The 115343-nt window shown below is 70.4% G+C and carries 86 protein-coding genes and 2 pseudogenes (2 of these 88 only partly in view); 35 read left to right on the top strand and 53 right to left on the bottom strand.

Translation table 11 applies throughout. The features are described from left to right. The 5 genes from WMF27_RS01085 to WMF27_RS01065 all read left to right on the top strand — a co-directional run. On the top strand, nucleotides 1-839 hold the 3' portion of the coding sequence (locus WMF27_RS01085; RefSeq protein ID WP_437762119.1) for a type VI secretion system baseplate subunit TssF. It extends 775 nt beyond the left edge of the window; 839 of the gene's 1614 nt are visible here — the last part of the coding sequence; its start codon lies off the left edge, out of view; it ends in the stop codon at nucleotides 837-839. Then, on the top strand, nucleotides 836-1489 hold the full coding sequence (locus WMF27_RS01080; protein ID WP_437762120.1) for a hypothetical protein: 654 nt from the start codon (nucleotides 836-838) through the stop codon (nucleotides 1487-1489). Before WMF27_RS01085 ends, WMF27_RS01080 begins: the two co-directional genes overlap by 4 nt. Nucleotides 1490-1572: 83 nt before the next feature. Continuing rightward, complete coding sequence (locus tag WMF27_RS01075; protein ID WP_437762121.1) at nucleotides 1573-1833, top strand: hypothetical protein; 261 nt, start codon at nucleotides 1573-1575, stop codon at nucleotides 1831-1833. Nucleotides 1834-1839: 6 nt separating this feature from the next. After that, nucleotides 1840-5502: a hypothetical protein gene (locus tag WMF27_RS01070; protein ID WP_437762122.1), complete on the top strand. Its 3663-nt coding sequence runs from the start codon at nucleotides 1840-1842 to the stop codon at nucleotides 5500-5502. A gap of 107 nt (nucleotides 5503-5609) precedes the next feature. Further along, a complete protein-coding gene (locus WMF27_RS01065; protein ID WP_437762123.1) occupies nucleotides 5610-6020 on the top strand; it encodes a hypothetical protein in 411 nt (136 codons plus the stop codon). Nucleotides 6021-6074: 54 nt separating this feature from the next. Here the strand turns inward: WMF27_RS01065 and WMF27_RS01060 are convergent, their stop codons facing one another. Together WMF27_RS01060 and WMF27_RS01055 are read right to left on the bottom strand one after the other, a co-directional pair. Further along, the gene (locus WMF27_RS01060; RefSeq protein WP_437762124.1) at nucleotides 6075-7040 is read right to left on the bottom strand and encodes a hypothetical protein; all 966 of its coding nucleotides are present in this window, start codon (nucleotides 7038-7040) and stop codon (nucleotides 6075-6077) included. Nucleotides 7041-7115: 75 nt separating this feature from the next. Then, nucleotides 7116-7973: a hypothetical protein gene (locus WMF27_RS01055; protein ID WP_437762125.1), complete on the bottom strand. Its 858-nt coding sequence runs from the start codon at nucleotides 7971-7973 to the stop codon at nucleotides 7116-7118. Between the two features lie 189 nt (nucleotides 7974-8162). Between WMF27_RS01055 and WMF27_RS01050 the strand changes: the two genes are divergently transcribed. From WMF27_RS01050 to WMF27_RS01025, 6 genes are all read left to right on the top strand, one after another. Further along, the gene (locus tag WMF27_RS01050) at nucleotides 8163-8801 is read left to right on the top strand and encodes a regulatory protein RecX (RefSeq protein WP_437762126.1); all 639 of its coding nucleotides are present in this window, start codon (nucleotides 8163-8165) and stop codon (nucleotides 8799-8801) included. Nucleotides 8802-8910: 109 nt separating this feature from the next. Then, a complete protein-coding gene (locus WMF27_RS01045; RefSeq protein WP_437762127.1) occupies nucleotides 8911-12366 on the top strand; it encodes an ATP-binding protein in 3456 nt (1151 codons plus the stop codon). Between the two features lie 69 nt (nucleotides 12367-12435). After that, the gene (locus tag WMF27_RS01040; RefSeq protein WP_437762128.1) at nucleotides 12436-12852 is read left to right on the top strand and encodes a GAF domain-containing protein; all 417 of its coding nucleotides are present in this window, start codon (nucleotides 12436-12438) and stop codon (nucleotides 12850-12852) included. Between the two features lie 152 nt (nucleotides 12853-13004). Beyond that, nucleotides 13005-14234, top strand: a complete 1230-nt coding sequence (locus WMF27_RS01035) for a radical SAM protein (RefSeq protein ID WP_437762129.1) — start codon at nucleotides 13005-13007, stop codon at nucleotides 14232-14234. A gap of 263 nt (nucleotides 14235-14497) precedes the next feature. Next, complete coding sequence (locus tag WMF27_RS01030) at nucleotides 14498-15124, top strand: L-2-amino-thiazoline-4-carboxylic acid hydrolase (protein ID WP_437762130.1); 627 nt, start codon at nucleotides 14498-14500, stop codon at nucleotides 15122-15124. A 287-nt stretch (nucleotides 15125-15411) separates the two neighbouring features. Continuing rightward, complete coding sequence (locus tag WMF27_RS01025; protein WP_437762131.1) at nucleotides 15412-18249, top strand: hypothetical protein; 2838 nt, start codon at nucleotides 15412-15414, stop codon at nucleotides 18247-18249. A 55-nt stretch (nucleotides 18250-18304) separates the two neighbouring features. On the opposite strand, the gene WMF27_RS01020 is transcribed toward WMF27_RS01025, so the two are convergent. Beyond that, nucleotides 18305-19258: a S1 family peptidase gene (locus tag WMF27_RS01020; RefSeq protein ID WP_437762132.1), complete on the bottom strand. Its 954-nt coding sequence runs from the start codon at nucleotides 19256-19258 to the stop codon at nucleotides 18305-18307. Between the two features lie 314 nt (nucleotides 19259-19572). Further along, nucleotides 19573-20049, bottom strand: coding sequence for a bifunctional diaminohydroxyphosphoribosylaminopyrimidine deaminase/5-amino-6-(5-phosphoribosylamino)uracil reductase RibD (gene ribD / locus WMF27_RS01015; RefSeq protein ID WP_437762133.1), 477 nt, complete (start codon nucleotides 20047-20049; stop codon nucleotides 19573-19575). Between the two features lie 326 nt (nucleotides 20050-20375). On the opposite strand from ribD, the gene WMF27_RS01010 reads away from it, so the two are divergent. The 4 genes from WMF27_RS01010 (at nucleotide 20376) to WMF27_RS00995 (ending at nucleotide 27393) form a co-directional block, all read left to right on the top strand. Continuing rightward, a complete protein-coding gene (locus WMF27_RS01010) occupies nucleotides 20376-21824 on the top strand; it encodes a cytochrome P450 (protein WP_437762134.1) in 1449 nt (482 codons plus the stop codon). Between the two features lie 242 nt (nucleotides 21825-22066). Next, the gene (locus tag WMF27_RS01005) at nucleotides 22067-22324 is read left to right on the top strand and encodes a hypothetical protein (protein WP_437762135.1); all 258 of its coding nucleotides are present in this window, start codon (nucleotides 22067-22069) and stop codon (nucleotides 22322-22324) included. 285 nt (nucleotides 22325-22609) lie between these two features. Then, entirely contained in the window at nucleotides 22610-26104 is a 3495-nt protein-coding gene (locus tag WMF27_RS01000) for a PD-(D/E)XK nuclease family protein (protein WP_437762136.1), read from the top strand. A gap of 83 nt (nucleotides 26105-26187) precedes the next feature. Further along, entirely contained in the window at nucleotides 26188-27393 is a 1206-nt protein-coding gene (locus tag WMF27_RS00995) for an ABC transporter permease (RefSeq protein ID WP_437762137.1), read from the top strand. A 63-nt stretch (nucleotides 27394-27456) separates the two neighbouring features. Here WMF27_RS00995 and WMF27_RS00990 read toward each other — a convergent pair whose 3' ends face one another. Together WMF27_RS00990 and WMF27_RS00985 are read right to left on the bottom strand one after the other, a co-directional pair. Then, nucleotides 27457-29814, bottom strand: coding sequence for an ATP-binding protein (locus WMF27_RS00990; RefSeq protein ID WP_437943729.1), 2358 nt, complete (start codon nucleotides 29812-29814; stop codon nucleotides 27457-27459). Between the two features lie 447 nt (nucleotides 29815-30261). Then, nucleotides 30262-30714, bottom strand: a complete 453-nt coding sequence (locus WMF27_RS00985; RefSeq protein ID WP_437762139.1) for a hypothetical protein — start codon at nucleotides 30712-30714, stop codon at nucleotides 30262-30264. Between WMF27_RS00985 and WMF27_RS00980 the strand changes: the two genes are divergently transcribed. Continuing rightward, nucleotides 30694-31539, top strand: coding sequence for a DUF4142 domain-containing protein (locus WMF27_RS00980; RefSeq protein WP_437762140.1), 846 nt, complete (start codon nucleotides 30694-30696; stop codon nucleotides 31537-31539). The two genes, WMF27_RS00985 and WMF27_RS00980, sit on opposite strands and share 21 nt — an antisense overlap. Before the next feature lie 176 nt (nucleotides 31540-31715). Here the strand turns inward: WMF27_RS00980 and WMF27_RS00975 are convergent, their stop codons facing one another. Then, entirely contained in the window at nucleotides 31716-32141 is a 426-nt protein-coding gene (locus WMF27_RS00975) for a hypothetical protein (protein WP_437762141.1), read from the bottom strand. A gap of 162 nt (nucleotides 32142-32303) precedes the next feature. Here WMF27_RS00975 and WMF27_RS00970 point away from each other — a divergent pair, with 162 nt between their 5' ends. Further along, the gene (locus tag WMF27_RS00970) at nucleotides 32304-32924 is read left to right on the top strand and encodes a hypothetical protein (RefSeq protein ID WP_437943728.1); all 621 of its coding nucleotides are present in this window, start codon (nucleotides 32304-32306) and stop codon (nucleotides 32922-32924) included. 145 nt (nucleotides 32925-33069) lie between these two features. Here WMF27_RS00970 and WMF27_RS00965 read toward each other — a convergent pair whose 3' ends face one another. Beyond that, the gene (locus WMF27_RS00965; protein WP_437762143.1) at nucleotides 33070-33429 is read right to left on the bottom strand and encodes an arsenate reductase family protein; all 360 of its coding nucleotides are present in this window, start codon (nucleotides 33427-33429) and stop codon (nucleotides 33070-33072) included. Between the two features lie 649 nt (nucleotides 33430-34078). Here WMF27_RS00965 and WMF27_RS00960 point away from each other — a divergent pair. Then, entirely contained in the window at nucleotides 34079-35419 is a 1341-nt protein-coding gene (locus tag WMF27_RS00960; RefSeq protein ID WP_437762144.1) for a sigma-70 family RNA polymerase sigma factor, read from the top strand. Between the two features lie 24 nt (nucleotides 35420-35443). Here the strand turns inward: WMF27_RS00960 and WMF27_RS00955 are convergent, their stop codons facing one another. The 5 genes and pseudogenes from WMF27_RS00955 to WMF27_RS00935 all read right to left on the bottom strand — a co-directional run bounded on the left by WMF27_RS00955 (nucleotide 35444) and on the right by WMF27_RS00935 (nucleotide 38398). Beyond that, nucleotides 35444-35599, bottom strand: a complete 156-nt coding sequence (locus WMF27_RS00955; RefSeq protein WP_437762145.1) for a hypothetical protein — start codon at nucleotides 35597-35599, stop codon at nucleotides 35444-35446. Nucleotides 35600-35722: 123 nt separating this feature from the next. After that, on the bottom strand, nucleotides 35723-36502 hold the full coding sequence (locus WMF27_RS00950) for a hypothetical protein (protein ID WP_437943727.1): 780 nt from the start codon (nucleotides 36500-36502) through the stop codon (nucleotides 35723-35725). After that, nucleotides 36499-36843 carry a hypothetical protein gene (locus WMF27_RS00945; RefSeq protein WP_437769991.1) on the bottom strand — a complete coding sequence of 115 codons (345 nt, stop codon included), beginning with the start codon at nucleotides 36841-36843 and terminating at the stop codon, nucleotides 36499-36501. Before WMF27_RS00945 ends, WMF27_RS00950 begins: the two co-directional genes overlap by 4 nt. 137 nt (nucleotides 36844-36980) lie before the next feature. Continuing rightward, nucleotides 36981-37076, bottom strand: a pseudogene (locus tag WMF27_RS00940) (hypothetical protein); the annotation flags it as partial. Between the two features lie 401 nt (nucleotides 37077-37477). Next, nucleotides 37478-38398, bottom strand: coding sequence for a transposase (locus WMF27_RS00935; RefSeq protein WP_437769914.1), 921 nt, complete (start codon nucleotides 38396-38398; stop codon nucleotides 37478-37480). A 574-nt stretch (nucleotides 38399-38972) separates the two neighbouring features. On the opposite strand from WMF27_RS00935, the gene WMF27_RS00930 reads away from it, so the two are divergent. Beyond that, complete coding sequence (locus WMF27_RS00930; protein ID WP_437762147.1) at nucleotides 38973-41411, top strand: PAS domain-containing protein; 2439 nt, start codon at nucleotides 38973-38975, stop codon at nucleotides 41409-41411. Between the two features lie 30 nt (nucleotides 41412-41441). Here the strand turns inward: WMF27_RS00930 and WMF27_RS00925 are convergent, their stop codons facing one another. Next, on the bottom strand, nucleotides 41442-42350 hold the full coding sequence (locus WMF27_RS00925) for an MBL fold metallo-hydrolase (protein ID WP_437762148.1): 909 nt from the start codon (nucleotides 42348-42350) through the stop codon (nucleotides 41442-41444). Between the two features lie 463 nt (nucleotides 42351-42813). Here WMF27_RS00925 and WMF27_RS00920 point away from each other — a divergent pair, with 463 nt between their 5' ends. The 3 genes from WMF27_RS00920 to WMF27_RS00910 all read left to right on the top strand — a co-directional run bounded on the left by WMF27_RS00920 (nucleotide 42814) and on the right by WMF27_RS00910 (nucleotide 45148). Then, the gene (locus tag WMF27_RS00920; RefSeq protein WP_437762149.1) at nucleotides 42814-43569 is read left to right on the top strand and encodes a glutathione S-transferase; all 756 of its coding nucleotides are present in this window, start codon (nucleotides 42814-42816) and stop codon (nucleotides 43567-43569) included. A 279-nt stretch (nucleotides 43570-43848) separates the two neighbouring features. Continuing rightward, the gene (locus tag WMF27_RS00915) at nucleotides 43849-44430 is read left to right on the top strand and encodes a PAS domain-containing protein (RefSeq protein WP_437762150.1); all 582 of its coding nucleotides are present in this window, start codon (nucleotides 43849-43851) and stop codon (nucleotides 44428-44430) included. A gap of 292 nt (nucleotides 44431-44722) precedes the next feature. Continuing rightward, nucleotides 44723-45148 (top strand): organic hydroperoxide resistance protein, encoded by a 426-nt coding sequence (locus tag WMF27_RS00910; RefSeq protein ID WP_437762151.1) that lies wholly within the window; start codon nucleotides 44723-44725, stop codon nucleotides 45146-45148. Here WMF27_RS00910 and WMF27_RS00905 read toward each other — a convergent pair. The 3 genes from WMF27_RS00905 to WMF27_RS00895 all read right to left on the bottom strand — a co-directional run bounded on the left by WMF27_RS00905 (nucleotide 45134) and on the right by WMF27_RS00895 (nucleotide 50686). Beyond that, nucleotides 45134-47056 carry an ABC transporter ATP-binding protein gene (locus WMF27_RS00905; RefSeq protein ID WP_437762152.1) on the bottom strand — a complete coding sequence of 641 codons (1923 nt, stop codon included), beginning with the start codon at nucleotides 47054-47056 and terminating at the stop codon, nucleotides 45134-45136. The genes WMF27_RS00910 and WMF27_RS00905 overlap by 15 nt on opposite strands. After that, the gene (locus WMF27_RS00900; RefSeq protein WP_437762153.1) at nucleotides 47053-48987 is read right to left on the bottom strand and encodes an ABC transporter ATP-binding protein; all 1935 of its coding nucleotides are present in this window, start codon (nucleotides 48985-48987) and stop codon (nucleotides 47053-47055) included. The genes WMF27_RS00905 and WMF27_RS00900 overlap by 4 nt, the downstream gene beginning before the upstream one ends. 154 nt (nucleotides 48988-49141) lie before the next feature. Continuing rightward, complete coding sequence (locus tag WMF27_RS00895; protein ID WP_437762154.1) at nucleotides 49142-50686, bottom strand: hypothetical protein; 1545 nt, start codon at nucleotides 50684-50686, stop codon at nucleotides 49142-49144. Between the two features lie 681 nt (nucleotides 50687-51367). Here WMF27_RS00895 and WMF27_RS00890 point away from each other — a divergent pair. Then, nucleotides 51368-52279 carry a LysR family transcriptional regulator gene (locus WMF27_RS00890; RefSeq protein ID WP_437762155.1) on the top strand — a complete coding sequence of 304 codons (912 nt, stop codon included), beginning with the start codon at nucleotides 51368-51370 and terminating at the stop codon, nucleotides 52277-52279. A gap of 77 nt (nucleotides 52280-52356) precedes the next feature. Here the strand turns inward: WMF27_RS00890 and ilvE are convergent, their stop codons facing one another. Continuing rightward, nucleotides 52357-53247, bottom strand: coding sequence for a branched-chain-amino-acid transaminase (gene ilvE, locus WMF27_RS00885; RefSeq protein WP_437762156.1), 891 nt, complete (start codon nucleotides 53245-53247; stop codon nucleotides 52357-52359). 5 nt (nucleotides 53248-53252) lie between these two features. Next, entirely contained in the window at nucleotides 53253-53966 is a 714-nt protein-coding gene (locus WMF27_RS00880; protein ID WP_437762157.1) for an IclR family transcriptional regulator, read from the bottom strand. A 269-nt stretch (nucleotides 53967-54235) separates the two neighbouring features. Between WMF27_RS00880 and WMF27_RS00875 the strand changes: the two genes are divergently transcribed. Next, nucleotides 54236-54928: an alpha/beta fold hydrolase gene (locus WMF27_RS00875; protein ID WP_437762158.1), complete on the top strand. Its 693-nt coding sequence runs from the start codon at nucleotides 54236-54238 to the stop codon at nucleotides 54926-54928. A gap of 289 nt (nucleotides 54929-55217) precedes the next feature. Next, nucleotides 55218-55766 (top strand): hypothetical protein, encoded by a 549-nt coding sequence (locus WMF27_RS00870; protein WP_437762159.1) that lies wholly within the window; start codon nucleotides 55218-55220, stop codon nucleotides 55764-55766. Between the two features lie 90 nt (nucleotides 55767-55856). On the opposite strand, the gene WMF27_RS00865 is transcribed toward WMF27_RS00870, so the two are convergent. The 8 genes from WMF27_RS00865 to WMF27_RS00830 all read right to left on the bottom strand — a co-directional run bounded on the left by WMF27_RS00865 (nucleotide 55857) and on the right by WMF27_RS00830 (nucleotide 64995). Further along, on the bottom strand, nucleotides 55857-57158 hold the full coding sequence (locus WMF27_RS00865; protein WP_437762160.1) for a hypothetical protein: 1302 nt from the start codon (nucleotides 57156-57158) through the stop codon (nucleotides 55857-55859). Nucleotides 57159-57164: 6 nt separating this feature from the next. Next, a complete protein-coding gene (locus tag WMF27_RS00860; RefSeq protein ID WP_012232805.1) occupies nucleotides 57165-57803 on the bottom strand; it encodes a peroxiredoxin in 639 nt (212 codons plus the stop codon). 152 nt (nucleotides 57804-57955) lie between these two features. Next, a complete protein-coding gene (locus WMF27_RS00855; RefSeq protein WP_437762161.1) occupies nucleotides 57956-59278 on the bottom strand; it encodes a S41 family peptidase in 1323 nt (440 codons plus the stop codon). A gap of 318 nt (nucleotides 59279-59596) precedes the next feature. Continuing rightward, nucleotides 59597-60949 (bottom strand): LLM class flavin-dependent oxidoreductase, encoded by a 1353-nt coding sequence (locus tag WMF27_RS00850; RefSeq protein WP_437762162.1) that lies wholly within the window; start codon nucleotides 60947-60949, stop codon nucleotides 59597-59599. Then, nucleotides 60946-61734: an ABC transporter ATP-binding protein gene (locus WMF27_RS00845; RefSeq protein WP_012232802.1), complete on the bottom strand. Its 789-nt coding sequence runs from the start codon at nucleotides 61732-61734 to the stop codon at nucleotides 60946-60948. Before WMF27_RS00845 ends, WMF27_RS00850 begins: the two co-directional genes overlap by 4 nt. Then, nucleotides 61710-62618, bottom strand: a complete 909-nt coding sequence (locus WMF27_RS00840) for an ABC transporter permease (protein WP_437762163.1) — start codon at nucleotides 62616-62618, stop codon at nucleotides 61710-61712. Before WMF27_RS00840 ends, WMF27_RS00845 begins: the two co-directional genes overlap by 25 nt. Beyond that, the gene (locus WMF27_RS00835) at nucleotides 62615-63526 is read right to left on the bottom strand and encodes an ABC transporter substrate-binding protein (RefSeq protein WP_437762164.1); all 912 of its coding nucleotides are present in this window, start codon (nucleotides 63524-63526) and stop codon (nucleotides 62615-62617) included. The genes WMF27_RS00840 and WMF27_RS00835 overlap by 4 nt, the downstream gene beginning before the upstream one ends. 548 nt (nucleotides 63527-64074) lie before the next feature. After that, a complete protein-coding gene (locus tag WMF27_RS00830; protein WP_437762165.1) occupies nucleotides 64075-64995 on the bottom strand; it encodes a LysR family transcriptional regulator in 921 nt (306 codons plus the stop codon). 234 nt (nucleotides 64996-65229) lie between these two features. Here WMF27_RS00830 and WMF27_RS00825 point away from each other — a divergent pair, with 234 nt between their 5' ends. Both WMF27_RS00825 and WMF27_RS00820 read left to right on the top strand, forming a co-directional pair. After that, the gene (locus WMF27_RS00825) at nucleotides 65230-66030 is read left to right on the top strand and encodes a dioxygenase family protein (protein ID WP_437762166.1); all 801 of its coding nucleotides are present in this window, start codon (nucleotides 65230-65232) and stop codon (nucleotides 66028-66030) included. Between the two features lie 21 nt (nucleotides 66031-66051). Beyond that, on the top strand, nucleotides 66052-66711 hold the full coding sequence (locus tag WMF27_RS00820; RefSeq protein WP_437762167.1) for a YceI family protein: 660 nt from the start codon (nucleotides 66052-66054) through the stop codon (nucleotides 66709-66711). Between the two features lie 368 nt (nucleotides 66712-67079). On the opposite strand, the gene WMF27_RS00815 is transcribed toward WMF27_RS00820, so the two are convergent. The 19 genes from WMF27_RS00815 to WMF27_RS00725 all read right to left on the bottom strand — a co-directional run bounded on the left by WMF27_RS00815 (nucleotide 67080) and on the right by WMF27_RS00725 (nucleotide 99541). After that, a complete protein-coding gene (locus WMF27_RS00815; protein ID WP_437762168.1) occupies nucleotides 67080-67475 on the bottom strand; it encodes a hypothetical protein in 396 nt (131 codons plus the stop codon). Nucleotides 67476-67901: 426 nt separating this feature from the next. Then, entirely contained in the window at nucleotides 67902-69131 is a 1230-nt protein-coding gene (locus tag WMF27_RS00810; RefSeq protein WP_437762169.1) for an efflux RND transporter periplasmic adaptor subunit, read from the bottom strand. Nucleotides 69132-69164: 33 nt separating this feature from the next. Next, on the bottom strand, nucleotides 69165-69620 hold the full coding sequence (locus tag WMF27_RS00805) for a hypothetical protein (RefSeq protein ID WP_437762170.1): 456 nt from the start codon (nucleotides 69618-69620) through the stop codon (nucleotides 69165-69167). A 171-nt stretch (nucleotides 69621-69791) separates the two neighbouring features. Further along, the gene (locus tag WMF27_RS00800; RefSeq protein ID WP_437762171.1) at nucleotides 69792-70430 is read right to left on the bottom strand and encodes a class I SAM-dependent methyltransferase; all 639 of its coding nucleotides are present in this window, start codon (nucleotides 70428-70430) and stop codon (nucleotides 69792-69794) included. A 6-nt stretch (nucleotides 70431-70436) separates the two neighbouring features. Continuing rightward, a complete protein-coding gene (locus WMF27_RS00795) occupies nucleotides 70437-71975 on the bottom strand; it encodes an MFS transporter (protein ID WP_437762172.1) in 1539 nt (512 codons plus the stop codon). Between the two features lie 352 nt (nucleotides 71976-72327). Continuing rightward, the gene (locus WMF27_RS00790) at nucleotides 72328-73605 is read right to left on the bottom strand and encodes a hypothetical protein (protein ID WP_437762173.1); all 1278 of its coding nucleotides are present in this window, start codon (nucleotides 73603-73605) and stop codon (nucleotides 72328-72330) included. Between the two features lie 221 nt (nucleotides 73606-73826). After that, entirely contained in the window at nucleotides 73827-74969 is a 1143-nt protein-coding gene (locus WMF27_RS00785) for a hypothetical protein (protein ID WP_437762174.1), read from the bottom strand. A 34-nt stretch (nucleotides 74970-75003) separates the two neighbouring features. After that, nucleotides 75004-76245: an ABC transporter permease gene (locus WMF27_RS00780; RefSeq protein ID WP_437762175.1), complete on the bottom strand. Its 1242-nt coding sequence runs from the start codon at nucleotides 76243-76245 to the stop codon at nucleotides 75004-75006. A 12-nt stretch (nucleotides 76246-76257) separates the two neighbouring features. Beyond that, nucleotides 76258-77439 carry an ABC transporter permease gene (locus WMF27_RS00775; RefSeq protein ID WP_437762176.1) on the bottom strand — a complete coding sequence of 394 codons (1182 nt, stop codon included), beginning with the start codon at nucleotides 77437-77439 and terminating at the stop codon, nucleotides 76258-76260. 3 nt (nucleotides 77440-77442) lie between these two features. Continuing rightward, nucleotides 77443-78132, bottom strand: coding sequence for an ABC transporter ATP-binding protein (locus WMF27_RS00770; RefSeq protein ID WP_437762177.1), 690 nt, complete (start codon nucleotides 78130-78132; stop codon nucleotides 77443-77445). A gap of 537 nt (nucleotides 78133-78669) precedes the next feature. Next, nucleotides 78670-79836: an acyl-CoA dehydrogenase family protein gene (locus WMF27_RS00765; protein WP_437762178.1), complete on the bottom strand. Its 1167-nt coding sequence runs from the start codon at nucleotides 79834-79836 to the stop codon at nucleotides 78670-78672. Between the two features lie 13 nt (nucleotides 79837-79849). Then, nucleotides 79850-80653, bottom strand: coding sequence for a thioesterase II family protein (locus WMF27_RS00760; RefSeq protein ID WP_437762179.1), 804 nt, complete (start codon nucleotides 80651-80653; stop codon nucleotides 79850-79852). A 24-nt stretch (nucleotides 80654-80677) separates the two neighbouring features. Further along, nucleotides 80678-81772: a thioester reductase domain-containing protein gene (locus WMF27_RS00755; RefSeq protein ID WP_437762180.1), complete on the bottom strand. Its 1095-nt coding sequence runs from the start codon at nucleotides 81770-81772 to the stop codon at nucleotides 80678-80680. Between the two features lie 48 nt (nucleotides 81773-81820). Next, nucleotides 81821-85192, bottom strand: coding sequence for a non-ribosomal peptide synthetase (locus WMF27_RS00750; protein WP_437762181.1), 3372 nt, complete (start codon nucleotides 85190-85192; stop codon nucleotides 81821-81823). 50 nt (nucleotides 85193-85242) lie between these two features. After that, nucleotides 85243-86697, bottom strand: coding sequence for a condensation domain-containing protein (locus WMF27_RS00745; RefSeq protein ID WP_437762182.1), 1455 nt, complete (start codon nucleotides 86695-86697; stop codon nucleotides 85243-85245). A 4-nt stretch (nucleotides 86698-86701) separates the two neighbouring features. After that, on the bottom strand, nucleotides 86702-90061 hold the full coding sequence (locus WMF27_RS00740; RefSeq protein ID WP_437762183.1) for a non-ribosomal peptide synthetase: 3360 nt from the start codon (nucleotides 90059-90061) through the stop codon (nucleotides 86702-86704). A 42-nt stretch (nucleotides 90062-90103) separates the two neighbouring features. After that, nucleotides 90104-93208 (bottom strand): type I polyketide synthase, encoded by a 3105-nt coding sequence (locus tag WMF27_RS00735; protein ID WP_437762184.1) that lies wholly within the window; start codon nucleotides 93206-93208, stop codon nucleotides 90104-90106. Then, nucleotides 93195-97469: an amino acid adenylation domain-containing protein gene (locus WMF27_RS00730; RefSeq protein ID WP_437762185.1), complete on the bottom strand. Its 4275-nt coding sequence runs from the start codon at nucleotides 97467-97469 to the stop codon at nucleotides 93195-93197. The genes WMF27_RS00735 and WMF27_RS00730 overlap by 14 nt, the downstream gene beginning before the upstream one ends. Further along, nucleotides 97466-99541 (bottom strand): AMP-binding protein, encoded by a 2076-nt coding sequence (locus WMF27_RS00725; protein WP_437762186.1) that lies wholly within the window; start codon nucleotides 99539-99541, stop codon nucleotides 97466-97468. The genes WMF27_RS00730 and WMF27_RS00725 overlap by 4 nt, the downstream gene beginning before the upstream one ends. A 534-nt stretch (nucleotides 99542-100075) precedes the next feature. Between WMF27_RS00725 and WMF27_RS00720 the strand changes: the two are divergent. The 7 genes and pseudogenes from WMF27_RS00720 to WMF27_RS00690 all read left to right on the top strand — a co-directional run. Then, nucleotides 100076-100372, top strand: a pseudogene (locus WMF27_RS00720) (transposase); the annotation flags it as partial. A 258-nt stretch (nucleotides 100373-100630) separates the two neighbouring features. Beyond that, nucleotides 100631-101827 (top strand): IS110 family transposase, encoded by a 1197-nt coding sequence (locus WMF27_RS00715; RefSeq protein WP_437762187.1) that lies wholly within the window; start codon nucleotides 100631-100633, stop codon nucleotides 101825-101827. A gap of 270 nt (nucleotides 101828-102097) precedes the next feature. Continuing rightward, nucleotides 102098-103360, top strand: a complete 1263-nt coding sequence (locus tag WMF27_RS00710) for an alpha/beta hydrolase family protein (protein ID WP_437762188.1) — start codon at nucleotides 102098-102100, stop codon at nucleotides 103358-103360. A gap of 185 nt (nucleotides 103361-103545) precedes the next feature. Further along, nucleotides 103546-104970 (top strand): M20 family metallopeptidase, encoded by a 1425-nt coding sequence (locus tag WMF27_RS00705; protein WP_437762189.1) that lies wholly within the window; start codon nucleotides 103546-103548, stop codon nucleotides 104968-104970. Nucleotides 104971-105112: 142 nt separating this feature from the next. Beyond that, a complete protein-coding gene (locus tag WMF27_RS00700) occupies nucleotides 105113-105763 on the top strand; it encodes a lamin tail domain-containing protein (protein WP_437762190.1) in 651 nt (216 codons plus the stop codon). Between the two features lie 153 nt (nucleotides 105764-105916). Then, entirely contained in the window at nucleotides 105917-106921 is a 1005-nt protein-coding gene (locus WMF27_RS00695) for a hypothetical protein (protein WP_437762191.1), read from the top strand. A 127-nt stretch (nucleotides 106922-107048) separates the two neighbouring features. Then, nucleotides 107049-107831 carry a thaumatin family protein gene (locus WMF27_RS00690; RefSeq protein WP_437762192.1) on the top strand — a complete coding sequence of 261 codons (783 nt, stop codon included), beginning with the start codon at nucleotides 107049-107051 and terminating at the stop codon, nucleotides 107829-107831. Between the two features lie 27 nt (nucleotides 107832-107858). Here the strand turns inward: WMF27_RS00690 and WMF27_RS00685 are convergent, their stop codons facing one another. The 3 genes from WMF27_RS00685 to WMF27_RS00675 form a co-directional block, all read right to left on the bottom strand. Next, nucleotides 107859-110744 (bottom strand): poly(A) polymerase, encoded by a 2886-nt coding sequence (locus WMF27_RS00685; RefSeq protein ID WP_437943726.1) that lies wholly within the window; start codon nucleotides 110742-110744, stop codon nucleotides 107859-107861. A 20-nt stretch (nucleotides 110745-110764) separates the two neighbouring features. Beyond that, a complete protein-coding gene (locus WMF27_RS00680; RefSeq protein ID WP_437943725.1) occupies nucleotides 110765-111070 on the bottom strand; it encodes a hypothetical protein in 306 nt (101 codons plus the stop codon). A gap of 487 nt (nucleotides 111071-111557) precedes the next feature. Then, on the bottom strand, nucleotides 111558-111719 hold the full coding sequence (locus WMF27_RS00675; RefSeq protein ID WP_437943724.1) for a hypothetical protein: 162 nt from the start codon (nucleotides 111717-111719) through the stop codon (nucleotides 111558-111560). 454 nt (nucleotides 111720-112173) lie between these two features. Between WMF27_RS00675 and WMF27_RS00670 the strand changes: the two genes are divergently transcribed. Further along, on the top strand, nucleotides 112174-112869 hold the full coding sequence (locus WMF27_RS00670) for a Uma2 family endonuclease (protein ID WP_437943723.1): 696 nt from the start codon (nucleotides 112174-112176) through the stop codon (nucleotides 112867-112869). 106 nt (nucleotides 112870-112975) lie between these two features. Here the strand turns inward: WMF27_RS00670 and WMF27_RS00665 are convergent, their stop codons facing one another. The 4 genes in view from WMF27_RS00665 to WMF27_RS00650 are tightly spaced (at most 2 nt apart) and all read right to left on the bottom strand, a layout consistent with a single transcriptional unit that may run on beyond the window. Further along, nucleotides 112976-113488 (bottom strand): hypothetical protein, encoded by a 513-nt coding sequence (locus WMF27_RS00665; RefSeq protein ID WP_437943722.1) that lies wholly within the window; start codon nucleotides 113486-113488, stop codon nucleotides 112976-112978. Beyond that, nucleotides 113485-114387 (bottom strand): DUF692 domain-containing protein, encoded by a 903-nt coding sequence (locus WMF27_RS00660; RefSeq protein WP_437943721.1) that lies wholly within the window; start codon nucleotides 114385-114387, stop codon nucleotides 113485-113487. The genes WMF27_RS00665 and WMF27_RS00660 overlap by 4 nt, the downstream gene beginning before the upstream one ends. After that, the gene (locus WMF27_RS00655) at nucleotides 114384-115160 is read right to left on the bottom strand and encodes a hypothetical protein (protein WP_437943720.1); all 777 of its coding nucleotides are present in this window, start codon (nucleotides 115158-115160) and stop codon (nucleotides 114384-114386) included. The genes WMF27_RS00660 and WMF27_RS00655 overlap by 4 nt, the downstream gene beginning before the upstream one ends. A 2-nt stretch (nucleotides 115161-115162) precedes the next feature. Beyond that, a protein-coding gene (locus WMF27_RS00650) for a hypothetical protein (RefSeq protein ID WP_437943719.1) crosses the window boundary here: on the bottom strand, nucleotides 115163-115343 show its 3' end. 728 nt of this gene lie beyond the right edge of the window; only the last 181 of its 909 coding nucleotides appear in the window; its start codon lies off the right edge, out of view; it ends in the stop codon at nucleotides 115163-115165.

The raw sequence follows: 115343 nt of genomic DNA, 5'->3' as shown, positions 1-115343 counted from the left end.
TCGGCGCGAGCTTCCCCGAGCAGCTCTCGGTCACGGCCGACACGTTCGCGCTCTTCGTGGTGCCGATGCAGAACGCATGGAGCGATCTGGCCGAGCCGATCTCCGTGGACGGCACGAGCGACGCCCGGCAGGTCCGGCTGCTCCACTCGGCGCTCGAGGGGGTCGAGCCGGTGACGGTGCGCGGCATCTACAGGCCTGTCCAGAAGGTGCTGACGCCTGTCCCGCCGCGCTCGCTCTCGGGCGAGGAAGGGGACTCGTACGAGGCGCTCTTCCCCGAGGACGGCAGCGTGATGGTGCGCGTCTCCTCGCCCGACGCGGTGACCGCGCCGTGGATCGCGCAGGTGGACGCCGTCTGGTCGCAGCCCTCGCTCTGGCAGAACGCGCGCGGCCCGCTGACCGTGCGGCCGCAGCGCAAGAAGGCCCTCGACGGCCTCGCGCTCCGCGTGCTCGGCAACGTGCGGCCGCCCCTGCCGAGCCCCCTCGCCCTCTCGCCCGAGAAGGGGCTGGACGTGCTCGCGCTCAAGCAGAAACCCACGCTCGAAGCGCGCGACCTCCGGGCGCTCCTCACGCTCTTCGGCGCCTCCGGCGCGAGCCCGTTCGCCCGGTTTCCGGGCCGGATCGCCGGCCTCACCGCGTCCTTCGCGCCGGATCCGATCGGCGCGCGCGGCCCGCGAAAGAGGGTGTATCGTGTGGAGATGCAGCGGCCCGCGGCGGGGGAGGAGGCGCTCGCGCCCTGGTTCCACCGGCAGGTCTCGGCGCTGCTCGACGCGTGGAGCCCCGAGCCCGCGGACGTCGAGACGACCTCCCCGCGCGCGGGAGATCAGGAGCTCTCGCCGTGACGCAGGTGGGCAGTCCATCCAGCCCGGCCGCGGCGCCTCGGGAGGACGGGTTGCTCCACCTCTTGCGCGAGGTGACGGCCGCGCACGCGAAGCTCGAGAAGATCATCGAGGACGCGTTCGACGCTGTGCCGGGCCTGCCCGATCTCGTCGTGCTCTCGACCGACATCTCCGACGAGCTGGACCACCTGCGAGGGCGGGTGTCCCGGAAGACGCGCGCGGCGCCCGAGAACGTGCTGCTGCCGCTCGTGTGCCTGTACGACGAGCGCGTGATGCTCCGCGCCGCCCCGCTCGGCGGGAGCGAGGAGTGGCTGCGCGTGCAGCGGCGCGACTACGCGCCTCGCGAGGACGGAGGAGACCTGTTCTTCGAGGAGCTCGCGCCCCTCGTCCCGCGCGCCGAGCAGCTCGCGAATCAGCCCCCCTCGGACGAGCGCGATCGGGTCCTGTTGCTCCTGACCCTGTATCGATTCTGCCTCTCGGAGGGCTTCACCGGCGGCTACGCCGGCGCCCCCGATCTGCTCCGCGAGCGCACGGAGGAGGTGCAGAACGCGCTGCGGCTCCTCGTGCCCCCGGCGCCCCGCGCCTCGCCCCTGGCGATTCCCCGGCCCCCGGAATCCTGGCTTGCGAGGCTGCGAAAGGCGCTCTCGCTCTGAGCGCCGATCGCCGCGGGTGAGGGCAGAGACAGCGCAGACGCCTTTTTTTTGTGGCCGCGCGCCGCCCGTGGTCAGATCCCCCCATGGAGCGCCTTGGCCCGGGGTCCGACGATGCCGCACCGGCGCCGCGCCCGTCCGCGCCGCCGGCGAAGGGCGGAGTCTCGCCCGAGCAGGCGCTCCTCGCCAGCGTCGAGGCCCGCCTCTCCGCCTCGCTCTCGAAGACGGCGGTCGCCGCCGTGCTCGCGCCGCTCCACGAAGCCGTCGGCCCGGGGGCAAAGGTCGACCCAGCGAAGCTCGTGGCCACCTTCGAGACCATCGAGGACCTGCTGGAAGCAGTGGGCTGAGCTGGGATGGATGTCGCGGGCGGCTCCGGCGTGGACGGGTGGTTCATCCTTGGGATCCTCGCGCTCGTCGTCGGGATCCTTTGCTTCGTCGTGCTCGCCGTGGGGTGGATCCGGAAGCGCCGCGCCGCCCAGGGGAAGAAGGCCGAGGACCTGGACCTCGCGGGCGCGTGGCGCAAGGCCGTCGCCGCGATGCCCCGGCGCGAGCGCGACGGCCCCGTGGTCGTCGTGCTCGGAGAGCGGCTGTCGGGGAAGACGACCCTCATCCGCGGAGCCCTGAAGCAAGGCGATCGGTACACGCCGGACGGCCGCGATCTGGACGTGTATTCAGGCAATGGACAGCGCGTCCAGGAGATCGCCGCAGACCTCCTGTTCGACCCGCGGCCCGAGGCCGAGGACGCGCTCCGCAAGCTCTGGAGGGGCGTGGCGCTCGAGGCGCTCCGCGTGATCGTGGTGGTCAATGCGAGCTCGCTCTCGTGGAATGAGGCCGGGCTGCGCGATCTCGGCCGCGTGGTGCGGCGCAAGCTCGAACTCCTCACCGATCTGCGCGGCTCTCCGGTGAACGTGCGCGTCGCGGTCACGCACTGCGACGCTCGCTCCGCCGGGTTCTTACCGCTCTGCGACATCCTCGAAGAGACCAACGCCCGCGGCCCGATCGCGCCGAGGGAGTCCGACGAGCTCCCCCCCGAGTGGCGCCGCGTGACGCCGCTCGGCGCCCGGACCACGAGGTTCCCCGAGCTCGTGGGCTTCGTCTCGTCGGAGGGCCCGGAGACGGTGCGGGCCCTCGGGCCGTTCTTCGAGTCGCTCCTCGCCTCGACGAAGGACGCGCCGATCGTCAACGGCGTGTTCCTCTCGGCCGCGGCCGAGCTGGAGCGCTTCCGCTCCACCGGCGACGCGCTGGCCGAGGATCCCGAGCTCGCGAGCAGCGACCGTCGAGCCCGGGAGCGCCGCTTCATCACGCGCGTGGGGCTCGCGCTGGCCGCGGCGCTGGCGCTCGGGGCGATCGTGTTCACGGTGCAGCGCAGCTCGGTCGAGCGCACCGCGAGCGCCGTCACGATCATGGCGGACGCGGTGAGCCACGGCGACAGGGTGTCGAGGACCGTCGAGGAGAGGGCCGCGGCCGAGGTGCTCCGGATGGACCGCTCTGCCTGGCTGTTCGAGTCGCGGCGCGCCGAGATCGAGGAGCGGTATCGGACCGCCGTCGAGGCGGGAATGCTGAATCCCAAGCTCCAGAGCACCGACCGCGCCGCGCGGATCCGCGCGCTCTCGGTGCTCGACGCGGGCAAGGAGGGCGACCCGCTGCGCGCGATCATCCAGAAAGACGAGGCCGCGTGGGCCGCCGCGCTCGGCATGTCGCCCCGGACCCTGAAGAGCTACCTGACCGTGAGCGACGGCGCGGGTCCGACCGAGAGGGAGCTCTCGAACCTGCCCGAGATCACCGCGTTGCCGCAGGGCTCTTCCCGCGCGGACTGGGCCTCTTTCTTCCGCCGCCTGTCGGACGTGCTGCACGGACAGCGCCTGCGGACCGAGCCCTTGAAGGAGCTCCAGGACAGCGCGGGGGAGCTCGATCAGGCGGTCCACGACGCCGCGGAGCAGTCGGAGCTCGACGAGGCGGCGCGGATACTCCAGGCCCGTCATCCGCACCAGAAGAACCTGTTCGGAAAGGGCACCACCAGCGACGCGGGCCCGTGGATGCAGGAGAACGCGGGCACGCTCCAGCACCTGCTCGCGGCCGTCCGGGGAGCCTCGCTCGACGGGCCGCCGGGCGCGGGCAAAGGCTTGCGGCAGGCCGTCCTGGACCTCCAGGTGATCGCCGTGCCGCCCGAGATCGTGGAGCCGAAAGCGAGAGAGGCCACGGCGGAGATGCCGTCGGACAATCTGCTCGATCGATTGAAGCAGCTCGTCGGGACGGCCGCCGCTCCGGCGGCCGGCGTCGCCTCCGCCGCCGCTCCGGCGGCCGGCGTCGCCTCCGCCGCACCGAGGTCGAGCGCCGCGCCGGCGGCCCCCAACGCGCCGGCGTCGGCCTCGGCGAGCGCGTCCTCGACCGCGGCGGCCAGCGCCGAGCCGGAGGCGAAGAAGCCGCCTGTCTACACCGTGGTCCTCGATGCCCAGTCGTGGAGCTTCGACATGGGCCAGTGGGCCCAGGCCATCGTCGCCGGCCGCGCGCTCGTCTACCTCGACGCCCTGTTCGCGGATTCGTCCAGGCGATCGGTGCTGTTCCCCAGGGACGCGGCGTATCCCCCCGTGCTCCCGCAGCCCGGGCGCGGCGCGTCCACGTACATCGATGGCCTGTACTCGCACGAGGCGTTCACGGCGGAGGTGGAGCCCGGCCTCGCGGGCTTCGAGGCCGCGCTCGCGAGCACGGGACTCGACGTCTCCGAGCGCGAGATCTACCTGCGCCCCACGCGCTCGGCGGCGTCGAGCTACGGCGCGGGGCTGCGCGACGCGACGGACGCGTATTACAAGAGCTTCCAGCTCTCGCGAGGCGGCGCCTCCGCGCTCGCGGCGGACGTGGCCGACATGGTGTCTCCGTCCTCGTTCTTCACCACCTTCCAGAAGCGCGTCGCGGATCAGGCGAGCATCCCGGGCTCGCCGGGGACGCTGCTCCGGCTCGTGGGAGACCCGGTCGCGGACTTCGGCCCGATCGCGCGGCTCCTGACCGGAGAGAACGGCAAGTATCCCGCGCTGGAGCCTTATTACAAGCTCCTCATCACGCTCGTCCCCTCGCTCTCGGACAGGGCCCCTCCGGCGCCGAAGAGGGACGCGCCGCTCGACGATCGCCTGGCCCCGATCGGCGCGCTCGCGCTCTCGGCCCTGCGCACCCCGGCGAAATCCCCCGACGCCGAGGTCGAGGCGTGGCTGAACGACGCGTCCGTGACCGAGTCCCTCCGCCGGCCGTTCCGCCTCGCGGTGCAGCGGGCGCTCGCGCTCGGGAAGGCCGATCTCGACCGCGCGGCGGCCGACGCGTACACAGCGGAGCTCCGCCCGTCCGTGACCCCGATCCTGGGGCGCTTCCCCTTCGACACGCGATCGACGGTGGACGCGCAGGCGGCCGACGTGGAGGCGACGTTCGGGCCCAAGGGCACCTTCTTCGCGTCGTTTGCGTCGCTGATCGGGCCGGTGTGCCGCGAGGGCCCGGCGGGCAGCTACACGCCCCTGGCGGTCCCCTCGGCGGGCGCGGTCGAGGTCCCGGCGGGGGCGCTCCGGCTCGCGTCGTGGGCGCAGGGCCTCCAGAAGATGCTCTTCGGGCCCGACGGCAAGCCGCAGCCCATCGCGTTCCGCATCAAGGCCCCTCCCCTCTCGCCGGTCGAGCCGGAGCGCACGATCACCCTGGCTCTCCTGCAGTCGGGGACAGCCACCTTCTATGCGTTCAATCAGGCCCCTTCATGGCAGCCTTTCCCGGTCGCGTGGTCGCCGGCAGGGGGCCAGGCCAACACATCGAGCGTGGGAATCCAGACCACGCCGACCGGCGGCGGCGAGCCCCGGATCCAGACCATCGACGTCGCGGCCGCGGACTTCTCGTTCTTCCACCTGATCCAGCGCGCCGAGGTCGCGGGCTCGAAGGTCACCTGGAAGGCCCCGCCCGAGTCCCCCGGGGACCCGCGGAGGTACGCTGCGTTCCTGTTCGAGCCGAGCCCCGCGGGGCTGCTCCGGGCGCCGTCCCTCGATTGAGCGCGGATCGCCGGGGAACCGGGGAGGACGAGGAGGACGAGGGAGGGGCGTCGCGGGCGCTCGCCGGCAAAGTGGATCCCTTTGCGCCTTCACGCGATAATCGCCGCGTGCGACTGCCCTGCCTGCCCCTCCCCTTGCTCGCGGCCGCCCTCGCGGCGCCGGCGGTGCTCGGGTGCAAGTCGCAGGTGCAGTTCCACGTGCGCCCGGACGACGCGCTGAACGAGAACCGGCCCTGCTACCTCGTGGTCCGCAACGTCGATTCGAAGACGTACCTCGAAGAGACGTACCAGGCGGCCTCTCTCCAGGTGACGGCGCCGGACGACTCGGTGCTGGAGACAGCCGTGGTGTTCCCCGGCACGAAGAAGGAGATCTCGGTGTCGCCGCCCGCGAAGGGGATGGTGGCGCTCTACGTCTTCTTCTACCACCCGACGGGCGACTGGAAGGCGATCTTCCCCTCCTCCGAGGCGACGTACGACGTCGTGCTGGAGGGGAGCCGGCTGCGCGTCGAGAAGAGGTGAGCCCGGGGCGGAGGCCAGCGGAGAGCGCGCTCGTGAACGGCGAGCACGTGCGGCTTAGAACATGTCTTTCCTGTCTTCGTTGCTCTTGCGGTGCGAGCCGTGGAACACCTTGAGGACGCCGAGCTCCGGCACCGTGTCATTGTTTTCGCCCCACTTCCACCAGCACTCCTTGGGGATGGCGTTGGAGCAGAACCCCTTGGCATCGTGCACGAGCGCCGTGTACACCGCGTTCACGACCGCGGATCGGAACGCTTGACGATACGCTTCATCCCCGAGCTTCTTGCTCCTCAAATATTTCCACGCTCGGTAGTACCACGAGAGGGCCGCGAATGCGCGGTGGTCGTGGCGCGGGCTGTAGAGAGCCCACACGTCGAAGCGCGGGGCGTGGATCGCGTTGCTACGATTCTCGCTCCCGAAGAAGTAGGCCCCTTCACCGACGATGCCGCCGCAGGTGAACGTGAATTGTTTGCCCTGAATCTTGTGGTGAGCCACGGACACCTGTTCGTCCTGTGGTGAGCGCGGCGCCTTGAACGTGTCGTACTTGACGAGAGACGGGGACTTCTTGTCGTCCGCCTTGATCCCGGTGTCGAAGTGGTACCCTCCCCAGGTGTAGAGGAGGAAGAACGACCACACGTTCTTGGCGTTCACGACATCCCTCGTGTTGACGTTGCCCTTGTCCCAGAGGACCGTGTCCTTCACAGGCAAGATCTCGATCATGTCGCGCACATGGGCGACCGCGTCGTCCTCCTTGGTCCCGTACCAGTAGTACCAGCGGTAGCTGGTCCAGCCGCACCTGTTCAAGAACCCTTCGATGCTGCGCACGGTGATGCTCAGCTTGAGCATCGCGAGCTTCTTCGTGAAGCTCTTGACGTAGCGATCGAGGCACCAGAAGTAGCAGTGGTATGTGGTTTTGCTGGTGTTCTTCAGCTTGGCGAGGAGCGACCTGGGCCCCTCGACGTCATGGTCCTGGTCGTGAGGCGGCCCCACCCAGGTGTAATGGACATCGATGATGGTCTTCATCCCGCGTCGCCTTCCGACGTCGGGTCGTATCACAGCGCGAGAGAAAGGAGCAATTGACGTCGGGCGCCGCGGCCCTCAATCGAACGTCTTGCTGCCGCCCGTACTCGTGATGCCCGTCTTCCTCGACCCCGTGCTGGAACCCGTCGTGAAGGGCTCGTAGAGCGTGTCGATCTTGGTGGGGTCCGTCAGCCACTCGAGCTTCGTGTTCGGGTACTCGTTGGCGAGGACCTGTGTCATCAGCGGAGAGATGTCCGTCCGCCTCTTCAAGACCGCCTCCTTGTAGTTGTCCATTCCCCAGATGAACGAGTCGAGCACGCCGAAGTTGGGCTGTGTCTTCGGCTTCGAGGAAGAGAGCTTCAGAGTGAGGCTGCTCAGCGGGGCGACCTCGGTCCTCAGCTTGGCGACCAGGACGCAGTCGAAGATCAGCGCGGAGTGGCTGCCCGCCGCGCTCGCATAGTCCTTGTGCCGGAACGTCCTCGTGGCCGACTGGCGCTTCAGCGGCTTGTAGTACGCCGCGTTGTAGGCGAAGAAAGGATACGTGCTGTGCGGCGCTTCCGCCCCGGTGCGCAGGCGCGCCGGGGCCCCCACCTTGCCGCCGTCGATCGTGGCCAGCCCATCCCCGAACGTGGTGAGGCGGTCCATGTCGAAAGAGTTCTTCTCCAGGACCGCGCGATCGGTGTCGGGCACCCACAGGACCTGGATCATCATCAGGTATCCGAGCTTCTTGGGATAGGAGGCGATGTACTCGATCGACATGGTTGGCTTGTCGACTCCGAGAGGCCGCCTGCCCCCCGCGTCCCACCACCACGGGTCGAGCTTCTCGGGCTCGGTCTGGTCCACCGCCAGCGCCCTCGCCGTCGGCATGTAGCCCACCACGACCCTGACATCGATGGTGTCGTTCAGCAGCTTGTAGACGAGCCGTTGCCCGGGCATGGCGTCCTGTCTCCTCGCGAGCAGGAAACGCCGGCACGCCCCCGCGTGTCAAATTCCGTGTCGACGGCTCCACCAGGCGGGCGCGGTCGTTCAGGTGAGGCGAGCCAGCAGGCGCCCTGCCGCGGCCGGGAACAGGCGGGGTGAACAGGAGCTTGCGGCCCGCGCGGGGTGCGCCATCGTCCCTCGGGCATGCCGATCATCACGGGAATCGCCCCCTCGCCCGACAAACCCGGCCACGTCGTCATCCTGGTGGATGGGGTCCCCTTCGCCACGGTGCCCGAGCAGGCCGCCGCCGGCCTGGCCCCCGGCCAGGACAGCCCCGGGGCCGCGGCCGAGTCGCCGCGGAAGACCGCCGCGGGCGAGGAGAAGACCTACGAGCGGGCGCTGCGGCTCCTGTCGTTCCGGGCGCGATCGGCCAGGGAGCTGGAGAAGCGCCTGATCGAGAAGGGCGAGCCCAGGGAGCACGTGACGACCGCCATCGAGCGCCTCACCGCGAACGGGCTGCTCGACGACGCGCGCTTCGCGGAGGCCAAGGCGCGCTCCGGCATCGTGGGCAAGCCCCGGTCGCGCCGCAGGATCGAGCAGGACCTCGCCCGCAAAGGCGTCTCGCGCGACGTGGCGGACGCGGCCATACGGCAGGTGATGGCCGAGGAGGGAACGGACGAGTCCGCCGTGGCCGAGCGGGCGGCGCGCAAGAAGCTCCGCTCGCTCTCGGGGCTCGCTCCGGCGGAGCAGCGGCAGAAGCTCTACGCTTTCCTCGCCCGCCAGGGCTATTCGCCCGACGTGGCGCGCCGGGCGCTGCGCGCGGTGCTCGACGCGCCGCCGTGAGCGGCGCCGCCGCGCCGGCCCCTCCGCGGTGCGGCGGATCACCCGGGCAACCCAAACACATTGTTTTTCTGCCCTTCTCCCGCCACCTACAGCACGCTACAAAGGGCCCATGTCGCTCGATCTGGAGGGCCCGCCGCTGGATCGCGCGGACGCTCGCGCGGTCCTCGCCGGCGGAGGCGAGATGGGCGCGCGCATGCGCGCGATCGACTGGTCGAAGACGCCGCTCGGGCCGGTCTCGTCGTGGCCGCAGAGCCTCAAGACGTGCGTGCGCATCGTCCTGACGTCGCGCCAGCCGATGTTCGTCTGGTGGGGCGACTCGCTCATCAATCTGTACAACGACGCTTACAAGTCGATCGTCGGCGGCAAGCACCCCGAGGCGCTCGGGCAGCCCGCGTCCGTCGTGTGGCGCGAGATCTGGGGCCAGGTCGGGCCGCGCGCCGCGTCCGCGATGCGCCGCGACGAGGGCACCTACGACGAGGCGCTCCTCCTCATCATGGAGCGGAACGGCTACCAGGAGGAGACGTATTACACGTTCTCGTACAGCCCTGTACCGAACGATCAGGGCGGCACGGGCGGAATCCTCTGCGCCAATACCGAGGACACGCGGCGGATCATCGGAGAGCGGCAGCTCTCGCTCCTCCGCGACCTCACGGCGCGGACCGCACACGGGCGCTCGTGGGAAGACGTGTGCGCGCGCAGCGCGAGCTCGCTCGCGACCAACCCGAAGGATCTCCCGTTCGCGCTCCTCTACGTCGTCGACCCGGACCGGCGGCGCGTGCAGCTCGCGGCCAGCACGGGGTTCGAGCGGGGGCACGCCGCGGCCCCCGCGACCATCGCGCTCACGGACGAGTCGCCGTGGCCGCTCGCCGCGGTGCTGCGAGAGCACGAGTCCTGCCGCGTCGTCGAGATACCGGCTCACCTCCGCGATCTCCCGACCGGCGCATGGCAAAGGCCGCCGACGCGGGCGGCCGCGCTCGCGCTCTCCCCTCCGGGCGAGACGGGGCGCGCCGGGGTCCTGATCGTCGGGCTGAATCCATTCCGCCTCTTCGACGACGATTACCGCGGCTTCCTCCACCTCGTCGCCGGCCAGATCTCCGCCAGCATCGCCAACGCGCAGGCGTACGAGGAGGAGAAGCGGCGGGCGGAGGCCCTCGCCGAGCTCGATCGCGCGAAGACCACGTTCTTCGGCAACGTGAGCCACGAGTTCCGCACGCCCCTCACGCTGATGCTCGGGCCGATCGAGGACGCCCTCGCGTCGGCGGAGCGGAGCCTGTCGGGCGCGGATCTCGAGACCGCGCACCGCAACGCGGTCCGGCTCCTCAAGCTCGTCAACGCGCTGCTCGACTTCTCGCGCATCGAGGCGGGCCGGCTCCAGGCGTCGTATGAGCCGACCGATCTCTCCGCGCTCACCGCGGATCTCGCGAGCGCCTTCCGCTCGGGGATGGAGCGCGCGGGGCTCGCCTTCGAGGTCGATTGCCCGCCGCTGCCCGAGCCCATCTACGTCGATCGCGAGATGTGGGAGAAGATCGTCCTCAATCTCCTCTCGAACGCGCTCAAGTTCACGTTCGAGGGGACGGTCTCGATCGCGCTCCGCGCGCACGGCGACCGCGCCGACCTCACCGTGCGGGACACCGGGACGGGCATCCCGGATCGGGAGCTCTCGCACCTGTTCAAGCGCTTCCATCGGGTCCAGGGCGCGCGATCCCGCACGCACGAGGGGTCCGGGATCGGGCTCGCGCTCGTCCACGAGCTCGTCCGCCTCCACGGCGGGACCATCCAGGTCACGAGCGAGCTCTCCGTGGGGACGTCGTTCACGGTCTCGCTGCCTCGCGGGGCCGGGCACCTGCCGAAGGACCGCGTGAACGCCGCGCGGACGCTGGCGTCGACGACGACGGGCGCAGCGCCTTATGTGCAGGAGGCGCTCCGCTGGCTGCCCCGCGCAGCGGGCGACTCGCCCCCCGGCGCAGAGGGCGACTCGCCCCCCGGCGCAGAGGGCAATCACGCGGTCGAGCACCTCGCCCCCGCGGCGTGGACGTCGTCCGGCGGCGCCGCGATCGAGGCCGGGCCGGCGGCGCGCGTCCTGCTCGCGGACGACAACGCTGATATGCGCGAGTACGTCGGGCGGGTGCTGCGCGAGCGCTGGACGGTCGAGGCCGTCGCCGACGGCGCCGAGGCGCTCGCGTCGGCGCGCCGCAGCCCGCCGGATCTCGTGCTCACCGACGTGATGATGCCGAACCTCGACGGCTTCGGCCTGCTCCGCGCGCTGCGCGCGGACGAGCGCACGCGGGGTGTCCCGGTCGTCATGCTCTCCGCGCGCGCCGGGGAGGAGTCGCGCGTCGAGGGGCTCGAGGCGGGCGCGGACGACTACCTCCCCAAGCCGTTCTCCGCGCGCGAGCTCGTCGCCCGCGTCGCCACGCACCTCCAGCTCGCCCGATTGCGGGCAGCGGCCGAGCGCGAGCGCGAGCGGCTGTACGATCTCTTCATGCAGGCGCCGGTCCCCATCGCTGTGTTCGCCGGCCCCGAGCACCGCTACGAGGTCGCGAACCCGCCGTACTGCGAGATGGTCGGCCGGCGGGACCTCGTCGGGAGGAGCGTGCGCGGGGTGTTCCCGGAGCTCGGCGAGCACGAGGCGATCGCGATGCTGGACCGCGCGATCGAGGCCGGCCAGCCGCTGCGCATGACCGAGCTGACCCTCCCCGTCCGGCGCGGCGGCGCGGTGAGCGAGGCCGTCTTCAACTACGTCGCTCAGCCCGTCCACGACCCCTCCGGCGCCGTCTCGGGCGTCATGGTGGTCGCCTTCGAGATCACCGATCAGGTGCTCGCGCGGCGCCGCGTCGAGCAGCTGAGCCAGCACCGGGAGGAGCTCATCGCAGCGCTCGCGAAGACGAACCAGGAGCTCGACCAGTTCGCTTACGTCGCCTCGCACGACCTCAAGGCGCCCCTCCGGGGGATCGCGAACCTGTCCGAGTGGATCGAGGAGTCGCTGGCGGGGAAGCTGGACGGCGAGACGCAGGAGCATATCCACCTCCTGCGCGGGCGCGTGCGCCGCCTCGAGGCGCTGATCGACGGGATCCTCCATTACTCGCGGGCAGGGCGCCTGCGCGGCGACGTGGTCAGCGTCGACACCGGCCAGCTGCTCGCGGAGGTCGTCGAGCTGCTCTCGCCGCCCGAGGGCGCCCGGGTCGACATCGCGCCCGGGATGCCGACGATCGCCGCGGAGCGCGTCCCGATGCAGCAGGTGTTCCAGAACCTCATCAGCAACGCCCTGAAGCACGCGCGCCGCAGCGACGCGCGCGTCGAGGTGACGTGTGAGGACGCCGGCGCCTACCTCGAGTTCGCCGTGCGGGACAACGGGCCCGGCATCGCGCCCGAGTACCACGAGCGCATCTGGGATCTCTTTCATACGCTCGAGTCGCGCGACAAGGTGGAAGGCACCGGGATAGGGCTCTCCGTCGTGAAGAAGATCGTGCAGAGCCGCGGAGGGAGCGTGTCCGTCTCGTCGCGCCCCGGCGCAGGAGCCACCTTCATCGTGCGCTGGCCCAGGCGGGTGAAGGACGAGGCCTGACTCAGCGCCGGCGCGTCCCGCGAGCTGCCCTGGGTTGACGCAGGCCCCGCGGCGGTCGAAGGTGCGGGCATGCATGCGCGCCGAGAGTCGTTGGAGCCGTGGCTTCGGAGCTTCGTCGCCGATAGCGGGGGTATCGCTGGCACGGTGCACCTCGTCGAGGGCGATGCGCTCGCGCTGGCCGCCGCCGTGAACATCCCCGAGAAGGTGCAGGAGATCACGCGCCGCGTCCCGCGGGGCAAGGGGATGGCCGGGCTCGCCTGGGAGCGCGACCAGCCCGTGCAGACGTGCAACCTGCAGACGGACACGTCCGGCGACGTGCGGCCCGGGGCCAAGGCGGTCGCGGCGCAGGCGGCGGTGGCGCTGCCCGTGCGCGACGCCTCCGCGAGCGTGCGCGCCGTCGTGGGGATCGCGTTCGCCGGCGAGCGCGAGCTCGGCCAAGACGAGCTCGATCGCCTCGCGCAGGGCGCTGGCGCGCTGCCGGCCTGACAAGAGCGCTCCCGCGCCGGCCCACCCCGCTGCCCGCCGCAGCGCCGCTGTCCTGCCGCGCCGCTCCGCTGCGGCGCTGGCGCACCGCCGTGCCACCGCGCCACAAGGCCCTTGTTTTTCGCGGCTGCGATGCTAGCGATGCCCGCTCTCCCATGGAGACGAACGGACGCAGCGCCCCGAAAGCCGCGATCGACGCTCCGCTCGACGCGCGCGATCCGGGCGCCCGCCCGCACGTCCGCGTGGAGGACCTCGTTCGCGGCGCCGCGAACGAGCCCGCGGGCGAGCGCGCTGCAACCGGGCCTGGCGAGGGCGGCGCCGCGGGCGAGCCCCTCACGGCGAAGCTCGCCCGCCGCACCGTGCCCGGCGCGCTCGTCGAGCCCGGTCCCGAGGAGGGGTATCTCCGGTGCACCGCGTGCGCGCACCGCTGCGTCCTCGCGCCGGGGCGGGCGGGCGCGTGCGGGATCCGCTTCGAGAAGGACGGCGAGCTGCGCGTCCCGTTCGGCTACGTCGCGCGCCATTACGTGCGCTCGGTCGAGACGAACACGATCTTCCATGTGCGCCCCGGCGCGAGGTCCCTCACCTTCGGGATGTTCGGGTGCGACCTGCGCTGTCCTTATTGCCAGAACTGGAAGGTCTCCCAGGCCCTCCGCGAGCCGGAGGGCGACGGCGAGCCCATCGACATCAGCGCCGCGGATCTCGTCGAGGTGGCCGTCGCGGCGGGCTGCGGGGTGCTCGCGAGCGCCTACAACGAGCCGATGATCACCGCCGAGTGGGCGCGCGCCGTCTTCGCCGAGGCGCAGGGGCGGGGGCTCGTCACGGCGCTCATCTCGGATGGCAACACGACGCCCGAGGCGCTCGCGTACATGCGCCCGGTCGCCGACGTGTTCCGCGTCGACCTGAAGGGGTGGAGCGCGGATCAGTACCGGACGCTCGGCGGCCGCGTCGAGCCGGTGCTCGCGGCGATCGGCGAGGCCCGGCGCCTCGGCTACTGGGTCGAGGTCGTGACGCTCGTCGTCCCCGGCTTCAACGACAAGGCGGCCGGCCTCCGCGCCCTCGGCGCCGAGATCGCCGGGGTCGACCCGGACATCCCCTGGCACCTCAACGCCTTCTACCCGCGTTACAAGATGCGCGATCGCATGACGACCGACCCGGCGTTCCTCGTGGACGTGGCGGGCGTCGCCTATGCGCGGGGGATGAAGTACGTTTACGTCAGCAACGTGGCCGACCGCGTCCGTGAGCTCTCGCATACACGCTGCCCCGCCTGCCACGAGGTCGTGGTGCGTCGGTTCAACTACGAGACGCAGGAGGTCCTCCTCTCCGGCGGCGCGTGCCCTTGCTGCGGGACGCGCGTGCCCGGGCTGTGGGGACCGGCGGCGCCGTAGCGCCGCACAGGCGGACGCCCGGCTCCTGCCGAGCCGGCGCGCGCATTGACGCCCGGAGCCGACTGGGCCTGTTGCTGAGAGATTTCTGTCTCATTTCACCAGACGCCCTGTCCGGTGCTCCGCGCATCCCGGCAGAGCCATATTGCGTCCCTACCGAACTCCCCGATCGCAGGAGCATCGCGGGCCACTTCGGCCGACCTCTCCGATCACAGAAGCTCCCACAAGGAGGCTTGCTGCGGCGCCGCATGTGGTAATTTTCCAGCATGTCGTCGCCGTCCGAACGTCTCGCGCAAATCCTCGCGGAAGGCCGAGTCATCGCGACGCGCGAGCTCGGCGAAGAGTGTGCGGCGGAGCTCCACACGCGCGCCAAGGAGCGGTATCTCGCGCTGGAGGCGACGATGCCGCGGTTCCGGAGCAGCACGAATCGCAAGCTCTTCGAGCTCGGCCCGCCGGTGCTCGCGATCTACCAGGCGCTCCTGCACGACCTCGGCGTGGACCGGGAGCCGGCCCTGCGCCTCGCCGAGGGCATGCTGCTGGCCTTCTACCGCAAGCAGCTGAACCGGAGCCCGCTCCTCGGCGCCGCGATGGACGTGGTGTTCCGGCTGAAACCAGCGCGGAGCCTGCTCATGATGAGCCTGCGCGCGGACGAGCCGGAGGGCATCCGCTTCGACGAGGCCAGCGGCACCGGCGCGCTCCTGGCCTTCGACGTGCGCGCGTGCCCGATCGTGGCGTTCGCGCGGCGGCACGGCGCGCCGGAGATCGTCCCCATGATCTGCCGCCTCGACGACCTCAAGGTGAAGGAGCTCCACGGCGTCGAGCTCCGCCGCACGGGCACCCTCGGCACGGGCGCCGAGCGGTGCGACTTCCGGTACGTGACGGCGAAGAAGTAGCGTCGCGCTCCGCGGCCGGCGCAGAACGCACATGGGCTCACCACCCGTCGCTCGGGTGCGCCGGTGGGCTGCGCGCGTCGCCATTCAATGCTTGCCTCATGACGCGCTGCACCCCTGAAAAGGGGCATGATCGTGGGGCGGTGTGCGCTGTGCACTGTGCGTCGTGCGCATTTCAACATTGAAACATAAATGCTCTTTCCTGGATCTCCAAAGAGCGTGTCCGTGTTAGTTTTCAATGATCATCTGATCCCCGATCGCTCCTGAAGTCGCTTTCTCGAGGAGGTCCCATGAAGTCACCGTTCGCCCTGCGAAGGGTCGCCGGCGGCCTTTTGTCCGCCGCGGCGTCGTCTCTCGTCCTCGCGGCCAGCGCCCCCGCCCTGGCCGAGCCGTCAACCACGCTCTTCGAGAGCGGGCAGGTGCGCCCGCTCGCGCTCTCTCCCAGCGGAAACCTGCTCTTCGCGCTCAACACGCCGGATGGCCGCCTCGAGGTCTTCCGCGTCCATCACGGCGCGCTGGTCCACCGGAGCTCGATACCGGTCGGGCTGGATCCCGTCGCCGTGGCGGCGCGGAGCGACACCGAGGTGTGGGTCGTGAACCACCTGTCCGACAGCGTCAGCGTCGTCGGGCTGTCCCCTGGCGGATACGGCGGCCGCGTCGAGCGCACGCTGCTCGTGGGCGATGAGCCGAGAGACATCGTATTTGCGGGCCCCGGGCGGCGCCGCGCGTTCATCACGGCGGCGCACCGCGGCCAGAACAACCCGAACGACCCGCAGCTCACCACGCCCGGCGTGGGCCGGGCCGACGTCTGGGTGTTCGACGCGAACCACCTGGGCTCGTCGCTCGGCGGCGAGCCGCTCGCGATCCTCACGCTCTTCACCGACACGCCGCGCGCGCTCGCCGCCACGCCCGACGGCGCGCGCGTCTACGCGGCCGGCTTCCACTCGGGCAACCGGAGCACCGTCGTCACCGAGCTGCTCGTGCCCGACGGCGGCGCGGCGAACGGCGGCTCGCCGGGCCCGATGACCAACGCGTTCGGCGACCCGGCGCCCGAGGTCAGCCTCATCGTGAAGTTCGACGGCGCGCACTGGGTCGACGAGCTCGGCCGCACCTGGGACGACACGGTGCGGCTCTCGCTGCCCGACAAGGACGTGTTCGCCATCAACGCCATGGCGAACCCTCCGAGGCCGATCGCCGGGCCCTCGGGCCATTTCACCGGCGTCGGGACGATCCTCTTCAACATGGTCGTCAACCCGGTGAACGGGAAGGTCTACGTCTCCAACACCGACGCGCGGAACGAGCAGCGGTTCGAGGGCCCCGGCGTCTTCGCGGGGCAGAGCCTGCGGGGCCACCTCCACGAGAGCCGGATCACGGTGCTCCGCCCCGGCAACACCCCTCCGCGCGTCGCGCCGCGGCACCTCAACAAACACATCGATTACGCGGTCTGCTGCGCCCCGACGCCGAACGCCGAGAGCGAGGCGAGCCTGGCCCAGCCGGTCGACATGGCGGTCACGAGCGACGGCGCGACGCTCTACGTGGCCGCGCTCGGGTCGAGCAAGGTCGGCGTGCTCGGCACGGCCGCGCTCGAGAGCGACACGTTCGTGCCCGACGCTTCCGACCACATCGAGGTGAGCGGCGGCGGCCCGTCGGGGCTCGCGCTCGACGAGGCGCGAGGCCAGCTGTTCGTGCTGACCCGCTTCGACAACTCCATCTCGATCGTCGACACCGCGACCCGGACCGAGACAGCGCACGTCGCGATGTACAGCCCCGAGCCGCCGAGCGTCGCGCTCGGGCGGCGCTTCCTCTACGACGCGCGCATGAGCTCGGCGCACGGCGACTCCTCCTGCGCGAGCTGCCATATCTTCGGCGACTTCGACAGCCTCGGGTGGGATCTCGGCAATCCGGACGAGCCGGTCACGACCAACCCGGGCCCCTTCGTCGGCCCGCTGCTCAACCTCTTCACGCAGCAGCCGATGCCCCAGGAGTTCCACCCGATGAAGGGCCCGACAACGACCCAGAGCCTGCGCGGCATGGCCAACCACGGCCCCATGCACTGGCGCGGCGATCGCACGGGCGGCAACGACGCGCCCACCACGCAGCCGGACAGCGGCTCGTTCGACGAGCGCGCCGCGTTCATGAAGTTCCAGGCCGGCTTCACCGACCTCCTCGGCCGGAGCGGCCCGATCCCGGCCGCCTCCATGGAGGCGTTCGCGGACTTCATCCTGCAGGTGACCTATCCGCCCAACCCGATCCGCCGCCTGGACAACTCGCTCACGCCGGATCAGCAGGCCGGGCGCGACACCTTCATGAGCGGCAACCTGGACGGCACCGCCATCTGCAATGGCTGTCACGTCCTCGATCCGGAAGGCAATCCCGGCGTCGACAAGCCGGGATTCTTCGGAGCGAACGGCAACATGACGTTCGACTTCCAGCCGCAGCTCATCAAGACGCCGCACCTGCGCAACCTGTACCAGAAGGTCGGGATGTTCGGGATGGCCGCCCCGCTGTTCGGCATCCTGCCCGGCGACAACGATCCCATGGGAGACCAGGTGCGGGGGTTCGGCTTCCTTCACGACGGGAGCTTCGACACGCTGTTCCGGTTCTTCCGCGGGATGGGCTTCTCGCCGTTCACCGGCTTCACCAACCAGTTCGGCACCTTCCCGGACAACCCGAACGGCCTGCCGGACTCGCCGGCGGGCGACGCGGTCCGCCGGCAGCTCGAGTCGTTCCTGCTCGCCTTCGACTCGAACGTCGCGCCGATCGTCGGCCAGCAGGTCACGCTCGCGTACGGCAACCAGGCCGCCGCCGAGCCGCGCGTCGATCTCCTGATCGCCAGGGCGGACGCCGGCGAGTGTGATCTCGTGGCGAAGAGCCACCTGACCTTGCAGGAGATCGGCTTCCTTCACACCGGAGCAGGGCAGTTCGTCGCCGACCGGATGGCGCTGCCGCCGATCCCGGACGCGGTGCTCCGCCAGATCGCCCTCGCGACGGGGCGACCCCTGACTTACACGTGCACGCCGCCCGGCTCCGGCTACCGCGTCGGCCTCGATCGCGACGAGGACGGCTTCCTCGACGGCGACGAGCGGAGCGCCGGCAGCGACCCGGCGGACCCGGCCGACACGCCCTGATCTCCGTCTCGCACCGCGGCGCGCGCCCGGCGCCCGCTGGCCTTCACCTGTCCCGTCATCGCACCTGCACGCCGGCGCGGAGCGCGCAGTCCGGGTCGGCCGGGAACGCGCAGGCGAGGGCGCACACCCCATCTTGGGCGCAGTGGAGATCGGCGCAATCGGGGTCGACGATCTCGGGCCCGACGTCACACGCCGCCTCGCAGAGGCCATCCGCGCGGCACGGGTTGTCCGCCTCGAACTCGTCGATCGTCGGCTGGATGAACTGAGATATCTGGTCGAGATCGGTGCGCGCCTGCACCCCGTCCAGCGTGCAGGGGTCGTCGCCGAACGAGGTCACGCCGGCGTGGCGCTCGACGCCCCCGCGCACGAGGAACGCCGGACCTCCGGAGTCGCCGGCGCACGTGTTCATGTCGGGGACCTGGTAATAGAACTGGGTCGCGTCGATCGTCCCCGGCGTCCCGCCGACCTGGGCGGGGCCGACCGCCACGATGGGGAACGTCACGGCGCGGCGCATGCCGAACCCCGTCCCCGCGACGCCGTCGGAGACACCGTAACCGACGAAGGTGTAGTCCGGCCCGACGTACCAGGTGGTATTCTCCATCGATTCGCGCAGGAGGGGCGCGGGCTGCACGGGCGCGTCGCTCTCCAGCCGGATGAGGGTAAGGTCGTTCTGGAGGCTCCCGGGATCGAAGGCGGGGTGCCTCCTCGACGTCTCGATCCCCACGCTCTCCGACCGCCGCCCGAGGGTCGGGCCGAAGAAGACGCGCGTGAGCGCGCCGTGGCAGTGTCCCGCCGTGATCACGGTGCGCCGCGAGATGACGGTCCCGCTGCAGTACGCCCTGTTGCGATTGCCCACGCCCACGACATAGGCGTGCGCCGTGTCCACAGCACCTCCAATGATGCGCTGCCGGGACGTGAGCAATGGCTGCTCGCCGTCGCCCCCGGGAGGTGCGTCCGCGCAGCCGAGCCCGCCGAGGCACAGGATCGCGATCGGGATGGCATTCTTCATACTGCAACCTTTCCGTCCAGAAATGGTGTCTAGAGCGGCGGATTGCGGAGGCGCCCACGGTTCGGCGCCGCTCGGACCCGCGGGCGCGCGGGGGGCATAACAAGCGCAGTGCCAGCGCCACGCTCGGCGAGCGCGCGTGTCGGCCGCGCGGCGCGGCGGGGAGTCCTGGAATGGCGCGCGAGCGGGGCGATCTCGTCGGGGCGATCGCCGCTGGAGGGACGGCGCGGACGTTCGCCCCGCTCCGGAGCGGGCATGGCGCCGCGGTCGCGGCCCTCGCGCGCTCTCCCATGGAGACCCGCCGGCCCAGCGGCGGGTCAGGACGCCGGCGTCGCCCGGGCCGGCAGGGCGAAGCCCTCGGCGGTGCTCGCGATGTAAGCGCGGTTGAGCTCGCGGCACGCGGGCTCGTGGACCCCGACCACCACCTCGATACCGGCGCTCTCCAGGAGGGCGGCGCCCTTTCCGGAGACCCGGGGGTCCGGATCGATCATGCCGATCACGACGCGCCGGATACCGGCGCGGAGGACGGCGTCCGTGCACGGGGGCGTCCGGCCGTGGTGGCAGCACGGCTCGAGGTTGACGTAGAGCGTGGCGCCCTCGGCGCGGCCGGCGAGCTTGCGGAGCGCGTCGACCTCGGCGTGGGCCATGCCGGCGCGCTCGTGGAACCCCTCGGCGAGGAGCTCCTCCCCGCGCACGACGACCGCGCCGACCATCGGGTTCGGCGCGGTGCGCCCCGCGGCGAGCGCCGCGAGCTCGAGGCAGCGCTCCATCCAGCGAACGTCGGACGCGTTCATGCCGGCCCCGTGGCACGGCGGTCCAGCAACGGGCGGAGAGGCTGCCCGGCGGCAACATCGCACAGCATCACGCCGCCACTATAGCGGAGGACCGCGGGCGGGGCAGCGGCCGTCGGCGAGCTCGTCCGCTCGTCGATCCGCGGCCGGCGCGCCGCCTTCGCCACGCGCCGGCGCGCCCAGGGGCGCCTCGCCGCCGCGCTCGCGACGCCGGCGCGTGACGAAGGCGGCGCGCCGGCGAGCGCCCACGCGCACGCCAGGACAAGCTACGTTGCACCTTGAGCGCGGCGGCGCCGGCGCTGACCGCTCTCGCTCTCTGAGAGGAAACCATGGAGACCGCCAGAGCAGAAGTCGCCCCCGCAGCGGGCGTGAACGATCTATCGACGCTCCCGGGACCGCGGAGGCTGCCGCTGCTCGGCAACCTTCTCGAGATCCGGCCGACCCAGCTTCACCTCACGCTCGAGGGCTGGAACCGCAAGTATGGCGATCTCTACACCTTCTGGCTCGGCCGCACGCCGGTCGTCGTCGTCGGCAGGGTCGAGCTCGTCCAGCGCATCCTGCGCGAGCGGCCGAAGGAGTTCCGCCGCTGGAGCCCGCTGCAGGAGCTCATCGACGAGATGGGCTTCGGCGGCGTCTTCTCGGCCGAGGGCGACCAGTGGACGCGGCAGCGGCGGCTCGTGATGAGCGCGTTCACCGCCGGGCAGCTGCGCGAGAGCCACGGCACGCTCTCCACGATCACCCGCCGGCTCCGGGAGCGATGGCGCGCGTCGGCCGCGCGGGGAGCGTCCGTCGACGCGCGGCGAGACCTCGCCCGTTACACGGTGGATGTCACCACCGCGGTGGCGTTCGGCCTCGACATGAACCTCATCGAGCGCGGCACCGACCCCCTGTCGCACCAGCTCGAGACGGTCTTCGCGGCGCTCAACCGCCGCCTCTTCGCGCCGTTTCCGTACTGGCGGCACGTCAAGCTGCCCGCCGATCGGGCCCTCGATCAGGCGCTCTCGGAGCTGCGCACGCGGATGCTGGGCATCCTCCGGACGACGCGCGCGGAGATCGACGGGGATCCGGCGCGGGCCGCGGCGCCGCGCTCACTGCTGGAGGCATTGCTCGTGGCGCGCGACGCCGACGACCCGAAGGCGCGGCTGTCGGAGCAGGAGGTGCTCGGCAACGTGCTCACGCTGCTGCTCGCCGGGGAGGACACGACGGCCGACACGATGGCCTGGATGCTCCACTTCATGGCCCTGCGCCCCGACGTCCAGGCGCGGATGCGGGCCGAGGTCGACGCCGAGCTCGGCGACGCGGACCTGCCCGAGAGCCCGGAGCACGCGCAGCGGCTGCGCTATCTCGGCGCGGTCGCGCAGGAGACGCTCCGCCTGAAGTCCGCCGCGCCGATCATCTTCATGGAAGCCTGCTCGGACACGGTGGTCGGCCCGCTGCGGCTCGCGGCGGGGGCGCGGATGATCCTGCTGACGCGGCAGCTCGGCCTGAAGGAGGAGCACTTCCACGACGCGGCCTCGTTCGTGCCCGAGCGCTGGCTGACCCCGCGGCCGGCGGGCGCCGGCAAGCACGATCCGCGCGCCGCCCTCGCCTTCGGCAGCGGCCCGCGGGTCTGCCCCGGGCGCGCGCTCTCGATGGTCGAGAGCGCCATGGTGGGTGCCATGGTCGCGCGCGACTTCGATGTATCGCTGGTCGATCCGGCGCGGCCCGTGAAGGAGCTCCTCGGGTTCACGATGAAGCCGGAAGGGCTGTTCGTCCGCTTCACCCCCCGCCGCCGCTGACGTCCCATCGAGCCTCGCTCCGGGGCAATGCCGGGCAGGATCCCACCGAGAAAGACGCCCTGAGCCCATCGGGACACGACGTGCATACCTCTCTCCAATCCGCAAAATTGCGCTACCTCCTGGTCCTCGGTGTCGCCGTCGTTTCCTTTGCGCTCGGATGGTTTCTCAGGCCATCCGTCCGCGTCGCTGGCTTTCCGGAGCTGGGGGAGCTGCAGCCGTTCACGAAGAGAGGCTGCACCAAGGTGGGAGTGCCGTTAACGGAGCTCGGGGCGTTCTCGGAGGCCTCGCTCCGCTTCTCGCCCGGCGACAGCGCGCGGCTCCAGGTGGTGGCCTTCCGCCGCGCGGGCCCGGACGCGGAGCTGCTGCAGCTCGACGCGGGCGAATACGATGACGAGTTCGACGCCAGCGGGGAGGTTTTCAAGCTGCGGTGGGATGCCACCAAGGGTTGGCAGGTCGGCGACTGTCACACGCTCGTGAGGTACTGGCCTGGAAGACCCTGAGCTGGGCGTCGCGCTCATTCGCCCCAGGCCGTGCCGCGCCTGGCGATGCGCGTGGTGGTGCTCGCCTCGCGGAGCTGCCCGAGCGCGCGCAACCCTGCTGCTGCGGCTGCTCGGCTCGGGCCGCCGCTTTCGCGAGGCGGCGGCGGATCTGGCGGCGTTGCCCTGCGATGCCTGGGAGAAGAGCATCGCCGCGCCGCTGCTGTTACACTTCGGGCTCGACCAACGCCGGATTGCCAGGCTCGTAAGCGTCGGTCATCACCTCCCCGCCGCCTCCCGAGCCCCCCCGTGCCCCACGCCGTCATCACCTCCCCCAGCGCCGCCGCCCGCCTCGATCGGGCCGTGGGCTGGCTGCGCCGCCGGCGCCCCGCGGAGCGCGTGCTCCTCGTCGGCGCCTCGGTCGAGGCCGTGAGCGAGCTCGCCCGCGCGTCGATCCGCGGCCGCCGCGCCACCTTCGGCTGGCACCGGCTCACCCTGGGGCGCCTCGCCGCCGCGCTCGCGATGCCGGCGCTCGCCGAGCGCGGCCTCGTCCCGGCCAGCCCGCTCGCCATCGAGGCTCTCTGCGCGCGCACCCTCGACGGGCTCGCGCAGGACGGGCTGCTCGGCCGCTTCGCCCGCGTCGCGGATCGACCCGGGCTGCCGCGCGCCGTCGCGCGGACGCTCGACGAGGCGCGGCTCTCCGGCGTCGCGCCGGACGCGCTCGCGCCGGCCGATCTCGACCGCATCGCCCACGCGTTCGACGCCGCCCTGGACGACGCGGGGCTCGCCGATCGCGCGATCGTCCTGCGCCTCGCGGCCGAGCGCGCCCGGGCCGCGGACGACGGCGCCCCCCGCTCGCGCCACCCGCTGCTCGGGCTGCCGATGCTCCTGCTCGACCTGCCCGTGCGGTTCGCGCTGGAGCGCGAGCTCCTCGAGGCCGTCGCCGCACGCTCGCCCGACGCGCTCGCCACGGTGCCGGCCGGCGACGCCGCCTCGCTGCGCCACCTGCAGGCGGCGCTCCGATCGCCGCCGCGGCGGGTCTCGCTGACCGCGGTCTCCGCCGCGCACGACGGCGCCGGCGCGGGCAATGGCGTGGACGACGGCGCCGACGACGGCGCGGGCGACGAGCCGCCGCCGGTGGCGCCCAGCACCTCGCTCGCGCGCCTGCAGGAGCACCTGTTCGACCCGCTGACCGACGAGGCCCCCGGGCTCGGCGACGAGGTCGAGATCCTCTCCGCGCCCGGCGAGAGCCGGGAGTGCGTGGAGCTCGCGCGCATCGCGCTGCGCGAGGCCGCCCGCGGCGTGCCGTTCGAGCGGATGGCGGTCCTCCTGCGCGCGCCCGAGCAGTACCGCGCGCACCTCGTCGAGGCGCTGCGCCGTGCCGGGATCCCTGCGCACTTCGCGCAGGGCTCGGTGCAGCCCGACCCGGCGGGCCGCGCGCTGCTCGCGCTGCTCGCGTGCGCCGCCGAGCACCTGTCGGCGTCGCGCTTCGCCGAGTACCTCTCGCTCGCGCAGGTCCCCGACGCGACGCCCGCGGGCGAGCCGCCGCCGGCCGCGCCCGAGGCCGATCGCTGGGTGCCGCCGGACGACGATCTCTTCCCCGAGCTCCTGCGCGGCGGCTTCGACGAGGCGCCTCCGGACGACGAGATGGCGGGGGAAGATCTCGGGTTCGATCCGCCAGGGAAAAGCTTCCGTCCGGCCGCCCAGAACCCCGATCCGACAGCTCCAAACCCCGATCCGACAGCCCCGACGCCCGATCCGACAGCCCAAAGCCCCGACGCCCCCGTGCACGACGGCACCCTGCGCGCCCCGCGGCGCTGGGAGCGCATCCTCGTCGACGCGGCGGTGATCGGCGGGCTCGATCGGTGGGAGGCGCGGCTCTCGGGCTTCGAGCGGGAGCTCCGGCTTTCGCTCTCCCGCGCCCCCGAGGATCGCGACGCCGCGCGCGTCGCGCGGACGCTCGCGGACCTCTCGGCCCTCCGCGCCTTCGCGCTGCCGCTGCTCGCGGCGCTGCCCGGCCCGGGCGAGCGCGCGACCTTCGGCGAGTGGCAGCGCCGCCTCTCGGCCCTCGCGACGCGCGCGCTCCGGCGGCCCGAGCGTGTGCTCGCCGTGCTCGCCGAGCTCGCGCCGATGGCGCACGTCGGCCCGGTGGACCTCGGCGAGATCCGCCTCTGCCTCTCGCGCCGCCTCACCGACCTCGTGCTGCCGCCGGCCGCCCGCCGCGACGGGCGCCTCTTCGTCTCGCCCATCGAGGGCGCCCGCGGGCGCTCGTTCGACGTGGTCTTCGTCCCCGGGCTCGCCGAGCGGATCTTCCCGCAGAAGGTCGTCGAGGACCCGATCCTCCGCGACGCCCTCCGCCGGACGATCGCCGGGGGCGACTCGGGCCTCGACACGAGCGACGACCGCGTGGCGCGCGAGCGCCTCGCGCTCCGGCTCGCGGTCGGCGCGGCCCGCCAGCGGCTCGTCGTGTCGTACCCGCGCGTGGACATGGATCAGTCCCGCCCTCGGGTGCCCTCGTTCTACGGCCTCGAGCTCCTGCGCGCGGCCGAGGGCAGGCTGCCCGGCTTCGGGGAGCTCGAGCGCCGCGCCGAGCAGGGCGGCGCCGCGCGCATCGGCTGGCCCGCGCCCGCGCGGCCCGAGGACGCCATCGACGCGGCCGAGCACGACCTCGCGCTCCTCGAGACGCTCTTCAGCCTGCCGGAGGCGCAGACGGTCGGCACCGCGCGCTACCTGCTCAACGCCAACCCCCACCTCGCGCGGGCGCTCCGGTTCCGCGCGCGGCGCTGGATCCCGGGCTGGACGAGCGCCGACGGGCTGTTCAAGCCGATCGCGGAGGCGCGCGAGGCGCTCGCGAAGCACGCGTTCGGGCGCAGGTCGTTCTCGCCGACCGCCCTCCAGCACTTCGCCGCGTGCCCTTACCGCTTCTTCCTCTACGCCGTGCACAGGCTCGCCCCGCGCCCGGCGCCCGAGGCGATCGAGGAGCTCGACCCGCTCCAGCGCGGCCGGCTCGTGCACGACGTGCTCTACGAGGTGCTGGTCGCCCTGCGCGACGCGGGCAAGCTGCCGCTCGGCCTGCCAGCGCTCGACGAGGCGCGGGCCGAGCTCGATCGGGCGCTCGACCGCGTCGCCGCGCGCTACGCGGACGAGCTCGCGCCGGCGATCCGGCGCGTCTGGGACGACGGCATCGCGTCGGTGCGGGCCGACCTCCGGGAGTGGCTGCGGCGCGCCGCGGAGGACCGCGACTGGGAGCCGATCCATTTCGAGCTGTCGTTCGGGCTGCCGCGCCGCCTCGCCACCCGCGATCCGGGGAGCTCGGACGCGCCCGTGGAGCTCGACTGCGGCGTCCGGCTCCGGGGCTCGATCGACCTGGTCGAGCGGAGCGTGTGGGGCGCGATGCGGGCGACCGACTACAAGACGGGCAAGGCGCGGGCGCCGCGCGACGCGGTCGTGAGCGGCGGCGGCACGCTCCAGCCGGTCCTCTACGCGCTCGCGCTGGAGAAGCTCATGCCCCCGGGCACGCAGGTCGAGTCCGGGCGGCTCTATTACTGCACCTCCGCCGGCGGGTTCACGGAGGTGCCGATCTACCTGGACGCGCGGGCGCGCGACGCGGCCGCCCAGGTGGCGGGGATCATCGGGGACGCGATCGACAAGGCGGCCCTCCTGCCGATGCCGGCGGAGGGGGCGTGCGCGCAGTGCGATTACCGGCCGGTGTGCGGGCCCTACGAGGAGCTCAGGACCGGGAAGATCAAGCGGCGCGACATCGAGCCGCGGCGCCGGCTGGAGCAGCTCCGACGGCTCGCGTGAGCGCGGGTGTCGCACGGAAGCGTCGCCCCCGGCCGGCGGCCCGCGATCGCCGGGGGCGTGGCCGGGGATGTATACACTCCATCATGCACAGCAAGATCGCTTTGCCCTGCGCCCTGCTCGCGCTCGCGGCGACGGGCACCGGTTGCAATCTCATTTTCGGCATCGAGCCTGGCACGGAGGGGGCTTCCTCCGCTTCCTCGACGACGACCACGGGATCCGGGGACGGAGGCTCTTCCCAGATGACGTCGGGCACCGGCGGAGACGGCGGCGATGGCACCGGCGGCGATGACGGCAACGGCGGCGACGGCGGCAGCGCCGGGGGCACGCCGTCGTGCCCCCCGTCGAACTGCGCCGTGGGGGAGTGCCCCGTGACGCAGATACCAGGGGAGCTCGGGTCCAATGCGAAGGGCATGGTGGTCACCCGGGATCTCGTGCTCATGGCCAGCAACCAGGCCATCGTCGCCATCCCGAAGGACGGCGGGGCCGCGCGCACGCTCCCGGGCACCCTCGGCTTCGGAGATACCGCCTGGGTCACCTACTCGGGCGGGCAGCTCTCGTGGACCAACTGGGGCAACGGCGACGTGCTGGGGATCTCCATCGATCCGCCGAGCTCGAGCCCGATCCGGATCGCGACGGTCCCCCCGCCGGAGGGCGAGCATGTCGTCACGGGCTTCGGCCGCATCGCCTCGTTCGGCGACAGCATCTACTGGGCGACGCAGACGCCCACAGCCGTCTGGCGAGCGAAGGCCGACGGCAGCCAGGCGCTGGCCGAGCAGGTCGCCTCCGGCGAGCAGGTGGTCGGCGTCGCCGTCGACGCGACGCACATCTACTGGTCGGAGTATTTCGCGCGCCAGATCCTGCGCAAGCCGAAGGACGCCCTCGGCGAGACCGCCGAGGTCTTCGCGGAGACCAACGGCTACCCGTCAGCGCTCATCCTCGCCAACGGCGTCGTGCACTGGGTGACCGACGGCACCGGCGCGATCCAGTCCAAGGCGACGAGCGCGGCGCCGAGCACCCCGCCGTTCACCACCACGGTCGACGCTCAGGCCGTCGCCAAGTCGCTCGCGGTGGACGACGAGTTCCTCTACTGGACCGTTTACATGAACAGCGAGGGGAAAGGCGAGGTGCGGAGGGCGCACCTCGGCATGGGGGACGCGGTCACCCTCGCGACCGGGCAGCCGTACTTCTTCGAGATCGCCGTCGACTGCGGGTCCATCTACTGGAACATCAACAACCTAGAAGCCGAAGAGGAAGCCGTGGTGTTCCAGATGCCGAAGCCCTCGAACTGAGCACCTCGTCCCCCGAGCCCGTCGCTGGCAGCGCGCTCCCGGGCAGCTCGGCGGGCGCGACGACTACCCGGCGCCCTCCGCCTCTTCCCTCCTGGGCCACGTGAACCGGAACGTCGCGCCGCTCTTGCCGTCCGACTCGACCCACGCCCGCCCGCCGCGGCTCTCCACGATCTTTCGCACGATGGCGAGGCCGATCCCCGTGCTCTCCACCTTGTCCCTCGCCTGCAGCGTCTGGAACATCCCCCACACCTTCTCCTGGAACGCTGGCGCGATACCAGGCCCGTTGTCGGACACGGAGACCTCGATCCTGTCGCCGTGCTCCCGGGCGGACACGGAGACCGCCGCGTCCTCGCGGCCCGCGTGCTTGAGGCCGTTCGTGACGAGGTTCATGAGCACCTGTTGCAAGGGCACCCTGTAAGTCCGCAGGGTCGCCGGCGGCACGTCGAGCGCCACCCGCGCGGGCGGCCTCGGTGCGATGAGCTCGACCACCTCCCTCGCCAGCCTCTCGAGGTCGACGCTCTCCGGCTTCTGGCGGAACCTCGTGGCGCGGGAGTAGGCCAGGATTCCCTCAATCAAGGCCTCCATGCGCCGCACGCGCCCGCGCAGGAGCTCCATCTGATGGCGCGTGTCCGCGGTGAGCTTGTCGGAGAGGTCCTCCTCGATCCACTGGGCGAGGCTGGCGATGCCCCGGAGGGGGGCCTTCAGATCGTGGCTCGTCACGTACGCGAACTGGTCGAGCTCGGCGTTGGTCCGCTCCAGCGCGCGGATGAGCGATTGCGCCTCCTGGAACCGCCTCGCGTTGTCGATCAGCAGGGCGACGCGGCTCCCGAGCTCCTCGGCGAGCGCGACGTCCGCCTGGCTGAAGCGACGGCCCGACTCCGCGTGGACCAGCGTCAGCGCGCCGATGGTCCGGTCGTGCGCCCGGAGCGGGACGACGACATACGACCTCAGCCCGAGCGACCGGATCAGGCGAAGATGCGCGGGGCTCAGCGCCGCGGACTCGATGGCGGCGTCCGGGATGTCGGCCATCCACTCGGAGCGACCGGCGCGGATCACCGCGGGCACGCCCGCCGGGGCGTCGGGCCGGGGCGGGGCCATCGCGCGGAGGCGCTCGGCGAGCTCGATCTTCGCGGGATCGCAGTGGTGGACGGCCACGCGCTCGATGGAATCGCCGTTCAGCATGTCGACCGCGCACCAGTCGGCCAGGGTGGGGACCGCCAGGTGGGTCAGCTGCGTGAGCCGCGACGCGACGTCGAGCGAGCCGGAGAGCGCGGCGCCCGCCTCGCTCAGGAGGCGGAGCGTCGCCTGCTGCCGCTCGAGCTCCGCCGCGAGCATCTCCGCGCGCGCCCGGGCCTCGCGCTCCCGCTCGAGGAGGCGCGCCCTGTCCAGCGCCGACGCGCACTGCGCCGCCACGCTGAGCAGGAACTCGCGCTCTTCGGGGCTCCACGCCCGCTCGTTCGCGAACGTGAACGCGAGGCCGCCGAGCAGCGCCGCGTGGGCGACGATCGGCAGGACGGCGAGCGCCTTCACGTCGTCGCGGACAGGCCGCAGGGCCGCGAGCTCGGGGTACGCGGCGTGCAGGCTTTGCCTCGTGTCCACCCAGATGGGGCGGCGCTCCCGGAGCGCGTCCGAGAGCGGCAGTCGGGCGTCGAGGGGCACCCTCGCGTAAGGGCTCGTGCGCTGCTCCTCGAGCCCCGAGTGGTCGACGAGCGCCGCGACGCCGGCCGCGTCGTCCGCCGTGTACATCATCGTCGTCGAGGCGCCGAGCACCCGGTGGATGTTGCTCACGACGGCGGCGGACACCTGCTCGACCGTCACGGCGCCGCCCAGCGCGGTGCTGACCGCGAGCAGCGCCTGGGTGAGCCGGGCGCGGCGATCGAGCTCCTCGACCTGCCTCGTGAGCTGCGCGGCGAGCTCGCCGCGCTCGGCCTCGACCTGCTTGAGGCGCGAGATGTCGGCGAACACCGAGATCCCGCCCTCGAGCTCTCCGCCAGGCCCGATGATGGGGGCGGCGCTCCCGAGGACCATGCCATACGTCCCGTCGAAGCGCTGAATCCGGGTCTCCTCGCTCTCGATGACCCGTCGTTCGGACATCGCGCGGGCCATGGCCCAGTCCTTTGCCTCGTACGGGCGGCCGCCCTCGTGGAAGGCGCGATACAGCGTCCAGTCGTCGATCGATTCGGTCGAGGCGCTGCCGGCCCAGATGCGCTCTGCCGCCCGGTTGTGCAGGACGAGCTTCCCGGAGGCGTCGCAGAGGATGACGCCGTGCGGGCTGTGCTCGAGCACGGCGTCGAGCCACCCGCGATCCCGGGACCCCACGGCGTGGAGCCGCTCGAGCTCACGCTTCAGGGCCTCGATGTCCGTCGTATCGACGCGGGCGGCGGGCCCGGGAGACGGGCCGTTGTGCGCGGAGGTTCTCATAGGATGACGGCGACCGGCGCCTCGGCAGAGGGCCGAGGCGGCGCTCGGTCGGACGTCGCCGGAGCTTACGCGCATCGATGGCGCGGCGGAAGGCGGCGCGACCCCGGCCGAGCGGGTTCCTCGGCGCGCGGCGCGCAGGCGCGGGCGGACGGCGCCGGCGCGCCCTCGCGCGGGCGAGTGCCCGAGCGGGTCCTTGGGATCATGATCGATCGCCGGGCCGGCCGCTGCGCGCCGGCTGGGTCTGGGTCGACGCCGAGCAGGACTGCGACTCTCGGCGCGATCGCGCAGGGGCGCAGGGGCGCTCGGGGAAATGACGATGCAGGCTTAGGGCTCCACCTCGCTCACCATCCTCGCTTCCCGAACCCAGATGTTCGGGGCCGATAACCGGCAGGTGAGCGCGACAGCGCGCCGGTGTCGGCCAAGGAGCAAGCAATGATGGGCAATCGTTCAGGTCGCCTCATGGCGATCATGTTCGCTGGGAGCTTTGTCCTCGCGGGGGCCGGCGGCTGCCTCGGCAGCGACGATGACGCCGAGACGAATCGCGGTGGAACGGATGGGCAAGATCGGACCGGCACGGGCCCCGACGGCAGGAGCCACGGACAGACGGGCCGAGACGGCGCGCGAGGCGCCGGGAGGGGCGGTGGAGCGCAGGCAGGCGGCAGGCAGGGAGGCCGCGAGCAGCCCGGTCATCAAGGCGGCAGACAGGGCGGCGAACGGGCCGGCGGCCAGCGCGCGGGCGACAGGCAGATGTGCGGCGAGCAGGCCGGCCATCAAGGCGGCAGGCAAGGGGGCCGCGGACAGATCGGCAGTCAGGGCGACAGGCAGGGAGGCCGCGGAGAGCGCGGCGCGACGCAGCAGCCGTCGGACGCGGAGCTCACGATGCTGATCTCGTTCATCCACCAGAAGGAGGTGGATCTGTCGCAGATCGCCTTGGACAAGGCCGAGTCCCCGGACGTGAAGCGCTACGCCGAGCAGATCGTCGAGGAGCACTCCCAGTCCGAGCAGATCGGCGCGGGCTCGCGAGATTCAGGGATGAACATGGAGTCGTGCCCGCGCTGCCGGGAGCTCAACGAGAGCTCGACCGAGATGAGCGGAGCGCTGGAAGAGGAGGAAGGCGCCGAGTTCGACACGGCCTTCATCTGGGCTCAGATCTCCTTCCATCGCCGCGCCCTCGAGCTCCTCGACGTGCCGGGCGTCGCGAACGCGGAGAACGCCAGGATACGAACCAGCGTGAAGGCGATGCGAGCGGACGTCGAGCAGCACCTGACGGAGGCCGAGCAGCTGTTCTGCTTGCTGCTCCACGAGCAGCAGACAGGCGGCCAGCAGCAACGCACCCAACAGGAAGGCACCCAGCACGGCCAGCAGCAACGCGGCCAGTTCGGCTGGGCGCAAACCGGCCAGCAGCAGGGCATCCAGGTCGGCCAGCAGCAGGGCATCCAGGTCGGCCAGCAGCAACGCGGACAGGTCAGCCAGATGCAGCCCGGCCAGCGGCAGGGCGCCCAGCTCGGCCAGCAGCAACGCGGACAGCAGCAACGCGGACAGGTCAGCCAGATGCAGCCCGGCCAGCGGCAGGGCGCCCAGCTCGGCCAGCAGCAACGCGGACAGCAGCAACGCGGACAGGTCAGCCAGGTGCAGCCCGGCCAGCGGCAGGGCGCCCAGCTCGGCCAGCAGCAAGGCCCCCAGGCCTACGCGCAGCGGCAAGGGGAATCGCAGAAGTCCCAGTAACAGGGCTTCATGTCCCGCAGGGCGGCGGCGACGGCGCCTGCTCGCGGCCTTCGCGAGCGCCGAGCACCCCGAGCGCGACCCCGCCTACCCAATCCAATAACGGCGTCCATGGTCTCGTGACCGCGATCGCGGTCGAGTAGGCGCCTGCGCGCGGTCGCTCAGGCGAGCCGCGCGCGTCATGCGTCGATCCACGTCCACGGGAAGTCGACCTCCACAACCGTGTCGGCGCCGTCGAACACGTCGACGCTCTCGACGCGCACGATATCGCTCATCGCGTCTCCGTCGAAATCCACGAGCCAGACATCGACGTCATAGTACCCCTCGGAGAGGCCGTCGATGGTGAGGCCGAGATCATCGCAGTCCCCCACCGCCTCGAGGACGAGGAAGCCATCCTCGTCCTCGACGCTGACCGCGACCCCGCTCACGTCGTAATCGAAGCACGCCCACGGGTCGTCGCTGCCGTCGATGGTCAGGGCGACGGTGAGCGAGCCGCGCGTGAGGTGATCGTGGTCATCGTCATGATCGACGACGATGCACCCCGTGAGCGAAGCGGTGGCGAGGACGCAGCCAGCGAGGCCGGTGAGCACCTTCGAAAGTTTCATGAGGATCGCCTTCCTTTATCCAAGTCTGGCGCTGTCGCGCCGATGCGCGGCACGGCAGCAAGCGCTATACCAGCGAGCGGCGCCCTGCGGTGCCACGCGGCGGCGCTCCGCCTTCGCCGGGTGGCACCGCAGTTGCTCCTGTGAACCCCCATGGAGATGAACGTGCCAGGCCTCGATATTTCCTCCCCCAGAGCTGCGGCGCGCGCTCAGCCGCGCAGCAGCAGGCTCGCCGTGCTGGTCGCGCTCGTTGCGCTCGCGCTCCTCGGCGCGACCGGGTGCGCGGCAGAAGTCCACACCAGGGCCGCTGCGCCGGCGCATGCGACCGTCACGTACCAGGAGTTCGCGGTGTACGAGGAGCCGGTCGTTCACATCGCAGCGGCGCCGGTCCATGTCGAGACCTACCCGCGCGTGTACTACCGCGGGACCTACGTCTACTACGTGGACGGCCGCTGGTACTACCCGTCGCACCACGGCTGGGTGTACTACCGGGACGAGCCACGCGCCCTGGTCCGCTACCGCGTCGGCTTCGAGCGACACGGCCACCATCACCATCACCACGTGCACCGCGCAACCACGGTCAGGCCGGCAGCGACGGTCAGGGCGGGGACCTCGGTCAGGGCGGGGACCTCGGTCAGGCCGGCAACCTCGGTGAGGGCGGGGGCCTCGGTCAGGGCGGGGGCCTCGGTCAGGCCGGCGAATCCGGCGAAGCCAGCGAAGCCGGCGAAGAAGCATCGCGTGGAGCGTCGACGGCACCACGTCGAGGAGAGGCGCCCCGAGCGCTGACTGCCGCCTCGGCGTTGGCACAATCGTTGCGCATGCACCAGCGACGAGGCGGCGACGCGAGTCGCGGCATGACCGCGCTCCCTTCGAGGTCGCCTCGGCCCGCGCGCGAGCCCAGCCTCCCCCGATCCCCTCGCCCGCCCTTCCGCTACCCGCCCTTCGCGGCGTCCGCGAAGGCCCTCCAGGTCGCCTCGGCCGCGCCCACGCAGGCGCGCGTCCCGTCGCGCACGATGGGCGTGCGGAGCAGGAGCGGATCGTCGACGAGGAGCTCCGCGATCCGCGCATCGCTCGGGCCGAGGTGCTGGAGACCTCGCTCCTTCACCCGCGCGCTCTCCTCATCGTAAAGCGCGCGCACGCCGCCCACCGCGCGCGCTACGCTCGCGAGCTCCCCCTTGGAGAGACCCTTCTCGCGCAGATCGACGAGCTGCACCTTGATGCCCCGGTCGGCGAAGAACCGCTGCGCCGCCCGCGTCGCCTTGCACTTGGCCGTGCCGAAGATCTGGATCATGCGCGTCGCTCCTCGGTGGAATGGCTACTGCGCGCTCCGGAGGGCAGCGCGGGCGTGGAGCATAGCAACCGCTGCCCGAACGGCGCAGGGCCAGCGGCGCGCAGGACGCTCCGCGTCGTGCCCGAAGCGCATCGCCTCGAAGCGCGGCTCAGCAGCAGCGCCGCCGCGCGCAAGGATCGATTCTTCCGACCTACGTTGCCGATTCTTCCGACCTACGTTGCCGTCCGCTGCCGTCTCGGAGCGCTCCGCCCCGTCGCGGCCGCTCCACCAGACAGGCGGCGACCTCGCTCCGCCCCCTCCGAGGCCGCCCCTGTCGGTTCAAGAGCGCCCCCTCTCGAGGCCGTCCGCCAGCGCCCTCACGTCGCGCCCTCCAACGCCCGCTCCTCCGCCCCGCAGCGCGATCGAGCGGGACGCGTCCGCTCGTCCGGCAACGCACACGCGCGCGCCGCCATCCCAGGACAACGAGAACGGGCCGCGCCGAGCGGGGCAACAACACCGAAAAACGCCGTGGAAATGCGCGATGTCGGCGGTCGATTCGTTTTCCTATTTACGTCCTCAGCGGTTAGGATATCGAGGCGCATTGATGATCGTGCCCCCTCACACCCTTCGCGGTCGGGTACGACGCAGCGGCAACACTGGAGCGCATTGAATGAGGTTCCGTCCCTCGCTCTCGACGAGCGAGTCCGAATCGAGTCATCCCGTTTCCATCGCTTCCGCGGGTGGACGCGCGGGCGAGCGCGCGCCAGCTCGGCGCGCGAAGACCGCCGGCGCGCAAGCCACGCTTGGCGCGACCGAGCTCTACTTCCGGGCGCTCGCCGGCAGCCAGCCGCTGACGCGCGAGGGCGAGGTCGCGATCGGCCGTCGTATCGAGGCGGGCGCGCTCGCCTGCTTCGAGGCGTGGGTCCGGTCGCCCGTCGCGCTGCGCGAGCTCGCCTCGACGGCGGAGGACGTCCAGGTCGGGGCGCTCAGCCTCCGGGATCTGCTGTGCGAGGCCGACGCGGGTGATCCCGAGGCGGACGCCTGCGCGAAGCGGCTCGCAGTGCTGCTCGATCTCGCCCGCTCGCTCCTCGGCCGGCAGATCACCGAGGACGGCGTGGAGACCGCCCTCGCGGGCCTCGCCGCGGGCCTCGCCGAGCTGCGCCTCGATCCGACCTTCGAGGAGCGCATCGAGCGGAGCCTTCGCGCAGCAGCGGCCGTGGCGGACAAGGCGGAGCGCGCCGCGATCGAGGCCACGATCGCGGCGATCGCCCGGGGGCGCCGCGCCGTCGCGCAGGCGAAGTCCGAGCTCGTCCAGGCGAACCTCCGGCTCGCGGTCGCCATCGCGCGGGAGCACCAGCGCTTCGGCGTCCCGCTGCTGGACCTCGTGCAGGAGGGGAACCTCGGCCTGATCCGCGCCGCCGACAAGTTCGAGTACCGCCGCGGCCACCGCTTCGGCACCTACGCCGCGTGGTGGATCAAGCAGGCGATCAAGAGGACGATCCTCAACCAGGGAAAGCCCGTTCGGATGCCGGTCCACCTCACCGCGATCCGGAGCCAGGTGGTGCGCGCCCGGCGAGATCTGGTGCAGGAGCGGGGGCGCGAGCCTTCCGTCGAGGAGATCGCGGAGCGCAGCGGCCTCACCGTGGAGAAGGTGCGGGTGATCAGCGAGCTCGCGCTCGAGCCGCTCAGCCTCGACGCCCCCGTCGGCGAGGAGGGCGATACCCGGTACGGCGATCTGCTGGCCAACGACGAGCCCACGCCCGCGGACATGCTGGCCCGGCGCCGGCTGATCGAGCAGACGCGCGAGCTGCTCGACTCGCTGCAGCCGCGTGAGCGCGAGCTCCTGCGGCGCCGCTTCGGCCTCGACGGCAACGAGGACGAGACGCTCGAGGAGATCGGGCAGTCGTTCTCGCTGACGCGGGAGCGCATCCGTCAGATCGAGGCGAAGCTGCTCGAGAAGCTCCGGACGCGCTCGCGGCAGCGAGAGCTCGGCTCCTATCTCGAGGGGTGAGGGCGCGGGAGGCGCCGGCGCGCTTCAGAAGCTGTACCCGCCGCCCCGCTCAGCCGGCGCGCCGGCCACGTTCTCGTACGCGAGCTCGACGTGGTTGGGGACGAGGAAGCGCAGGGCATCGACGAGCAGGCAGTCGTCCTTGCCGTCGCACAGCCGCTCGTCCCGGCTCCCGAAGATCATGCGCCACTTCACGGGCAGGCCGAGGGCCGCGCGCGCCGAGCGCGCCGCCGGCCTCGGGGAGCTTGTCGCTCAGCGTCCCGGCGAAGAGGTAGACCGGCGCGACGGCCAGATAGACGTAGTGGTTCATCGGGCTGCTCTCGCCGGCAAAGCCGGCGCGGAGCTCGGGACCGAGCGCGTAGCGCGCGACGCGCACCTGGCCGTCGAAGCCGCGGCGATCGTCAACGTCGGTCGAGCCTGCGCTCGCCGAGAGCCCCGCGGAGAAGTACGGGACCCACGACGCGCTGTCGGGGCCGGTAGACCCGCACCAGCCGAGAAACAGCCTGCCCTCCAAGACCCGTACGCCGCTGCCCGCGCGCGCGCCGAAGGCGAGATCCATCTGAAAGGGCCGCACCGGATCGGCGAGAGCAGCGCCCGAGACGAGGGCGCCGGCCATCCCTGCCACGGCCGCGAGGAACCACGCGGCGCGCCGTCGAGCGCCGCCAGCACCGGCGCGGAGACCAGGTTGGTCTCCTCGGAGCCGAGCTGGCCGCTCTGTTTGGAGCCCCAGCACACGACGCCGCCGTCGTCGAGCAGCGCGCAGCCGTGCCGCCCGCCGGCGACGACGGCCTTCGCACCGGCGACGCCCTCAACGAGGGTGACGACGAGGACCTCGTCGGCGCAGTCGACGATGGGCCCGCCGCCGCTCTGGCCGTTGAGGTTACAACCCCAGCACGCCACCTGTCCCGTTCCGAGCGCAGCGCAGCTGTGGCACGCGCCCGCCGCCCGCCCGCCCGCCGCAACGTCGGTCGCGCCGCGCCCGCCCTCCTTGCTGGCAGCTCCGACGGCACCGTCTCCCCAGCACCACACGTCGCCCTGCGCGTCGAGGGCGCACGCCTGCGCTTCGCCGGCGGCAACGCGCGTCACCCCGCGCGCGCAGCGGGAACCCACCCAGGTTGAGGAAGGAAGGAAGGAGGAAGGACGAGCGCGGGCTCGCTCCTCACGGTGGCCGAGCCGAGCAGGTGGCTCCGGTTCTCACCCCAGCAGACCACAGTGTCGGCACTGCGCACGGCGCACGTGAACTCGAGCGACGGGTCGTCCGCCTCCACGAGCCCGTCGGCCGCGAGCTCAACCACGCCCTCCAGGCCGGGCACGTTGCGCGGTGGCACCGGGCAACGCCCACCAGCCACGACGTCCGCGCCCCCGGAAATGTCGGCGTAGCCCGCCGGCAGGACGCCGAGGGAGCCGCCCATGTCATCCCCCAGCACCTGCCCCTCCCCTCGTCGAAGAGCGCGCGCGTGTGCCACGGATCAGTGGCGAGACGCACGGGGTCCGCGGCGAGCGAGACCCACCTCGGGGAGGTACTCAGTGAGCCGATGGAAACGCCGCCAAGCTGGCCCTCGTCGTTGTCGCCCCAGCACGCGGTATTACCGTTCCTGAGAATCGCGCAGGCAGGGTAGGCACCGGCGACGATCTGCGCCGCGGGTTCGAGCGCCTTCACGCGCACGGGGGTGAAGTGGCAGTCCTCCGTGCATAAACGCCCTACCCAGGTTGCGCCGCGCCGCCGCCGGCGCCGCGCCCGTAAACGACCGACCTACGTTGCGATGCGGCCAGGTTGCGTTGCGGCCGGGGCGCAGCGGCAACCCACCTCGGAATGACTATCCCATGGGTACACCTTTCGAGAGGAATCGTTCCGCGCTGCCAACCATCGCGTACAGCACTCTGCCCCTGACGCCGCTTCCTATGCGTTCGGCACCGCCTGCAGACGTACGAAGGCACGGGTACACCGCTGCACGAGATTCGTCCGTCCACACCGCCGGTCCCATACGGAGGCGCCCCACGACAAGGCACTGGTGACCTCGCCCGTCCCGCCCACCTCCCTGCCACGGCGCCGCTCGGGCTTTACACCGTGAGCACGACGTCGGCCACGCTGGCGCCGTGAAACGTGCTCATCCACCACGTCCCCGCGGGGAACACAGCGCTGCGTACGCCGGCACGCCATCGCTCAAGTGCCGCACGGTACGACGCTCGAAACGCACGTACAGCGGCACCAGCGATTCGCCACGCATCTCCCTGCTCGCGACCCACCGCAAACGTCGGATTGCCGTCGCGCAGCGGCTCGAAGCTCGTCACGCGCTCGTAAGGGGACACCTTGCAGGCTCTCTCGGCGCCCAAGAAGTGAAGTCCTCGCCGCTGCACCTCCGCGCGGGCCCGCGCTTCCTGTCGCTCGAGCTCGGCAGAGACGTCCTGGCGAAAGCCCTCCGCGCTGTCCTGCTCGATGGCCGGCGGCAGCGCGAGCGAGACCGTCGCTTCTTCGGGCCACTGGGGGTTTTCCGGGTCGAGATACACCGAAGGTCGTGCCGCGCGCAGCACGCCGCGACCGAGCTCGTCCACATCCACCTTGGCGCCCGGCCACTCGCGAGCATTCTGCACCAGGCCAGCGGCGACAGGATTCGCCATGACATAAGCAATCTTCTCCACCACCGCTGCGCGCGTCAGCAGCCGCACCACGCTCGTGGCCTCGTGGTCCCATACCGGGCCCTCCCACCCGCGAAGCACCTTCGTGCCGAGCGCGACGATGCGATGGAAGAATTGCAAGAACCGCGGCAGGACGCCCCTCGGGTCGGTCACGACCAAGTGCAGATGCGTTGACATGGCGCAGAGCGCATGGACCTCGATGTCGTAACGGCGGGTCGACACCGCGAGGACGTAGACCAAGAGCTGGGTGATTGCCGCATCCGGGCGGAAGAGCAGGTGCCGGCGCAGGACGCGGCGGGTGATGAGGTACGTGGCTCCGGCAGCGATCTCGCGGGGCTGGCTCATGACAGGCGCAATAAAACAAGCGCCGTGCCAGGGATTTTCATCAATCATTTCGCTGCTCGACCAAGCTTCGTGGGTGGCGGCCGCCTGGCGGGCCGCCACCCGAGCTGGAGCTGTTGCGACGACGACTACTACTAGCCCGACCTGGGTTGCGGTCAGTCCGCGATGCGATGCGGCTGCAACCTGGTCGGAGCCACCGCCGCGCCGCGCCGCCGCGCCGCAACCTGGGTCGGGTCCACGCCGCGCCGCAACCTGGGTCGGGTCCACGGGTCCACGCCGCGCCGCAACCTGGGTCGCGCCGCCGCGGGGTCGCGCCGCCGCGATGGACGGCCGCGCCGCGCCGCAACCTGGGTCGCGCCGCCGCGGGGTCGCGCCGCCGCGATGGACGACCGCGTGAACCAGGTTGCGGCGCGAAGGCTCGTGATAGTCTCGCTTCGCGCTCACCAGGATCCGGGTAGAACGCGCGAGGGGCGGATTGAACAGCGACGACAGAGGGCGCGGAGCCGAACGGGGTGGACCGTCCAGGGAGCGACACCGCGGGGATCCGCCGGCGTCGGGCGACACGCTCGCCCGCGCCGTGGCCGACGCGTCGATGGCCCTCTCGCGCGCCGGCGATGACAGTCCGCAGCAAGCGATCGTGGCGGCGGCGGTGCGCCTCCTCCACGTCGACATCGCCTGCCTCTACGATGTCGCGCAGGCGCCGCCCACGCTCGGCCTCGTCGCCTGCGCGGGCGGCAGCGCGGGCTCGCTGGACGCCCTCCAGCGCCTGCCGCTCGACGCCCCGAGCCTCGCCGGCGCCGCCGCCCGCTCGAACATCGCGCGGGTCGCGCCCGAGGACGAGAGCGCCGACGCGCTCCTCGACGCCGGCCATCTGCGCCGACGCTGCGGCTGCACCCACGCGTTCGCGATCCCCATCGCCTTCGCCGGCACCCTGCGCGCGGTGCTGCTCTGCGCCACGGCGCAGCCCGCCCTCCCGCAGACCGAGCAGGTCGAGATCGCGGGCGCCCTGTCGAGCGTCTTCGGGATGGCGCTCACCGCCCCCGAGCTGCACGCCCAGCGCGCGCGGATCGAGGAGCTCGAGCGGGAGAACCACGAGCTCGAGCGCGCGCGCGAGCAGCTCCACGCGACGCTCGCGGAAGCCAGGCAGACGGAGGCCGCGCTCCGGCTGAGCGAGGACAGCCTCGCCCGCGCGCAGAGGTTGGCAAAGCTGGGCAACTGGGACTGGCACATTCCGAGCAACGAGCTGCTCTGGTCCGACGAGTGTTATCGGATGCTGGGCCTGTCCCGCGACGCCGGCGCGCTCACGTACGAGCGGTTCCTCGCCTGCATCCACCCGGAGGACCGCGAGGGTGTGATACGCTCCGTCGACCTAGCGCTCCAGGGCACCCTGCCCTATTGCGTCGATTACCGGATCGTCCGCCCGAACGGCGAAGAGCGCTTCCTCCACACCGTGGCGGACGTGATCCGCGCCGAGGACGGCTCTCCGCTGCGGATGATCGGCACGGCCCTCGACGTCACCGAGCAGCGGCGCGCCGATCGCGCCTTGCGGCTCAGCGAGGAGCGCCTGCGGATGATCGCGGAGCACGCGAGCGACGTCATCTTCCATATACGGCTCGGCCCGGAGGGGGGCTACGAGTACATCAACCCCGCCGTCCTCGAGCACACCGGCTATCCGCCCGCGGCCTGGTACGAGAACCCTGAGCTGTTCGTCACCCTGATCCATCCCGAGGACGTCGGGCGCTATCATGCGTTCGTCGAGCACATGGCCGCGGCCGGCGGCCGGCTCACCTTCCGGATCATCGACAGGAGCGGCCGGACCCGCTGGGTCTCGACCCACATCACGATTCAGCGCGACGAGCACGGAGACCCGATCGCCGGGATCGGCATCTCGCGCGACGTCACCACGGAGAAGCTTGCCGACGAGGAGCGCGAGCAGCTCCTCGGACAGCTCGCGGCCGAGCGGCGCTGGCTCCACGCGGTCATCGAGCGCTCGCCCGTCGGCATCCTCCTCCTCGACCGGGCCGGCGCGCAGATCGCCCGGAATCGCCGCGCCCAGGAGCTCGCCGGGACAGACGCGCCGCCCGGGCCCCCGGGCGCATGGCGCCTGTGCCTGCCCGACGGGCAGCCCCTCATGGACGAGGAGCAGCCGTCGGCGGGCGCGCTGCGAGGCGAGGTCACGAGCTCGAGGGAGCTGTCGCTCCGGCGCGCCGACGGCAGCATGCTCGCGGTGCTCGCGAGCGCTGGCCCCATCGTCGACGGGAACGGCAAGCTGCTCGGCGCGGTCGTCGTCTTCGACGACATCACCCGGCTCAAGGAGCTCGAGCGGCTCAAGGAAGAATGGACGTCGGTCGTCGCGCACGACCTGAAGCAGCCCGTGACGACGATCATCGGCTACGCGACCCAGCTCGAACGGAAGCCCCAGGTCACGACCGCGGTGAAGACGAGGGCGGGACACATCCTGGCGAGCGCCAAGCGGCTCGGGCGGATGGTCTCCGATCTCACGGACATCTCCCAGATCGAGTCGCGTCGCCTCGCGATCGAGCGCACTCCCATCGACCTGCGTGCGCTCGTGGAGGCGGTCGTCGAGCGGATGGAGAGCGAGACCGAGGGGCGCGCCATCGACGTCGAGCGCCGCGGGGAGATCCCGATCGTGCACGCAGACGCCGGGCGCGTCGAGCAGGTGCTCACCAATCTCATCTCCAACGCCGTCAAATACGGTGATCCAGAGACGCCGATACAGGTGGCGCTGGAGCGGCGCGACGACGAGGTGCAGATCTCCATCCGGAACAGCGGCCGCGGGATCCCGGCCCAGGACCTCCCGCTCCTGTTCGAGCGCTTCTTCCGGGGAAAGGCGAAGGAGGAGCGCGTGGTCGGCCTCGGCCTCGGCCTGTACATCGCGAAGCGCCTCGTCGAGGCCCACGACGGCAGGATCTGGGTCGAGAGCCCCGAGGGGGGCCACACGACGTTCCATTTCACGCTTCCGGTGGGCGCGGCGCCGCGCCGGGATGCGATGTAATCACGAACCGCCCTGGCCTGCCGTGCGCGGTCAGCGCGACCCCGCGACCGACGCGGGGGCCCACAGCGGTGGCTCCGACACGCCCCTCCCCGCTCCGGCCGGCACAGCATGGCTTCGTCCGGTGATGCGCTCGAACTCCACGACGTCATGAGAGCACACGAGCCTTACCTCGTGGCCGCGCTCCTCGCGCAGCGCGCGCAGCCGCCGCTGGTTCTCGAGCCGCGCGCCGCGGTCCTTCTCCATCATGAACTGATAGAAACGCAGACCCGGCGTGCACGCCGGCCGAACCGGGTCCATCTCTCGGTGATAGAAGTAGGCGTCGCCGGCGAGGAGCAGCCAGCCGCCATCGCTCCGGATAGCCACGCCAGCGTGGCCCAGCGTGTGACCGATGAGCGGGACGAAGAGCACCTCGTCCTTCAACCCCCCCACCGGCCGCGCGCCCTCGAAGCCAAACCAGCGCTCGCCACCGCCCGAGGGGTAGGCAATCCAGCTCGGCTGCGTCGACCACTGAGCCGGCCGGTAGCGCATCCGGTCGAGGAGCGTCCGCTGCGCGACCGCGGCGTCACGCTCGTCGGCGAGCAGATGGACCTGGGCTCCAGGAAAGTCGTCAAGGCCTCCGGCATGGTCGAAATCGAGGTGGGTGAGCACGATATGGCGGACCTCCTCGGGCCGAAGGCCGAGGCGCTCGATCTGCCGGCGCGCGGTCATCTCGGCGCGAAGCTCCGGTCGCACGAGGAAGAGGAAGAACCGGCTGAGCCGCTTCCTCGCCATCGAGACGTCCAGCAGCCCAAGCCCGGTGTCCACGAGGACCAGGCCGCTCTCCGTCTCGAGGAGCAAGCAATGGCACGTCAGCCTCCCGCGGAGCCCCAGGGTCCGCCCGTCCATCAGCGCGCCGCCGACCGGACAGGTCGAGATGCAGTTGAGATGATGGATTCGCACACCGGAGCGCATGAGGCGCTGTGACTGCACGGGGTATGCCGATCTCCGGGCCCCTGACGGCGTAAACGACGGAAAAACGGACGCCTGGCCACGAGCGGAGGCGCCCCCACGGGAGGCGCCCTGGATGGGCCGCCTTGACGTTCGTGCCGCGCCTGGACACGTCCCGCCCCGGAGCGCCCCCCATGTCCGCGCCCGCGCCACCGCGCGCCCCCCCGAGCTCCGCCGCGGCGCACGCGAGGCGCTGCACGCGTCGCTCGGCGTCGCCGACGAGCTGAGGACCTGAGTCGACCTTCGACTTCCTCCACCGCCACACCCTCGGGCGGCCGCGCGACCTCGTGATCCAGATCGACGAGACCGACGCCTGCCCGTGAGATCGCTCGCGGTGAGCCCGAGGGCCCACCGACGCCGCGTCTCTGCCCGCGAGCGATCGGCCCGAGGCGGTGTGTGGTAGCCTGCCGGCGCCATGACCGAGCTACTTGGCCTCGTTTTCTCGCCGTGGACGGAGAAGGCCCGCTGGGCGCTCGACGTCCGGCGCGTCCCCTACACCTTCCGGCACTACCAGCCGCTCGTCGGCGAGCCGGCGCTCCGGGTGAAGCTCCGCCGGCTCACGGGCCGTGTCTCGGTGCCGGTGCTCACCACCGACGACGGGCGCGTGCTCGGGGACTCGGCCGACATCGCGCGCTGGGCCGACGGGCGCGGCGCGGGACCGACCCTGTTCCCTGTCGAGCACGAGGCCGACATCGCGCGGCTCATCGATCTCTCGGAGCGCGGCCTCGCCGCCGGGCGCGCCCGCGCGCTGACGCGCATGCTGGCCGACGACGAGGCGCTCGCCGAGATGGCGCCGAGGCCGGTCCGCCGCGCGCTCGGCCCCCTCGCCTCGCGGCTGGGGGCGCTGGGGGTCGCCCGCACCCTCCGCAAGTACGACAGCGACAAGATCGACGGCGAGGCGCACATGCAAACGCAGGTCGCCGTGCTGGAGGAGATCCGCGAGACCCTCGCGCGGGCGGCGCCGTCCGGAGACGCGCCTCGGACGCTCCTCGGCCGCTTCACGTTCGCGGATATCGCGATGAGCCAGGTCCTCGTGAACGTCGCGCCGCCCGCCCAGCTGAAGCTCGGCGCCGCCAGCCGCCGGTGCTTCTCCGACCCCGACCTGAGAGATCGCTACGACGACCTGGTCGCGTGGCGCGACGAGCTCTACCGCGCCTTCCGCACGAGCTGACCGGCCCCCCCGGGCGAGCGCGGTATCTCAAGCGCGGTGAAGCCCGGGGATACCAGCATGGTCATGGGCTTCATCGCGGGGCTCTCTCCTTCAGGCGTTGAGGGCGACTGACCAGGAGCGCGGCCGTCCAGCACACACCCCCCGACCATTTGCAGGCGCGTCCGCCGCGCTGAGGCTCGCGTCGCGCCAGAGGCTCGATCACGGACGCCGGATCTGGTAGCCGTGAAATTTACCATGAAACAAGCGTAGCAAACGGACGAGCTGGGCCGCTTCTTCGAGATGTCCGTGGATCTGATCGGCACCGCCGGTTTCGACGGGCGCTTCAAGCGGATTGGCCAGGCGTGGGAGCGCACGCTCGGGTTCTCGCGCGAAGAGCTCTTGTCGACGCCGTTCATCGACTTCGTGCACCCCGACGATCGAGAGCGCACGCTGGCCGAGTCGGCGCAGGTGTTCGGCGGTAGCGGCAGCGTGACGTTCACGAACCGCTACCGGTGTCGCGACGGCTCTTACCGGCGGATCGAGTGGAACGCGTCGGTTCACCCGGAGGAGGAGCTCGTCTATTTCGTCGCTCGCGATATCACGGATCGCAAGCGCGCGGAGGAGTCGCGGCTCGAGGCCGAGTCCCGGTTCCGGGGGGCGGTCGAAGGGAGCCTGGACGCCTTCTTCGTGCTCCAGAGCGAGGGTCCAGTGCACAAGGATGTGTGGTTCCAGCATCAGGTCATCCCGCTGAGCGACGGTGTCGCGATCACGATCAGGGACATCACGCCCTTCAAGCGGCTGGAGGCCGAGCTCAGGGAGGCGCTCCATCGCCGGGCGATCCACGCGGAGGAGCTCGAGGAGAAGAACCGCCTGCTGCGGTGAGCCGCCGGGCGCGCACATCGACGCGCCCTTGAGCTCACGTGAGGTGGCGGGGAGCGCCTCTGCGTCGCTCGACGGCTGTCGGGACTGCAAGCTGCCTTCAAGCTGATGACAGGCGGATGACGCCGCGCGGTCGATGCCGTGTGTGATTTCCGGGTGGCGCCTCCTCCCGCGGTTGCCCAGGAGGAGCGTGGGCACTATGGGAGCATCCCCGAACGGCGCGGCCCGGTCGGGCCGTGCCCGGCGGGGACGCGCTGCCCGTGACCGGGCTCATCGCCACGAAAGGAACGCTCCAATGCCTGTTGACGTGAAGTACACGACGCAAGCCACGGCCCATGGCGGCCGCGATGGCCACGCTGCCACTGCCGACGGTGCTTTCAAGGTCAAGCTCTCGACGCCGAAGGAGCTCGGCGGCGCTGGCGGCGAGGGGAACAACCCGGAGCAGCTGTTCGCGGCGGGTTACGCGGCCTGCTTCCTGAGCGCCCTCAAGCTCGTGGCCGCGCAGGAGAAGGCCCGTATCCCGGCCGAGGCCACCGTGACGGCGACCGTCGGCATCGGCCCGCGCTCCGAGGGCGGGTTTGGCCTCGACATCGACCTGCGGATCGCGCTGCCGGGCCTGGAGCGGTCGCACGCCGAGCAGCTGGTCGAGAAGGCGCACCAGGTTTGCCCCTACTCGAACGCCACCCGCAACAACGTCCCTGTCCGCCTAGAGGTCGCCTGACCTTCTGACGCCGCGCGCTCCCTCCGCGGGGGCCGGCCCATCCTTCATGAGCTCCCGGTGGAGCGCCGCGAACGCTCCCCCCCGCGCGAGCAGCTCCGCGTGCGTCCCCTGCTCGACGACCCGCCCGTGGTCGAGCACGACGACGCGATCGGCGTGCCGGATCGTGCTCAGCCGGTGGGCCACAACGAAGCTCGTCCGCCCTCGCAAGAGCCTCCCGAGCGCCGCCTGCAGCCGGGCCTCGGTGAGGGCGTCCACGGCGCTCGTCGCCTCGTCGAGCAGCACGATGCGCGGATTGGCGACCATGGCGCGCAGGAAGCACACGATCTGCCGCTGCCCGAGCGACAGCGCCGCCCCGCGCTCGCCTACCTCGGTACGCAGGCCGTCCGGCAGCGCGTCGAGCATGTCGAGCACGTCGAGGCCCCGCGCCGCGTCGCGGATCTCGGCGTCCGTCGCGGCGGGGCTGCCGAGGCGCACGTTGTCGAGCACCGTCCCGCTGAAGAGGAAGTTGCTCTGCAGCACCAGCCCGAGCTGCGCGCGCAGCGAGGCGGACGAGGTCGCCGCGAGATCGTGCCCGTCGACGGTGATCGACCCCGCCGTCGGCAGGTAGAGCTTCGCGAGCAGGTTCAGGATCGACGTCTTGCCGCTGCCCGTGTGCCCGACCAGCGCGATCATCTGCCCCGGCTCGGCGACGAGATCGACGCCGTGGAGCACCGGCTTGCCTGGATCGTAGGCGAAGTGGACCCCCTCGAACACGACCCGGCCGCGCGCGGGCGGCAGCGCCGGGAGGCCGCGCTCGTCCGGCCAGTCGGGCGCCGTGTCGAGCACGCGGAAGAGCCGCTCGGCGCCCGCCATCGCCGTGAGGGCCTGGTTGTACTGATTGCCCAGGACGGGGATCGGGTTGAACAGGAGGTTCGCGAGGAAGAAGAACTCCACGAGCACGCGCAGCTCGAGCGCGCCGTGGAGCGCCTGATAGCCGCCGACGACCACGAGGACGGCCAGGAACAGCTGCCCGTTGAACTCGAGGAGCGGGAGGAACGTCGCCGAGTGGCGCGCCGCATCCATGTTGTAGCGGGAGTGGTCGAAGATCAGCGCGCGGAACAGCCCGCCGTTGATGTCCTGCCGCACGAAGCCCTGCGTCACGCGCACCCCCGTGACCGACTCGGCGAGCGTCGCGGTCACGCGGGTGAAGCTCTCCTGCGCGCGCTGGTGGGCGGCCCCGAGGCGCTTGTGGAAATAGACGATCAGCCCCCAGAAGACGGGGACCATCGCGACCACCACGAGGAAGAGCTGCCAGTGCGCGTGGGCCATCAGCGCCATCGCGACCGCCATGGTGCCGAGGTTCACCGTGCTCACGAACACGACGTCCTGCACCGCCACCCGGATCGCGTCGATGTCGGACGTCATGCGGCCGATGAGGCGCCCCACCTTCGTCTTCACGAAGAAGCGCATCGGCATGCCCAGGAGGTGGCTCTCCAGCCGATCGCGCATGTCGAACACCACCGCCTCGCCGAGCTCGAGCGCGAGCCGCGCGCGGTAGTGGAAGACGATCTCGGTGAAGAGGACGAGCGCCGCGAAGCCGAGGACGGCGAGCAGCGTGGCGCGCGCGTCGCGCCGCGCCACCGGGCCGCTGATGATGGCGCCGACCGCCCAGGTCAGGATCGGGAGCTGGATCGACCTGACCACCACGAGGGCGAAGAGCGCGTTCCGCTTGCGCGCGTACGGGCGGGTGAAGGCGAACACGCGCCGCGCGAGCCCGAGATCGAGCGTGCGGTGGTGCTGGTCCGGCTCGTCCCCGAGCGCCACGCGCGCGAGGCCGAGGCGCGCGTCGATCGGCGCCGCCTCGGCCGCGGAGCGGGCCGCCCCCGACGCCGTCGCGGGGCGGCTCGGCGCGTTGGCCCCGCGGCTCACGCCGGGTCCTCGGCGGGGCGCGCGCCCGAGGCGGCGCGGCGCGAGGGGGTGTCGTCCGCCCGCGCCCCGAGGGCGTGGGCGTCGTGCAGCGCGAGGGCGCTCGCGTAGTGGCCGCGCCGCCGGAGCAGCTCCTCGTGGGTCCCCCGCTCGGCGATGCGGCCCCGGTCGAGCACGATCACCTGGTGCGCGCGGCGGAGCAGGTGCGCCCTGTGCGTCGCCATGATCGTCGTCCGCCCCCGCGTCGCGCTGAGGATCGCGTCGAGGATCTCGCGCTCGGTGCTCGCGTCCACCGCCGCGGTCGGGTCGTCGAGCAGGAGCAGCGGCGGGTCGAGCAGCACCGCGCGCGCGATGGCCAGCCGCTGCCGCTGGCCGCCCGAGAGGTTGGCCGCCGCCTCGCCGAGCTCGGTGTCGTAGCCCTCGGGCAGCTCCCGGATGAACTCGTGGGCGCAGGCGATGACCGCGGCGCGCTCGATCTGCTCGCGCGTCGCGTGTGGGGCGCCGAACGCGATGTTCGCCGCCACGGTGTTGCTGAAGAGGAAGTTGTCCTGAAAGACGACCCCCATGCGCCGCCGGATCTGGTCGAGGTCGTGGCGCCGGAGGTCGATGCCGTCGAGGAGGACGCGGCCCGACGTCGGATCGTAGAAGCGCGGGATCAGGCTGAGCAGCGTGCTCTTGCCCGCGCCGGTCGGGCCGATCACGGCGACGAACTGCCCGGGCTCGACGTCGAGGTGGACGTCGTGGAGGACGGGCCTCTCCGGATCGTACCCGAACGTGACGCGCTCGAACACGAGGCGCCCCTCGACACGCGCAGGGCGCGCCGGCGCCTCGGGGCTCGTGATCTCGACGGGGGTGTCGAGCACCTCGAAGACGCGCTTCGCCCCGATGAAGCTCTGCTGCGCGGTGTTGACGATCGTCGCCATGCTCGCGATCTGCCCCGAGAACTGCTGCAGGATGCCGGCGAACACCACGAGCTGCCCGAGCGTCATCCGGTCGCGCGTGACGAGCAGCCCGCCCATGCCGAGCAGGATGACGAGGCTCACCTGCCCGAGCAGATCGATGATCGGGCTGAGCACGCTGACGATCCGGAACGTCTCCTGCTGCTGCTCGCGCACCTCGCGGCTGCGCTCGTCGAAGCGGCGGTGGGCCTCGCGCTCTCGCCCGAGCCCCTTGATGACCTGGATGCCATGCAGCCCCTCCGTGAAGCTCAGGACCATGCGATCCACGAGCTCCCGGTTGCGCAGGTAGGCGGGCTGCGCCCACCGGGCGAAGAGCGTGCTCGCGATCCAGAGCAGCGGCGCCGGGGCGAGGCACGCGAGCGTCAGCAGGACGTGCGCGCGGAGCATGTACGCGACGTACACGCCGAGCGACAGGACCATGATGACGCTCGGGAGCAGCACCCCGTCCACGAAGGAGCGCACGAGCTGCACGTCGCCGGTGACGCGATTGATGAGCGAGCCGCTCTTGTTGGCGTCGAAGAACCGGAAGCTCAGCCGCTGGAGCTTGTCGTACACCCGCGCCCGGAGATCCGGGACGATCTCCATGTGGACGAGGTAGCCCACCGAGAGCGCGTAACCGTAGTTGATCACCGCGCGCGCGGCCGCCATCGCGAGGATGGCGGCGCCGATCGAGAGGACCGCGCGCATGGGCTCACGCTCGGCGTCGACCAGCCGCCCGAGGCCGACAGGCAGATCGGGGAGGCGGTTCGACGGATCGAGCCGATGGCGGAGGATGTCGATGGCGAGGCCGGTCAGGCCGAGCCCGGCGAGCCCCAGCGAGAGCAGGACGATCTGGTAGCCGAGGACACGGAGGACGCGCCCCCGGTACGCCCAGCTCAGCCCGAGGAGCCGCAGCAGGAGCGAGCCCCCCTCGCGGGAGCGCCCTGTTTCAGACGAAGCGAGGGAACCGATATCAGGACGTGAACCGGACAACATCAGCGCAGGGCACCTGACATACCGGCCATGCCGGGGCCCGTAAGCTACCGATTTGTGCGGCCTTCGCCAGCGGCGGGGGCACGAACCCCGTGGCGCGGCCCGCGTGTCGCCCCGACCGCCGGGCCAGCGCCCTGACAGGGCTCCTGGCGCTCCGCTAGTACATCAGGTTGCCCTTGCCGAGCTGGAAGTTGATGTTCGATCCGAACTGATCGCGCGCGTTCTGGACGCGCGAGATCGCGTTCGAGATCCGGCCCTGGCGCTGCGACCAGGTCGCCGCCGAGAGGCCCGCCGCGATCTCGGTCTTCGCCAGCTGGAGGCGATCCGTGGAGACGGGGTGCAGCGGCGTGCCGCCGACGGCGAGGACCTCCAGCGCGTCGTCGATCTCGGCCTCGGCCAGCTCCATCAGGCGCCGCTGGACGTCGGCCCGCGTGTCGTGGAACTGCTGGACGAGCACCTGGGCGGCGTTCAGGCGCTGCTTTGCGAGGTCGACGTTGAACGCGGCGTTCAGGACGCGAAGGAAGCGGCCGATCTTGTTGATGTCGGAGTCGGGGAACTGGACGGGGCTCCCGAACCGCGCCTCGAGCTCCAGGCCGGCCGGCGAATTCTTGAAGAAGTCCGACACATAGAACGCCACCGCGCCCTCGATCTGGTTCCCGAAGGCGTTCGTGTGGAAGAACGGCGGCGTGTCCACGGCCTCGATGAGGGGCGGGGTGCTGAACGTGCCGTCGCCGAACCCGTTGAGAAAGCCGATGTCCAGGACATCGATGTTGGGCGACGCCAGCCCGGAGCCGCCGAAGCCGCCGTCGAACGCGCCGATGGTGCCTGTCGCGGGGGCCTTCCGTGTGCCCGTGTCCAGGTTGCGGTTGCGCCCCGTGTCCAGGTGGTTCGCGCCCGCGTTGGAGTGGCACACGTTGCAGCGGCCCCGCGCCGGGTCGAGGAACGCCTGCCGCCCCTCGTTCGCCTCGAGATCGGCGAGGTTCACCTGCGTGAGGTCGAGCTCGTTCGTCCGGCCAAGGCTCATCTGGTAGGCGAGCGTCAGATCGAGCTCCTGCTCCGTCGGGAGCCGGAAGGCCACCCCCGGCTCGCGGCCGAGATCCGTCGGGTAATGCTGCGTGATCGCCCCGGTGAGGAACTCGCGCAGCGAGCCGGTGCCCGGGGCGCCGTCGCCCGACCAGCCCGTGCGATGGACCGGCGGGCTCGCTATCCCGTCCACCGGATCCGGCGTGATGCTCGTCGCCAGCGAGAGCGTGTGGGGGACCGCGCGCATCGAGAACTTGTTGTCGAGATCGTCGAAGCCGTCGATGTTCTCGCGGATCAGGCCGAGCGTCTTCAGCTCGGGCGTCTCGAGCTCGGTCAGCCCCGGGTCCTGCTCGAAGACGAACAGCGGGTCGAGCGGGTTATCCACGAGCAGAGCGTCGATGAAGGGGATGTCAATCGTGAAGTTGTTTCCGACAGGATGGCACGTCCCGCACGAGCGGCCGTTGCCCTCGAAGGTCTCGCGAAAGAAGATGTCGGCGCCCGCGCAGATCTCCCGCGTGACGAGCCCGGCGATCACGCGAGGATCCTGGTCGCACGCCGCGAGCCGCTGCTGCGCCGTGAGCGCGCTCGACGCGGCGCCGAGGGTTTCCACCTCGCCCTCCGGCGCGGCGGGGGCGCACGAGGCGAGGAGAGAAATGGAGACGATGGGAGCGAGGATCAAGGAACTCAATCTCGGACTTGGCATGACGCTCTCTCTTCCTGTTGCGGTTGTTCGACACCGATTTCGAACCACGGCGTTCATGGATGCGGCGCGCCGTTCGGCGGCAGCGCCCAGGAAACACAGGTGAAACCGACCTGGCGCTGCGACGACGGCCGGCGGCCGACGTGGCGCCGGCGCCGCGGGCGAGATGGCCGACCCAGGCCATCCACGCGGCTCTGGAGGCACGCCGGAGGCTCGAGGCCCGGCCCTCGCGCGCTCCATGCGACAAGCGCGCTCGGGCCGCTGCGCCTCGGTACGACCCCCTGCGGGGATCGCGCCACAGGCGATCTCAGGCGGCGATTACTTAGCGGACCGGACCAGACACAGCAATGTTCACGGACGCTCGCAGCACAATTCCGACTTCTTAACGAACCTTTACAAACAAGACCACGAGACGACATTCCCCGGCGGATCGGCCGGCGGCATCGCCGGGTATCGCCATGACGGCGGGCGGAGCGGGCGCGCGGAGGAGCCGTGAGCCCGGCTCCGCGGGCGTGCTCGGGAGTTCGAAGCGGGACATGGGCGCGGAGGCCGGCGGCATCCCCCCACCGCTCTCGGTGAGGTCAGTGACCGTGCCGGCTCAATGGCCAACCTTTAGGTCGGCCGATGGCGCCCTTCCAACTCATTAGTAGCATGGGCCCCATGCATTCCGTGCATCTCGCTTCCATCGACCTGAACCTGCTCGTCGTCCTCGACGCCCTGCTGGCGGAGGGGAACGTCACGCGCGCGGCGGCGCGCGTCGGGCTGAGCCAGTCGGCGATGAGCCACGCCCTCGGGCGCCTCCGCGTGTTGATCGACGATCCCGTCCTGGTGCGCACGCCGCGGGGGATGATCCCGACGCCGCGCGCGCAGGAGCTCATCGGCCCCATCCGCGAGGCCCTCGCCAAGATCGAGGCGACGGTCGCGCGCAGCCCTCGCTTCGAGCCCGCGACGGCGCGCCGCTCGTTCACCGTCGCCACGGTCGATTACGTGGAGCTCATCCTGCTGCCGCGGCTCGTGCAGAAGCTCGTCTCCGAGGCGCCCTTCATCGACCTCGTCGCGCGCCCCTACGACAGCGAGATGTGGAGCGCCATGGAGACCGGCAAGGTCGATCTCGCGATCGGCCTGCTCCCCGCCTTGCCCGCCGGGTTTTACCGGCAAAGGCTCATCGAGGAGCGCTACATGTGCGTCGTGCGGAGGAGCCACCCCGCGGTCCGGGGCAAGCTCACGCTCAAGACGTACACGAGCTTGCCGCACGCGCTCATCAGCCCGCGTGGCGAGGGCGGAGGCCGGGTGGACGAGGTCCTCGCCGAACGAGGGCTCTCGCGCCGCGTGGCGCTGCAGATCCCGCATTTCCTCGTGGCGGCCCACATCGTGGCCCAGACCGATCTCGTGCTGACCGTGCCGGCGCGCATCGCGCGCGTGTTCGCGGAGATGGAGGAGCTGCACGTCATGAAGCCGCCCGTGGAGCTCGGCGGGTTCTCGGTGGATCAGGTGTGGCACGAGCGGCACGCGAAGGACCCGGCGCACACCTGGCTGCGCGGCGTCTTCGCGGAGATCGCCCGCGACAGCTGACGCGCTCTCCCGCGCGGCGGCCAGGTCTCGCGGGAGCAGGGGCGAGCCGACGTGCCGAGTGACGAAAGGGGAACCGGTCAACCCGGGCCGCCGGGCGCGGCGATGAACGGGGTGCCCTCGGTCTCGGCGAGCTGCCGGTGGAGCGAGGTCAGGCGGGCCGTGACAGGGCCGCGCTCGCCGCGGCCGATGGTGCGCCCGTCGAGGCCACGGATGGCGATCACGCCGGCGCCGGTGCCCGTCAGGAACGCCTCGTCGGCGGCGAAGAGGTCGAGCCGCCCGATCGAGCGCTCCACGACCGTGAGCCCGAGGCCGCGCGCGAGCTCCATGACGGCCGCGCGGTTGATGCCCTCGAGGCACCCGTCGGTGGCCGGCGGCGTCGCGAGCACGTCGCCGCGGAGCGCGAACACGTTGGCCACGGAGGCCTCGGCGATGTGACCCCGCGCGTTCAGGAGCAGCGCGTCGTCGGCGCCGCGCTGCCTCGCCTCGAGCTTCGCGAGCGCGGAGCCGAGGTAGTTCAGGCTCTTGATCCGCATGTCGAGCGCGTCCGCGTTGGGCCTCCTGTGGCTCGACGTGATGAGCTCGAGGCCGCGCCGCCGCTGCTCGTCGTCGAAGAGGCGGATGGCCCCCACGATGCAGAACAGCCCCGGCCGCTCGCAGGTCGTCGGGTCGACGCCGAGCGGGCCCACGCCGCGCGTCACCACGAGGCGCACGTAGGCCTCGGGCTGGCCGTGCGCGCGCGCCGTCTCCTCGACGATGGCGCGGAGCCCGTCGAGCGAGCGCGGGAGCGCGATGCCGAGCGCCCTCGCGCCGATCTCGAGCCGCGCGAGGTGGCGCTCGATCCGGAAGACGCGCCCCGCCGCGACGCGCATGCCCTCGAACACGCCGTCGCCGTAGAGCAACCCGTGATCGGTCACGTTCACGGTCGCGTCCGCAGCGTCGACGATCCGCCCATCGATCCATGTCTTCATGCCGTTCACCTCCTGCCCTCGCCCTGGAGGGCGCGCGCGACCCGCTCGGCGGCGTCGCGCGTTTGATTCACCGCGGCGTCACGACGATCGCCGCGCAGGCTCTGGGCGGCCGCGGCGCAGGCGACGCAGCCGTGCAGGCCGCCGCGCGCGAGCACCGGGGCCGCGATGACGGTCAGCCCGTCGATCCACTCCCCCTCGTTGACGTCGTAGCCGCGCTTCGCGGCGCGCCGCGCGGCGCGGCGCATGGCCGGGTCCGCGCCCGATGCGCCCACGAGCTCGGGCGCGTGCGCGAGGTAGAGCCGGCCGCTCGCGGTGACGTCGAGCGGCACCTCGGCCCCGACGGTGGGCGCCGCGCGCAGGAGGCCCGTGCCCTCCGCCTTGTCGAGCACGACGAGCCTGCCAGCGCGCGCGGCGACGAGGAAGAACGTCTCGCCGAAGGCGCGCGCCGCCCGCTCCAGCTCGGGCCTCGCGACGCGCGCGACCGCGTCGAGCCCCTGCGCCCCGAGCCCGAGCCGGATGAGGCCGACGCCGAGCCGGTAGCGCCCCTCCCCGTCCTGCTCCACCAGCGCGTGCGCGGCGAGCGACGCGAGCAGCCGGTGCAGCGTCGCCTTCGGCATGCGGAGCCGCTCCGCGAGCTCCGAGAGCGAAGCGCTGCCGCCGCCCTCGCCCAGCGCCTCGAGGGCGCGCACCGCCTTGTCGACCGTCCCGGATCGCTCCATGCCAGTTCCACTATTCGGAATGACGTTCCGACTATTGATATACATCCATCCCGCGCCGCGGTCGAGGGGGCGGCGCGGGTGCGGCGCGGCGCCGCGGGATCCCCGCGGGATGGCGGACGGAAGCGCGCGGGGGCCGGCGGAAGCGCGCGGGGGCCGGCGGAGGCGCGGGGAGAGCGGGCGACGCGCCGCGGGCGACGCGCGCTGGTGTCGCTCGAGGGGGTCGGATAGCGTCCTTCGGTCCCGCCGTGAGCTGCGGAGGAGAGGAGCACATGCGCAAGATCTCATCGGTCGTACTGGTCCACGGCGCCTGGCACAGCCCGTCCTGCTGGTCCCAGGTCGCGTGTCGGCTGCTCGACAGCGGGCTCGACGTCCGGGTGCCAGAGCTGCGGAGCGTCGGGCCCGCCGCGGACGGCCTCGCGGCGGACGCGGAGGTGGTGCGGGCGGCGCTGGCCGAGGCGCCGGGCGAGGCCGTCGTGGTCGCGCACTCCTACGGGGGATTGCCGGTCACGGAGGTGGCGGCCCGCGCGGGCAACGTCGCCCACCTCGTCTACCTGTGCGCGTTCATGCTCGGCCCGGGGGAATCCCTGCTCTCGGCGATCGGAGGCCAGGAGCCGCCATGGTGGATCACCTCCTCGGACGGCCGGACGATGCTGCCCGAACGCGCGCGCGACATCTTCTACAACGACTGCAGCGACGAGGTCGCAGCCGCCGCGGCAGCGGCGCTGCGGCCTCAGTCCAGGGCGTCCTTCACGGAGCCGCTGGGGGCCGCGGCCTGGCAGGAGCTGCCCTCCACCTACGTGATCTGCGAGCGCGACAACGCCATTCCGGTGTTCGTGCAGGAGGCGATGTCGCAGCGCGCGAGGGACGTGCGGCGCCTCGACGCGGGCCACTCTCCGTTCCTGTCGCAGCCGGACGAGGTGGCCGCGCTCGTGCGCGACATCGTCGCGGCCGCGGCCGGCTGAGCCGGCGCCGGCGCGCGGCGCAGCGCCGGTGACCGTGGAGACGCCTGCCGGCGAGCGCATCGAGCTGCCGTGGGATCAGCGCCGCTTCGCTCGCGCAAAGTGCGAGGTCGGACATTCATGCCGCTGCGCAGGCTGAGCCAGGCCGCACGCCGCGTTCCGGCGAGCTCGCCTGCCTCGCGCAACCGGGCGGGCGTGCAGCCTTGTTCTGCCCGGCCGCAGCACGCTGCTCGCACCGGAGCCACACGCGGCGTCCTGGCTCGTGGCACAGCGGTTGCCGTCTGGCGCTGGCATGAAACCGAACACGCTCTTCAAGGTCCTTGCGCTGGTCGCTAGCTTCCCGTTCGCCGCCGGCTGCGCTCTCGGCGCCGAGGAGGAGCCAGCGTCTGGGCAACAGTCGCTCGGCGCTCCGTCCGACGCCGAGGGGATCTGGCTCTCCACGAAATACTCCTTCGGTCTCTGCGCCGGCGAGTGCATCACGACGGTGTCGCGCGACGGCGCGGAGCTCTCGCTCACGGCCTGCACGCGCGACCAGGGCTGTCCCCGCTCGAACCTGGCGATGCTTACAGACGAAGGCGCGCGAACGCTCGACGAGATCGAGGACGCGCTCTCGGGCGCCGCCCTCGACGACCGCTACGGCTGCCCTGACTGCGCCGACGGCGGCGCGACGTCGGTGCGCCTGCGCCGCGATGGTCTCGAGACGTCGCACCTCTACGAGTACGCCGAGGCGCCGGCGCCCCTCCAGGCGCTCGATCGCCTGGTGGCCGACCTCCGGCTCGGCCTGGACTCCTGCGCATCGGGACCGCTCCTGAAGCCCTCGGCGGGGTGCACGCCCAAGTGAACGCGCTCGACCGGAGGCTCCGGGCCGGCTCGTCCGGGTGAGACCGCCGCCGGAGCCGCGCCCGGCCAGCGCCGCCCGCCGGAGCGGGCGCTACCCGTCGTCCGGCAGGTAGAGCTTCACGTCGTCGAACTCGGCGGTGCCCTCGTAATAGTTGATGTGCGGATCACCGAAGAAGAAGTGATCCGGGTAGGCCGACCCCGCCGGCCAGGTCTCGAAGGTCTTGCCGAAGTCGACGGTCTCGTTGGGGTGTTCCGCCTCGATCTCGTCGGGGCGCTGGTTGTAGTGCCACGTCACCGGCGGCTCGCGGAAATCCCTCCGCGCGGCGTACGTCGTGCTGCCGCCGTGGTGGAACCTGCCCGCCGCGGACATCGCATAACCCCGGCCGTCGCGCTCGACGGCGACCACGTAAGCCTCCCTGTCGAGGTACTTGTCCACGAAGATGGGGCCGTTCTTCCACCCGCCGGCGGTGTACGACGTGAACCCATTTCCGGTCCACGGGCTCCCGAACGCGTCGCCGCGGAGCCAGATCATGCTCACATAACGTGATCCGTCCTGCTCGGCCCGGCCGGTCGAGGGGTTCCATACCTGCGACCAGGGGCCTTCCTCGCCGAAGTTGCTGTCGGTGTCCATCACGACCTTCCGGTGGTGATGGATGAAGACGTTGTTGTGAGGGGCCGGCCGCGGATAATCGGTGATGCAGAGAAAGTAAACACCATTATCGAATGTCGCCGACTGCGGCGCGGCGCTGTGATCGCCGAACCGCCACGGGTCGGCCAGCTCGTCCCCGTCGTAGCCGTTGGTCTTGCCCCCGTGCGTCCAGCTGCCCTCGCGCAGGCCGCCGAAGTCGATGTTCGAGACCGTCACCTCCACGCGGTACCGCGCGGGCAGCGGCGCGGTCGAGCGGAGGATCGCGCCGTCGTAGTGGCGGGTGGAGACGAGCCTCGCCTTGCCGCCCGCCGCCTCGAAGCGGCCGCCTGTCTCGGGGACGCCGTCGCGGTCGCTGTCGCGGCCATACAGCTCGACCGTGAGCCAGCCGCCCTCGCCATACGTGAAGGACTTCCGGAACGATCGGAACCTCCGCAGGCCTCGCCGGAACACCTCGCCGCCCTGCGCGGAGAAGAACTCACCATCTTCGTCGAAGACATCGACGTGATAGGGGCTCTCGTCGCCATACCGATCCTCGGTCCACGCCGCGGGCTCCTGGAACGGCGCATCGAAGGTCTCGTGGTGGACGAGCTTCCAGCCGGCGCCGGCGGCCCGCGCCGCCGGCCTCGGCCCGCCGCCGCTCGCCCCGAGCGACTCGGGCGCGGGCGCGCGCGAGCACGCCGCCGGCAACACGAGGGCGAGCGCGGCGAGGCGTCGCGTCGTCGCCTCGCGCGTGGGCGGCGCCACGGCGGATCAGCGGTTGGGCTGCGGGGTGAGGCGCAGGTACGGGCGGACGGCGTTGTACCCCTTGGGGAACTTCTGCGCGAGGACGGCGGGGTCCTGGAGCGAGGGGACGATCACCACCTCATCGCCGTCCTTCCAGTTCGCGGGCGTCGCCACGGAGTGGCTGTCCGTGAGCTGGAGCGAGTCGATGAGGCGCAGGATCTCGTCGAAGTTGCGCCCCGTGCTCGCCGGGTACGTGAACGTCGCGCGGACCTTCTTGTTCGGATCGATGACGAACACCGAGCGCACCGTGAGCGTGTCGCTCGCCTGCGGGTGGATCATCCCGTAAAGGCCCGACACCTTCCGGTCCACGTCGGCGAGGATCGGGTAGTTCAGCTTCGTGCGCTGCGTCTCCTCGATATCCACCGACCAGCGCTTGTGCGAGTCGACGTCGTCGACGCTGAGCGCGATGGGCTTCACGCCGCGCTTGTCGAACTCCGCCTTGAGGTTGGCGACAGCGCCGAGCTCGGTCGTGCAAACCGGGGTGAAATCCTTCGGGTGCGAGAACAGGATCACCCACGAGCTCCCGGCCCACTCGTGGAATCGGATGGTCCCGTGCGTGGACTCTTGCTCGAAATCAGGCGCGATGCTTCCGAGTTGCAGGCTCATGACATTCCCTCCTGGCCGCAGCCATGGTCTCCGCTATGGCGGAGGAATGTCCGTCAAGCCGCTCAGCATGTCAAGCCGGGAGCGGCGGTGTTTCGCGCCGGGACGCCGCAGGCGCGCTCGACCGCGCCGCACGTGGCCGGCGCGGCCGCGCCTCAGAGCGCGCCGACCTCGCGCCGGAGGCCGCGCCACGGGATCTCCCGCGGCGGCGAGGCGCGGCGCTCGCCCGCCCCGTCCGGCCGCGCCGCGGTCGAGCACTCGCCGTGCTCCAGCAGGTGCAGGGCCTCGGCGAGGCACGTCTCGCCCGCGTCGCCGAGCTCTGCGCCGAGCGTGTCGTCGGCGGCGCAGTCGGGGGGGAGGCCATCGTAGAAATCGCCCTCTTCCTTCGCGTTGAGCACCCGGAACGCGATCGGGTGCACGACCATGTCGCAGTTGTCCCATCCGTACATGCCGACGGGTTTGCCGTGCGTGGTCGAGCCGACGATCTTCACGTCCATGTAGGCGCGCAGGCTGTTGATCAGCGACTCGCTCGCGGAGGCGGTCCCGCCGGACGTGATGACGACCAGCCGGGACAGGGGGAGCGGCGGCTGGTCGAGGTCGTCGAACGTCTCCCGCTTGTCCCAGTCGACGTGCCTGTCGTTGTGCGCGGTGATGTCGAGCAGCGCGCCGGCCTCTGCCGGCCGGTGGATCAGGCTCGCGAGGTGCCTCTCGACGGAGAGGCGCCCACCTCCGTTGTAGCGCAGGTCGAGCACCAGCTCGTCGACCTGGCTCTCCCTGAACAGCGCGAAGGCGCTGTCGAGCTCGCTCACCGAAGGCTCGATGAAGGTGGTGAGCATGAGATATCCGACGGTCGCGGACCCTGCCTGCAGGATACGCGGGCTCACGACGGTGGTGATGCCATACCACGCCTTCCGGAGCGCGACCGTGAAGGCCTCGGCGTCCGCGCGCTCGATCGTCAGCGACATCTCGTACCCTTCCTCGTCGGGGCCTGCGAGCTCCTCCCAGAGGTCGTCGCTCACGACCTGCTCGACGTCGATGCCGTTGATCGCCACCACCGCGTCGCCCCGCCGGAGGTCGGCCTCTCCGGCAGGCGAGCCCGGCTGGACCAGCGCGAGCCGGAGGCTGCCCTCCTGGTCGAAGCTCCACCGCATGCCGAACCCGAGGGTCTGCCCTTCCCGGAAGAACGCGTCGTCGACGCTCTTGGTCGAGATGTAGCTCCAGCGGTCTCGCGGCTCTGTGACGAGATCCACGAGCAGCGCCTCGGGCGAGGGGTACGCCCGGTAGTCCAGGTCGGGTACGCCGTCGTACCAGAGATAGGCGTCCTTCATCAGCTCGAACAGGAACTGGTTCTGTCCCTGCAGCGAGCAGTCTGCCTTTGGCTCCGCATCACCGTCCGAGGCGGAGCAGCCTCCCGTCGCGACGGCGGCCAGCGCGAGGGTGCATGCGGAGAGGACCGCGACGAGCTTCGAGGCGAGCATGCGCCTCAGCACACCACGAAACGGAAAGGGCGAGCAACGGGGTTGGGTTTGCCGGCAGCCCGAGCGGGGTTGCGGGTCGATCCCCGACCGAGGTTGAGGCTTATTGTAACACGACTCACTCTGCCGCCGTTCGTCCCGACCGGGGTTGGGTTCACCGACCGGTGCGAGCCCCGACCGGGGTTGGGTTCAGCCGCAGCCGCGGTTCATTCCCCGACCGGGGTTGCGGCCAATTGTGATCTATTTCACTTCGCACCTCGACCAGATCCCGACCGGGGTTGGGGTTTATCCGACCGTGGTTGAGGCTTATTGTAGCGCAACTCACTCTGCCGCCGCGACCAGGTCCCGACCGGGGTTGAGGTTTGCCGGCCTCGGCAGCCCATAGTTGTCTCGCAACGTCTTCCCCGCATATTCCGTCCGGAACAGCCCGCGCTTCTGCAGGATCGGGACCACGTGCTCGACGAACGCCTCGAGCCCCGACGGCAGCACCGGCGGCATCACGTTGAAGCCGTCGGCCGCCCCCTGCTCCCACCAGTGCTGGATCGCGTCCGCCACCTGCTCGGGCGCGCCGGCGAACGTCCGGTGGCCACGGCCGCCGCCCAGCCGCCCGATCAGCTGGCGCACCGTCAGCCGCTCCCGCCGCGCCAGGCTCACGATCAGCGTGTACCGGCTCTTCGCCCCCTCGATCTGATCCTCGCTCGGCAGATCCCGCGGCAGCTCCGCGTCGAGGTCGAGCTCCTCCGGCTTCACCCGCAGCGTCTGCGCGAGCTGGCGCTTCGCGTACTCCGGCTTGATGAGCCGCTCGAGCTCGGCGTCGAGCGCGTGCGCCTCGGCCTCCGTCGCGCCGATGACCGGCACGATCCCCGGCAAGATCTTGATCGACCCCGGATCGCGCCCCAGCGCGCGCGCACGCCCCTTCAGATCGACGTAGAACCGCTGCGCGTCCTCCAGCGTCTGCTGCGCCGTGAACACCGCCTCCGCGTACCGCGCCGCCAGCTCCTTGCCGTCGTCCGACGAGCCGGCCTGCACGAGCAGCGGATACCCCTGCGGCGAGCGCGGCACGTTGAGCGCCCCCTCGACCTTGAAGTACCGCCCCACGTGCCGCGGCGGGTAGATCTTGCGGTCATCGCCCCAGACGCCGCTCTCCTTGTCGCCGAGCGGCGCGTCGTCGCCCCAGCTGTCCCACAGCTTCAGCGACACATCGATGAACTCCGCCGCCCGCGCGTACCGGTCGCTGTGCGCCGGCAGCTCGTCCAGGTTGAAGTTGCGCGCCGCGTCCACGCCCGCGGTCGTGACGATGTTCCAGCCCGCCCGACCCCCGCTGAGGTGGTCCAGCGACGCGAACCTCCGGGCCAGGTTGAACGGCTCGTTGTACGTCGTCGAGGCCGTCGCGATCAGCCCGATGTGCTCGGTCACCCCGGCGAGCGCCGCGAGCAGCACCGTCGGCTCGAGCGTCCCCGCCGGCCTCCGACCGACGTTGTTCCACAGCACCGGGCTGTCGGCGAGGAACACCGAGTCGAGCTTCCCCCGCTCCGCGATGCGGGCCAGGTTCTTGAAGTGCGCGACGCTCGTGTTCGCGAACGGATCGCTCTCCGGCAAGCGCCACGAGGCCTCGTGGTGGCCGACGCTCATGAGAAACGCGTTGAGATGCAGCTGTCCGGGTCGTTGGGTCACGGGGAACTCCGTTCCAGTTCAGGGTTCGCGTCAGGATCTCCGGCAGCGGCCGCGCCCGGCGCGACCCCCAGCGCCGAAAGCAGCGACTCGCGGTGGGCGAGGAACCGCGGATCGCGCAGCGGGCGCGGCGCCGGCAGATCGATCCGCCGCTCCTCGGCGATGCGGCCGCCCTCGAGCACCAGCACCCGATCGGCGAGCGCGATCGCCTCGTCGACGTCGTGGGTGACCAGCAGCACGGCCGGCCGGTGCCGCGCGCACAGCTCGCGCAGGAGGTCGTGCATGCGCGCGCGGGTCAGCGCGTCGAGCGCGCCGAACGGCTCGTCGGCCAGCACGAGTTCCGGATCGCGCACCAGCGACCGCGCCAGCGCCACCCGCTGCTGCTCGCCGCCGGACAGCTCGACGGGCCACGCGCGCTCCCGCCCGGCGAGCCCCACCTCCGCGAGCGCGTCCAGGCCGCGCTCCCGGGCCTGCGGCGCGTCGAGCCCCAGGATCACGTTGTCGAGCACCCGCGCCCAAGGCAGGAGCCGCGTGTCCTGGAACACGACCGCCCGGTTGTCCGGCACGTGCAGCTCGCCCGAGCCGGTCACCTCGTCGTCCAGCTCGGCGATCGCCCGCAGCAGGGTGCTCTTGCCCGATCCGCTGCGGCCGAGCAGCGCGACGAACTCGCCCCGCTCGATCGTGAGGTCGATCCCGTCGAGCACCACGCGGGCGCCGAAGCGGCGGACCAGGCCGCGGATCCGCACCGCGGGCGGGGCCGCCGTCAACCGGCCAGGATGCGGCGCCATGACAGGGCCTTTCGCTCGATGAGCCGCACGGCCGAGTCGGAGGCCAGGCCGAACAGCCCGTACACGACGAGGCCGAGGAGGATGATCTCCGTCTGCCCGTACGAGCGCGCCAGCGACATCATGTAGCCGATGCCGCTCGTGGCGTTGATCTGCTCGACCACCACGAGCGCCAGCCACGCGCCGGTCACCGCCAGCCGGAGGCCCATCAGGAAGCCCGGAAGCGCCCCCGGCAACGCCACCTTCCGGATGAACTGCCACCTCGTCAGGCGGACCGCCTCGGCCAGCTCCACGTAGCGCGCGTCGATGGTGCGCAGCGCCGCGTGGGTGTGGACGTAGACCGGGATGACGACGCCGAGCGCGATGGTGAGCACCTTCATCTGCTCGCCGATGCCGAACCAGAGGATCAGCAGCGGGATGAGCGCCAGCGTCGGGATCGCGCGCTTGATCTGCACCGGCCCGTCGAGCAGCGCCTCCCCGACGCGCGTCAGCCCGGCGAGGAGCGCCAGCACCGTGCCCAGGCCGGCCCCGAGCGCGAGCCCCAGGAAGGCCCGCTGCGCCGACGTGAGCAGGTTGGACAGGAGGCGCCCGTCGGCGATCAGCTCGTGGGCCGTGGTCACCACGGTCCACGGCGCGGAGAGCACGCGCGCGTCGAGCGCGCCCGTCGCCGAGGCGGCGGCCCACAGCGCGAGCAGCAGCGCCGGGCCGAGCGCGAGGCCGTACGGGATGCGCCGCCCCGGGCCCAGGCGGCGCCGCAAGCGGCGGCCGGACAGGCGGCGGCCGGTCGGGGCGCCGGACGGCGGCGCGGAGACGTCCGCGGTCGCGGTGAGATCCGGGAAGCTGGCGAGGCGCGGCGAGGCGGCGCTCGTGGGCAGTGCGGTCGTCATGGAGTGCTCCTGTCGGCCGTCGCCGGCCGGTCCGTCGGTCCGGCGCCCTCGGCGGCGCCGGCCACCTCCGCTCCGATCGTCTGGAATCGGAGGTCGAAGATCGTCCTGGCCTCGAACCGCTTCTGGCCGGAGGCCTCGGCGAGCAAGTCGGCGGTCTCCTGGGTCAGCGCGATCGCCTCGGACCAGTCGCGCGGATACTGCGGCTTGCCGGCGGCCTCGATGAGGAAGCGCCCTTCCCTGGCCGAGAGGCCCTGATCCTTGACGTAGTACGCCTCGATCCACGCCTCCGGGTGCGCGTAGGCCCACAGCTGGGCCCTGGCCCGCCACGTCGCGTAGTCGACCAGCGCGGCCGCCTTGTGAGCGTCCCTGAGCGCCTCGGCGCGCACGTAAAGGAAGCCGAGGTTGTCGCGGACCCCGTGCGCGATCGACGAGGCGCCCTCGGCGCGGTACTCGTTGAGATAACGCAGCAAGGTGACGCCGGACAGCGGCGCGACGTCGACCTGGCGGCTGGTGAGCGCCTCCTTGAACTCGGTGCTCCCCAGCTGCACGAGCGTGACGTCCTCCTGCGACAGCCCGGCCTTCTTCAGCACGCGCAGGACGAGCGCGCCCTGCGCCTGCCCCGGCGAATAAGCGATCTTCTTGCCGCGGAGATCGCCGATGGACGCGACCTGCGCGCCCGGCGCGGTGGCCAGCTCGTAGATGGGCTTCTCCCGCACCTGCACGGTGAGGATCTTCACGTCGACCCCGGTGAACGTGGCGTGGATGGGCGGCGTGTCGCCGACCGCGCCCGCGTCGAGCACCCCGGCGCGGAACGCCTCGATGGTCTGCGGTCCTCCGCTGATGTTCTGCCAGTCGACGCGGAATGGCAGCCTGTCGATGTCGCCGGAGAGCTGGAGTTGCTTCTGCACCGTCGGATCACCGATGCTGAGCCGCGTCTCGCGCGGGATCTCGGCCGGGATCGGGGCGTCCGGAGCGAGCGTGGCAGCCGCGCTCGTCTCGCCGCCGCGCTTGCACCCGGACGAGGCAATCAGCGCTGAGAGCGCAGAGAGCGCCGCGAACGTCGCGAGTGAGCGAACCCTGTCGATGAACGAGCGCAGATGGACCTCGGTGCGCGGCTGGAAGCGGTGCCGTTTCGCGGATGCCCGGGCGCCGCCCCGCCCGCCGCCCAGCCGGCGGGGGAGAGGAGCGCTCGGGAGACGCCGGGATGGGCCTCGCGGAGCCGATGGCCCGCGGCCCGTCCTCGGGATCGTCTCGCCATGACCAGCAACGCCCGTGCCGCCGCGCCGCTCGCCCGTCGACAGCGCCGTCCAGCGGCCCGCGCTCGCCGTCGCGCGGCGCCCGCCGGCCGGGCCAAGGCCGCGCTGCTTCCCCAGCAACAGCCGGTGGTGATCCGCTGCTCCGGCGCGAGCACGGCTCGCCGCCCTCCGGCGGGAGCAGGCGCGGAGGGGGCGGCCCGCTACCGCGCCGCGGCGGGGGCCTCGCGCCGCCCCTGGACGCCGAACGCGTCGAGCAGGTAGTCGCGGAAGGCGCGGATCTTGGACGGCAGGAAGCGCGTCCCCGGGTGGACGAGGTACAGGGAGGCGGCGCCGTGGATCGCGTAGTCCTTGAGCACGGGCACGAGCCGCTTCGCGTCGAGGTCGCCGCGCACGTTGATCGCGGGGACCAGCGCGATCCCGCCCCCGGCCAGCGCGACCTCGCGGCAGAAGGAGAAATCGGAGGCCGAGATCGCCGCGCGCACCCGGAGCTCCGCGCGATCGCGGCCGTCGCGCGCCGAGAGCGCGATCGACGCGTGCCCGCGCGCGGTCTGGGCGAGCAGCAGCCGGTGCCCCGCGAGGTCCTCGGGCCGGCGCACGGCCCCGTGCTTGCGCAGGTAGGACGGCGCCGCGAACAGGCCGACCTCGATGTGCTGCAGCTTGTGGGCGATGAGCGACGAGTCCGGGAGGCTCGAGGTCGCGCGCAGGGCCACGTCGACCTGGTGGGCGTCGAAGTCGAGGAGCGCCTCGGTGAGCAGCAGCTCCAGCGAGATCTCGGGGAAGCGCTCCGCGAAGCCGGCCGAGAGCGGCGCCAGGATGCTCAGCCCGAGATCGAACGGCGCCGTCACGCGCAGGTGCCCGCGCGGCCTCGAGCGCGCCTGCTGCACCGCCACGTTCGCGTCCTCCAGCAGCTCGAGCGCCCGGCCGACGCGCATCCGGTAGGCGAGCCCGTCCTCGGTCGCCTGCACGAGCCGCGGGCTGCGGCGGAGCAGCTCCACCCCGAGCGCGTGCTCCAGGCGCGTGATGCGGCGGCTGACGCTGCCCTTCGTCTCGCCCAGCGTCTTCGCGGCCGCCGTGATCGATCCGAGGTCGACCACCAGGCAGAAGGCCCGCAAATCGCTCACATTCGCGTCGATCGTTTCCGTTTTGACAACCCGCCGTTTCATTTCAGTGTCATTGTACCATTCCCGGAAACGACCTAGGGTGGGCTCATCATGGATCGCCGGGCTGCATTGAGGCTCCTCCTTGCCGCGGGCGGGGCCGCACCGATCGCCGGCGCCTGCGGGCGCTCGACGTCGACCGCGCCCGGCCCGGCTCCGGCGTCGAGCTCCACGTCCAGCGCGGCCGAGAGAGGTTCGATGTCAGACATCCAGCAAACAGCGCGCGAGGGGCGCATGCCGGCCCTGTTCCTCGCGCACGGCTCTCCCTTCCTGCTCGACGATCGCGCGTGGGTCGCCGAGCTCGCCGCCTGGGCGCAGGCGGTGCCGCGCCCCGCAGCGATTCTCATGATCTCGGCCCACTGGGTGGACGCGCCGGTCACGCTCGGCGCCACCGAGACCGTGCCCCTCGTCTACGACTTCTACAACTTCCCCGAGAGGTACTACCAGGTGACGTACCCCGCGCCCGGCGCCCCCGCGCTCGCGCGGCGCGTCCGGGAGCTGCTCGGGCCGCTGGGGCCGGTCGCCGAGGCGCCTCGCCGCGGGCTCGACCACGGCGCCTATGTGCCGCTCCTCTGCATGTACCCGGGCGCGGACGTCCCGGTGCTCCAGATCTCTTTGCCGACGCTCTCTCCAGCTCCGCTCCTCGAGATGGGGCGAGCGCTCGCACCGCTCCGCGACGAGGGGGTGTTGATCGTCGGCAGCGGCTTCTTGACCCATAACCTCCGCGCGGCAGACTGGCGCGGAGATGCGGTCGCGCAGCCCTGGGCCACGGAGTTCGACGCATGGTGCGCCGAGGTCCTCTCGCAGCGCGACGTGGGCGCGCTCATCGAGTACCGCGCCCGCGCGCCGGGCGTGCGGATGGCGCTCCCGACCCACGAGCATTTCGTGCCGGTCGTCGCCGCCATGGGGGCGTCGATCGACGTGAGCGAGCCGGTGCAGTTCCCCATCACGGGGCTCACCTATGGCTCGTTCACGAAGCGATCTGTGCAGTTTGGCTGACCGATAAGGAGATTGTCTCTCATGTTCACCGCTCGTTTCGCTCGCATCGCCCTCCCCGCCGCGCTCTTGCTCTCGCTCGCGGGGTGCGAAGATCCGACCAAGGACAAGCCCAAGGCGACCATCTCGACCGCCGCGCCCGCGCAGACCCAGGCCGCCGCCGCGCCCGCGGGCCCCGCCGAGGCGCTGCCCCTCGACGCGGCCGCCTCGACCATCGGCTTCGTCGGCTCGAAGGTCACGGGCAAACACGAGGGCAAATTCGAGAAGATCTCGGGCTCGATCACGCTCGCCGGCGGCAAGGCCGCGGGCGGCAAGGTCACCGTCGAGGCCGACGCGTCGTCGGTGAAGAGCGACGCCGAGAAGCTCGACGGCCACCTCAAGTCGCCGGACTTCTTCGACGTCGAGAAGTACCCGAAGGCGACGTTCACATCGACCGAGATCAAGGCCGGCGGCGAGAACGGCGCGACGCACACCGTCACCGGCGAGCTCGATCTGCACGGCGTGAAGAAGACGATCACCTTCCCGGCGACCATCACCGAGGGCGCCGACGCCGTGTCGGGCAGCGCGGAGTTCGTGATCAACCGCAAGGACTTCGGCATCGTCTATCCGGGCAAGCAGGACGATCTGATCCGCGACGACGTGCTGCTGAAGCTCTCGCTCAAGGCGCCCCGCAAGCAGGGCTGAGCGCCGGCCGGACACCGGGCGCGCCGCCCGTGGACGCCGCGCTCCGACGACAGCACCCCCCTGCCGAGCCGCGAAGCGGCGCCGCGTCAGCCGACGCGCTCGCCGAGCACCACCGCGACATCGTCCTGCAGGTTGCCGGACGGAAGAGCCGCCGCCTGAATCAACGCCTCGACCGCCGATTTCACGTCGCCCGTGTGCGCAAGAGCATCGAACCAACAAATTCGGTCACCGAGCCTGTACTCGTGAAGCCGACAGTAGCCGTACTTGTGTACTGGACGCGCCACTCCTGGAAATGTCCACAGCTGGGGCGGTCCGCTCGGGCGATGACGACGTCGAATACTCCCATGACGCTTTGCTTGGCTAACCGATCACGGATGTCTCTGGACCAGCATCGCCGCATGGGCGAAGACCACCAGCACCAGCGCGAACAGGTGCACGACCCCGAAGCGCTCCAGATTCCGATCGAGCCTGCCGAAGGCCCTCCGGACCACGAAGAAGGCTACCGCTACGACCACGTAGACGCCTCCAAGGCGGCCGGCCGGGATTCGCAGGAGAGACCCAGCGCCGAATACGGTGAGGGCCAGGCCGGACAGCAGGAGAAGGCTGAGCCAGGGTTCGCGCCCGCGGCTGAGCAGGATCGCAGGCGTTGAGTAGATCCCGCCGAAAAGGGCTCCGAGGAAGGGCACCGCCAGGCACAGGAGGAGCGCTTCTCGCGCGCGGTGGCCAGGGGTCGGGCGGGTCATGAACCAGGCGACGTCAACCATCCACGGCGACCAGCTATTCCGAGTCCTCAGCGCACAGTCCAGACGGATCGGTTCATCGAGCTTCCTCGCGGAGGATCTCCATGCAAAGACCCACGCAGGGACTGCAGATATTGATCCGGCCGCACCCTAGCAGCGCGGGCAGGTCGACCAGGGGACGCTTGCAGAACGAGCACGCAAGATGCGGGTCCCGATAGCTGAGCCCAGTCCGCGTCTTGCTCCGCTCGCCGCCATCCTCGATCGCCACCCGCCGCACAACCCGGCGCTACGAGTCCCCGCCGGAGGCACCCGTCCGCCCGTCATCCGCGCAATGGCCACGGCGCCGCGCTGCGGGGCCATCAAGGCCGCGCGAGGAGCGGGTCGGAGCGAAGAGCCTTGATGGCCCGAGCTCGAGGGTGGGCTTCGGCTCCACGTTGCCCTACTCCCCGATCATTCGCTCCCCTTTTCCTTCTCTTTGATCTCCTGTCCGTCCGCGAGGTCGGCAAGCGGCCCGGCCACGAGGCGCGTCCCCGGGGCCGGGCCGTCGAGCAGCTCGAGCCCGCCCGGCGCCGGCCCGGCCACCTTGATCGGCACAATCTTGACCCGGCCATCGTGGACCACGAACACCACCTTGGCGCCGGCTCGCTCGACCACCGCGGACTCCGGCACGACCCGCTTCGGCGGCACCTTCAGCGCCTCTTCGGACAGCGCCTCCGCGAGGAAACTCACCCGCGCGCTCATCTCCGGAAGCGCCTCCTTCACTCCCTGGACGAACTTCACCTTCACCGGAACGGTCGCCTTGGCGCGGTTCACCCGCTTTCCGATCTCGAGCGTGGTGCACCCGTGGCGATTCGAGGGATACGCGTCGAGCACGACCTCACACGGTTTGCCGGGCTCGATGAGGTGGAGGCGCGTCTCGGGGACATCGGTCTCGACGACGAGCGAGCTGAAATCGGCGATCTCCACGAGGGGCGCGAGCTCGGGGCTGACGATCTCGCCTACCTCCGGCGGCTTGGTCATGACCGTACCGCTGATCGGCGCCACGATCGTCCGGTCAAACAGCGCGACGCGGAGGCTCTCGATATCGGCCGCCGCCGCCCTCACCTCGGCGTCGGCCGCCGCGGCCGACTGGGCGAGGGAGTTCCTGCGCGCGGTCAGGTCCTCCATGGCCGCGCGGCCGGTCACCTGCTGCTCGACCAGCGCCCGCTCCCGCGCGACCTGCTGCTCGACCTCGACGATGCTGGACCGGGAGGCGACCGCGCGCGCCCGCGCCGCCGCCACCTTGGCCTGCGCCGCGGCCACGAGGCTCTTCTGGTCCGCGTCGTCGAGCTCGACGAGCGGGTCCCCCTGCTTCACCACGTCGCCCTCCTTGATGAGGACGCGGGCGATGCGACCGGGGACCTTCGAGCCAACCCGCGAGATGACCTGCGGGACCACATACCCGGTCGAGGTCACGTTGATCGCGGCCTGCGCGGGCGATACTAGCGCGACCTCCGTCGTGGTGACCTCGGTCTTGAAGATCCCGCTCTGCACCCTGGGCAGGGCGAACACGGCGGCGCCGGCCACCGCCGCGAGCGCGACCGCGGCGACGAGGACGGCACGGAGCGGACTCCGCCGTTCGGGAGTGACATCACGCTGGATCCGGAGCGATGCGAGCTCCGAGCTGAGCTGGCCGGACATGGAACTCCGTTACCATACTTTCCGGCTCGGATTTTATAAAGGTTCGTTAAATACTGTGAGGCAAGGACCGGGCATCCCTGACAATTGCGTCCAGGCTGCTCTGCGTGGACGGAACATTCGGCTCGGCGCTGCCTCGAAATTTATCTTTCCCAACTGGAACAGATGGCGCTCCAGGGATTCAGTGCCGGGGACGGCGCGCCGCCCGGGCGGCGATGTGTCGTTGAGGTGATCCTTCGTCGTTCCATACGCGGAGCGAGCGGCCGCCATGATGGCCATCTTCGCCGCGTAGGACTCCTCGCCATCAAGCAGCATGCGCGATGCGAGCGGCTGGATCGTCGACAAGACTGGGCGGCGATCAGGTTCTGCCTCGATCTTCGTGATGATGGTGCCCGATGTCATGCTCCACTTCGGCAAACCCTTGCCCGAGGCGCCCGGCCCCGTGCTCGCCAGGCTCATCCTCGGCACGGTGAGCCTGAAGAGCGACTCCATCTGGGGCGCCTGCGGGAGCCACGTCGCAGCGGCGTCGTCGACGGCTCTTCTCTCCCTCTCGCACCAGGGGCCTCGCCGCGCTGACGCCCCAATTCTTCGCGGGTTGAAGCATGAAGCAGGACGGGAGCTCTGGACGTCGCCGTCGTGTGGCGGTAGCCTGAGGCAGCCGCGCTACTTCGTGCCCTGCGCGCATACCGTCGCGCCTTTGCGAATCGGCCCCGGCGTCACGAGGATGCTCTGGAATCCGCACTCCTTGAGGTAGCGGACCAGGTCGTCGCCCGACGGGCGACCCACGTCCGTCTTGGCGTGCGATTGCTCGATAACCGTGATCATGCCGCCTGGCCTGAGCACACGGAGGATCTCTCGGAGCCCGGCGGCCCGATCCTGCCAGTGGTGCATCGAGTTGATGGCCAGAACCTTGTCGAAGGAGGCGTCGCCAAAGGGCAACGCCGCGACGCTGCCCTGGTGGAGCTCGACTCGCCCGGCGGCGATGGCCCCAGCGTTGCGCTTGCGCGCCTCCCGCACCACCACCTCGGACGGATCCACGCCCGCCACCAGCCCGCGGGACGCGAGGCTCGCCATGTCACGGATGGCCAACCCGGGTCCGAAGCCGATCTCGAGGATATGATCGGTCGGCTGCACGTCAATCTGCTTGACCGCCCACTCATTCCGCTCGCGGTTCTCCCAAGCCATGATGGCGCAGACCAGGCGGCCGACGAGGCCCCTGGGATGGCCGAACTGCGAGACGATATAGCCCTTGAGGCCCGATGTCACTCCATGGCTATGGTCGTGGTTCTGCTGTGTATCCATGAATCTCTACTCCCCGTGCCTTTCGCCGTCTGGTGCACCATTCGGCAGAATCGCGAGCACGGCCAACGCGCCCGCGATGAACAGGATCGCACCCACCCGCATGGCGCTGGTCATACCGGCAACGAACGCCTCCGTCGCGCGTTGGTTGAGCTCCGCGGCCAGCGGCGACGCGAGCTCGCTGACGGCGACGTGCGCCTCCTGGATGCTGCTCATCGTCAAGTCGAGCACACGGGCCGGCAGCACCTGGAAATCCGGTCGCTGCCGCAGCGGCGCGAGCTGCTCGATGTAGACGTGATTGGCGATCGTTCCGAGCACCGCCACGCCGAACGCGCCGCCGAGCTGGCGGGTCGTGTCGTTCATGCCCGAGCCCACCCCCAGCTTGTCAACCGGCACGGAGGACATGACCAAGTTCGATGATGCGGGGACGACCAAGCCCAGACCGAACGCGAACATCGTCAGCACCGAGAACAGTATCGCGTACGACACGGTGGACGATGCGAAGATCGACATGCCGAGGAGGCCGAAGCCGCCGACCAGCATGCCTCCCCCCACCGTCACCCGGCTGCCGAAGCGGCCCGCCAGGCGGGCCGACATGGCCGAGCCCACGGTCACGACCAAGGCGATCGGCAGGAGCAGGAGGCCCGCCCCGAGCGGGGTATGTCCGCGAACCGATTGAAAGAACTGGCTCAGGAAGAACACCGAGCCGTAGTTCGCGAAGAAGATGATGATCAGCGCCAGATTGGCCCCGCTGAACCAACGGTTTCGGAAGAACGTGAGCGGGAGCATGGCGTGGGGAGCCCGCCACTGCCAGATCCCGAAGAGGGTCAGCACGACCACCGCGACGCCAAAGGACTTCACGACCGTTGGCTCGGTCCAGCCGACCATGCCTGCCAAGATGATCGCGAACACGAGCGCGAACAGGCCGACGATCGACAGCACAACCCCCAGCAGGTCGAGCTGGCGGACGTGGCTGTCGCGCGACTCCTCGATGTAAAAGTGGCCACCCACGAGCGCGATGACCACCATCGGCACGTTGACGAGGAAGGTGGAGCTCCAATCGAAGTGCTTGAGCAGCCAGCCACCGAGGATGGGACCGATGCTGATGCCCAGGCCGAACACCGCAGCCCAGAGCGCAATCGCCTTGGCGCGCTCCCGCGCATCGCGAAAGGTGGCCGCGATGATCGACAGGGTGGACGGCATGATCATCGCTGCGGCGACGCCGAGGCACGCGCGGAGGCCGATGAGCGCCCGGGTCGAGTCGACGAGCGTGACCATGCCAGCGCCGATGGCGAACAGTATCAATCCGATCTGCAGCATCCGCTTGCGACCGATCCGATCGCTGATCGCCCCCATGGTCAACAGGAGGGCAGCGAACACGAGAATGTACGCGTCCACGATCCACTGCAGGTCACCGGCAGACGCGTGGAGCGCTCTGCTGATCGACGGCAGCGCGACATTCAGGATGGTGTTGTCGAAGCTGATGATGAGCACGGAGACCGAGATGAAGAGGAACGCAAGCCATCGACGCTGGCCTTGAACATTCATGGGCATCTCCAGCCGAACAAAGACGTTTGGATAGGGCGAGATGATGAATAGCCGTACCGACCGTATCCGCGCGCAGTCTGTCGCTTCTTGGATGGGGGGGAGGGGTGATGACCACCGCGGAGCCCGCCGCGGCCCTTCTACTCCCGCGGCCGCCTCTCCGCAAGGTATTCCGCGCGGCGCACAGCGCGCATGGGGGGGGCGCTGGCCCCCGTGCACGGCGAGCGCATCAAACCATGTGTCCCTCCGTAGATACCCATGATCTCGCCATGGGACACCACGAAAGAACGCAGTGGTTTCGGATAGTTGAGCGGACCGATGCGCTCGCCCTGGGGTGAGCAGACAACTCGGGCCGCTATTTATCGCACTGCTGCAGCAGCGTGCTCAGGTTCTTGGCCCGCGCTTCAAGTTCATTGAAGGTGTAGCTCTCCCCGTCGATCGGATCGATGACCGTGACGCCGGTGAGGTACCCCGAGAGGATGGCCTCCTCGCCCATCGGGTGATCATAGGAGACGTGCGCGAAGTTCGTCCTCGTCTCGCCGGAGTGGCAGCCGTTGCAGGTGGAGAGCGAGAACGCGTGGCGGAGATTCGCGTCAATGCCGGAGCCCGACGGCAGCACCCAGCCTTTATCGAACGGGTGCATCGGGATGTGCGACGTGCTCCCCCGGAAGGGCTCGTCCTGGTACAGATCGCCGACGTTGTGGCTGTCGCTCAGGATCGCATCCTGGTTTTCCTTGATGAACTGCGCCAGACGCTCGGTCCCATCGAAGGAATCGTCGGGGGTGCGATCCAGAGGCACCTGCCGCAACAGACCTGTCTCGGGATCCAGGTTGAACTCACGCAGTTCCCAGCTGGTCTTGGTCAGCGCCACATCGTTGGTTCGGACCTGGTGCAGGGCGCTGCCGTTGACCCCATCGGGATTGGAGCCGCGCTTGCTGAACTTGTCGGTGATCGCTTGCAGCGCCTCATTGTATTCGGGGCTCCCCAGCGGCATCGTACCGAGCGCGTGCCATGCGCACGCCCACTGGCTCGCCTCGGCCTCTGTCGGCCCGACGAGCGCGTATTCGAAGATGACCGTCATGTTGGCCGGTTCACCGTCCTGGACCAGCCCGAAGACGAACCGCCCCTCGCCAGCTCCCGGCGGCGCGCCGCGCCTCACCTCCTGCGGAAGGAGGTCCATGCGGTTGACGATCGCAGTCAGTCGGAACGGGGCTTTGGACAGATCCAGCTTGCCATCGTCCTGCCGCGGCCAAGAGCTGAGGAGCTTGTCCACCGCGGAGCGCGAGCCCACCGGGAACCCGTTCACGGTGAACTGCTGCTGGAACAGCTTCACCCAGCTCTCCACGAAGTCAGCCGGCGCCATGTCCTCCGGCGCCATCTCCGTCATGGCCTTGCCGAAGGTCCACGCACCCATGCCCTGGGCCCGCACGGGATCGTTGACCACCGCGAGGCTCGTGATCATGAGCTCACGCCGCGTGTCGACGCCGTAATACACAGTGGGCGTATCGGTCGTCGGGGGCACGCCGTCGTCCGGCGGATCCGCCGTGTCTCCACAACCGGCAAGGCCCGCACACAGCGCCAGGGTGGCGAGCGCGAGGCCGACTTTGCATGAACCCCTAGGAAATTCCATCATATTTATCCCTTGTCATGCTTGCGTGCACCCATGAGCAGACCTGTGCCCCGTAACACCTTATGCATCCCCTGACTTTTCCCCAAACAACAGGTGCCGCACGCCACTCACCCCGTTGACCAAGGACAAAACGCGCAGGACATGCAACTCGGCCCCGACCATGCGGTGAACGAAGCCACGCGCATGGACGAGACCCACCGCCTTACGTCTACCGTCTCCGGCGGTCAGAACTTGAGCGAAGCCCAGGTGCCGGCGTGGTTCGACGGCAAGTACCCTTCCGGCGTCCGCGCCGTCAGGCCGGTCAGACCGGCGCCGGCCGGCGTGAAGGGGCCGCGGTACAGGATGACGTCGATGCGCTGATCTAGCGGCACGTCGTCGTTGTCGAGGAGATCGTCGGTGAAGCAGCAGTTGAAGCCCTCATCGTCGCCCGTCCACGCATCGGAGAACCCGGCTTTGCGGAGGTTGTTGTACGTCTCCGTGGTGGTCAGCGGGTTGGAGCTCACGCCGCTGGTGTCGGCGTTCGAGTTCAGATCAGCGATGACGACGACCGGATCGAGGGGCGCGGTCGCGGCGATCAGCTCGTCGCCCTCGCCGAGCTGGACGCTCGGGTCGAAGCCCACGCAGGTGAAGTCGAGGTGCGATACGACGGCGTTGAACGTCTTTCCCTTGACGTCGACGCCGATGCTGGCCCAGCCGCGCGTGATGCTGATGTCGCCGCCAAGGCTGGGCAGGACACAGGTGCTCTGCTCCGTGAACGAGCCCTGCTTCGCGTTCGACAGCTCGATGCCGCGCGTTGCCAGATCGGACCGCGCCAAGAGCACGGTGCGCTCCGCGTAGCGCACGTCCGACTCGGTTCCTGCGAACTCCGCGTCTACGCCATCATGGGTGGAGACGGCTTCGTACTGCTCTCCGCGCGCATCGAGAGCGGCGAGCAGGATCTGCAGGTAGTCCTCCTCGACGGTCGTGGCCGACGTCTCACTGCCATCCGGCGGCGTCTGGGTCGAGATGATGAGCGCCTCCTGCAGGCCGACGAAGTCGGGCTTGATCTCCTTGATCTCGTCCGCGATGAGCTCCGCGCGCGGGACGAAGGACTTCGTGAGGAGGGCCTCGTGGAAGGCCTCCATGCCCTCGGTCCACTGGGCCTCGTCCTGCGCTCGAAAGGCTGCATTCAGCTCGTCGTCAGCGCCGCCGTAGAGCTTGCGCGACATGAAGGTGAGGGTCATCCCCTCCGTCGCCGTCGTGTCATCCTCGTCGTCCGGCGTGTCGCTACACCCCACCATGAGCAAGACGGGGGCGAGACAGATAAGACCGAGACTTGTTCGAAGCATCTTTCGTTTCTCCGGTTCAATAGTCCGTTGGTTCAGCAATCCGTTGGAATTGCCTACCTGTTGCCGTCGCGGTTCACGCGTGCACACGCAGCGCGCTGGCGAGGTGGAGCCGCGAAGCTCGGGTGGAAGGCAGGATTCCCCCCAGCAGTCCCATCAGCGAAGCGAAGCAGACGCCAGCCGCCAGCAGCGTCGGCGTGAGCTCGAAGGCAAAGGCGATCTCGGTGAAGCTGGCGGTCTGCCCGGTGCTGGTCGTCAGGCCCTGCGCCGGCAGCGCCAGCACGCAGCCGATCACCCCGCCTACGATCGCGATCAGGATCGACTCCACGAGCACCGACAGGAGGATGCTCAGCCGGGAGAAGCCGAGCACGCGCAGGGTGCTGATCTCGCTCGTTCGCGCGCCGATGATGCTGGACATGGTGTTCATGGCCGCGAAGACGGCGCCAAAGCCCATGACCACCGCGACGAAGCCCGCCAGGGCGTTGAGGATCTTGGTGGTGGAGCCGGCGAGAGACTCATAGTACTTCTGCTCGCCGGTGACCTCGAGCTGTGCGCCCGGGCGGTTGGTGGCCTCGGCCATGAGGGACTCCAGCGCATCGGGCGACGTGAGCCGCACGGTCATCGACTGGTACAGGTTCTCACGCCGGAAGGCGGCGCGCACGACGTCGGCGTCACCCCAGATCTCGCTCTCGAAGGCGCTGCCCTCGGCCTCGAAGATGCCCGCGATGGTCCATTCGCGCTGCGCGATGCGGAGCTTGTTGCCCACGGCTACGCCGGCGATGCGCTCACGCAGGCGCTTGCCCACGATGATCTCCTCGACCCCCGGCTTGAAGTTCCCCCCTTCGACCATCTTGAGGGCGGTGCGTACCTGGAGGGCGGCGGGCGTGACCCCGCGGAAGCTGATATTGATGCGCTCCCCGGTAGCCTTGTTCGGCAGGTTCGCCATCAACACGACCTCGGGCGACGCCAGCGGCGCGCCCGCAGCGGAGCGGGCGATGAACTGGCTCTCCGCCAGCCGCTGGAGCTCTTCGCGCTCGATGGCCGAGGTGAGCTCGGCAGTGGAGCCGCGTAGCGTGACGATGGCGTTGGCCGTGCTCCCAGTCTTGCGCAAGGAGGACCGGAAGCCGGTCACCATCGCGAGCAGGATGATGAATGCCATCACCACCATGCCGATGCTGATCACGGACAGCAGCGTAACCTGCCACCGCGCGCTCACACTGCGCAGGTTGTACTTGAGGGGAATGGGCTTGGTCACCACCTGGCGCATCAGCCCGAGAATGGCCAGAGGAATGACAACCGCCAGAATTAGGTAGAGCATCGCCGCTGTCCTTCAGACTGTCCTGAGCAGGGTTGTGATCCGCGCGCGGAACGCGATGATTGCGGGGACGAAGCCCGCCAGCAAGCCGAGCAGCAGGCCTGCGGCCATGCCCTGGGCCATGGGGAAAAGGAGGTTGGAGTCGGGCGCCTGCGAGAACACGCCGCCGACCAGCGGCAGCTGCGGCATGGCGCGGATCGCGAAGAAGCTGGCCACGAGCCCCAGGCCGGCCCCCAAGACGCCGATGAGCAACGCCTCGCTGATGATCAGCGCCATGACCTTGCCGCTCGTGAAGCCGAGCGTCTTGAGCACGGCGATCTCGGTGCGGCGCTCGCGCACCGCCATGCTCATGGTGTTGGCGGTGACGAGCAGGATGGTGAAGGCGACGACGAACCCGATGCTGTTGAGCAGCAGGGCGAGGTTGCCCGCCATCGAGAGCATGCCGGCCTGGAACGCGGCCTCTGTCTCCGTGCGCGTGGCCTGCTCGCTGCCCTCGAACAGCTGATCGATGGCGGTGCCGACGCTGCCGGACTGCGATGCGTCGTTCAGCGTCACGGAGAACGTCTTGGTGCGGACAGGCTGACCGATGCCGTCGTCGAGGTACTTGAAGTGGAAGAACATCATGCTCCGGTCGGTGCCGGGGAAGCGCGTGTCGTCACTCGTATAGATCCCGGAGATGACGAAATCGAACGCTCCGGCCGGACGCCGATAGGGCGGGATGATGCTCTCCAGGTGGAAGACGTCGCCGATCTTCCAGTTGAACTTCTTGGCGGTCGCCTCGCCGATGATGCACCCGCTGCGCTCGCGCAGGTAGCTCTCCATCTGGGCCGGAGGGACGATGATCTCGGGGTGCAGCGAGAAGTAGTCGTCGTCGACCGCGTAGTTCGGGAAGTAGTTACCCCAATCGGGCTTGGAGCCCTGGAAGCCCATGAAGAACGTGGATGCGGCGACGCCCTTGACGCCGGGCACGGCGGCGATGCGCGACTTGTAGGTCTGGGGCATACTCGAGGTCAGACCGAGCGCGGAGCGCACGACGACCCGGTTGGCGCTTCCGCTCTGGAGCCCCCACTGCACGGCGGCGACCACGGTCCGCAGGGTCGTGACCAGGAAGATGCAAAGGCTCAGCGCGATGATGGTGCTGAACGATCTCAGGCGGTTGGCGTGAAGGTGCTTGTAGACGAAGCGCAGATAACCCATCGCTCAATTCTCCTTGAGGAGCCCCTTCTCCAGGTGGCGCTGGGTGCGCGCACGTCCGGCGGCGCGCGGATCGTGGGTCACCATGACGATGGTCTTCTTGAATTCGCGGTTGAGCGTCTCCAGGAGCTTGAGCACGTCCTCGGCGCTGGTCGTGTCGAGGTCTCCCGTGGGCTCGTCTGCGACCAGCACCTTGGGGTCCGTGACGATCGCGCGGGCGATAGCCACGCGCTGCTCTTGGCCGCCGGACAGCTGCCGGGGATAGTGCTCGTACCGCTCCGCCAGGCCGACCAGCTTGAGCGCCGTCATCGCACGCTCGCGCCGCGAGCTGGCCGACAGCGACGTCAGGAGCAGCGGCAGCTCCACGTTCTCGAGCGCCGTGAGCACGGGGATGAGGTTATAGAACTGGAAGATGAATCCGACGTTGCGGCTACGCCACTGCGCTAGGTCGTTCTCGCCTTGACGAGCGATGTCGACACCGTCGATGACGAGCGCGCCGGAGGTGGGGGTGTCGATCCCGGCGATGAGGTTGAGCAGCGTGGTCTTGCCGGAACCGGAGGGTCCCATCAGGGCAACGAAATCACCCTCGACAACCTGCAGGTTAATCGACTCCAGGACGGGGACATCCTGCTTGCCACGCTTGTAGACCTTCCGCAAATCCCTGATGTCTATGAAGACCTTGCTTGTGTCGCTCACGCTGGCTCCTCCGCGTCGATCTCGCTAACGATGAACAGCCCTGTATCTGCACGCGATGTGCTCGACCATACCATGACGAGCGGGAGATGGGGCAGGTGCTTCCACATTGAGGCACACTGCATCGCGAGTGCATCGAACCGACCAAATACTTGATATTACAGAGGTCTACCCCCGCATCGTCGTGCTAAATTTTGCAAATCGTCAAGACCATTTACGAATGCTGAGCTATTTGATACGCTGGCACTGCCCGGTGGCAGGCACGTGGCCCATGTGCCCGTGTGAGTAGATGCCCAGCGCCCGCTGGAGGACATCGCCATGGAGCCCGTGAGGTCGTTGGTCACGGGCTCGAGAACGCTTCCTGTCCTCGGCGCAGGACGAAGTCGATGCGCGGATCCACTTCTCGCTGGTGGTCTTGAGGGCACCCTCCTGGCTTCAGCGGGCTTCACATGAACAACATCACGAGCGCATCGTACATCGGCGGCACCAGCCTCTTCGCGCCGGAGCGGGCGTCTCCTTGTCTGGTTTGGTTCTCCAGCGCTACAGCTCGAGGCTGTTGATCAAGCCGGCGGCGATGGTGCGGAGCTGGATGTTTGACGTGCCCTCGTAGATCTTGCCGATCTTGGCGTCGCGGTAGAACTTCTCGACGGGGAACTCCTTCGTGAAGCCGTTGCCGCCGAAGATCTCGACGGCCTGCGAGGCGACGCGCTCGGCCACCACCGAAGCGTGGTACTTGGCCTTGGAGGACGACGCGATGAGCATCGGGAGCGGGGCCTTGCCTTCGAGCAGGCGGGCGGCGTTGTAGGTGACCAGCCGCGCTGTCTCGACATCGACGGCCATCTCGGCGAGCGCGAACTGCACGCCCTGGAAGCTGGCGATCGTCTCGCCGAACTGCTTGCGCTTCTTGGCGTACCCGACGGCGGCTTCGAGCGCCCCCTGAGCCAGCCCGACCATCTGCGCAGCGATGCCGATGCGGCCTTTGTTCAGCCCCTCGACGGCGATGTCATAGCCGCCGCCGACCATGCCGAGCACCCGATCGCGCGGGAGGCGCACGTTCTCGAGCAGCAGCTCGGTGGTGGAGCTGGCGCGGATGCCGAGTTTGTCCTCGCGCGCGCCCACGACGAGCCCGGGGGTGTTGCGCTCGACGAGGAAGGCGGTGACGCCGTGGATCTTGCCGGGCGTCGTGTTGGCAAAGACGATGAATATACCAGCTTCGCCGCCGTTGGTGGTCCAGTGCTTGCGCGCGTTGATGACGTAGTAATCGCCGTCGAGCGTGGCGCGAGCGGCCATGTTGAAGGCGTCGCTGCCGGCGTCCTTCTCGGAGAGCGAGAACGCGCCGATGGTCGTGGTGGCGAGCATGGGCAAATAGCGCTGCTTCTGCGCGTCGGTTCCCCAGCGCGTGAGCATGTGGTTGACGAGCACGTTCTGCACGTCGACGCACACGGACACGGCGGGATCGACCCGGGCCAGCTCCTCGATCGCCAGGATCGACTGGAAGTAGGGGACGCCACGACCGCCGTGCTGGGCGGGGATGTCAAGGCCCATGAGCCCCTGCGCGAAGAGCTGCTCGATGACCTCGGGCGACATCTCGGCGTTGCGGTCCATCTCCCGCACGCGCGGGCGGATCACGGTCTCCGCGAACTGGCGGACGGACTTCTTGAAGGCCTTTTCTTCTTCATCGAGGAGCGTGAGGGCTTTGGTGATCATGGCACACACCTGTTCATGGCAGACGGGGGGTGGAAACGAGCCCCTCGCGTTTGACGACGCGGCGCAGCTCGTCCGAGAGGAGCACGGGGAAGCGCTCGGAGGAGTGGATGAAGAAGTGATCGCCCTCGACCATGTGCAGCGCGAATGGCCCGTTGGTCAGCGCGCTCCAGGCTCTCAGCTTCTCCTCGCCCACGGAGGTGTCGCGCAGGCCGCCGAACACGGTGAACGGGCAGTCGAACGGCGGCTCGGGACGGAACTCGTAGGTCTCTTCGAGGGCGAAGTCGGCGCGCAGGATCGGGACGAAGATGGAGAGCAGCTCCGGGCTGTTGAGCACCGCCGCGGGGATGCCGTTGAAGCCCCGGAGCATCTCGAGGAACTCCGCGTCCGACATCTTGGACACCGGCTTGTGATCGAGGCGCAGGGTGTTCGGGCTGACGTAGGCCGAGAGGAACATGTGGACGGGCATCGGCCCGCCCTCTTGTCGGAGGGCCCGCGCCAGCTCGTAACAGACGAGGGATCCCATGCTGTGCCCGAAGAACGCGAACGGGCGGTTCATCAGCGGGTAGAGGGCGCGCAGGAGGATCCGGACGAGCGGGAAGAACTGCGTGATGAAGGGCTCGCGGATCCGGGTCTCGCGGCCGGGAAGGGCGATGGGGCACACCTCGACCTCCTCGGGGACCATCTTGCTCCACGTGCGATACGTGGAGGGGCCGCCGCCTGCGAATGGGAAGCAGAACAGGCGCAAGGCGGGGTGTGGCCTGGGATAGTAGTTGGCAAGCCAGCTGGAGGGGGCGTCGTAGGGTTGGATTACGTTCATCGGTGGCTCATCACGGTTGGGGTCTCAGTGTTGAGACGACGGCTGGAGAAACCCGACTTGCACAAAGTAATCCAGGTATCTGTTCATGAGCCCGCGATCGCAGGGCGGACATCGAACGTCCGTGCCCTCCAGGGCTCCAAGGGTGTTTCGGCAGTCGTAGATGGGAACGACCTCGTCGCCCATCTCGGCGCGGAAGAACGAGGTCAGGGGCGCCAGCGAGTTGTCGGCGGCAGAGCGGCTCTTCTCGAGGAGCACCTCACGCCATCGGGCGTAGGGCATGATCTCGATGGGATAGCCGTAGGCGCGGATCCACTCGACGACCTGGAGCCATGAGACGGGCGTCGGCGTGACCAGGTGGAAGTTGCCGCCGAGCCGCGCACCTTGGCCGGCGATGGTGACCATCGCCCGGCTCACGTAGTCGACGGGGGTGATGTCGAGCAACATGTCGTTGTCGAAGGTGCAGCCGAGCTGAATGCAGCCCTTGACCATGCGACACATCAGATCGGTGAGGTTCGATGCCCCGAGCCGGCTGTCGCCGGCGACCATGCCGGGGCGATACAACGAGATGGCGATACCGCGCTCGCGGGCGGTGGCTACGAGTCGCTCCCCGACCCACTTGCTCTGGGCGTAGCCGGTGTGCAAGCCCGACTGATCGGTCGAGATGTCGTCCTCGGCGATGACCTGACGTGGATCGCGGACCGCGCCGTGCACGCGCAGCGTGGAGCAGTGGTGCAGCGGCTTGCCTCGGCTGGCGAGCCGCAGCACCTCCTGTACGCCCCCCACGTTGGTGGCTTTGAGGACGGGGTACGGTTGCATGAAATTGACCAGCGCGCCGCAGTGATAGATCGTCTCGATCTGCTCGGCCAGATCGGAGAAATCAGACGGCATGAGGCCGAAGAGGGGCCGCGACAGATCACCGGGTACGACGGTGATCCGCGCGGTCATGGAGTCGTCCCATTGACCGTAGTTGGTCAGGCTCCGCTTTACGCGGGCCAGGCCGTCTTCAGGGCTGCCACAGCGTACCAGGCAGTGGACCGAGGCGTTCGTCTCGCGCAGAAGGTCGCGGAGGACGAACGACCCGATAAACCCTGTGGCGCCGGTCAAGAGGACTGATGTCATAAGCGTTGCTAGCTGTGATGGAGGGCCGCTGCCTGGGGAGCTGAACCGTCAACCGCCGATGGTCGGGTCGAGCATCGCCTCGGCCGCGAGATCGATGGGCGCGGACGCCTTCGCCGCGGGCGCGCCGGCACGAATCGCCTCGAACTCGGGGACGAACGCGGCGACGGTCGGGTGCTCGTAGACCGTCCGCAGCGGCATCTCCACGCCGAACTCCTCGTGGATGCGGGCGATCAGGTGCGTGATCAGCAGCGAGTTGCCGCCCATCTCGAAGAAGCTGTCGTGGATCCCGACGCGCTCGGCGTTGAGCACGCCGGCCCAGATCGCGGTGAGCTGCTTCTCGAGCGCGGTTTCGGGCGCTGTGTACACCCGGCGCGTCTCGACGCGCTGGGAGGCGAGCGCCTTGCGATCGACCTTGCCGGTGATCGACAGCGGCATCGCATCGAGGAAGAAGATCTGCGCCGGTACCATGTACTCGGGCAGCTTGGCCTGGGCCAGCGTGGTGAGCTCCTCCTGGGCCGGCGTGCCGTCGCGCGGCACGACGTAGGCGACGAGGCGCCGCGTCTCGCTGGTGTCGCCGACCGCCACCACGGCCACGGAGTTCACCTTGGGGTGCTCCTGCAGCACGGCCTCGATCTCGCCCAGCTCGATGCGGTGGCCGAGCACCTTGACCTGCAGATCCGCGCGGCCGAGGAACTCGATGTTGCCGTCGGGCAGATAGCGCCCGAGGTCGCCCGTGCGGTACAGGCGCTCACCTGTCATGGGGTGGGTGATGAAGCTCGCCGCCGTCTTCTCCGCGTCTTGCCAATAGCCCTTGGCCAGGCCGTCGCCGGCGATGTAGAGCTGGCCGGGCACCCATACCGGACACGGATCCATGGCCTCGTTGAGGACCTGGAAGCGCTGGTTGACCATGGGCTTGCCGTAGGGGATGCTCGTCCACTCGGGCTCGACCGCGCCGATCGGATACAGGATCGACCAGATCGAGGCCTCGGTGGCGCCGCCCAGGCTGATGACCTGCACGTCGGGGCGCGCGATAGCGCGGATCCGATCGGGCAGCCGCACCGGGATCCAGTCGCCGCTGAGCAGCACCACGCGCAGCGAGTCGGGCAGGCGTTTCGCGTGACGGTTCAGGTAGTCGACCTGCATCTCCATGAGCGCCGGTACCGTGTTCCACAGCGTGATCTGGTGCTCGTGGATCAAGCGCCCCCACGTGGAGGGCTCGCGCACCTCCGCTGCGGGCGGCACGACGATGGCGCCGCCGGCGGCGAGCAGCCCGAACACATCGTAGACCGACAGATCGAAGCTCAGCGACGACAGCGCCAGGGTGCGATCGTCAGGACCGACGTTGTAGCGCTGGTTCATGTCGGCGATCGTGTTGACCGCGCCCCGGTGATCGATCATGACGCCCTTGGGCTGACCGGTGGAGCCGGAGGTGTAGATCACGTAGGCGAGATCGGTCTGCGCCTGCACGGATGCGAGCGCCGTTTCGGGCTGCCCGGAGAGCGCGTCGGTGCTCACCACCAGGTGGAGCACGCTCGACGGCCATGACAGCCGATCATCGAGGTGCGCCTGGGTCAGCGCGATGGCCACTTTGCCGTTGTCGAGCAGGTAAGCGAGCCGCTCCGCCGGCAGGGCGGCGTCGATGGGCAGGTACGCCGCGCCCGCCTTGAGGATGCCGAGCACCGCGACCGCCTGCTGCCAGCCCGGCTCCATGACCACGGCGACGAGCGTGTTAGGCGAGGCGCCGGCCGAGCGGAGCTGGTGGGCGAGCTGGTTGGACATGCGATCGAGCTGGCCGTAGGTGAGCTCGCGCCCGGACGCGATGATGGCGACACGGTCGGGCTGACGATGGGCCTGCTGCGCGAACAGCTCGTGCAGCAGCGCCGTCGGAATGGGCGCCTCGGTCGCGTTGACGGCGGCGCGCTGGGCCAGCTGCTCGGGCGGGAGCAGCAGAGCGCGGCTCTTCGCCAGCCACGCCTCGTCGCCGGCGGCGAGACGATCGAAGATGCCTTGGTAGGCGCGCCACATGTCGTCGATGAGGCCCGGCGGGAACAGGTCCTCCACGACGTCCCACTCGAGCACGAGGGCGCCGTTGTCCTCCGACACCTGATGATCGAACCAGACCTGGGGCGTCTGCAGCTGGATGTACTTCATGTGCTGCGCGTAGAAGGAGGTCTCGACCTCGCCCAGGAGCGAGGGATCCTTGCCGCTGCTGAAGTTGAGCGTGCTGGCGAACACCACGGGCATGGTGGCGCCGAGGCTGCCGCCCTGACGGCGGTTGATCTCGCGCAGCACGCCGACACCGCTGAACACCCAGTGGTCGAGGTCCTTCACCAGCTGCTCGCGCACTTTGTGGGCGCGATCGACGAACGTCTCGCCGTCCTGGTTCTGCACCGCGAGGAGCACCGTCGCGCCGAAGTTGCCGACGATCTCGTTGATCTGCAGGTGCAGCGGGATGCGCTGGAACGACAGCACGTTCAGGGTGAAGTCGAGCGAGCGGTTCCAGGTGGCAAACACCTCGACGAACGCCGCCAGCACCGCCGTGTCGGGGGTGAGGTCGTACTTCTTGGCGAGCGCCTGGATCTGCCGCCACCGCTTGCTGTCCACGGAGAACGCGCGGTGCACGAAGTACGGGATGTCCACGTTGGTGGGCGTCTTGCGCATGGGCAGCGCAGGCGAAGGCGGGAGCACCGGCAGGCGCTCCTCGAGCCAGTACTTACGCGCCCGCTCGTACATCGGCCCCTTCTTGAGCCGGTGCAGGGCGAGGACGTAGTCACGGTACGAAACGCCGAGGGTCTCGGGGGTTAGCTTGGCGCTCGGATCCTGGTACAGGGTCGCCAGCTCCTTGCCCATGATCTGGAAGCTCTTGATGTCCGAGATGAGCAGATCACAGCTGAGGTGCAGGCGCATCCAGTCGTCGCGCACCCGGGTGGCGACGATCTCGAACAGCGGCCAGACGTCGGCGCGGCTCACGTGGCGCGTCATGCGCCGGCGCGTGTTGAAGAGGTGCTCCTTCACCTCCTCCTCGCTCTTGCCGCGCAGATCGAAGACCGTGATCTCGTAGGGGGGCACCTCGCGATTGATCTGGTACAGCCCGTCGGGGCGCACGTAGGCGCGGAGCATCTCATGACGATCGAGCAGGCGGTTCCAGGCGTCCTGGAAACGCTTCAGATCGAAGTCGCCGTCGAAGAACTCGGAGTACACGTGCGCCGCCTGGTTGCCCAGATCGTACGCGCGATTGCGCCCCATCCATTGCGCCTCGACCATGTCCGTGATGGGGAACGGATCGTAGCGGTGTTCGACATCCTCGATGATGGGCTCGAGTTTGTAGGTCTGCCCGACGGTCTCCCCTTGAAGTCGCCGCCTGAGGATCTCCTGCTTTGTCGCGCTCAGGTTTGCCGTGCGGATCGCCGCGTCCTTCATTTGCCTCTCGCTTTTCGTGGGGTTCGTATTTGAAACTCTTATGAAGCCGCCTACTGCCAGGTCGCGTCGCGCTCCGAGAGCTCGACGATCAGGCGTTGATAGGCAGCGAGCATCTCATCGATCGGCACACCAGGCCTCAAGTCGGCTCGGAAGAACCAGTTGACGACGAGGTCGCCGCGGTCTTCCTGGACCTGGTTCTCGAGCCAGACTCCCGGCCGGACCGACTGCTCCAGCGTGATCTCGCCGAGCCAGCCGAAGGGTGTCTCGACCTCGCGGGCGGCGTGGGCCACGGCCACGTCGCCCGCGGTGAAGGCCGCCAGCGCGCTGGTGAAGACGACCGACGCGCCTGCGTGCTGATCGAGGGGGCGGGCGTACCAGTGCTCGGCAGCCTCCCAGAGCTGCCGCTGCTGGTTGCGTGCGCGAACACCGAAGGCCTCCGGGCCCGTGTTGTCCACCACCACCGGCAGCAGCGACACGAAGTTGCCGAGGATGTCGTTGACCTGCGGGTGCACCGGCAGCCGGTCGAACGACACCGTGTCGATGCAGAACCGCTTGTCGCGGCTCCGCTGGCCGAGCACCTCGGCGAACGCCGCCAGGAGGCACCCCGAAGCGCTGAGCGACTCGGTCCCCGCCCGCGTCTTGAGGCGCTGCCAGACGGCAGCGGGGACGCGCACGCGCCGGTGGACCGGTCGAGGCGGACCCTTCCTGCTCTCCGCCGCAGCGGCGGCCGCCGCGTCGACCGACAGATCGGGGCCGGGCGGGAGCATGTCGAGCCTCCCGCGCCACCACGCCTGCCCGGCTTCCGCCGATGCGGCGATCGCTCGCCAGCCGAGCGTGTAGTCGCGAAACGACAGCTCGAGCGGCGCCAGCGTCAACGTGGGATCGCGATACAGCCGACCCCATTGCATGACCAGCACGTGCAGGCTGGGCTCGTCGAGCCGGAGCAAATCGAGCAGCAGGTGTGCCCGCGCCGAACCGTCGGGCCGCCGCGTGATCGTGATGCGCACGGGAGGCCTCTGCTCGGCGCCGAAGCCGGCGGCGATGATCTCCTCGCGGATGGCCACGAGGCGCTCGGCCGCCGCAGCGGGATCGCTCTCGGCGAGGTCGCGAACGGACACCTCTCCGGGATCGATCGTCGTGAGGATCCGCTGCAGACCCGCCCCGGCCTCGACCGACCGCAGCATGTCGTGGCGGTCCACCATGCGCTGCCACGTCTCCACGAGCCGGCCGAGATCGAGCGCGCGGCCGTCGATCTCCACATAGTAGAAGCACGGGGCGGGCGCCGACTGGCCCGCGACGCCGCCCCATCGCTGCTGCACTTCAGTCCACGGGAAGGACTCGCCGCGCCGCGCACCATCGGCCACGACCGGCGGGAACCGCGAGGCTCCCCCCTGGCTGCCGGCGCTCCCGGCAGGCACCTTGCCCTTGAGCCACGCGGCCAGCAGCGCCTTCTTCGCCTCGTTGAGCTGCTCGCGCCGCCCGACGAGCTCTTCCGGTGTAGACATGCGATTACCCCGCCACCGTCGAGAGGAGCTTCTCTGCGTCGCCGTCGTTCATCTGCTCGATCTCCTTGATGAGCGTCTCCTCGATCACCACGGCCAGCTTGTCGATCGCGGTGGCTTCGAAGAATTTGAACAGCGGAATCTCGATGTGGAACGTGTCGCGGAGCTTGAAGATGAGCTGCGTGGCGAGGAGCGAGTTACCGCCGAGCTCGAAGAAGCTGTCATGGATGCCGATGCGCTCGACGTTGGGCAGCACGCTCGCCCAGATGTCGGCGAGCTTCTGCTGAAGCGGCGTGTCCGGTGCCACGAACGGCTTGCGCATCTCCTGGCCCAGGCCACGCGTCGCCAGGGCCTTGCGGTCCACCTTGCCCGTGGGCGACAGCGGCAGCGCGCCCAGGAACAAGTACTGCGCCGGCACCATGTAGTTGGGGAGCTTCTCGTGCGCGAGCGCGCTCAGCTCCTCGGGCGTCGGCTCCGACTCGCCCGGCACCACATAGGCGACCAGGCGCCGCGTCTCGCTGGTATCGCCGACCGCCACCACGGCCACGGCGTTCACCTTGGGGTGCTCCTGCAGCGCGGCCTCGATCTCGCCCAGCTCGATGCGGTGGCCGAGCACCTTGACCTGGAGATCCTCGCGGCCGAGGAACTCGATGTTACCGTCGGGCAGATAGCGCCCGAGGTCGCCCGTGCGATACAGGCGTTCACCTGTCGTGGGGTGGGTGATGAAGCTCGCCGCGGTCTTCTCGGCGTCCTGCCAGTAGCCCTTGGCCAGGCCGTCACCGGCGATGTAAAGCTGGCCGGGCACCCACACCGGACACGGATCCATGACCTCGTTGAGGACGTGGAAGCGCTGGTTGACCATGGGCTTGCCGTAGGGGATGCTCGTCCACTCGGGCTCGACCGCGCCGATCGGATACAGGATCGACCAGATCGAGGCCTCGGTGGCGCCGCCCAGGCTGATGACCTGCACGTCGGGCTGCGCGATAGCGCGGATCCGATCGGGCAGCCGCACCGGGATCCAGTCGCCGCTCATGAGCACGAGGCGCAGCGACTCGGGGAGACGATCCGTGTAGCGCGCCAGGTAATCCACCAGCATCTCCATGAGCGCCGGCACCGAGTTCCACATCGTCACGCGGTGCGAACGCATCAGGCTCACCCAATGCGCCGGGTTGCGCGACTCCTCGGCCGCCGGAACAACGATCGTGCCGCCAGCGGCGAGCAAGCCGAACACGTCGTAGACCGACAGGTCGAAGCTGAGCGAGGCCAGCGCCAGGATGCGATCGTTCGGCTCCACCTGGAACCGCCGGTTGATGTCGACGATCGTGCCGACCGCGCCCTGGTGGTCGATCATGACGCCCTTGGGCTGGCCGGTGGAACCCGAGGTGTAGATCACGTAGGCGAGATCATTGACCTTCTGCACGGGCGCGAGCGCCGTCTCAGGCTGCCCGGCCAGCGCCTCGCGGCTCAGCACGAGGCGCCTGACGTTCGCCGGCCACGCCAGCCCCTCGGCGAGGTGCGACGTCGTCAGCGCGAGGCTCACCTTGGCATTGTCGAGCAGGTACGCGAGCCGCTCGGCGGGCACCTCGGGGTCGATGGGCAGGTACGCCGCGCCCGATTTGAGGACGCCGAGCACGCCGACCACCTGCTGCCAGCCCGGCTCCATCACCACCGCCACCAGCGTGTTCGGCTTGGCGCCGAGCGCGCGGAGCTGGTGCGCGACCTGGTTCGACAGGCGATCGACGTCGCTATAGGACAGCTCGGCGCTGGCCGTGACCACCGCGATGTTGTCCGGCTGGCGCCGCGCCTGGCTCTCGAACAGCTCGTGCAGCCGCAGCTCGGATCGGGGCCCCGTTGTGGCGTTGACCGCCGCGCGCGCCTCCACGTGCGCGGACGGCACCATGAACATCCGGCTCGTGTCCTGCCAGGCGTCATCGCTGCCGGCGAGCCGGTGCAGCAGGCGCTCGTAGCTCTTGAACATGTCGTCGAGCATCCCGGGGTGGAACAGCTCGCCGACGGCATCACAGCGCAGGAGCAGCGCGCCATTCTCTTCCCAGATGTGGTGCTCCATCCAGATCTGCGGCGTCTGCGAGATCTCATAGACCATCTCGCCCGGCCACTGCTTGGGCGCCCGAGCCTCGTCCTCGTAGTGCGCCAGCGTGCTGGTGAAGACCACCGGCATGAGCGCGCCCGTGTTGCGGCCCGTCACCTGCGCCAGCTCACGCATGATCTGCACACCGCTGACATAGCGGTTCTCGAGATCCTCCCAGAGCTGATCCTGGATGCGCCGCGAGCGGATCGCGAACGACTCCGGCGTGGAGTGATCCACCGCCAGCAGCACGAACGAGTTGAACTCGCCCACCAGGATGTCGCCGACGTGCGGGTGCATCGGCAGCCGGTTGAAGACCGTGGCGTTGATCGTGAAGCGCGGGCTCTTGCTCCAGATCGTGAGCACCTCGGCGAAGGCCGCCAGGAACAGGCCCGAGTTGGTGAGCCCGAGCCGCTGGCCGCGCTCGCGCAGCGGCGCCCATACCTCGGGCGGCAGGTGCACCTCGAAGTGCTGCGAGCGCTGCTTGACCAGGTCGCGCGGGTGCTTGGCCAGCGGCAGCTCCGGCGCCGGCGGCAGCGTCGGGAGCCGCTTGCGCCAGTACTCAAGAGACCGGCGATGCATCTCCGTCTCCTTGAGCTTCTCCATGTGCAACACGTAGTCGCGGTACGTGATCTCGAGCTCCGGCAACGGCTCGTCGATGTTGGCGTACACCCGCATCCAGCGGTCCATCAGGACGCGGAAGCTCCAGGCGTCCGCCACGAGCAGGTCGAACCCTACGTGGATCCGCGTACAGCTCTCGAGCAACGTCGCCCGCACCTCGAACAGCGGCCAGCGGTCGCCGGGGAAGATCTGGTGCGCCATGCGCTCGCGGATCGCGGCGATCTCCGCGTCGACCTGCTCGGCCGCCTTGCCGCGCAGGTCGAGCACCTCGATCTTGTAGGGAGGCACCTCCTTGAGCACCTGCTGCTTGAGCTCCGAGGGACGGATGACCATGCGGAGCTGGTCATTCGTCTCGATGAGCCGCTGCCAAGCACGCCCGAGACGATCCAAGTCTATCGTCGTGGAGTCGAACTCGACGTACAGGTGGGCCGCCACCTTGCCGAGCTCGAACACGCCGCTGCGACCGCCGATCCACTGCGCCTGCTGGATGTCGGTCAGCGGGAACATATCGAAGCGCGCCGCGGGATCCGGCTGGATCTTGGGGAGCCCCTCGGCCGCCTGAGCGTCGGCCGCAGCGTCTCGCCGCTTCTTGGTCGCGGCGAGCTTGCGCTCGAAGAGAGCTCTTCGTTCGGGTGAAAGCTGATCGATAGACTGGGACATCAGTGTGCCGCCTCCTTGCGGAACGTCGTCTTGATGTGAAACTCAGTTGCCATCATCGCCTTCGAGGAGGCGCTTGACCTCTTTATCGGACAGCTGCTCGATCTCCGCGAGGATCTCGGCCTCTAGGGCGGCCTGTTTCGACGCCACCACCGCCGAGATCTCCTCCACCGTAGGGGCCCGCAGGAGATCGCGCGTCACCAGCTCGATGTCGATCACGTTGTTGATCGCGGCGGTCAGGGTCGACGCGAGGAGCGAAGTGCCACCGAGCTCGAAGAAATTGTCATGTACGCCGATCTCGGCAATGCCAAAAACCTGCTGCCATACGCCGGTGATCGTTCGCTCGAGATCGCTGCGCGGCGCCGTGTAGGCGTTCAACAGCTGGGGACGCGGGTGCAGTCCCGACGACGCTTGCTGGTTCGCAGCGGCGTCGCCCTCGCCTGCCTCCGCCTGCGAGCTCTCGACCTTGCCCGCCTGACCGAAGGCGCCCGACACCGGATCCACCCAGTGGCGCTGGCGCTCGAACGGATAGGTAGGCAGAGGCACGCGGCGCCGCCCGTCGGTCGGGTCGAGCTTGCGCCAGTCGATCTTCCCGCCGAGGATCCAGAGCTTGCCCGCCACCTCGGAGAGGAGGGCGACGTCGGAAACGTCGGTGTCGGGGTGGCGCATCGACGAGAGCACCATCTGTTTCTGCACCTGGCCGCGCGCGAGCCCGCCCAGGGTCTGCCCGGGCCCGACCTCGAGCAGGAGCGCGTCATCGATCGTCGCGAGCTGCGCGAGGCCCTCGGCGAACCGTACGGTCTCCCGCAGGTGCCGCGCCCAGTACGCCGGATCGGTCGCCTCCTCGGGCCGGATCCACGTCCCGGTGACGTTCGAGATGTACCGGATCTCAGGCGCACGGCGCGTGAGGCGCTGCACCACGCGGGTGAACTCGGGGAGGATCGGATCGACCAGGGACGAGTGCGCTCCGATCGCGATGTGAACGCGCCGGTGCTCAATCTTCTCGGCGACCAACCGCTCCTGAAGCGCGTCGATGGCCTGCACCGGTCCAGAGAACACCGAGCTCGTGCTGCCGTTGATCGCCGCGAGCGACAGCTTCGAGCCGAGGAACCGCGCGGCCTCCTTCTCGGGCAGCTGCGCGCTCAGCATCGCGCCGCTCGGCACCGTCGCCATCAGGCGCCCGCGCGCGTCGACGAGCCGCAGCGCGTCCTCGAGCGAGAAGACCCCGGCCACACAGGCGGCGACGTACTCGCCGATGCTGTGCCCGATCATCGCCGTCGGCTGTACGCCGAGGCGCATCCAGAGCTGGGCCAGCGCGTACTCCACCGCGAACAGCACCAGCAGCGCCGTGTGGATCTCCTCAATCCGCGTGCGCATCGACGCCGCGTCGCGCGGATACATCACCTCGCGGATGTCGAAGTCCGCGATCGAGCGGATGATCGCGGCGCAGCGATCGATGTCCCCTCGGAACCCCGCGTCGCCATTGTACAGATCGCGCCCCATCGCCACATGCTGAGCGCCACCGCCTGGGAACATGAACACAATCGGGCGCTCGCGCAGCTCGGAGCGGTACGAGAATACCCGCTTGGGATCCCGGGTGCGCAGCGCCGCCGCCGCGTCGGCGAGGTCGCGGCATACGACCACCCGGCGGTGCGACATGCGCCGCCGCCCGACCTGCAGGGTATGTGCGACGTCGGCCAGGTCGACCGTGGCATTCGCCTCCAGATGAGCCGCCAGATTGGCCGTCGCCGCGTCCAGAGCCGTCTCGGTCTTGGCCGACAGCGGCAGCACGTACCAGGGGCGTGCCTCCGCCCGCCGCTGCTCGCGCGGCGGCGCCTCCTCGAGCACGACGTGGACGTTGGTCCCGCCGATACCAAAGGAGCTCAGGCCCGCGCGCCGCGGCGAGGGCCCCTCGGGCCAGCTCCGTAGCGTCGTGTTCACGAAGAACGGGCTGTTGGCGAAGTCGATGCGGGGGTTCGGCTTCTTGAAGTTCACGCTCGGCAGGAGCGTCTTGCGCGACAGCATCAGCACCGTCTTGATGAGCCCCGCGATGCCGGCCGCTGCGTCGAGGTGGCCGATGCTCGCCTTGAGCGCGCCCACGGCGCAGAAGCCCTTCTTCTGCGTGCGCGCGCGGAACACGTCGGTCAGCGCCTCGATCTCGATGGGATCACCCAGCGCCGTGCCGGTGCCATGCGCCTCCACGTACGAGATCGTCTCGGGGTGCACGTCGGCCACCGTGATGGCCTCGGCGATGACCTCCGACTGCCCGCTCACGCTCGGCGCTGTGTATCCGACCTTGGCCGAGCCGTCGTTGTTGACCGCCGAGCCACGCAGCAACGCCAGGATGGCGTCGCCGTCACGCTCCGCGTCCTCCAAGCGCTTGAGCACCACCGCGCCCACGCCGCTGCCGAACAGCGTGCCCTGCGCGTCCGCGTCGAAGGTGCGACAGTGGCCGTCGGGTGAGGCCACCATGCCTTCCTGGTAGAAGTAGCCGGTCTTCTGCGGCACGCGCACCGACACGCCGCCCACCAGCGCCATATCGCATTCGCCGCTCAGCAGCGACTGGCTGGCATAATGCACCGCCGCCAGCGACGACGAGCACGCGGTCTGCACGGTGACGCTCGGCCCGCGCAGGTTGAGGTTGTAGGAGACGCGCGTCGCGAGGTAGTCCTTCTCGTTGCCGATGATGGTCTGGAACCAATCAGCGGGCGGCGGCGTCGGGCGCCCGACGAGCAGGTTGAGGATGTACGTGTTCATGGCTGCGCCGGCGAACACGCCAACACGGCCCGCGTAGGACTCGGAGTCGTAGCCCGCGTTCTCCAGCGCCGCCCACGCGCATTCGAGGAGCTGGCGCTGCTGAGGCTCGATCATCCGCGCCTCGCGCGGCGTGTAGCTGAAGAAGCCGGCGTCGAACAGCTCCGCACCGTCGAGCAGGGGTGCCGCTTTGACGTAGTTCGGCTGGTTCAGCACCGCGGCATCCACGCCGGCCGCCAGCAGCTCCTCGTCCGTGAAGTAGGTGATCCCCTCCCTGCCCTCGGAGAGCAGTCGCCAGAACGCATCTATGTCCGGGGACGAGGGAAACCGACATGCCAGGCCGATCACCGCGATGGCCGTGCCCTGGCCGTGCGGCGGTTGGCTATCCTTGCTCACTGTTGCCACCATTTCCTCGGTTGAAACGCCGCCGCATGGAGCGCTTGCGTATTTCGGCACGGGAGTAGCTTTCCTCGAACGACCGCGGCTGCGCCTCGTCTTGCCCGAGGTGCTCCGCGAGCGTCTTGACGGTCGGATACTTGAACATCGCTACGACCGGGAAGTCGCGCCCGAGCGCCTCGCGCAGACGGTTGTACGTCTGGACAACGCCTATCGAGGTGCCGCCCATGTCGAAAAAGTTGTCATAGATGCCGACCCGCTCCACCTTGAGGCACGTCGCCCATACACGGGCGATGCTCGCCTCCAGCTCGTTGGTCGGCTGCTGCTCCGCCGCCCCGGCGCTCTGCGACGCGCTCGCGCCGGCTCGCGCGGCCAGCGCGCCGCGATCGACCTTGCCGTTGGGGGTCAGCGGCATCTCGTCGAGCACCACCACGCTGGTCGGGACCATGTGGTCGGGCAGCTTCTGCGCGAGATAGCGGCGCAGCGACTCGCCGGTCCGTCTGGCGGTATCGTCGCTCCCCGACGCCGTCGCATCGTGCGTCTCGGGCGCAACGGCGGCCGGTCGCATATCGGGCACGCCGCCGCAGAGGACGTGCAAGCACGCGTCGTCCGCCTCGACCGCGAGGCGATCACGGATCGCTGCGAAATCGATCGCGCCTATCGGGCACAGGCCGAGCTGCTGCGCGGGCGCTTCCATCATCAGGAGCTGCCCCATGTAGCCCGCTTCGAGCACGGCGAAGTCGTGCGCCAGATCTCCGTACATCGGCGTGATCGCGCGCATGTGTCCGACGAGAAGGATCGTAAACGCCGCCTCCCTGGCCATCTCACGGTTGTGCACCACATGGACGGTGTCGGCGATGTCCCATTGCTCCGACAGCAGCACGAGCTGATGATCTCGCGGATGGTAATAGTACGTGCCCATGGCCACGCCTTGAACCCGATCGGGCTTGACCACCACGTACGCCTGCACCGGATACAAGCCGCCCGCCGACGGGTACAGGTACTTGGGCAGCCCGCCGACCTCGATCTCGTACAGGCAACCGAGCAGCGCCGCCAGGCGCTCGACCGGCAGGGGCTCGGGCCTAAAGCACCGGTGGCTCGTGCGCCACAGATACCGCGACCGCAGCGCGTCGTCGAGCGCCACGGCCGGCAGTGCCACCTTGCGAGAGCCCGGATCGCGGCGCAGCCCGTTCTGGCTCAGCTTGAACTGTGCGCGCTCAACCTCGTCGGTCACCACCTCCCGCTGGGTGGAGAAAAGGCGATAGTCCGATCCCTTGGCCTGCTGCTCGCCTCCCTTGGAGGCTCCGCCGGATCTCTCGTCCGGCGCCAGCACCGCGAACGCAACGATGGATGGATTGGCTGCGTCCCAGGTAACCGTCGCGGTGGCCGCACGAACGCCGGGGTGACGCAGCAGCAGGCTCTCGATCTCGCCCAGCTCGATGCGGTGGCCGCGCAGCTTGACCTGGAGATCCTCGCGGCCGAGGAACTCGATGTTGCCGTCGGGCAGGTAGCGCCCCCAGTCGCCTGTCCGGTACAGTCGCTCGCCGGACGCTGGGTGGGTGATGAACTTGGCGCTCGTGCGCTCCGGGTCGCGCCAGTAGCCCACCGCCACGCCCGCGCCGCCGCAGTACATCTCGCCCGGCACCCAGGTGGGCCGGCCGTTCAGGTGCTCGTCGAACACGTAGTAGCGGTTGTTGATGATCGGCTTGCCGTAAGGGATGCTTCGCCAGGTGGGATCCACCTGCCCGATCGAGTACCAGATGTTCCAGATCGTCGTCTCGGTGGGCCCGCCGATGCTGTTGACCTGAACGCCGGGCACCAGCGCCCGGAGCCGGTCCACCAGCGTCACCGGGATCCAGTCCCCGCCGAGGATCACCGAGCGGAGCGACTGCGCCACTGGCAGGCCGTTGCCGCTCGCGTACTCGACGAGCATCTCCATGATCGCCGGGACCGTGTTCCACAGGGACACCCGCTCGCGCTCCATCAGCTCGAGCCAGTGCGACGGATCGCGCACTTGATCGGCCTTCGGAAACACGATCGTCGCGCCTGCCGCCAGGACGCCGAACACGTCGTAGACCGACAGATCGTGGTGCAGCGCCGTGAGCGCCAGCATGCGATCGGCGGGCCGCACGCCGCAGCGCTCGTTGGCGCAGAGCACCGCGTTGACCACGCTGCGATGCGCCACCATCACGCCCTTGGGCTCGCCCGTGGAGCCCGACGTGTAGATCACGTACGCGAGATCGTCGGGCCGCTGCGCCGCGGGCAGCGGCGGTGCGGCGTTGGCCCCGACCTCGAGCGCGTCCACCGCGAAGCGCTCGATCCCGGCCGGCCAGTCGAGGGTGCGATCCAGGTGCGCCTGCGTCACCGCCAGGCGCACCTGGCCGTGCGCGAGCAGGAATCGCCGGCGCTCGGCGGGCAGGTTCGGATCCACCGGCAGGTAAGCCGCGCCCGCCTTGAGGATCCCGAGCACGGCCACCACCTGCTCCCATCCCTTCTCCATCACCACCGCGACGAGCGAGTTCGGCCGCGCCCCGGCCTGAGCCAGGAGCCCTGCCAGCTGGCTCGAGCGCTGATCCAGCTCCTCGTACGAGAGCGTTGTGCCCACCCCGATGACCGCCGGGTGATCGGGCTGCTCCGCGGCCTGGGCGGCGAACAGGTCCTGCAGCCGTACGTCCGGCAGCGGCCCGTCGGTGGCGTTGATCGCCGCGCGCTCGGCCAGCTGGCGCTCCGGAATCAGCGCTGGGGCCGTCATGTGCCACGCCTCGGTCGACTCCGCGAGCCGCCGCACGATGTCACAGAAGGCCGCGAACATATCGTCGAGCATGCCGGCCGGGAACAGCTCCTCCACCGCGTCCCAGGCCATCACGAGCGCGCCGCTCTCCTCGTACAGCTGCGCGTCGAGCCAGACCTGCGGCGTCTGGCTGAGGATGCGCCGGATCCTGCCCAGCCTCCCGACGAGGAACGAGTCGTCCCCGCCGCTGCCCATGCCGATGAGGCTCGTGAACACGATGGGCACCGCCGCCTGCCCCGTTCCCTGCACGCGCCCCATGTGACGCAGCACCTCGATGCCCGTCAGGTAAGGGTGATCCAGGTCCTGCATGAGTTGGTTGCGCAGTCGGTTGGCGTGTTCTATAAACGAGCCTCCGGGCTCGGTCGGCTTGACCTCCAGCAGCGTGAAGGAGGAGAAGTTCGCGATCACCTCCTTGACTTGTGGATGCACCGGAAAGCGATTGAAGCGTGGAACGTTGATCGTGAAATGTGGGCTCCGGCTCCAGTACGCGAGCACCTCCGCGTACGTCGCGAGGAGCGCAATGCTGGGAGTCAGGCCGAATGACTCGGCTTTCTTCGTCAGCCCGTCCCGCGACTCGAGCCGCCAGCTGCGCCGGACGAACCGCGGCTGCCGGATCGATCCCGGCTGGATCGCCAGCGGGAGCTGCGGCGCCGGCGGCAACGTCCTGGCGCGCTCGACCCAGTAGGCCAGCGAGCGCTGGTACATCAGGGTCTCTTGCATCCCGGGCAGCGCCATCACGTAGTCACGGAACGAGAGCTCGAGCGGCTCGGCCGGCGCATCGGCCTCGCGGTAGTAGCGCTCGATCTCGTGGAACAGCGTCACCGCGCTCCACCCGTCGGCGACGAGCCCGTCGATGCTCACGTGCAGGATGTCGGCGGTCGCCGTGCGGGATAAGCACACCTCGAACAGCGGCCAGCGCTCCGGGTTGAACACCTGGTGCGAGAGGCGCTTGTGTACCGCCTCGATATGCGCCTCGGCCGAGGCGATGTCCTCGTGGCGCAGATCGGTGACCGGGATCGGCGGCATCTGTACGTCGGTCCGGATCTGCTGCTGTCCATCGGGGCGAAACTCGGCGCGCAGCATGTCATGCCGCTGCACCAGCTTGCTCCACGCAACCTCGAGTCGCTGCACATCGAAGCTCGGCGACTCTATCTCGACATACAGGTGACAGGCGACGTTACCGATCTCGAAGCCGGCGTTGCGACCGAGGTAGTACGCCTGCTGCATATCCGTCAACGGGAACGGATCGCTGCGGTGCTCGGGGTCGGGCTTGACGCGCGGGGGCGTCCCCACGCCGGGGCTCCGGGCCTCCTTGAGCAGTCGCACGAGATCGAGCTTGTACTCGGCCAGGCGCGACTGCAGCACCGTCGTCATCGCGCCGCGCGGCGCGCGGCAGCGGAGGCGGTCCTCCTCGACCCAGAGCTCGATGCCGCGGCTCTTCACCTCGTGCAGCAGGTCCAGCGGGCTCACAGCTCGATCTCCTCGAAGTCGCTGGCGGCGGCCGCGGCCGTCTTTCCACTCTGCTCCCACAGCGCAAGCACGTACGCGCCGAGGGCCACCAGGTCAGCTGCTTCAAACATCGTCGCTACCGAGAGCGAGACGCCGTTGTCGGCCTCGATCCGCTCCTTGAGCTCCACGACGCGGAGCGAGTCCATCCCCAGCTGACCGAGCGAACGCCGCCGGTCTATCGCAGCCGGATCGGCCTTGAGCAGCTTCGCGACATGGGTGCACAGGTACAGGGCGATCTGCTCGTGCCGCTCGGCGGGGCTGGTCTCCCGCACCGACTCCCAATCAGCCTTATACAACGCAGCTGTCGACTGGCTCTCCGGTAGCACATCGCGCGCCAGCTCGTCGAGCTTGCCGGCAAGGAGCGCCGCTCTGCACGCGCTCCGCTGTGTCTTGCCGCTCGTCGTCTTGGGAATCGTCCCCTGCCGCACCAGGACCACGACATACGGCCGCAGTTCATGATCGGCTGCGACGCACTGGCGGATGGCCTGCATCATCTCGACGAGGTTCCCTCTCGCCTCCTGGGCACGCACTTCCTGCACGATCGCCATCTCCTCGCGCCCCTCCACCTGGATCGAGAACGCGGCGGATATCGGACGCAGGGCGGGGTGGCTCCGGAGCGACGACTCCTCGATGTCGTGCGGGTAATGATTCCGGCCGCGGATGATGATCAGGTCCTTGATGCGGCCGGTGATGAACAGGTGTCCTTCGCTGATGAAGCCCAGATCGCCGGTCCGCAAGAACGGTCCCTTCCCGGTATCGGCGAGAAAGCCGCGGAAGGTGTGCTCGCTCTCCTCGGGCAGCGCCCAATAGCCCTGGCCAACGCTGTCGCCGGCCACCCAGATCTCTCCGACCTGCGTGGGCTCGCATCGCACACGCGTCTCGGGATCCACGATGAGGATCTGCGGAGCGAGAAGCGAACCGCCCTCGACCAGCGTCGTCGCCCCATCGGTGCCCGGCTGCGCATCGATCAACTCGTGCCGCTCGAGCGCCGCCCGCTGCACTGTTCGCGTCATGTAGCCGCCCGCCCTGCCCTTCACCGAGACAGCGACGGTCGATTCGGCCAGGCCGTAGCCCGGGCACAGCGTCGTGCGCCGCAGGCCAGCGGGCGCAAAATACTCGGCGAACTGCTCCGTCGTATCTACATCAATCGGCTCCGCACCGTTGATACCGATGCTCCAGCTGCTGAGATCCAAGGTGTCGCGCTCGGCTGGCGTGATCCGCTCGATGCACAGCCGGTAGGCGAAGTTCGGCGCCGCGGTGGTGTGGCCTCGATACTTCGAGATCGCCGCCAGCCAGCGCAGCGGGCGCCGGATGAACGACATCGGCGACATGAACACGGTGTGGCCACCCCCATACAAGGTCAGGAGAGTGCCGATGACCAGACCCATGTCGTGAAACTGCGGGAGCCAGCTAACATGCACCGTATCGGCGTCATGCCCGAGCCGCTCATGGAGCAGGGAGAGGTTGTCGACCAGATTCCCGTGCGTGATCATCACCCCTTTGGGGGTGGAGGTCGACCCCGCTGTATATTGAAGGTAGGCGAGCCGATCCAGGGACAGGGGCGGCCGCCGCCAGCGCGATGCCGCGCTTTCATCCAGGGTGTCGAGCGCCACGACGCGACAGCCCTGCCAGACCGGGTGCGCAGAGAACAGGGCGTCCACAGCCTCGCGCGCCGACGACTGGATCAGGACCAGCGAAGGCGTGGCGTTGGCTCCGACGGCGGAGATCTTGCCAAAGAGCCGCGGCTGCGGCTCGTACAGCGGGATCCCAACCACACCCGCATACAAACAGCCAAAAAACGCGGCCACATAGTCGATGCCTTGCGGGAGGAGGAGAAGCACGCGCTCCCCCTCCTTGGTACAGCTCTGTATATGCGCCGCGATCCCGCGCGCGCGTCGGTCGAGAGCTTCGAAGGGGAGCGATGCACCGACGGATTCTCCGTCGGAGAGGAACGTATAGGCAGGACGCCCCGCGTGCGTCTCCGCAGATCCCTGCAAGAGATCGACCAGTGTAAATCTGGCTTCCACCATCATCCCCCAACAAGCTCGAATTCGCCTGGACTGCTGTACACGGAAACCGATACAGCCTGGACCTTAGTATCATCCATCGCAAACCTTATTGTCAATAAGGGAAGAAGGAGATTTTACATTGCCACGGAATTGTTGCATTTTCTTCTCGTGGCGGCAGGGCCGCACGATGACAGAAACCTCGAAGAAACATGGAATACTTTCGGCCGTGCGGAATTCCATGGCGGAGATCGGGCGTCGATTTCGTGCGCATGGGGCACGAGTGGGCCGACGGCGACGCGCGAGCGCCATTCCGCCGTGACCGCCCAGCTGGCGCCATTGGACCCTCGCGGCGCTTGCCGCGGTCGACGATGCTGGGCGCGGGGCGACGCCCACCCAGGGCGTTGTCGCATCGGCCTCCACGCACGCTGAGAGCGGGTCCTTGCCCGATGTCTCCCTGAGCTCATCGGGTGTGCGGCCCGAGGCGGACAGCACGCACCGTGGAAGCGGCGGAAGCAGGACGGGGAGCACGACGACAACTAGGGCGGAGGTGACGACAACCTGCCCGAGCTCGGCACGCCCAACCGCAAGCGGATCGCCGCGCTCGTGGGCTTGGCTTCGTTCCACCAGGACCGCGGGGCAAGAGCAAGGGTCGTCGAGCCATCCGGGGAGGACGCGCCTCGGTGCGCTCGATGCTCTGACATGGCGAGCGTCACCTGCGTGCGCTGCAATCCCGTGATCCGCGCCTTCTACGACCGGCTGAGAACCGCCGGCAAGCCGGCGAAGGTCGCCCTCACGGCGTGCATGCACAAGCTGCTCACCATCCTCGACGCGATGGTGAAGGCGAACCGCCCCTGGGCGGTCGCCGCCGCTCGACGAAGAACACGGCTGCTTGGCGGTTTTTCTGCTGATTCGGGGCAACGCGATGCGCCTACGGCGCACCACCAGGCATGAAAATAGGCGCTGCTCGCGCCGAAGGTTGAAGGCGCGGGCCAGCCCTGGCATGACCCCGAGCGGGAGGTGACCGCAAAGGAGGTCGATAACACTGCGGTGGATGGCAACCCCGTGCAGTAGACTGGCCCGCGCCGTTCCAAGGTACCACCATCTGTCGCGACGGTGGTGGCCTGCTTGTTCGTTGGGCGCGCGGATGAGAAGCCGCGCAAGGTGATCGGGACGTTCTCCACCGTGACGCGCGGGCTGCTCGATCTCCGTGACTGGCTCTTGACGGAGGGGTGTACGCACGTTGGCATGGAAAGCACGGGGGTGTACTGGAAGCCGGTGCACGCCGTGATCGAGGGGGACTTCGAGATCGTGGTAGGCAACGCGCACCACATCAAGAACGTGCCGGGCCGCAAGACGGATGTGAAGGACGCCGAGTGGCTCGCGTACCTGCTCCGTCACGGGCTGATCGCGAAGAGCTTCGTGCCACCCAAGCCGATCCGCGAACTGCGGGATCTGGTGCGCTATCGCCGCAAGCTCGTCGAGAGTCGCACCGCGGAGCGCAACCGCCTGAGCAAGGTGCTTGAGACGGCGAACATCAAGCCCTCCAGCGTCGTCTGCGACGTCTTCGGCGCATCCGGGATGGCCATGGTGCACGCGCTCGTCGAGGGCACAGCTACCGCCGAGCAGATGGCACAGCTCGCCAAGCGCCGCATGCGCGCCAAGATCCCTGAGCTCGAGCTCGCCCTGGATGACCGAGTCAACGAGCACCACCGCTTTCTGCTGAAGATGCAGCTGGGTCGCCTCGAGGCGGTCGAGGCGGACATCCTCGCCCTTGACGAGCACATCGAACGCAACCTTGAGCCCTACCGGGAGCAACGTCAGCGTCTCATGAAGATCCCGGGCGTCGATCCCATCGTTGCAGCGGTCCTGATCGCCGAGCTTGGCATCGACATGAGCGTCTTCAAGAGTGCGTCGCACCTGGCTGCATGGGCCGGCGTTTGCCCGGGAGACAACGAGAGCGCCGGCAAGCACAAGAGCACTGCGAGTCGTAAGGGGAACGTCCACCTGAAGACGATGCTCGTCGAAGCAGCGAGCTCTGCCGCGAAGAAGAAGGGAAGCTACCTCAAGGACAAGTTCTTCCGGCTCAAAGCGAAACGCGGCTACAAGCGTGCCGTCATGGCCATCGCGCACAAGATCCTGAAGCTGGCTCATCGCCTGCTGACGTCGACCGCCGAGGAGTACCAGGACCTCGGCGATGCCTACCTCGATCGCCTCGACGAACGCCGCGTCGCCTCGAACCCGGTCCGTCGCCTCGAACGCCTTGGCTACCAGGTACAGATCGTGCCTCGGGAGGCTCCAGCTCCGGCGTAACCTTTCCCCGGGAACCAATCTTCAAGGCAGCTCACCAAGAACTGCTGCGCGACGGGCTGAGCCTCGTCTCAGCGACCGAGACCGAGGTCGAGGTGCTGGCGGCGACACAGAAGATCGATGTCTACGGCGTGCCTGCTCACGCGCGGGAGTCCGAACGCGCCGGCAGGAGAACAGCCTCTCAGGGACTTCGCGCCCCGCCTCTTCGCGCCTTCCGCGCCGCGATCGTGCTCGCCGCGCCAGCCTCGGCCACGCCGTGAGAACGATGCGCGCATGTTCCACAGCGACGTCTCTCGACACGCCCTCTGCCTGCTCGCAGCTTTCTCCGCCTCCACGCTCGTCGCCGGGTGCAGCGATCACGACGCCGTGCCGCCGCACGAAGGCGATCCGGTCTGCACCGGCTGGGGCGACGAGGCGCCTGCCGACGGCCTCCTCGAGCTGCCCCGCCCGACCGGCCCGCACCCGGTCGGCACGCAGATCCGCGCCCTCACCGACAGCGCGCGTGGAGAGGAGGCGACGGAGGATCCCGACGACCGCCGGGAGCTCATGGTGCAGCTCTTCTACCCGGCCGATCCCTGCGGCACAGGGCAGCTCGCGCCGTACCTGTCGCCGGAGGAGGGCGACAGCCGCCGCATGACCGGCGGCCTCCCGATCGAGGACGGCTTCGAGGCGAGCATCCTCACGCACGCGCGCGTGGGCGTGCCGCTCGCCGAAGACGGCGCGCCCCACCCGGTGCTCCTCTTCTCGCACGGGTTCGGGATGCTCCGCGCCGACTACACGAGCCTCCTCGAGGACCTGGCGAGCCACGGCTTCGTGGTGGCCGCCATCAGCCACACCTACGACACCGAGCTCACGGTGTTCCCCGACGGCCGCGCCGTGCCCTTCGGCTCGGTCGTCCCGACGCCGGCGATGGACGCGTCGGAGGAGGAGATCGAGGCCTTTTCTCAGGCGATGAACGAGCACGTCACGGTCTGGGTCGACGACGCGCGCCTCGTGCTCGACGAGCTCACGGCCGCCGCGCAGGACGACCCGGGCGGCCTGCTCACGGGCCGGCTCGACCTCGAGCGGGTCGGCGTGCTCGGCCACTCCTACGGCGGCGCGATGGCCGCCGAGGCGTGCGCCCGCGACGACCGCTTCGACGCCGGCCTCGACATCGACGGCAGCCTCTTCGGGCCGCAGAGGGGCGCCGGCGGCAGGAGCCTCGCGCAGCCCTTCTTCATCCTGCTCGCGGCGAACCACCCCGACGATGCGAGCATCGACGAGACCTACGGCGCGCTGAAGGGGCAAGCCTACCGGGCGCGGGTCGAAGACACCGCCCACCTCACGTTCTCGGACCTGCCGCTCGTCGTCGAGCACTTCCTCGGCGAGGGCGTCGCCCCGGAGCAGCTCGGCACGCTCGATCCGGCCCGCGCGGTCGAGATCACGAACGCGTACACGCGCGCCTTCGTCCAGGCGCACGTGCGCGGCGACGCGGCCCCGCTGCTCGACGGTCCCTCGCCGGAGTACCCGGAGGTGACCTTCGAGAAGCGGCCCTGACGCCCGGCAGGCCCGCTGAGCCCGCCCGTCCACGCGCCGCGCCCGCCCGCCGGCCCCGCGCTCCTCGCCACGGCGCTCCGGAACGTTGAAGATGTCACGCCTCCATGTCCGGGGTACACCCACGTCGTGGGCGCTGTAGAGTCGGTCCCCGGAGATCGCCGCCGTCCTCAACCCTGGAGAGGTTCATGCTGACGAAGCTCAACGAGCGTGAAGCCGTCGCGTCCTGCGAGCGCTGCTGGGAGCAGGAGATCGTCCCCGCGCTGCACGACTACATCCGCATCCCCAACAAGTCGCCCGCCTTCGACCCCGCCTGGCGCGAGAACGGCCACATGGACAGGGCGGCGTCGCTCATCGCGGCCTGGTGCGAGGCGCAGCCGATCCCCGGGCTCACGGTGGAGGTGGTGCGCATCGGCAACCGCACGCCGGTGATCCTGATGGAGGTGCCGGGCACGCGCGACGACACGGTGCTCCTCTACGGGCACCTCGACAAGCAGCCCGAGATGACGGGGTGGCGCGAGGGGCTCGGCCCCTGGGAGCCGGTGCGCGAGGGCGACAAGCTCTATGGCCGCGGGGGCGCCGACGACGGCTACTCGGCCTTCGCGTCGCTCGCGGCGCTGCGCCTGCTGCACGAGCAGGGGATCCCGCACGCGCGCTGCGTGGTGCTCATCGAGGGCTGCGAGGAGAGCGGCAGCCCGGACCTGCCGGCCTACATCGACGCGCTCGCGGGGCGCATCGGCAAGCCGAGCCTCGTCGTGTGCCTCGACTCCGGCTGCGGCAACTACGACCAGCTCTGGACCACGACGTCGCTCCGCGGGCTGCTCCAGGGCGCGCTCGACGTGAACATCCTGCGCGAGGGCGTCCACTCGGGCGTGGGCAGCGGCGTGGTGCCCTCGAGCTTCCGGATCCTGCGGCAGCTCCTGTCGCGCATCGAGGACGAGCGGACCGGGCGCGTCCTCGTGGACGCGCTGCACGTGCAGATCCCGGAGGAGCGCGCGGCGCAGGCGCGGGCCGCGGCCGACGTGCTGGGCGCGTCGGTCGTGTGCGAGCTGCCGTGGGTGAAGGGCGCGTGCCCGGTGACCGGCGACACGGCGGAGCTCCTCCTGAACCGCACCTGGCGCCCCGCGCTCTCCGTGACCGGCGCCGACGGCCTGCCGCCCATCGCGGGCGCGGGCAACGTGCTGCGCCCGTTCACGAGGGCGAAGCTCTCGATGCGCCTGCCGCCGCGCCTCGACCCGAGGAAGGCGGCGGCGGCGCTGAAGGAGGCCCTGGAGAAGGACCCGCCGTACGGGGCGGAGGTCCGGTTCCACGTGAGCGAGCCGTCGGCCGGATGGGACGCGCCGGCGACGGCGCCCTGGCTCGAGGCGGCGGTGCGCAAGGCGTCGAAGATGTTCTTCGACCGGCCGGCCATGGGGATCGGCGAGGGCGGGACGATCCCGTTCATGGCGATGCTGGGAGAGAAGTTCCCGGAGGCGCAGTTCCTGATCACCGGCGTGCTCGGGCCGCAATCGAACGCGCACGGTCCGAACGAGTTCCTGCACCTCGGCATGGGGAAGAAGCTGACCTGCTGCGTGGCGAGCGTGATCGCGGACCACGGGGCGCGGGCGCGCTGAGGAGCGCGGCGGCGCGCTTTGTGGACGCGCGCGCGTCCACGGCGGGGGCGGGCGCGACCGGGAGCCCGCACGCGCCGCCCGTTGACACACGGTTGACACACCGCCGGGATCGCCGTGTGCTGGGGCCGAGGAGAACATCGTGATGGCACAACTTCGATATGCCGCGCTCTGCCTCGCTGCGCTCTGCGCGGGAGGCTGCGGCTCGAGCGACGAGCCCGGGGACACGGGCACGCCGAGCACGGGCGCGACCACCACGTCTCAGAGCTCGAGCTCGAGCTCGAGCGGCGCAGGCGGCGACCAAGGGGGGACGGGCGGCGGGACCACGACGACGACCGTCGTGGTGAACGAGATCTCGGCCAAGGACGGCGACTGGATCGAGCTCGGCAACCCGGGCCCGGGCTCGGCCGACCTCGGCGGGCTCGGCCTGTGCGACGCCGACGACAGCGGGGAGTGCAACACGGCCGACGCGCTCAGGTTCCCCGAAGGCACGCAGCTCGCCCCGGGCGCGTACCTGCTCATCCTCGGCGACCAGCTGCCCGAGGACGGCCCTGGGCCCCACACCGCGTGCCTGCCGGACGGCGGCCCGAGCAGCTGCTTCTATGCGACCTGGAAGGTGAGCGCCTCCAGGGGCGAGACCGTCTACCTCATCTCCGAGAGCGACCAGGTGCTCGCCGAGCTCAAGTACCCGATCGAGGCCGCAGCAGATGGGCAGACGTGGGGCAGGTTGCCCGACCTGACCGGCGAAGGCGCCGCCACGGCGCCGACCCCCGGGGAGGAGAACGCGGCGCCCTAGCTCGGCCCGCCGGGAATCCGGAGAGAGAGAGTCAACGCAAAGGCGCAAAGGCGCAAAGGCGCAAAAGAAAGAATGGATATCATGCATCTTGGCGTCTTTGCGCTCTTGGCGCCTTTGCGTTCAACTCTCTCTCTGCACCGAACCGCGATGCTCATGTCACCGACGTCTGCACTCGAGATCCTTCGCGCTCCGCAGCTGCCGCCGTGCCGCCTCCGGGCGCCCCATCCGGAGGGAGGGCCTGCGCCCGGCGTCCTGGCACGCCGCTCTGCGGCGCCGGCGCTCGCGCTCTCGCTGCTCCTGTCGGCTTGCGGGGCCTCGGATCCGCCGGCGGTGCGGGAGTCGGGCTGCCCTCGTTGCACCGGGGCCGCGCGGGTCGGCGCGCTCCCGCCGGGCGACATCGACGAGTGCTCCGGTGTCGTCGCCAGCGGGCTGCACCCGGAGGTGCTCTATGTTCACAACGACCACGGCGATGACCCCCGCTTCTTCGCGATCGGGCTCGGCGGCGCGCTGCGGGCCGAGGTGACCGTGGCCGGCGCGGCCGCGGTCGACTGGGAGGACATCGCGCGCGGGCCCTGCCGTGCGGGCGGGGGCAGCTGCCTCTTCCTCGCGGACATCGGCGACAACGACGGCGAGCGCGACAGCACCACCATCTACAGCGTGCCGGAGCCGGACACGCTCGGAGGAGCGCCGCTCGCCTCGACCGCCGAGGTGTTCGTGCTCTCGTACCCCGACGGAGCCCACGACGCGGAGACGCTGCTCATCCACCCCGCCACCGGAGCGCTCACCCTCGTGACGAAGGTCAACAAGGGCACCTCGAGCGTCTACGAGCTGCCAGCGCTGCCCGCCGCGGGCGCGCCGGCCACGCTCGTCCGGACGGGATCCATCGAGCCGCCCGCCGGCAGCGCGCGCTTCACCAGCGGCGACGTCCACCCGGACGGCACGGGCGTGCTGCTGCGCACCTCATCCCACGTGCTCTACTACCCGATGACACCGGATCAGACGGTGGCGCAGGCGCTGGCCGAACCGCCCTGCGTGCTGCCGTCGCCCGACGAGGAGCAGGCCGAGGCGATCGCGTGGGTGCCCGGCGGATGGGACTACGTGACGGTCGGTGAAGGGAAAGAGGAGCCGATCCACCGCGTGTCCTGCCAGGCGCCCTGAGCGGCGCTCGAGGTCCCGAGGCCGCGCGGGTCGGCGCTCGCGGCCCGATGAGACACGGCTTCTCGGTGGACGAGGCTTTCTGTATCCTCATCCTCCTCCCGCCACCGAGTCCGCAAGGAGGACCATCATGTCGCAACATGGGAAGACCGCGGCCGCGCTGCTCGCGATAGCGCTGCTCGCGATAGCGCTGCTCGATGCGGGCTGCGCGTCCCCCGAGCAGGACACGTCCTCCGGCGCGACGGGCGGCGGAGCCACCTCGGTCAGCGCCGCGTCCGGCGCGACCGGCGGAGCCTCGTCGAGCGACGCCAGCAGCGCGTCGACAGGCCAGCCGCCCATCCATCCGGGCGAGGTCGACTGCCGCACCCCCGGTGACGGGAAGTCCACCCTGGCCTTCGTCAACAAGTGCGATCAGCCGCTCCAGTTCCTGGGGAGCCTCATCGACGGCGGGGAGCTCGGCCCGGGACAGTTCGCGTGCCGCGACGTGGGCACCAGCGAGGAGCCGCTGTCGTCCCTGCGCTACTGGGCATACGCCGGGTCGGACCCCGGCGGCGGCCGACACACGCTGGCCGAGATGACCCTCAACACCGATTTCAACGACTTCGATTGGTACAACATCAGCCACGTGGACGCGCACAACCTCCCCCTGGCGATCGTGCCCGTCGGACTGCCGGACTGCCGGACCCTGTCGTGCCCGACGAGCCTGCTCGCGCAGTGCCCGGAGGAGGGCCGCTACAAGGACGAGAGCGGCGCGACGATCTCCTGCGTGAGCCCTGATCGGGACGATCCCTCGAACCCCGTGGCCGCGTACTTCGAAGAGGCATGCAAGGACGCGTATTCGTGGTCCGGCGATGATCAGGAGTCGATGGCCGCCTGCGCCGGGGAAGACTACGACATCGTGTTTTGCCCCTGATGTGCGCGCTCACCCCTCTCGAAGCGCTCACGCGCCCTGTTCAGCGCGCAGCGTCGGCACCCCGCCGCCCTCGACCCACGCGACGTGCACCCCGTGCAGGCCCGCAGCCCAGGGAGCCGCGAGCTTCTCGAGGGCCGCGGCCACAGGCGGGCGCTTGCCCAGCCCGATGGCATGGCGGGCGAGGCGCGGGCCCCTGTCGAATGCATGAGGCCAGGCCCGCAGATCTCCGACCCCGGCGCGCTCGAAGGACGAGAGCAGCGCGCGGATCCGGCCGCGCACCCAGCCCAGGCCGGAAGCCACGCCCTCGGGTTCGGGCGCCTCGACGGTGATCACGGCCCAGGCGGCGTGGCGCCGGTGCAGCGGCGGGGGCGCGAGCAGATCGGGCAGCGGATCGCGGCCGGCGGCCAGGGCCGACTCCACGGCTTCCCAGGCGGAGTACAGCTCGTCGGACAGCGTCGCGAGGGCGGCGGCGCCGACGGTATCGCTGCACGAGCGCACGGGCGCCGTCGGCGTCGCGATGCGCACGGGATCCCCGGGCGTGCCGACCGCCGGAGCCGAAGGATCCAGCGCGATGGGCCGGCGAAAATCCCAGGCTGCCCAGGCGCCGAAGAAGCGGGACAGCAGGGGCCCGGGCTCCAGGTCCGGGGCGTCGCAGACGACCCGCGCGGCCAGGACGAGCCATGCGATGCCCGGCAGACCACCGAACGGCGCAGCGTCGATGCCCTTTGCGCGAGCCCATGCCTTGACGGCGCGGGCCAGCGCCAGGAATGCCTCGCGGCGCCGAGGAGCAGCGGAGGGAGCGGACGCCGCATCGACAGCCTCGAGCAGCGCGTCGGCGTCGGTGACGGCGCTCAGGGCCATCGCGGCGGCCTCGCCCAGCTCGAGGCGCCGCGCGACGGCGTGCTCGGGTCGCACCGCGCCCGCGTCGACGAGCGTCAGGTCCGCGTCCAGGCCAACCGCGCAGAGCTCGAGGCACGGCACGCGGATCGCCTGCACACGCCGCACGGTCGACGCCTCGGGCAGGGCCGAGCGCACCTGGGCCTCGACGGCGTCGAGATCGATGGGCCCCGGCAGGGCGGCGACGAGGTCGAGGTCCGCGCCGGGCAGCGCGCAGCCGAGCCGCCGCGAGCCCGTGACGTGGAGCGCGCCCCCGGGCAGGGCCGCCTTCAGCCGGGCCACGAGCGCTGACGCGCGGTCGGGCTTCGGAGCGCGGGGGGACGCGGCCGGCGCGGGCTCGGCCGCCCAGCGCACCGAGCCGCTGCCCAGCGCGACCGAGGCCCGCACCTGCATCGGCTCGGCGCCGCGCCGCGACAGCAGGACCAGCTCGCCGACCGCGGCCTCGCGGCGGCCGAGCTGCGCGGCCCAGCCGGGCTGCACGCGCGCCGGGTCGTCCACGCGGCCCAGGGTCAGGTGGGGCGTATAGCCCTCGGCGCGCCCCACGCACCGCGGAAAGCGGCGCGCCAGCGCCTGATGCAGCCGCGCCCACGGATCTTTGCCGCCCGCGGCGGGGTCGAGCCAGACGGTGGCGTCCGCGCCGTGCCGGAACGAGCGCGTACCCTCCAGCACCGCGGGGAACGGGCCGACCTCGCGCGCGGCGGCCGACAGGAGCGGGAGCGCCGCCTCGAAGCTCGACTCGGGCACGAAGCCGAACAGGAGGTTCACGTGCGGCGGCCAGCGGTCGATCTGCGGGTCGTGGAGCGCGCGGATGGCCTGGATCTCGGGCCAGAGCGGCTCGGGCGGTACCCACGCGAGGGCGGTGCGCGCGGTCGTCGCCACGTCGAGGACCTCGCCCGGCACCTCGCCGACGGAGAGCTCGACACGGACGCCGTAATGGTCGGACAGGAACAGGCCATCCGGCGGAAGCGGCGTCGTCCCTTCCAGATCGGCGGTGATCGGGCGCAGCGCCGCCCCGCGAAACATCACACGATCCAGCCGGCAGGCGCGGCCGGTCAGCGACGAGACGGCGGCCAGCGGGTTGACGGTGGGATCGAACGTGGGCGCCTCGTCCCCGGCGCCGCGGGCCTCCAGCCAGGCGTCCACGAGGCCGAGCTTCGACGCGGGACCCGGCCCGCCGTCATTGAGGTCGCCCAGCAGCACCAGATCGCCCTCGACGGCGGAGAGGCCCACGGCGAGGTCTTCCAGCTCGGCCGCGCGTTTCCGTGCCCCCTCCTCCGCGTGATCGCTCGTGAGGTGCGTGGTCACCACGACGAGCGGCTCTCCCGCGAGCGCCAGCGTCATCGCGACGGCGGCCTTGTACTTCCCCAGGGCGTGCCACCCCACCTCGATCACCGGCAGCCGGCTCAGGAGCAGCAGGTGGCAGGTGTCGACGTCGCGCCCGCGCGGCCCGTCGCTGACGGTGTAGCCGGCGCGGACCCAGCCGGCGCCGAGCAGAAGATCGAGCAGCGGCAGCTCGACCTCCTGCAGCGCGATCACGTCGGCGTCGGCGCGGCCGAGCGCCTCGACGAGCAGCGGCCGGCGCCGCGCGGTGTGGATGCGCTCGGCGTCGTAGCGGTCCCAGAGCGTGTTCCACGAGAGGACGCGCAGCCGCGCGCTCGCCCCCGGCGTGAACCGGGGCGCCGCGGCCTCGGCCGTCGCCCAGCGGCCCTCCGTCGCCTCCCAGCGCATGGCCGCGCGCGCCGAGAAGAACGGCGGCCGCAGCCGCTGCGGCGCGCGCACCCGGCCGGCCTGCGTCGTGTCGAGGGAGTCGAGGCCCGTCTGACGATCCCAGACCCTCTCGCCCTCGGCCTCGATGTACACGACCCGATGCCAGGGCAGGTCGCCCCCCGGCACGAAGGCCGGCAGCGGGACGCGCTTGGGCTCCGCCGCGTGCACGTCGATGCCCATCACGAAGCGTGCGGGATCGAGGCGCGCATCCCAGCGGATGCGGTGGTAGATCTCCTCGCTCGTACGCATCGCGATCTTTTAGGTCTCCTTCACGCGAATTGTCCAGTGTGGCGGCCAACTGAAGCCTCCGGCCAGAGATTCATCTCTCCGGGGAGGCTGTCGACTGCCTCCGGCCAGAGATTCATCTCTCCGGGGAGGCTGTCGACTGCCTCCGGCCAGAGATTCATCTCTCCGGGGAGGCTGTCGACTGCCTCCGGCCAGAGATTCATCTCTCCGGGGAGGCTGTCGACTGCCTCCGGCCAGAGATTCATCTCTCCGGGGAGGCTGTCGACTGCCTCCGGCCAGAGATTCATCTCTCCGGGGAGGCTGTCGACAGCCTCCGGCCAGAGATTCATCGGTGGTGGCCGGATCCGGCCACTGGGCTGGGCTGGTTGAATTTGGGTTCTACCCCTCCGGCGTGTCCGACGGGCCGGGCTTCGAGGCGAACAGATCGAGCTGGACCGGGTCACGGGGAGGGTCGTCCGCCGCCCCCCGGACGACTTCGTGCTCCTCCTCCAGTGCGTAAGAAAACGAAGCCGGCTCGCCGCGCGAGGAAGTGTGGCGCGGCGAGCCGCCGTGGCCGGACGGCGCGCGGCGCGAAGCCTCGTTCATGGGTCGCGGTGAGGAAGCGGGCAATGCTGCCTCAGGATCTACCCGTCCCTCCGTGAGAGCGCTCGGCTTCGGGTACTGAAGACACCCGAGCAGCTCCGGGTCGAACCTCGTGATAGGTGGCACGGGCTCGGTATCAACGGATTGCTCGGCCGTCATGGTTCCATAGACAGGTCATCGGGGGCTGCCGCTCCGGCGAAGCGCCACCGGCGGCGCCGCGGGGCGCCGGGCGGATCACGGCACCGCGTGGCCGTCGACCCGGAGCTGGAACAGGAAGTACGGCGGGATGCAGGCGCCCTCGCCCGAGCTCGTCCTGGCGCAACGTAGTCCTCGCGGCAGGGCGCCTCGCTCGAGCAGCAGCGCAGGCCCGCGGGCGTGACGTGGCGGCTCAGGCACTCGGTGAACACCGTCCCGCGGGCGAGGCACCGGTTGAACGGGTCGAGCACGGCGATGGCGCCGCAGACGCCCTCCTCCGGGAGCCCGACGCAGCTGCCGGTGCACATGCCGCCGGGGAACCCGACGGGGCTCGTGTTGCACACCGCCGCGAGCGGGCACGCCCCGGGCTGCGCCGCCGCGGCGCGATCGCGGTGCGGGTCGGCGCGGCGGGCGGCTGCCCCCCTGACATCCTGGCGCGCCGCGGAGGGCCCCTCGGATGGCCACCACGAACACCCGGCGATGCCGGCGCTGGCCACCAGGGCGGCGAGGGCGAGGGCGCGACGGAGGAGGCGGGGCGCACGCTGCCAGGCTACACCGGCGCGCGCCGCTACGATCTCGAGGCGATCTCGACGAAGCGAGCAAACCGAGCCGCGTCGCGGTCGACGTACACACACGACGTGTGAATACTGTCCCCATGCAGCACGCCGCGCTCGCGCGCCGGCTCCGCCACGTTCGCGCGCCTTCCCCGCTTCACTTCCCGGAAGAGGCCCTCGAGCCGGAGACCAGGCGCCACCTCGAGCTCAGGACCCTGCTCTATGTCGTGCTCAAGACCTTCGCGGCTCGCGCGTCGATCGGATCCGACCAGTTCGTCTACTGGTCCGCGTCGGATCCGAGCCGGTGTCTGGCGCCGGACGCCTTTGTCCGGCTCGACACCCCTGACACGCCGTTCGGCTCCTGGAAGACGTGGGAGCGTGGTGCCCCTGAGCTCGCCGTCGAGATCGTGAGCGAGCACGACTCGGATCCGCAGACGTGGGCCGACAAGCTCCGCAAGTACCACGAGCTCGGCGTGCTGGAGCTCGTCGCGTTCGATCCTGACGCCGCGCCAGGAGAGCGGCTGCGGGTCTGGGATCGCATCGACGACGATCTGATCGAGCGCGTCGTCGAAGGGGAACGCAGCCCGTGCACCGTGCTCAATCTGCACTGGGTCATCGTCCCTGCCGCAGGCCAGCCGGCGGCGCTTCGTCTCGCCCGCACCCCCGACGGGGCGGAGCTCGTCCCGACCCCTGAGGAGGCGGAGCGACGCCGCGCCGAGGCCGAGCAGGCCGCCCGCGCGACGGCGGAGCGGCGCATCGCCGAGCTCGAGGCCGAGCTGCGCCGACGAGGCGGCTGACCCCGTCGGCATCCGCCGGGTCAACTTCACCACCATCTCCGACGAGGCCAAGAAGCACTGCTGACACCCGGCAGGGGTGAGGGGAAGCGCTGCTGACGCCCACTGGTCATCGGGCGCGCGCAGGCGCGGAGCGAGCCTCGATCCAGCGGCGGAAGAGGCGGGCCTCGCCCGGCGGGAAGAACGCGGTGGGCGGCACCTCGGCGTGGTAGCGCCGGAACGCGGCGCTGAACTCCGCAGGATCGCGGTCGAACCACGCCTCGGCCTCGGGCGAGCCGCGCAGGAGCCGCTCGAAGCGCAGCCGCGCCACGAGCAGCGCCGACATCCTCACGCCGTCCTCGTCCGCATCGAGCAGCGCCCGCCGGAGCGTGGGCGGCAGCGCCGGATCCTCGGCCGCGGCGCGCAGCGCGGCCACGGGATCCTCGGCCGTCATCGCGCGGGCCACGAGCGCTTCGTAACGCGCGTGCGCCTGCGCCCCGGTCAGCCGCGCCGCCGCGCCCTCCCCTGCCCCGCCACGGGCCTCCGCTGCCCCGCCGCGGGCCTCCGCTGCCCCGCCGCGGGCCTCCGCTGCCCCGCCACGCGCCGCGCGCCCCGCTGACCTGCCGCCGGCCGCGCGCGTCACCCGCGCCTCCCGCGCCGGCCGAGCGCGCGCCGCGCGCGGCGGAGCTCCTCCCGCACGGCGGCCGCGTCGCCCGCGCCGTGCACCGTGCCCTCCATGCGCTCCAGGGTCACCCCGCGCAGGTTCGGGCAGCGCGGCGCGACCTCGTCCAGGAGGCGCCACACCGGCTCCGGCACGGCGTCGTCGTGGCCGTCGAGCCGCAACACCCGGCCCGAAGGCAGCCAGCCCGGATCGCTCGGGCCGCCGCCGGAGAGGTGGATCTCGATCACCCGGGCGAGATCGAGCCGCGCCACGTACTCGGCCGGATCGAAGCCGAAGTTCTCCGCCATGGTGTGGACGTTGTGCAGGTCGAGCAGCAGGTGCGTCCGCGGCGCCCTCAGGATGCGCTCGAGGAAGCGCGGCTCGTCCAGCGGATCGCCGAGCACGAAGTAGCTGACGCTGTTCTCGACGCCGACGTCCTCCACGACGGCCTGCATCGCCCGGAGCGCGCGGCGGGCGACCGCGGCGCCGTGCGCGCTCATGGGCATCGGGAGCGGCAGCCCGGCCGAGAGCCCGGCGGGCGCGCTGATCCCGAGGTGATCGGTGTACCAGCGGAACCGGAAGATCGCGTGGTCGCGCCGGAGAGCCGCGAGCCAGCGGGCGCGCCGGCCCACGTCGGCGGCCGACGCGCCGCCGAGCGACCAGCCGACGCCGTGGGCGACGAACGGCCGGTCCGACCGGCGCGCGAGCTCGGCGAAGCGGCGGTGAAAGCCGTTCTCCTGGAGATCGGCCTCGGCGGCGTCCGGCACGCGCCAGAGCGTCTCGGGCGCCACCTCGTAGTAGTCGGCGTCGCGCAGGATCACCTCGGCCAGCAGGTCGAGGAACGCCGCGTCGGGCTGGAGCGTGAGGCCGACAGGGATCAACGCGTGGAGGCCCCGCGCCCGTCGACCGAGAAGAAGTACAGGAAGCGCCGTGACTTGGAGGGCACGTGCCCCATGCCACAGGCCATGAGCCCGCTGTCCTCGGCCCCCTCGACGTCGATCCCGCAGCCGCTGGCGATCGCCCAGCGCGCGCCCGCCGGCGGCGCCTTCACGAGCCGCGCGCGCACGCTCGCGGCCCGGGCCTCCACGTTGCGCGCGTCGGCGCCAAGGCCCTTCCGGAGCAGCGCACCGAGCGCGCCGATCCGCTGCGCGGCGATCGTGTCGTCGTGCTTCAGCTGCTCCTCCCGGCCGCCGGCCGCCATGCGGTGCGTTCCGTCGTAGCTCGGGAGCGCGACGTCGAGCTGCGTCGCGACGACAGGCACCTTGTCGGTCCTGACCACCACCAGGAGCGGCTCCCCGCTGCCGACGCCGGGCACGAGCTTCTTCAGATCGGCCATGGTCGCGCAGACGACCTCGACGCCCGCGAGCGGGGCGAGATCCCCGTCCGCGCCGAAGTTGAGCAGCTCGCCGAACGCGTGGCCGCGCTCCCACTTGGCGCTGTCGTCGGCAGGGATGACGAAGACGAGCAGCGCTCTGCTCGCCTGCCGGGCGCGGCGGAACGCGGCCGAGACCTGGACCAGCGACCCCGCGGCGGCCGCCGGCTTGCCCGTCTCGTCGCACGCGGCGCCGTCGCCGAACGCGTCGCGGATGAACGCGGGCCACGCGGTGGCCGCGAGCCCTGCTGCAGTCGCTCCCAGCCAATGCCTGCGCTTCATGGTCACTCCTCACCGCCGTTCCCGAGCAGCTCGCTCTCCGCCTCGCCCCGCCCCGAGGGCTCGGGCATGAGCGGCGCGTAGGCCTCCCAGCCCAGCTGCATCAGCCTATCCCGATCCCGGCCCAGCACGATCGGCGCCGCCCCCGCGGATCGCAGCATCACGCGATCGCCCTCGACCGAGTAC

The organism is Sorangium sp. So ce281, from assembly GCF_051527395.1.
GTDB classification, from domain to species: Bacteria; Myxococcota_A; Polyangia; order Polyangiales; family Polyangiaceae; genus Sorangium; species Sorangium cellulosum_B.
Note: the sequence above shows the minus strand (reverse complement) of the source record. Positions and strands in the feature narration are given on the sequence as shown.

Excerpts from the sequence above, each read along its gene's own strand:
- WMF27_RS01040 (WP_437762128.1), top strand. The coding sequence starts at position 12,436 with ATGCATGCGCGCCGAGAGTCGTTGGAGCCGTGGCTTCGGAGCTTCGTC.
- WMF27_RS00795 (WP_437762172.1), bottom strand. The coding sequence starts at position 71,975 with ATGAATGTTCAAGGCCAGCGTCGATGGCTTGCGTTCCTCTTCATCTCG.
- WMF27_RS00780 (WP_437762175.1), bottom strand. The coding sequence starts at position 76,245 with ATGCTCTACCTAATTCTGGCGGTTGTCATTCCTCTGGCCATTCTCGGG.
- WMF27_RS00960 (WP_437762144.1), top strand. The coding sequence starts at position 34,079 with ATGAGGTTCCGTCCCTCGCTCTCGACGAGCGAGTCCGAATCGAGTCAT.
- WMF27_RS00695 (WP_437762191.1), top strand. The coding sequence starts at position 105,917 with ATGTCACCGACGTCTGCACTCGAGATCCTTCGCGCTCCGCAGCTGCCG.
- WMF27_RS00915 (WP_437762150.1), top strand. The coding sequence starts at position 43,849 with ATGTCCGTGGATCTGATCGGCACCGCCGGTTTCGACGGGCGCTTCAAG.
- WMF27_RS01055 (WP_437762125.1), bottom strand. The coding sequence starts at position 7,973 with ATGCCCGGGCAACGGCTCGTCTACAAGCTGCTGAACGACACCATCGAT.
- WMF27_RS00890 (WP_437762155.1), top strand. The coding sequence starts at position 51,368 with ATGCATTCCGTGCATCTCGCTTCCATCGACCTGAACCTGCTCGTCGTC.
- WMF27_RS00700 (WP_437762190.1), top strand. The coding sequence starts at position 105,113 with ATGGCACAACTTCGATATGCCGCGCTCTGCCTCGCTGCGCTCTGCGCG.
- ribD (WP_437762133.1), bottom strand. The coding sequence starts at position 20,049 with ATGAACGCGTCCGACGTTCGCTGGATGGAGCGCTGCCTCGAGCTCGCG.
- WMF27_RS00965 (WP_437762143.1), bottom strand. The coding sequence starts at position 33,429 with ATGATCCAGATCTTCGGCACGGCCAAGTGCAAGGCGACGCGGGCGGCG.
- WMF27_RS00760 (WP_437762179.1), bottom strand. The coding sequence starts at position 80,653 with ATGAACGTAATCCAACCCTACGACGCCCCCTCCAGCTGGCTTGCCAAC.
- WMF27_RS01045 (WP_437762127.1), top strand. The coding sequence starts at position 8,911 with ATGTCGCTCGATCTGGAGGGCCCGCCGCTGGATCGCGCGGACGCTCGC.
- WMF27_RS00825 (WP_437762166.1), top strand. The coding sequence starts at position 65,230 with ATGTCAGACATCCAGCAAACAGCGCGCGAGGGGCGCATGCCGGCCCTG.
- WMF27_RS00710 (WP_437762188.1), top strand. The coding sequence starts at position 102,098 with ATGTTCCACAGCGACGTCTCTCGACACGCCCTCTGCCTGCTCGCAGCT.
- WMF27_RS00855 (WP_437762161.1), bottom strand. The coding sequence starts at position 59,278 with ATGCTCGCCTCGAAGCTCGTCGCGGTCCTCTCCGCATGCACCCTCGCG.
- WMF27_RS00845 (WP_012232802.1), bottom strand. The coding sequence starts at position 61,734 with ATGGCGCCGCATCCTGGCCGGTTGACGGCGGCCCCGCCCGCGGTGCGG.
- WMF27_RS00995 (WP_437762137.1), top strand. The coding sequence starts at position 26,188 with ATGCACAGCAAGATCGCTTTGCCCTGCGCCCTGCTCGCGCTCGCGGCG.
- WMF27_RS00750 (WP_437762181.1), bottom strand. The coding sequence starts at position 85,192 with ATGAAGGACGCGGCGATCCGCACGGCAAACCTGAGCGCGACAAAGCAG.
- WMF27_RS00800 (WP_437762171.1), bottom strand. The coding sequence starts at position 70,430 with ATGGATACACAGCAGAACCACGACCATAGCCATGGAGTGACATCGGGC.
- WMF27_RS00820 (WP_437762167.1), top strand. The coding sequence starts at position 66,052 with ATGTTCACCGCTCGTTTCGCTCGCATCGCCCTCCCCGCCGCGCTCTTG.
- ilvE (WP_437762156.1), bottom strand. The coding sequence starts at position 53,247 with ATGAAGACATGGATCGATGGGCGGATCGTCGACGCTGCGGACGCGACC.
- WMF27_RS01020 (WP_437762132.1), bottom strand. The coding sequence starts at position 19,258 with ATGAAGAATGCCATCCCGATCGCGATCCTGTGCCTCGGCGGGCTCGGC.
- WMF27_RS00980 (WP_437762140.1), top strand. The coding sequence starts at position 30,694 with ATGCTGATCTCGTTCATCCACCAGAAGGAGGTGGATCTGTCGCAGATC.
- WMF27_RS00755 (WP_437762180.1), bottom strand. The coding sequence starts at position 81,772 with ATGACATCAGTCCTCTTGACCGGCGCCACAGGGTTTATCGGGTCGTTC.
- WMF27_RS01075 (WP_437762121.1), top strand. The coding sequence starts at position 1,573 with ATGGAGCGCCTTGGCCCGGGGTCCGACGATGCCGCACCGGCGCCGCGC.
- WMF27_RS00815 (WP_437762168.1), bottom strand. The coding sequence starts at position 67,475 with ATGGTTGACGTCGCCTGGTTCATGACCCGCCCGACCCCTGGCCACCGC.
- WMF27_RS00705 (WP_437762189.1), top strand. The coding sequence starts at position 103,546 with ATGCTGACGAAGCTCAACGAGCGTGAAGCCGTCGCGTCCTGCGAGCGC.
- WMF27_RS00670 (WP_437943723.1), top strand. The coding sequence starts at position 112,174 with ATGCAGCACGCCGCGCTCGCGCGCCGGCTCCGCCACGTTCGCGCGCCT.
- WMF27_RS01030 (WP_437762130.1), top strand. The coding sequence starts at position 14,498 with ATGTCGTCGCCGTCCGAACGTCTCGCGCAAATCCTCGCGGAAGGCCGA.
- WMF27_RS00920 (WP_437762149.1), top strand. The coding sequence starts at position 42,814 with ATGACCGAGCTACTTGGCCTCGTTTTCTCGCCGTGGACGGAGAAGGCC.
- WMF27_RS00860 (WP_012232805.1), bottom strand. The coding sequence starts at position 57,803 with ATGAGCCTGCAACTCGGAAGCATCGCGCCTGATTTCGAGCAAGAGTCC.
- WMF27_RS00680 (WP_437943725.1), bottom strand. The coding sequence starts at position 111,070 with ATGAATCTCTGGCCGGAGGCTGTCGACAGCCTCCCCGGAGAGATGAAT.
- WMF27_RS00655 (WP_437943720.1), bottom strand. The coding sequence starts at position 115,160 with ATGAAGCGCAGGCATTGGCTGGGAGCGACTGCAGCAGGGCTCGCGGCC.
- WMF27_RS00900 (WP_437762153.1), bottom strand. The coding sequence starts at position 48,987 with ATGTTGTCCGGTTCACGTCCTGATATCGGTTCCCTCGCTTCGTCTGAA.
- WMF27_RS00745 (WP_437762182.1), bottom strand. The coding sequence starts at position 86,697 with ATGTCTACACCGGAAGAGCTCGTCGGGCGGCGCGAGCAGCTCAACGAG.
- WMF27_RS00765 (WP_437762178.1), bottom strand. The coding sequence starts at position 79,836 with ATGATCACCAAAGCCCTCACGCTCCTCGATGAAGAAGAAAAGGCCTTC.
- WMF27_RS00740 (WP_437762183.1), bottom strand. The coding sequence starts at position 90,061 with ATGTCCCAGTCTATCGATCAGCTTTCACCCGAACGAAGAGCTCTCTTC.
- WMF27_RS00935 (WP_437769914.1), bottom strand. The coding sequence starts at position 38,398 with ATGAGCCAGCCCCGCGAGATCGCTGCCGGAGCCACGTACCTCATCACC.
- WMF27_RS00880 (WP_437762157.1), bottom strand. The coding sequence starts at position 53,966 with ATGGAGCGATCCGGGACGGTCGACAAGGCGGTGCGCGCCCTCGAGGCG.
- WMF27_RS01050 (WP_437762126.1), top strand. The coding sequence starts at position 8,163 with ATGCCGATCATCACGGGAATCGCCCCCTCGCCCGACAAACCCGGCCAC.
- WMF27_RS00685 (WP_437943726.1), bottom strand. The coding sequence starts at position 110,744 with ATGCGTACGAGCGAGGAGATCTACCACCGCATCCGCTGGGATGCGCGC.
- WMF27_RS00840 (WP_437762163.1), bottom strand. The coding sequence starts at position 62,618 with ATGACGACCGCACTGCCCACGAGCGCCGCCTCGCCGCGCCTCGCCAGC.
- WMF27_RS00975 (WP_437762141.1), bottom strand. The coding sequence starts at position 32,141 with ATGAAACTTTCGAAGGTGCTCACCGGCCTCGCTGGCTGCGTCCTCGCC.
- WMF27_RS01010 (WP_437762134.1), top strand. The coding sequence starts at position 20,376 with ATGGAGACCGCCAGAGCAGAAGTCGCCCCCGCAGCGGGCGTGAACGAT.
- WMF27_RS00775 (WP_437762176.1), bottom strand. The coding sequence starts at position 77,439 with ATGGGTTATCTGCGCTTCGTCTACAAGCACCTTCACGCCAACCGCCTG.
- WMF27_RS00955 (WP_437762145.1), bottom strand. The coding sequence starts at position 35,599 with ATGATCTTCGGGAGCCGGGACGAGCGGCTGTGCGACGGCAAGGACGAC.
- WMF27_RS00990 (WP_437943729.1), bottom strand. The coding sequence starts at position 29,814 with ATGAGAACCTCCGCGCACAACGGCCCGTCTCCCGGGCCCGCCGCCCGC.
- WMF27_RS00810 (WP_437762169.1), bottom strand. The coding sequence starts at position 69,131 with ATGTCCGGCCAGCTCAGCTCGGAGCTCGCATCGCTCCGGATCCAGCGT.
- WMF27_RS00870 (WP_437762159.1), top strand. The coding sequence starts at position 55,218 with ATGAAACCGAACACGCTCTTCAAGGTCCTTGCGCTGGTCGCTAGCTTC.
- WMF27_RS00790 (WP_437762173.1), bottom strand. The coding sequence starts at position 73,605 with ATGATGGAATTTCCTAGGGGTTCATGCAAAGTCGGCCTCGCGCTCGCC.
- WMF27_RS01060 (WP_437762124.1), bottom strand. The coding sequence starts at position 7,040 with ATGAAGACCATCATCGATGTCCATTACACCTGGGTGGGGCCGCCTCAC.
- WMF27_RS00725 (WP_437762186.1), bottom strand. The coding sequence starts at position 99,541 with ATGATGGTGGAAGCCAGATTTACACTGGTCGATCTCTTGCAGGGATCT.
- WMF27_RS01035 (WP_437762129.1), top strand. The coding sequence starts at position 13,005 with ATGGAGACGAACGGACGCAGCGCCCCGAAAGCCGCGATCGACGCTCCG.
- WMF27_RS00690 (WP_437762192.1), top strand. The coding sequence starts at position 107,049 with ATGTCGCAACATGGGAAGACCGCGGCCGCGCTGCTCGCGATAGCGCTG.
- WMF27_RS00910 (WP_437762151.1), top strand. The coding sequence starts at position 44,723 with ATGCCTGTTGACGTGAAGTACACGACGCAAGCCACGGCCCATGGCGGC.
- WMF27_RS01025 (WP_437762131.1), top strand. The coding sequence starts at position 15,412 with ATGAAGTCACCGTTCGCCCTGCGAAGGGTCGCCGGCGGCCTTTTGTCC.
- WMF27_RS00805 (WP_437762170.1), bottom strand. The coding sequence starts at position 69,620 with ATGGAGTCGCTCTTCAGGCTCACCGTGCCGAGGATGAGCCTGGCGAGC.
- WMF27_RS00875 (WP_437762158.1), top strand. The coding sequence starts at position 54,236 with ATGCGCAAGATCTCATCGGTCGTACTGGTCCACGGCGCCTGGCACAGC.
- WMF27_RS01070 (WP_437762122.1), top strand. The coding sequence starts at position 1,840 with ATGGATGTCGCGGGCGGCTCCGGCGTGGACGGGTGGTTCATCCTTGGG.